We start from the raw sequence: 104,487 nt of genomic DNA on the forward strand, positions 1-104,487 counted from the left end.
GAAGCGTCAAAACCTGCTCATAGAGGTCCGCCGCCTTCCCCGGGCTGTCCATTTTCTTCAATTGGATGAACGCCATCCGGTTCAGGATTTTTGCCTTCAGGGAGTCGGACGGTTTCATTTCCAATCCTGTTTTATAAAACTCCATGGCCTTCTCGTTCTCATTCTGGTCCGCGAGAAAAGTACCGATCACGTAATAGGTTTCGGCCTTTTCCGGGAACAGGACCAGGATTTCCTGCGCATGTTTTTGATCTTCGGTAAACCGGGTATAAATTTTTTCGATCAGCGCATAATGTTCATGCACGGCGCGGACCGAGGGCCCCATTTCCAGGGCCTTCACCGCAAGCGGCAGGACGTCATACCGCACCTTCATCATATCGTAGCGGTTGCCGTAAAGATAGGCATCCACCATATGGTAACGGCTCATCCCGATGTACCCAAATGGCGAATCCGGATATTTTTGAATCAGGCGCGCGAAAACGGATTTTGCTTCGGTCAACGTTTTGGGATCGCCGCGGTAGGATTGCAGGATGGACAGCCCTTTGTCATAGAGATCAACGGGATGCTCTGACAGCAGGGCGGAAGCGATATTTTGTGAAAAAAAGACCAGGCTGAAAATGAGGAAAATTCCGAGAGATGATTTTGCCGACATGGACAACTCCTTTTCCTGACTCCCCCTGCCCTGGCACAGGCACAAATCATTTCATCACAACAACTTGCGTAACGCTTTAGACGCCCCTGATCAATTTAAATATATTTCATAAACCGTTTAAAGTGTACCATATAAAATTTCTAAAGGAAAGCTGGGGAGAGAAGACAGGAAAGCGCTTCCTTGCGGCAGCTTCAGAAAAAAACTATTCCCCTTCAAACCATGCCATAATCGAAGATCGCCGGAAGTAAAAATGAAGCGGAACGCTGAGTAGGAGACCACGGACCAATGAATTCAGATAAAGAACCGGATAGGCGATAACGAGGTCAATGGCGGACGTTTCGTGCAGATGAAGCTGCTCGCGCAGGACAATCGTGGTCATGCAGAGGAAAAAAACGATCAGAAGCGCAGGGATCAGATATGTCACATTCCACCAGGCCCAGGGTCTCAACAAAAAAATGCCGACCCCGCTGCTATAAAGCAGGACCGGCAGCATACCGTAAAGGACGAATCCGATCAAGGCGGTGGGGCTGGTAATGAGCAGGGACCCGATCCCGTAAACGCGAAGGGAATCGATGACTTGGAAAAGGATGGCCAGGATCCCGACCCCACCGCTGAAGATCAGCAAACCGCCGGTCACGGGAATACCGATCGGGCGTTTTTTTCCTTCCAAGGGCTCTCCTACTTCGCGGTTTGGTTGAAGACCTGATCCGAGATCACCCGGCCGCGGTTATCCAGCTCTTTCTTGCGCACGAGCTGGCCTGCCTTGTAGTGAAATTCATAAAAAACGTCCCGTTTCTCGTCATATTCCTTTTGAACGCCTTCCATCAGCGAATACAAAACCTGTTGGTCTTTTTCCACAAACGGTTTTCCCGCGCTGTCGTACAACTGGACCATCTTGTCCTCTTTCAACTGCTCGCGTTCTTCCTGTTCATAAAACGCGATGATCAACTTCGGGAGTGTCCCAAAAAGAGCTGTGATCCCAGCGACCGCCACCGCGCCCACCAAGGCGATTTTTAAATTGACGGCAGTCGTTTTTTTCTGCGTTTTCTGGGCATCATAAATTAATATCGCGAGTTTCTCCTCGTTCAACTCCCCATCCGACTCCCTGGCCAACGGCAAAGCGATCCCCAAAGCCCTGGCATAACTGGCCAGTTGATCCTTACGCTCGGTCCGGTTCGGGATATCCAGGATCTGGCCCAACTTGTTCATGGCGTCTTTTTGGGCCGGAGATGTTCGACCGCCGTCTTGATGAATAATTGGTAGTGATATTTTCCCATATATTCCGTTCCACCCGCCGACAAAAACTGTTTGCTGAGGTCATGGATCTTCAAAATTTTCTGGCGGGCCGGGACACTCCCCAGGTCCACGGCGGAATAATCGCAGAAACCGATGATCGGCTTATCTCCAAACTGTGGCAGGCGACGGAGGATTCCCGCCAGTTCCGCGCATGGGACTTCTTCGGTGAGCACATCAAGAAAAATAACATCCGGATAGATTTTTAAAATTTTAGCCAGGGCCTCTGATCCGGTCTTGGCAGACTCAAACACATATCCGGCCCTCCCCGCCTGCTCGGCCATGTCCGACAGTGCCTCGGCGCGGGGACTGACGCCCAGGATCTTTTTGGGAATACCGGCCGGCCCCTCTCCCTCCGGTTTTCGCCGGTTCTGGTGCATCAAAAAAATATGCTCGATTTCATCCATCAGCGACTGGGGTGTAAACGGCTTCGTGATAAAACCGTCGACCCCGATCACTTTAAACGTGTCCTCCATTTTCCCCCGCCCGGTCACGATCAGGACAGGAATGTCGGATGTGGCAGGGCTGTTTTTCAATTCCTTATAAAACGTATACCCGTCCATTTCCGGCATCAGCACATCTGCCAAAATCAGATCCGGCTTTTGTTCCCGAATTTTTTGCAAGGCCGTCACCCCGTTCAAAGAGGTGCTTACGTCAAAACCTCTCTTGCGCAGGACCGAAGATGTCGCGTCCAGGATTTCTTGTTCATCATCCACGACCAAAATGCGCTGTCCCATCAAACGGCCCCCGCCAACCCTTTCAGTTCATTGATAAGCCGGGCAATATCGTCCGGTGTGTTAAAAAGATGCGGCGCGATGCGGATATTGTTTTTCCAGAACGCCCCGCAGATCCCCTGTTCCAGCAGCCGGTTGAAAATACCGGCGTTTTTTTCCGGCCGGGCATGAGAGAACACGACCAGGGCCGTTCGCCGGGCCATGTCCGTGGGGCTGATGACCTGCCAGCCCTGATTCCGAAGGCCTTTTAAAAGGAGCTCAACCAGGCCGTCATTGTGCTTCTGTACCGTTGGGATACCGATGGACTGAAGATATTCGATCGACGCCGTCCAGGGATGGAAGTTAAAAAAATTGGCTGTCCCGAAAACATCATACCGGGAGGCGCCATGATCGTCCGGCAAGGAAAGCTCGCCTGTCGTTTCCAGGTCGGGGCCGGATAGGCAATTCACCCAGAACGCATGATTATAATCCAAATTTTGCCTCAAATCCGGGCGGACCCAGCAAAAACCTGTCCCATAGGGGCCGCAAAGCCATTTGAAACCCGCCGATGTCACGGCATCCACCGGCCATGCGGAAAGGTCCACCGGGTGATAGCCGGCCGATTGGGAAATATTTAAAACAAATATAACCTTCCTCTCCCGGCAGATCCGTCCGATCGCTTCAACATCCAGCCGGAACCCCGAGAAGGTGTGGACGTGCGGCAGGCACAGCAGGCGCGTTTTATCCGTGAGCAATCCGGCGATTTCTTCCGGGCTAAAAATATGCTCCCGCGGGGCGACCTGCCGGGCGACGACCCCTTTTTTCCGGAGTCCCAGCCAGGGCAGGATGTCCGATGGAAAATCATTTTGCATGAGGAGAATTTCATCCCCGGGATGGAAAGGCAATCCATTGGCCAAGAGATGGATCCCGTAAGTCGCGCTGTTCCCGAGGATGATATCCTGGGACGCGGTATTCACCAGGCGCGCCAGCGCGGATTTGAGGCGTTGCGGGACCTCCTGGAATTTCCGGCGGGTCAAAAGGAACGGCTTGATCTTCCATTCCGTTGCTTCCTGAAGCGCGCGAACGGAAACCTTGGGCAGCGGGCCTTCGCTTGCCGTGTTGAGCCATATCCGTCCGTCAAAGGGACCGAAATCATCCGCGTAATTTTTCATCATGCCTTCCGACGGGCTTTCGTCCCTTCGGACGATTAAAAGTGAACATCGATTTTGGCCCTGGCGTACGGCGTGGCCTCCGGTTCAATCCAGGAAGTGCCGTCACGGTATTCCAACTTACGATTGAAAACACCCCCGGCTGAAAGCGAGGCATCCACCACATCGGCCACCGCATAACGCAGTCCGGCGCCTGTGCTTGTTTCGCGGTATTTCAGGATAACGCCTTTTTTTCCCTGCCGTGTCACTTCATATTCATCATACGTAAAACCCAGCTCCCAGAACGCCGTCAATTTCTCGTTGATCCTGTAGGACACATGCGGGTCATCGGAGGCGAAGTTGAACGTCAGGCGGTCGTTCGGCTTATAAATGAAGCCGATAATAGGCAAAACTTCTTCGTCATAATCAATGCGGACCAGGACGCCGGCGACAAACAGGAACGTCTCGCTGGGTTTATAGATGACATAACTGCGAAAAGGCATCCGTAACGCGCTGTCTTCCCAGTCCCAGCCATCGGTGTTCATCGTCGGGTAGATGTCGGTGCCCATATAATAATTTTCGAGGTCCAGAAACGGGACAGGGAATTTGGTCCCGATCCCAATACTGCGGCTTTCCAAATGAGACGGGAGCACCATAGCGGTGCTGTCATCGATCTCCATATGCTTGATGTCCATGAACAATGCCAGGGGCATTTGGTTGCTCAATGTGGAGCCGTAGGAAACGTTCAACTTCGATTCCGTGATTTCAATCTCACCGGGTGTCCCCTCCACGTCGCTTGAATAAATTTGCCGGGTTTCTACTCTAACCGTGACGGTATCTTGCTTTTCCTTAGCGCCGTCACTGGCAAAAACCGGGACTGAAGGGGCAACAAGGGAAACGGCCAGAAGGATCAGGAAAAGGCCTGTGGACAAATACCTGCAATGCATATCACGTCCTTTCGTTATGGGGCCGGGATTAAAACAATTTTTCCCGCCGCGCCGGGCTGCATGACGGTCTCATGCGCCTGGGGCGCCTCTGTTAACGGAAACCGCCGGCTGATAACCGGAGAAATTATATTTTTGTTCAGGGCCAGGACGATCGCGGCAAAGGCCTTGGCCCGTTCCGACGGATCCAGCGACATGTTCATCAGCCCCAGGACAACGGCTTCGCGGCTCATGATGGCCCGGGGATCAAGGGAGACCGGGCCCCGGGACCCGATAATGACCAGCCGGCCGTTTTTAGCCAGGAGCGTCAAATCCTCTCCGAGATTTTTGTGTGCCGCCATTTCCAGGATGATATCGACGCCCCGGTCTTGCTGAAAAGCCCTAATCTCATCCAAATACCCGGGCTGGGAATGATCAAACGCCGCATCAACCCCCTGGCCGCGGACCAGATCCAGCCCCCGCGGAGTGCCGGCCGTGGCCAAAATTTTCAGGTGGTTCGCCTTGGCGAGCTGAATGGCGGCAATCCCGACCCCTCCGCTGCCGCCGTGGATCAAAACCGTTTCCCTGGCGCCGGCCTTGGCCTTGAAAAAAAGCGCCCGGTAAGCCGTCAAATAAGGGATGCCGATGGCCGCTCCCTGCTCAAAGGTCAACGGATCCGGCAATGGATAAATCTGGTCTTTCGTGCAGGCGGCCAAAGATGCGTAGGTGCCGCTCACGCTTCCGGAAATGAAAACGCGGTTCCCGGTGCTGAAACCCGCGACGCCTTCCCCCACCGCCACAACAACGCCCGCGCCGTCAAGTCCAGGCGTGTACGGAAGGATCGGCTTGATCGAATACTGGCCGGAACGGATATAAGTGTCCACCGGATTGATCCCGGCGGCTTTGACTTCCACAAGGATCTCCCCGGCCCTCGGCACGGGGTCCGGCAAATCCATCAGGCGCATCACATCCGGCCCGCCGAACTGTTCAACGCAAATGGCTTTCATCCGGGAACAAACCCTCTTCCCTGTCCACAGCAACAAAAAACCTCTGGACGCAACGTCTCAGAGGCATGTTGATCAGGTGAACATAACTGGATATTACAGGAGATCGCCGGGCTTGTCAACGACGAGGAAGGGAATCTTTCCGACAGAATCAAAGTAAAAAATGATCAAGGATGAAAATGACCGAGAGGACCAGCGCCGCCACGATCACGCCGCCCACCAGAAGACCCGTTGCCGCAAGCCGCCTTTTGCGGCGCACCCCTTCCGCCGCATAAATAAGGACCACCAGCGTGTCCTCATCCCAACCGCCGTCTCTGCGCACCGCGTCATCGGCGTTGACCTCCAGGGAGGAGGCATAATCCAACAGGGCCCTCTGCCGTTCGCCGGGGTCAGGGATTCCGAGGACGGTCTCAAGTTTAGATCCAGGTGTTCGATGGGCTTTTGGCATACTGATCCATTCGTAGCGTCGAAATTCCTCGCTGCGCCATGCGCGATCGGGATGTTTCGGCGCGCTTTTCTCCGAAAAGCACGGGGAGCTCGCTATTGAAAGCCCTCAGTGCGCCATGCGGATTCGGGATGCTTCGCCGCGCGTTTCCCGCCAAAATCGGGGAAGCGCGGCGAAACAAAAAGGCCCGGCACGCATCTTCATGCGGCCGGGCCTGGATTTTCAGCGGTCGTTATAATTTTACGACCTTGGAAGCCTGCTCGCCTTTCGGACCAACTTCGATCTCGAATTCGACGTCCTGGCCTTCTTCAAGGGTGCGGTAACCGTCACCCTGGATTGCGGAATGATGCACGAACACATCTTTGCCGTTCTCAGGGGTGATGAAACCGTAACCCTTCTGATTGCTGAACCATTTCACTTTGCCTTTAACCATTATTTACTAACCTCCTTTCTTGAAATCTGATTAGTAAATAATGGCAGAAACTTGTCCCTGTTGGCAGGGATTTGGTGCACGTACATTTGGGTCGTGGACCTGTGTTCTGACCCCTTATTTACTAACAAAATAACTATAACTTTTTTTCCTGTTTTGTCAAATTAATTTCTGCCTTTCCCACAAAAATCCCGGATCAAACGGACCGCTGGGATGGACTTCGGCCCGACGGGGTCAGCCGGTGAACCGTCTCCCTGCCAGCCGCCTGCGCAGTCTATTTAGTCCCGCAGGAGATTAGGATGCTTGGCGAATTCTTTGGCCATTTCGCGGCTGATGATCCCGCGGGAGATCAAGTCCGAAAGGCACTGCTCGATGGAATGCATCCCGACCTTCCCCCCCTCTTCCAGCTGTCCTCGGATCTCCATCAGGGCCCCGCGGCGGATCATGTTCCGGATCGAAAGATTAGGGATCATAATTTCTGTCGCCAGGACCCTTCCCTGAGCTTCTTTGCGGGGGATCAAAGACTGGCCGATCACGGCCAGCAGGTTTTCCGCCAATTGGAGCCGGATCTGATTCTGCTGGCCGGACGGAAAGACATCAATAATGCGGTTAATGGACTCAATGGTGTCTGGCGCGTGCAGGGTCGTCAGGACCAGATGCCCCGTTTCTGCCGTTGTCAAGGCCATGGCCATGGACTCCAAATCCCGCATTTCGCCGATCACCACCACATCCGGGTCCTGGCGCAGGGCGTATTTGAGGCCATTGGCAAAGGACCGGGTATGGGACCCGACTTCCCGCTGAATGATAACGCTTTGCTTGGATTGATGGATGTATTCAATGGGGTCTTCAATGGTGATAATCTTGCATTTTCGTTCCCGGTTGATCAGATCCACCATATAAGTCATGGTCGTGGTCTTCCCGGTCCCAGCGGAACCGATAATGACAATCAGCCCCTTGCGCCTCCGGGCCAGTTGGGCCAAAACCGGGGGAAGCCCGAGTTCTTCCGCGGAGGGAATATGCGTCGGCATGATCCTGACCGTGGCCGCAACATTTCCCCGCTCCAGGTGCGCGTTCACGCGAAAGTAATAACCTTCCAGGCTTTGGTAGGAAAAATCCAACTCCTGGGTCTCCCGGAAGGTCTCTCGCTGGGCATTCGTCAGCATCCCTTCCAGCATGGCCTTGACATCGTCCGGAGACAGCGGGGGCAGGTCCGCGGCATTCAATTCCCCATCAACGCGGAATATCGGCGGGTTGTGCGCCACCAGATGCAGGTCCGTGGCCCGGCTGTCCACGGCGATTTTCAAAAGATCACTGATCGACGATATAGGCATCTTCACTTCTCTCCTTCCGGCCCTTACGACGGCAAGAATTTTTCAACCGTACTTAAGAATGTGTGTTCGTTAAACCGCCCCGCATACGCGGTTGTCCCTGCCTCCAGGCAACTCTTCTGGGCGGCGTCGACGCTCAGCGCCTTTTGACGGACATCTTCACTGCCCAGATCAGAAAGCCGGTAAAAACTGTACGCCAAAATCGGGGTTCGCTCAAACTGCGGCATCTGGCGCAGAACACGGATGCTTTCCCAGGACGGCATTCCATCCATCTGCACTTCCAGGACAATGAGGTCCGGACCGAAGAGGACGCTCTGCTTGATCACGTCTGCGCCAAAGGAGACTTTGACAACCGAACAGCCGCGGCTTCCAAGCTGACGCCGCATGTTTTCCATGACATCCTCATCCGTGCCGGCGACCAAAACCCGCGTGGGGCGTTTTTCCTCGGACGGTTCCAGAAGCTGTTTGAGCAAGCGGGCGGCATAAGCCAGGAGGACATAGTCCTCAAAGGGACGAACCAGGACCGTCGTAAGACGAAAAGAAAGATCTTCAGCCGGGGGCCGCGCGCGGTCCACCAGCGCCAGGACCGGAATTTCATGCGTTACCGGGCTTGACTTCACAGAGCGGATGAAATCCACCCCTTCCATAAACGGCATCTCGGCATCCACGATGATCAGGTCATGCGGTTCTGATTTCAGGATATCGCTCCCGTCACGGCTGGAGGTGACAGCCCGGGCGAAATAGCCCGCCGATTCCAGCAGGGTCTGCAACGCCGGGGCTTTGTCTGCCGGGGAGAAAATCAAAACCCGCTTCATTTCACTGATTTTCTTAACTAAAAATCCGTCTGTCGCCATAACGCCTCATTTCAGACTGCCGGTGATGCTGTTTTTTTATAGCTGCATTCCCTGTCCCCGGGCCAGGACTTGTGAAGGATGTCCCGGATCGGGACGCACCTGAAAAGACGTCCGCTGCGCGTCCGATGGAGACCGAAGCGATTTTCATAAATCCCGCAGACATACCGGCCGTCCCCGGCCGCAACCACGTGTTCACAGGGGTCTCCCTCGGCAACGCCGCAACAGGCCCCGCACCGGGTGCAGCGGGCCTCCCAGTCTTCGGCCTGCCGCATGTTCAATCGCTGATAACGGATATCATCGGATTCCATGGACTTTTCATCCCGTTCAAACAGAAACTCTTCGGGCGCTCCTCCATCCCGTTATAATGATCTCCCATCCTCTGGCCGACAGGAGGGCGATGAAAGGCATCATTCCAACGCGAAAGCGCGGGGTGACCTCTGTTCCCGCAGCCGCCACGGTGACCGCGACGAAATAAAGGATAACATATAAGACAAACGCGTGATACCTGTCTTTAAACGCCACACCGATCCCCGGGAGCAATCCCGTCACCCAGAACGCAACGAAAAGATACCCAAAGACCTTCCCGAAGACTTTCCAGCCGGAGGATTCAAAATATTTCATATTCCCCGGCTCCGTCAGCAAAATCAGGACATTCCGCGCGGTCTTCCGGAGGCTGTTCCCGATGTCCGAATTGTGGTGGCCCGACGGATCCACGGCGCCGATTCCGTGCATGCGAACCGTGGCATTCCCGATGCTGCTGAAGCGAGCATCATGAAAAGCCGAAAAATTCCTGGCCTGCCAGACGAACAGCAGCCCGTAGCAAACGGCCAAGAAAACGCACACTCCCCCAATTTTCCGCCGCACACCCGGCAATGGGCCGGCAAACAGCAAAATGGGAACAAGGGCCAATCCCAAATAATACGCCACAGGCCGGATATAACAGCTCGCCGCCAAGACAGCGCCCGCGCAGAAAAGAAGCCGGATCTGTCCTGAACGCAAATACCGTATAAACACGTAAAGGAAGACCGCCATCCCAAGAACAAACAGTGATTCCGTCAAGATCAGCGAAGAATAAATTGTCGTCGGTAAATCATACAGCAGAAAAAGCCCGCTGAGCAGGCCCGGGCGCCCATCTGCCGCATGGGAGGCGCAGGCCACAATCCTGGCGGATACGGCCGTCAGCACGATCTGCAGGAAAACAATGCTGTGCAGAGTCCACCCTGCCCCGTGATGAAAAACAGCTAAAAAAAACGGATACCCCGGGGTCCGGTAATGGCTGTGCTCCAGGCCCACGGAGGGATTGGCTAAGAAAGAACGGATCGCCTCGGCGTCACGTAAATACCCGTGTGAATCGTGGACATAAATGGACATGGGGGCCGTGGTCAAAATATGCCAAAACAGACCGAGCTTTATGGCCATGGCCCCCAGGACAAGGATCGCGATCCCCTTTGTTGTTTTCAGGGAAGCGCACCAGCCTGGGCCCCTCATGGGCGCCCTTCCAAACCCTGATCGATGCTCCGTTCGATCTTCCGTTCAATGAAATCCGGGATCCGGTCCTGGATCCGCTTCTTAAAATCGGATTCCATCCATTGGAAATTCATCGCGTGCAGGTTCCCTGAAAGCCGGAAATCAAACGGGATGGAAGCCGCCCCCTCATCCGCCAGCCGCAGCATCATCCGCCCTTTGGGCGAATTTTCCAAAAGGACACGATGAAACGCCAGTGACAACTTGCTGGAAACCATGCTGTGCGTGTCCACCACAAATCCGCCGTGAACGTCGACATCCGGGGATTCCAGCAAAATGTCATTCAACCCTGCGCTGGACAACGTGACGGAAAAGCGGGACCCGGCCCGGATGAAATGGATGTCGTGCAGAGACGGCAAACCAAAGTTGGCGGCCACCCATTTAAAAAATTCAAAATTCTTCAAATGCCCGTTCTGGATCCTGATATCGCCCGACAGTTCGATGTCCGGGGAATTCCGGAAAGACAACTTCCCGAACAATCGGCCGTAAATCTTCGAAAAATGGACCAGCAGGTCGTCCAACTCATTCGCGTCGACGTCCGCCAGGGCTGCGGAAGCCGAGACTTTTACCGGCAATGTCGCCGTATCGAGCCACGCCTTTCCGTCTAAACTGCCTCCATAAAACGGCAAACGGATTTCCAGCATGGCGAACCCCCCGGGGATGGGGTGAAAAACAACCGTTAGATCGTCCAGGCGCAATCCGTGGGTTTCCTCTTGCAACTGCCAGATCAAACTCCCCTCCCGGAGCGCTATCCGGAGACGTTTTTGCATATCCGTGCTGAACCGCAATCCGGAAAAAGGCATCTCCAGGCGCTCCAGGGGAATGGGAGCTGCGGTGTTATTACGAAAAAATGCCTGCACCCTCCCTGCAGCCTCAAAAGCCTCCCGGGTCCACTCCCCCGCGATTTCCAGTTCCGCGCGGTCAAAATTTTTGATCTTGGTCTGCACGGTATCCGGGGGCGGATTGACCGTGGCCTGAAGGCGGAGCGCCGGGTGTTCATTCCAACGGATATCTCCGCGGATGGCCACTGGCATTTGATTCAGATTGAAAACAATGCCCTCCAAACGCCAAAGACCTGGGGCCAAATTGATCCGCAGGCTCAAGTCCTTAAGGGAGATGTCGGGTTTATTGCCGTCGAGAACCCCGCCGGAAGTTTTTTCTTCCTCAAGCCGGGAACGGAGATAATTACGAAGGCGCAAAGACAGCGGCAACCCCGCAGGGTCGTTGCCCGGGGACAGTCGCGTCACGGCAAACCCGTTGACCTGCAACCGCTCTTCGCCGATGACGCCGAATAATTTTGAATAAAAATTCTCGCCTTTGACCATGAGGTCATCAACGGCGAGAAAATCCGCACCGAAAGAGCCCCGAAAAACGCATTGAAAAAGGTGCTTATGGAATCCCCGTCCCTCCGTGCGGGCGACCCCGGTTTCCAGGGACTTCGTTTCCAGGCCGACATGCCCATACCCGTCCATCTTTCCCCGCTTGAGGGCCACAGTGAGGTCCGCAAGCATGGTTGGGGAGCTGTCGTCCGTGACCGGCGGGATACGAAGCGAATGCAGACGGATTTTCATTTTCCCCGAAGGCATCTTCCGGATGGCATCAATGATACGGTCCCCATGCTTTCCCCAAAATGCATAAAACCCGGAAGGCCGGACCCGGGGATGGATAAAAGCAATTTCCGCCGCCGTCCATTCCCTCCTCAGGACAAACCGCCAGAAATTAAAACGAATCACCAAACGATCCGCTTCCAGGATGCCTGCCGGCGAGGAATCCGCGGATTCCCTCAGGACAAGATTTCCGCAGATCAGCCGATTAGGGAAAAGATAGGAAATCCTCCCGACCGTCACATCGTAGGGCGGGATGGCTTGGGAAAAAAGCTCGGACAAGGGGATCCGGATACTGGCAAGGGCAAAATTGACGGCTGTTGTGGCAGAAATCATCGCCAGCAGGACCCCGGCGGTTAACCACAGGCGGGTCCTAATATGTAAGCTCGACAAAAATTTTCCCTCCGATAAAGAACTCGATGCGGTCGATACGAAAAACGGCTTTGTGTTCGAGGTCCATGGGCGAACGGTAGGAAAATTCTTTAAAATCGCGGAAAACGAGACTCACCTGTTTCAAATTGACGATCGCGTTGGACAATGCCTTGATTTCGGCGGCGTCATTCTTGCCGTAGGCGATCTTCAGCAAATAGGCAAGGGCGAACAACCTTGCTTCAGAATCCGGATATGTTCCCACAAAACGGGAGAAAGCTTCTTTGGCGCTGCGCGTACTCGGCAAAAAGAAGTAATATTCTCCCACAGCGAACAAAGCCGGCTCCGAAAAACGGGACCGGGGATAATCCCGGAGGATCGCCTGATAGTGCAGGTAGGCGTAGTCGCTCTGTCCCTCCTTGGCCTCCTTCTGCGCGCGCGCGTGAAGAACGGTGTCCTCACCGGCGACAGCAGACGATCCTGCCCAAGCGGCCATCAAAAAGAATGCCGCAAAAATCCTAAGCCCCATCAATTGACCTCCCGGGTATTCAATTCATTATACTTGGGAATTTCCCGACTTCAACAATGGAAGGGTAGAATTTCACCACGGGCATCAACCCGCGGCCGCCCGTGAACGGTTCTCGGCATTGCGCTCCGCGAGGATTTTCCGGACCATGCTGAGCAGGACGTCCGCCTCAAGCGGTTTGTATAAATAATGGATCCGCCCGCCGGCATGCGTAAAAGCCATCTCATTTTCGCTCAACGCATTGTCGATTTTTCCCGTGAACATGACCACGGTCGAGTCCGGGCTGACTTCCTTGAATTCCCGGCAGGCCTGGATCCCATCCATATCCGGCATCACCAGGTCCATCAGGACAATATCGTACGCCTTCTGTCCCGCCGCGCGGACGGCGTCCGTTCCGCTCAACACGGCATCGGCATCATAGCCGGCCTCCTTCAGGACCTTTTTCAAAGCAACGCACTCAATCTGGACATCATCCACAACCAGGATCCGGGTCTCCGCGCCACCGTTTTTACGGCTGACGATCGATTCCGTGACTCTTAACAGCTCCTGGTCCAGCAACGGTTTTCGCAGGATCAGGTCCTTGCCTCCCGCATAAATAAATTCCATTTGATATTTTTGGATCTCATCCGGGTGTCCGGAAACCAGCACAATTTCCGCGGTCGGAAGGATCCCTTTCAACTGGCGGCAAATTTCCACCCCGTTCATTTTGGGCAGGACCAGGTCAACGTACACAACATGAAAATTTTCTTTTTTGGCGCTGGCGATCGCCTCCGGCCCGTCATGGGCCAGGGTCACCGTAAACCCTCCGCTCTCCAATTCTTTTTTATGGGAGATCAAGAAAATGTTTTCGTCATCCACAAGAAGTACCTTACCATTAACCATGCAGAACCTCCTGAGCTTCAGCCGCTTTTGGAAGAATGATCGTAAACCGGGATCCGCGTCCCGGCTCGCTGTCCACCAGAATTTCCCCTTTGTGGTTTTGAACAATGCCCAGGGAAACCGACAACCCCAACCCCACCCCCTTGCCCGGGGGCTTGGTTGTAAAAAATGGATCAAAAATCTTGGGCAAATCTTCTTTTTTGACGCCGCTCCCCGAATCAGAAAACTCAATAAAAATATTTTTCCCGTCCTGGGATTCCCGGGTGGTAATTTCCAGAGTGCCGCCGTCTGGCATCGCGTCGCCGGCGTTCGTGACGATGTTCAAAACGACCTGCTTAATCTGCTCGGCATTTCCGAAAACCTGGAGCGGCTTGGCGGAATAATTCCTGCGGATTCGGATCCCCTTCAATTCAAGCTGATGCGTGATAAAGCTGAATGAGGAATCCATCGCCTCATTCAAATTGAGCACGGCGAATTCGCCCCGTGAAGCTCTGGCGAAAGACGACAGGTCCTTGATGATCTTGGCCATATGTTCGCCGGCATCGACCATGATGATGAGCTCTTCCTTTTCCAGCGACCCGGCTTGGGCCCGTTTTCGGTAGATGCGCAGGAGATTCAGCAGCCCGTCCAGGGGGCTGTTAAGTTCATGGGCGATCCCGGCGGCCAAAAGGCCGATGCTGGACAATTTTTCGGTTTGGATCAACTGTGAGCGGGATTCCTCAAGTTTGCGGTATGTGTCCCGCAATTCCTGCGTGCGGGCCTTGACCATCTCTTCCAGCTTCTCCCGGTAAGCCCGCAACTCCCCTTCGGTCCGCTTGCGCTCTGAGATATCCCTGACAAATGCCGCGATCAAGGTTTTGTTTTCATCCATGAACGAGATCGTGGCCTCGACGTCAATGATCATCCCGTCTTTGCGAACATGCCTCGTCTCAAAACGATCATAATCCATCTGCCGTAATCGTGCGATCCGTGCGGACACCTCCTCGGGGCTTTCCACCGCCTCCAACTGCGGCACTGTCATCCGGAGAATCTCTTCGCGCGAATACCCGCTGATCCGGCAATAGGCATCATTCACCTCCCGGATCCGGGCGGTCGCATCCACGATATAAATTCCCTCCATCGCCGTCTCAATAACCGCCCGGTACTTTTTTTCGCTCGCCCTGACCGCCTCTTCATATCGCTTGATATCACTGATATCCTGAACCGTGCCGAACAACTCCGTGATAACGCCGTTTTCGTCATATTGCGGCGCTCCGAGGGTGTGGATAAAACGGGGGTCTCCGCCATCGCCCTTCACGCGAACGATGGTGTCATAAGGTTTTCCAAAATCAATCGCGGCCTGTATGTTTCGTTGAAAAGGTCCCCAGTCATCGGGATGCATAAATACGGCGTGCTCCTGATAGGAAGGAACTCCTTTCGAAGGATGCCGCCCGACAATCCCAAAGACCTCGTCCGACCAAACGACCGCATCGGCCGCAATTTTATACGACCAGTGCCCGATTTTGGCTGTCCTGTGGGCCATTTGCAACCACTCATTGGCCCTCCTCAACTCCTCTTCGGCAACCCTCCTCCCGGTTGCCTCGGCATCGATTCTCTGTCCAATAGAAAACGATAACTTAACCGTGACAAACCCGGCGACGACCAAAAAAACCATCATATGCACAGCGGACAGCAAGGGCTGTTCCGGGTGAACATGTCCCGGGGTCCCGCTCATATGTTGCAGATAATCCGACAGGACAACAATGATCGCCGTAAGCGGCAAAAAGACCCGCAGGAGCTTAGCCCGTACGCTGGGGCCGGTAAAAAACAGAAAAGGGAAGTCCTTTCCTCCCAGCAGGGTGATCTGCCCAAGCGCCAGCGACAAAAATCCCAGCGACGTCGTCAGAGCCACGGGGATACGGTGGGAATCACCGTAAAGAAACGGCGTCCCGTAAAGATATCCTAAAAGAAACGTTAACGTCACATAAACCACGGCGCTGTTCAGGATTCCCGCCGAATGCCCAGCCCACTTTTGAATTTGAGAGAACCTCTTGCGCCATAACCACAATGCCAGCGCTGTTCCTGTAAAAAAGACCAATGTCCCCGTGATCGGCGACATGATCCCTATCGGGATCCCGCCCAAGCGGCCTAAATCCGGAAATATGACGTTCTCAAAACTCCTCTGCCCGCCCGCCAGATGCTCTCCGCAACGCAACAGCCCATAAAAGGCCGAACAACCTGCCAATGCGACCGCAACCGACAAAGCCCTCCCGGGAGGAAGATGATTCCCCACCCAAGTCAGCACAGATAAAAACAGCAGGATCAGTGCGGTCGAAGGAGCGATAGGAATGAATTCCGGACGGATATTTCCGAAAATGGCCAATCCCGGGATGTAGGAAAGGATCCCCAGGACGGCGACAAGAGATGCCAGCGATATAAACAGATACCCGCTTTTACGGATGTTCCAGGAAGGGGCGGCACCGGGAGAGGGACATTCTGAAGAACCGTGTTTTAGGAAGGTGGACATCGTCATAACCGGCCTTTCGTGGGTATTATAACCTTGAAAGTCCGGCGGGTGGGAAAATTCTCCCGCCTCGCGGTTCCGCAACAAAAAGACCATTTGCCGTGCCGCCGGCGTCATTGCATAAAGATTAAAATCATGGCTGAAAAAGAATCGGCCTTGCCGGGCCTTTTGCTGCAGATTGGCGACCTCGATTTCTTTGCCGTAGATGTTTAAATCCAAATCCGCCACATCCGAACAGCGCCGTTCCGGCCCCAGGGATTTATTTTTCAAAAGGACATCCGTCTCAAGGCCCGCATGAAGATTAACCGTTCAACGGGCGAGAGGAAAAGAAAAGAGCCTGGCTGGAGTGGTAAAAGGCAAGGCTTCAGGGCATGCAATCTGCTGTTTTCTATCCCTGCTGAACGCGCCTGACGAGATCGCCCTGCAAGGAAGAGGCAATCATCGTCAATAGGACAGATGCGCCAAAAAAATATATCCCGTTTTCTGCCTGAGCCGATGCCAACGCCCCAAGCTTGACCCACACAATAATGATGGCTGACACAAAAACATCCAGCATTGACCATTTTCCAAAAACTTCTATAAGAGCAATGACTCTCTGCCGGTGTCCAGCCTTTAACCGTATAAACCAGACAGCAGAAAGGGAAAGCAGCTTAGCGATAGGGAAGATTACGGAAAACAAGAATATGACCACTGCCAAAACATAATGCTTCTCCAGCCAAAGGTTTTCTACACCTGTCACGATCGAGTAGGTGTTACTTTCCCATAGCTTTTGGACAGTCAGGATGGGGAGCGATAATCCGATAATGAGCAAAAACATGGACACGATAATTAAAATAACGATATCAACGCGCTGAGGATAAATTTCCCGGAGAGATTTAGTTTGGGATGATTTCATTCTTTGAAGTATAGCATGATATAAAAGCGCCGCGTGATGTATCCTTCGATTCGCTCGCTTCGCCCACTCGCTTTGAGCGGTTCTTCTCGATCGGGACTGCCGCTTAACGTCTGGGCAGCTCGTTACGAAAAGGATCAAATTAAAAAGGGACACCTTGCGGTGTCCCTTTTTAAGCACGCCTCTCGCGACCGGATTTTTCACCAGGCGTCTTGAATTAACGCCAAAGGATGCTGATTTAAACCCGGCCCCCCATATTCATCAACAGGGATGCGATTATTTTGAAGATCATGCTATTGGAATTAACGCGCACGCCTCAAATGGTTGAAAAACGCTGTAAAGAAAACCGGAGACACTTAATGCGATTTTATTGAATACGGCGTGCAAGGTAAATACTTTTCCGTTCAAGTCATTGCCGGAGTAGCTGTACTCATCAAATTCTTCGGCGCGAAATTCCGGGTGCGCCGCGAGGAATTCGTCAAACGCCCGTTTTTCACCTTTGTTATCCCTGGCGAGGGGATTCCAGTCATCGAAAAAGACAACGCTGTGATCCTTAATCAGGGGCCCGATAAAATCCAGGGCCTCTTTCGTCGACGAATAGATATCACAATCGACCATGATCAAACTCGCCTTTTTTATTTTATGTTTCGCGGCGAAATCTTCGCTAAGCGTGTCGCTGTACCAGCCTTTGATGAGCGCCGCACGTTTCCAGTCCACGCCATGATCCGTGAGAAGCTTCTTTGTGTGCTGGTAATTTGACTTAAAACTTCCCGCTTTCCAATGGCCATCATCGCAAGGGGGCAGTCCTTCGAACGAATCAAATCCCCATAAACGGACATCCGAAAGGCCGGCCTTTTCCAACTCGTCATACATGCACTTCATTGACGTCCCTCGGCAAACTCCAAACTCAAAATAGTCCCCGATATTCTCTTTACCGACCTTATGCTTGAGGTATTGTATCGCTTTTCCGTAACATCGAGCGATTTCAGACTCGTTAATGAGCTTCTCCTTGTAAAGTGATAAAATTTTCTTTTGTTCACGGCCACGATTTAAGAACTTCTTTATCGGAGCGCGAATCCCGGAGGGAACCTGCATGTGCCGGTTAATCAAAACTCCAACCTGCTCTAATTTTTCCTCAAACATCACTCCCCCCCCCTTTTGGTTGATTGCATGCCTTACATTGCATTTCTTTAGATAAACAAGTCGATCGGAAAATTGACCGGGGGTAAAACCCCGTCCTATATACCATGAGTGAATAATCATGTCAACGAGACAAAACAGGACAAACCAGACAACCTCGTGCATATGGGGCAGCGCCCTTTTATCTGATCGGTCTTCAACTGCCACAATAACGTACTTATAATGCGTATTATTTTTCTGGCTCTGCCTGCGTTACTTGCCGCTCTGCGTTCAACACACAGACAGGCGCAAGACCTGATTTTTCCATGTCGAGTTTTTGCGCCGCTCCTACGGACATGTCTATTATCCTGTTGCCTGAGTACGGGCCGCGGTCGTTCACGGTCACGGTGACGTTGCGGTCGTTATCGAGATTGATGACGTTCAGCTCTGTTCCGAAAGGGAATTTTCGGCTTGCGGCTGTCAATGCCTTCGGATCATATTTCTCTCCACTGGCAGTCGGTCGACCCTTCATATGTTTACCGTACCAGGAGGCGATGCCTTCTTGAATGCATTTCAATTTGGAAACGGGGGCTTTGGCATGCGCAGAAGCATCAGCGGATGCGGGGGCGGAAGAATCGGAACCTTTAGAGCATCCAACAATTTCAAACAAGACGAGGTTAAGTAAAATGAAAAATATGGTCACGCTATTTTTGCGTTTCATGGATCCCTGCCTCTTCCATACCCGTCTGTAGTGATAGAAGACCAAATGGGGCGGTTAACAAAAGTGCGACGTTATTTTCGCACCCGGAAGATCAGGTCGTCTATCGGCGAATGCCTCCAATGCCGGTTATACGACATTTTTATCATGCGTATTCTTTAAAATTCCTCCCATCCTATCCTCGTGTAATCCAGCGGCCTACGGTACTGATATCGTCGCCAAAGCCTCTTACGGTGCCACAACCAACAGCCGTCACAACTAACAGTCCAACCAGAACAAACAAGGCCATCTTCTTCATCGCGCTCTCCTTTTGCACTCACTGTGAATAGGATATGGATGATTCAACCGTCCAAAATAATTTGGATTTACTCTTGTCACATGTCTTAAGCTGTTCTCTCTATTTCTGCTTGTTGTTATTCTATGGGATCGCGAAATTTAATCAATTGTACCTCGGTATAACCACGGATTTTTAATACCCAGGGACTCTCTTTTGAGCGCTCCTTGCCCCTGACGCGTGTTGCGGTTCAATCTCTGGTATCTCGTTACCCATAGGGATTTTCAATAGAAAAGGACACCTTCTGGTGTCCCTTTTGAAAACTCCCCCGCCAGGATTCCCCAGCTGATGAGCGCTGACACGCGCATCAAAACGCTGGGGCCTCCTCTCTACGCTCAGTCGAAACAGTTCCCCATGGTCGCTGGGCATCATGTACGGCAGGAACGTCCAAACAAAAAGGTAACCTGTAAGGCGTCCTTTTCGTTTGGTTCCCCCTGCTTGGCGATTTTTACAACTGGCTACTTTAATCCCTCGACCAGGACCACCGACACGCTCCCCACAGGGGCTTTAAGAACCGCGCGCAGACACTTCCTGGGCTCGGTTGTCAAAAAGAAAACCTCAGCGGAAATCTTCTTGATTTGCTCCTCATTAAGAAACACATACGGCTTTAAAGAGTGTGCTTCCTGCCTGCCGTAAGAGGGCATGTTGACCGCAGTCTTCGCGTGGAGCAACCCTATAAAATCATAAATTTTTTGATCCGCATAAATCTTTAACTCGACCGTATCTCCCAATTGCCAGGGGACCATCCTCAAATAAAATCCCCCGCTTAAGACATCAACAGTTTTATCGGGAATATCGACCTTTTCTTCCCGCAGATCGATGAAATTCTTATAGGATGCGGTGTGATTTTCATAATCAAAATCAACAGCCGATTCCAGGACGGTTCCCCCTTTCACATATTCTTCATGGCGCAGGACGACCAATTCTTGCCGGTCCATATAAGAAACATAGCGGTCTTTGGTTTTAAGAATTTTGGCAAAGAAAGGTATGATTTTGACAATAAGTTCAAAATGATATGTTTCCCGGCCCTTAAACATCGCGTTGCCGTTATTGATGATAATAAATTGACCGATGGTGATGCCTAAATATTTTGCGTTATAAACGAGCTTTTCCGGGTCAGGTAAGGAGAAATTGGCGGGGACAAATGCTTGGGCCGGTTCCGGAGGCGCGGCGGCCTTGATTTGCTGGGCCTGCAAGAGGATATCTTCTTTTTTTATGACCGACGCACAGCCCGACAAGAACCACAACACCACACAGCCGATAAAAATAAATCTTTTATTCATGGTTCATTTTACCGCAAATAAAAACCCTCTGCAACTTGCGCTACAGAGGGTTTAAGATATTTAACTCCCCCGTCACCCCCAAAACCCGAACTTTTCGGTGATTATTTATGTGGGGATGAATAATAAAAAGAACAGTGATAGAAATAAAATTGTTTTTTGAAACTTATTAGGCGCCGACTTATTTCTTAAGTATCATATTAACAGCTTGCTCAAGCGCGGGGTTAAAACGCTCAGGGGCTTTAAGCATCAGAAAATGATCCAGTCCGTCCAACTCGATCAGTTCAAAGTCCCTTATGTGTCGTCTGTTCGCTTCGACATCAGTTGGCCAAAGATCGGCATTCACGGCCACGACCGGGACATCTAATCCATCAAACAGCTTGGCCACATCGCCTGTCAGATATCCGCCCAATGACCCGTTTATTGCACTAAGCGCAACTCTAGGTTCAGCCAAAGACATATCAGAAATCACCCATTCATTGACCGGCGAGTTATCAGGACGCAACATCCCTGCAACAAAACCTCTGACGCCCTGTTTGAAATCTTCTTTGAATGGCGCGGTCATCTCCTTGAACTGTTCTTTGCCTAAAGGATATTCCACATTCTGAAGATCATCAATCGCGACCAATCCAATAACCTTTTCTGGCATCAAGCGGGCCGCCTCTGCGATCACAAGGGCACCCATGGAATGACCGATCAAGACCACCTTCTCTGCCCCAATACTCTCGACAACAGCCTTCACATCCTGACCAAAAGCTTCCATGGTGTAATTCTCACGCTCACTCCCAGAACGACCATGCCCAGCCAGATCGATCAGAACCATGTGATACTTATCCTTGAAATATTCGACCTGTTCTCTCCAGTAGCTCGCGTCACAACTCCATCCGTGAACGAACACGAGCACCGGCTTCTCTTGCCCATGTTCGTAATAAATGATCGCAGTGCCGTCAGCGGAGGTCGCAGTTCTGATCACCTCGACGTTCTGTTGAGCGTCGCTTTGCGCAAAAATGGACAAAAACCCGATCCCGAGAATTAAAAACATTATCATAAGTAACTTTAAAACACTCTTTTGTCTCATGTTTTCTCCATTATTATAACGGCGGCTCACGAACCGTTGAGCAAACGTGAAAAAAGTTCGTACCCCCAATTGCCCCGTCCAGTACCCCCGAAATCCGAACTTTTGTATTAACCCATTGGGGCATCATAACTCGTTATATCTTAATACTAAACAAGAAACAAGCCCCAGCTACGATTTGTAACTGGGGCTATAATCCGAAAAAAGTTCGGATTTTCAATTGGCTCCCCCAAGTGGACGAATTTTGCAACTGGCTGAACTCAGAGGAGGCTGTATAAGATACAGATTGTTTTCCGCAATGATCCTACTAAAGGCAGAGACCCTTCTGTTTTTATCCTCCACTTGCCATTTTTATGACCATCGGCAGAGTGCAATAGCCGAAAACACCCCAAGCAAAGGTCATAACGACCGAGGCAAAACCCAAGATAGAGCGCTCAATAAAGCAAAAGACCAGATTTATCAAAAACCAAAATATGGGCGTGCCTACCCAATACAGGGTCGGGAAATGCTCGGCCGGCCAACGGTTTTTACCGGTCACAGCCCAGGAAGGGTCGCATATCCAGAAACTATAACCATAACTGCCCAGAAAAAGGTCACTAAATTTATAACAAAACTCTGCATATTTTCGGGAGCGAATTTTATGGACATATTATAAAAGAACTCCTATTTCTCTTTCCTCTTGATCAAATCGATACTTTCCTTATCCAGCATGTTAAGGGGAATGCTTTTGATCTCATCGCCTTTCTTCAGTTTTATTGAGTCACCAGTTTTCTCTATAATTTCTCCTTCTAGAACCTTCCCCGACTTTAACCGGACAGTCCCTGGAGCGAGTTGACCTTGAGAAATTTTTTCATGACTTACTTCCGGTACCCATAATCCATCCGCTCTTTTACCATTCTTTATTTGATAGGGTCCACTGATCTTGCCATCTTGGGTATGCCCCTGCCAAAGGCCATCTGTGACAATCTGCCCTTTTTCGTCGTAATAAACTATACCTGTTTGGCGCCCTTGGTCATCGTAGGCCCGCACTTCTGCCAAAACACCATTGGGGTGATACATTTTCCAGTCGCCGGCAAGATAACCGTTGACAAACTTCACTTCCTGGAACAGCTTGCCGTTGGTGTAATAAATTCTTTTTGACTGATTGTTTTCGCCGTTGACATAAATTGTTTCGGTGGATACAACACCGCTTTCAAAATAAATTTTGCCTAAGCCGTTAGGAACGCCGTTCTCGTAATTCACTTCGGCCTTGAGTTTCCCATCGGGGAAATAGAATTTTTTCACTTCGGCCCAGCTTAAACTCACAAAGATCAACTGCATCATCACGCCAAACAATAACAGCTTTCTCATATATACTTCCTTTCGAGAAATTGTTTTGATACCAATACAACCTGCATCCTAAATATATGTTAAAGAATAGCGTCGATAGCTAAAGAATATATTGTCCGAGCTGCGAATGCAAGATTAAATGCATGATTAATGGAATCCGTATATCGTAGAAAAAACCGCTGTAAGGTATTCACTTACAGCGGTTTATAAAAACTCCCTTAAGTAGACGAATTTTGCAACTATTTGGCCTATTCTGGGGATGAATCTGCCAATTCTGCACGTTTAATAATGTACGAAAATTGGTCTATAAAGTCAGGGACGTAGTATTGCCCCGTATTGGCGCTACAAGCCAAAGACAGAATCTTATATGTGTTTCCTTGATACTCCAAGGTATCGCTCTCCATGGGCATCAATTTAATTGTCTTGTCCCCTAACGAAACCACCAGCAGGCATGAGTTTATTGACGAATTTACTCGACAACAAGAATCTTCCATCGAAATCGTAAATGGCATCAAATCCTTTTCTTCAAAAGCCCGGCCACCACTATCATAAGCATATTTTATGCCTCTGGTATCCGACGCTATCATGCCGTCATATTGTCTTGCAAATCCACGATTCTTCCTATAGATAATCGTGTCGTCAAGCCTTAGGACCGGCAAAAATTCTTCGGGTACCTCTGCAAGAGGATATTTTAATACAATTGCGCCGGGAACTTGGTGGAGGTCTTGTGCAGGCGCGTTGTCTTCAAACTCTTGCACATCAACAGTTATTAGGCCGTTTGAGCTGGAGGCCACCCTCCCTCGCACTTTCGCCAAATTCTCGAACTTGTCTTCATAAATTGAAAAGTATGTCCCTTTTGAGTAACACTTTTCCGACACTGCACGGTCATCACTTATCTCCGAAGAACATTTTGCCGAGAAGTCATCATTATAATCTTTTATGGTCTTCGCTGCCTTCGCAATGCGCCGATCAATACTTATTTTGGAGACAATACGGTACCCAACTACTAGCAAAGCGAAACAGCTTATAGCAACAAATAACATCGTCTTTCTTCTCACTTTTGGTCTCCTTTCTAAAATTAAAAACCCGTTGCAAGTATATCACTCACAACGGGTTTTGGTCAAAAAACTCCCCCGCGAGGACTCGAACCTCGGACCCAGTGGTTAACAGCCACTTGCTCTACCAGCTGAGCTACAGGGGAATAAGATTGTTTCGAAGAGAAAAAATATACGGGGATTATATCGGAAATCCGTTAAAAGTCAATACCCTCTCTTGCCTTAAAGCGTGATTTCCCGCCTGGAGGTCATGGACATGGTGAGGGTCGAGACATCCACATACTCAACGGAACTTCCCACCGGGATCCCCAGTCCAATCCGGCTGACTTTGACACCCGTGGGTTTAAGTTCGTTCCGGATGTGCAGGGCCGTCATTTCGCCTTCTGTGTCGGGATCGGTGGCGATCACCACTTCCCGGACATTCTCATTTTTCACGCGCTCCGTCAACCGGTAAATTTTCAGGTCTTCCGGGCCGCGTCCGTCCGTCGGAGACAATGCGCCCAGCAGGACATGGTACTTGCCGCGGTATGTGCCCGTGCGCTCGATGGCCAGAAGGTCCTTGGGATTTTCCACGACACAGAGCATGGCGGAATCCCTCGCGGGGTCAGAGCAAATCAAACAAATCTCATTCTCGCTCAGGTTGTTGCAAATACGGCAAAACTTCAACTCGTCCTTCAGGCGCACAATCCCGTCGGAAAGGGCCTCGGCCTGTTCCCGGGAATTGTTCAGAATCCAGAAAACCATACGCTCGGCGCTGCGCCGGCCAACGCCTGGCAGTTTTGTCAACTGTTCGATCAGACTTTCGATCAACCGCGGATATGCCATCGGCCCTGTCCTGTTTTACCCGTTATGCCACTTGCTGACGATCTTCCCTTTAAACGTTTCCAGCGCGGACTTGACGAGGGGCTCATCTTCTTCCGGCTGAACCTGGGCCTGAGCGCCCTCAATAATTCTATATTCCAGGATAACCATTTTCCCAAGTTTTTCAGAGAAAATCCGCTCCACCAGCTGGACATTGGCCTGGTTCTCAAGGGTCTCTTTGTGAAATTCATGCTCCTGCGTAAAACCAATGGACAACTTGTTCCCTTTGACCGCGTGCGGGAACCCTTCTTGTAGATAGGTGGCCAGAGACATCTTTTCGCGGCTTAAAGCGTACGTGACGGCTTCCCAGGATTTCTTCACCGATTCCAAATCCAATGGCGCGCTGTCATTCGCGGCGGCCGCAGGAACGGGTTTCTCTAAAAGGGCAGTGTCGGCCGAATGGGGCTTCGAGGGTTGCGTGTCACGTGATTGCGGTAATTCCGCGGTAGGAGCTGTCCGAGGCCTGGCAGGCGCGGCCATGGGAGGAGCCGCCGGCGCCACGGCTTCAGCCGGACGGGGTCCTGCGCTGATCGCAGCCGGGACCTGTGACGAAATCGTCAATTTCGCGAACATGATCTCCAGCGGGATACGCAGACTTTCCGTGATTCGGGACACGTCCTGGGCCTCGATAAACGCGTCGATCGCCTTAAGAATGTCCGGCAGGGAAAATTGCGCCGACTGGGTCAGATACCTTTCCTTCACTTCCACAGGGTAATCCACCAATTTTCCCATCGTCTTGCCGCCGACCTTAATCACCATGAGATTCCGGAAGTGTTCCACAAGGTCCTTACCCAATTGTTTGATGTCCTTGCCCTGGTCGATGATCCTGTCCAGGACTTGCAGCGCTGAAGCGCAATCTTTCGCCGCGAGGGCATCGGTCATTTCAAACAACAGATCCAGCTCCACCAGCCCCAGCATGGAATAAACATCAACCCCCTGAATGGCGCGGCTGCTCAAGGCGCTCACCTGGTCCAGGATGCTCAGGGAATCTCTCAGACTGCCCTGCGACGCGCGCGCGACTGCATATAGCGCGTCCTGGGAAATTTCGAGTTTTTCCTTTTTGCAGACCTGGGAGAGAAGCTCGATGATCGTCTTGACCGGGATCCGCTTGAAATCAAACCGCTGGCAACGGGAAATGATCGTAGCCGGGACCTTGTTGGGATCCGTGGTGGCAAAAATAAATTTCACGTGAGGCGGCGGTTCCTCCAAAGTCTTCAACAGGGCATTGAACGCTTCCGTCGTAAGCATGTGGACTTCATCAATGATGTAAATTTTATACCGCCCGTACGTGGGGGAAAATTTGACATTCTCGCGCAGGGCGCGGATCTCGTCGATGCCCCGGTTCGAGGCCCCGTCGATCTCCAGGACGTCGAAACTGATGCCTTTGGTGATCTCTTCGCAGGCCGGGCATTTTCCGCAAGGATTGGCCGTCGGCCCGTCCTGGCAGTTGAGGCATTTCGCCAATATCCGGGCGCAGGACGTCTTCCCGATCCCCCGGGGCCCGCAAAAAAGATAGGCATGGGCGATCCGCCCGGAGGCGATGGCGCCCTTGAGCATTTCGGTGATGTTGTCCTGCCCGATCACTTCGTCGAATTGGCTGGGACGGTGCTTCCTGGCTAAGACGAGATATGATGACATATTAATCCAGTTGTTTTATGAGAACTGTGTTCATTTTAGCATAGGACTTTCAATTGTCGAACCAAAACCATTTGTATATTCGGAAAAGAAACGTCGCTAAAGCATCTCAATCGCATGCTCACAGACATAAAGATCCGGATAGCTCTCGATCAAGGCCAGTAGTTTTTGGAATGAACTGTCGATGAATTTGCTGTCGGCGCTCACGATGGAAAATCCCAGCGTGGCCACCTGCCATTTGTCCTGGCCGTCCAGCTCAGCCGCTGAAACATTAAAACGGTTTCGGACGCGGTCCTTGATGCTGCGCAAGACCATCCGCTTATCCTTCAAAGACTGTGCCGACGGGATATGGATGGACACCAGCATCACCGCCGTATGATAAACACATTCCTGCATAACGTCCCGCTTTAACGGAATTGGGAAACCGAAGACGTTTCCATGGCCGATTTCAAGGCCGCCGTGACATCCGGGAAATGGAATTCATAACCCGTATCCATCAGCCGGCGGGGATAGATGGCCGCGCCACTCAACAGCAACTCTTCCCCCATCTGTCCGAACAAAGCCTTGATCGCCAGCGGCGGAACAGGAAGAACGGCCGGGCGGCGGATCACGCGGGCCAAAATTTTTGTAAACTCCCGGTTGGAAACCGGCTTCGGCGAGACCAGATTGACCGGCCCCTCCAGCGAATCTGTGCGGATCAGATGCATAACCGCGGATGGGATGTCGTCCAGGGCAATCCAGCTCATCATCTGGCGTCCATTGCCCAGCGGGCCTCCCAGCCCCCACCAGAAAGGCGGCAGCATCTTCGCCAGGGCCCCGCCTGAGGGTCCCAGCACCATGCCGATCCGCATATTCACAACGCGGATGCCGGCAATGCGGGCGGCCGCCGTGGCAGATTCCCAGGCCGCACAGACATCCGCCAGAACCCCCCTGCCCCGGGGGGCGCTTTCATCGACGGCCCGGTCCGGAGGATGAGGACCATAAAATCCGACCGCTGAGGCGGACAATAAAACTTTGGGTGGTTTGGCAAGCCTGGCAATGGTTTTGCTGAGCAATTGCGTCCCGTTCACGCGGCTGTCCAGAATCGCCCTTTTGTAAGACGGCGTCCATCGGTGTCCCGCGATGCTGGCCCCGGAAAGATGAATCACAATATCCTGATTTTCCAAGGAACGGACATCGATCATCCCTTGCTCCGGGTCCCAATCCGCGGTCTGTTCGTTAAAAACGCGGCGCGGCCCCGGCCGCAGGAAACGGGTCACAGTGTGCCCCTCCTGCCGCAGGCGGGAGACCAGCGTCTGGCCGATAAAACCCGTTGACCCTGTGATTGCGACGTTCAGCGCCATAGAATGGAATTTTACTTCCGGCCCGTTCCGAAATGGAGATCCGGGGCATTTTTCATGGTCAGGGCGATGCGTTTGCGGTCCAGGTCCACCTCCAGGACCGTGACCTTGACCGTCTGATGGACTTTGACGAGATCGTTGGGATCCCGGACGAATTTATCGGACATCTGGCTGATATGGACCAGCCCGTCCAAATGGACTCCGATGTCCACGAAAATGCCGAATTTTGTGATATTGGTGACGATCCCTGGGAGTTTCATCCCCAGCTTCAAATCTTCGGGCTTTGTCACGCCCTCCTTGAAACTAAAAGCCTCAAACTGCTCGCGCGGGTCCCGGCCGGGCTTGGCCAGTTCAGCGACGATGTCCTGAAGGGTCGGGAGCCCGATAACGGACGTGATGTATTTCGTCAAATCAATTTGCCTGCGGAGCTGATCATTCTGCACTAAATCTTTGACCGTGCAATTTAAACTTTTGGCCATGGCATAAACGACATCATAACTTTCCGGGTGCACGGCGCTGGCATCCAGAGGATTTTCCGCGCCCCGGATGCGAAGAAACCCTGCCGCCTGCTCAATGGCCTTGGGTCCCAGCCGGGGAACGCCGGCCAGCTCCGACCGGGAGCGGAACGGTCCCTGCTGATTGCGGAACTCCACGATGGCCTGGGCCCGCGCCTCACCCAGCCCGGAAACGTACGTCAACAGTTCCTTGCTCGCCGTGTTCAGCTCAACACCCACAAGGTTGACACAACTGACAACCACGTCGTCCAGGCTCTGTTTGAGCATGGGCTGGTCCACATCGTGCTGGTATTGCCCAACGCCGATGGATTTAGGATCGATCTTGACCAGTTCCGCGAGCGGGTCCATGAGACGGCGGCCGATGGAGATCGCCCCGCGGACCGTGACATCCTGATCAGGAAATTCTTTGCGTGCGACTTCCGACGCGGAATAAATGGACGCCCCGCTTTCATTGACGATGAGAACCTGGATTTCCTTGGGCAAACCGATGCCGCGGATGAACGATTCGGCCTCACGACAGGCCGTTCCGTTGCCGATGGCGATCACTTCGACATGGAATTTGGAGCATAAATCCTTGATGACCCGCGCGCTTTCCTCGATCTTCCCCGGGGATTCCGTTGGATAAACCGTAGAAAAATTCAGCAGTTTGCCCTGGGGATCCAGGCAGACCACCTTGCACCCGGTCCGGTAACCCGGATCAACCGCCATCACAAATTTCGGCCCCAGGGGAGGAGCCAGAAGAAGCTGACGAAGATTTTGCGCAAAGACCTTGATCGCGTCCAGGTCGGCCTTTTCCTTGGTGGCCACGCGGATCTCCGTTTCCATGGACAGGGACAAAAGCCGTTTATAGCCGTCAAAGGCCGCCAGGCGGACCTGCTGGCTGGCCCTGTTATTGCTTTTCACGAATTGTGTTTCCAGAATTTTAAGCGCCTCGTCTTCCGGGGCAACCACGCGCAGGCTCAGGATCTCTTCCTTCTCGCCCCGCCGGGCCGCGAGGACTCTATGCGATGGCGCCGCGCTCACGGCTTCCTGCCACTCAAAATAATCGCGATAATTGGCCCCCTCCTGCTCCTTGCCCCGGATGGCCCGGGACTGGAACATCCCTTTTTGGAAATACAGGGCGCGGATATTGGCCCTGGCCTCGGCATTCTCATTGATCCATTCCGCGATGATGTCCCTGGCCCCGGCGAGCGCGTCTTCCGCCGTCTCCACTTTTTTCTCCGGGTCCACAAAGGCCAGGGCCTCTTTCTCTGGGGCCAGGATCTTTTGTTCAAAAATCATGGCCGCCAGCGGCTCTAAGCCCTTTTCTTTTGCAATGGTGGCTCGGGTCCGGCGTTTTGGCCGATAAGGCAGATAGATGTCTTCCAGCACCGCCATGGTATCCGCCGCGAGGATTTTGTCTTTCAGGTCATCCGTGAGCTTCCCCTGCTCCTGGATGGACTGCAGGATGACGTCCCGGCGCTTGTCCAGTTCCCGGAGCTGATGGATGCGGTCGCGGATGGCCGTCACAGCCACTTCATCCAGGCTTCCGGTCGCCTCCTTACGGTAACGGGAGATGAACGGGACCGTGGCCCCGCCGTCCAAAAGGTCGACGGTGGACTGAACACTGCGCAGAGGAATTTTTAATTCCGTGGCGATTCGGGATGGATATTTCTCTGACATAACAAAGGCCCTGGTTTTTCGGATGGCTCGATGATCAACGGCGTGAAAGGTTAATGCGTATCCTGCGGTTCATGGAAAACTGCGGAGAGGCGGCGTCGGCAAGGTCAATACCGGATGCCGACTTTGATTCCGTATTCTTCCGTGTTATTCTTAGGCTCCAACCCGCCCTGGACATAGTCCGGGTTGCCGGGTACGGGGACGGTTTCCCCGTTCCTGGTCAACGCCGCGACATCGGAATCCTCAATGTTCCAGTAACGGACGAACGGCTCGATGAAGAAATCCAGTTGCTCGCCCGATTTCATCAGCCGGAGCGACCCCCGGGCGCCGTATCCCTCGTCCTGCTTGTTTTTCAGGGTGTCGTAATTCGATCCCGCCGGGCCGTCTTCCAAATGGCTATACTGCCTTCCTGACAAAAAAATATCGTATTCCGCGGTCAGGGTCAGGCTCCACCCTGATCCGAAACGGCTGTTCAATTCAACACCACCGGGGATATAGAAATATTTTGATTCACGGTCATACGTCCAGTGGTTGGTTGTTGTCCTGGCCCCTCCGCTGTCATCCTTCAGATACCGCCAGCCCAGGCCGAGAAAGGGCGTGATCCGGTTCGACTCCCCCATCGGAATGTCATAACCGGCGATCCCCCGCATTTCAAGGGCATAGTGGTTTTCGTCATCGTGCGTCCCGGAACCTTCCGACTCATAATCCAGCCATCCGCTGCTGAACCGGCCTTCCAGCCGGTACATATTGATCTTGTTCCCGTCGCCAAAAACTTTCTTCAAGGACGTGATATTCTTGTTTTCCGTTACCCTGTAAGTGAAAGCCGTATTGATCCCGTACATATAGCCCTTCACTTTCATCAATCCCGGCTCGACGTAGCGGTACCGGAAGGCCTCTGTCCCTATCTCAAAGGAGGTCCGGGGATTATCCCGGTCAAACAATGAAAGCCAGGACGGCTTCCCTCGCGATTTTCCGCCTCCGTCGTTCTGGAGGTCCCGGTCTTCCCATGGGCGGATGATGTTCCCGTCCTCGTCATAAACACGCGACGGCCCTTCAATCATGGGTTTCAATTTACCGTCTTTATCCCTCAGGTGGGAAGGAGCATAGTCTGAGTTTAGCTGTCCGTCCTTTTTGTAAAGATGCGATTTCGTCGGGAGGGGATTCTTCTCTTTACCGTTCTTGTCGTACAAGAGCGACTCGGAAAATTCATCCTGGATAAGATTCCCGTTCTCATCCCGCAGCATCGAATAATCTTCGGTATTTTCTTTAATCAGCGGGGATTCCTGCATATTCGACTTGATGTCATACCTGTGGAGCTCTGAATCCTGCATATTACTGTTGATGTCATGCTTGCGCACAGGGGATGCCTGCATGTCGCTTTCATTATCATATTTACGCAATTCGGATTTCTGCATGTCACTGGTGATCTCATGCTTGCGTAACGGGGAGTCCTGGAGGTGATTGTGGGGCTTGGGAGGATGAATAGCGCTGTCGAGTTCCGGCTGTGGATAATCATCCCCTGTCTCAATCTGGAAATCGAGATCCTTCGCCACCGGTTCAATATCCTCCGGTTCACCGGAAGAGACACTCTGGGGAATGGCGATCGCCCGGGCAAGGGGTTCCTGATCCGGGGTTGTTGCAGGACGGGTTTCCCCGGCAGCCGCCATCAAGGCCGCCTCAATGATTTGGTCCCTTGTTTTCCCTCCTCGCCCTCCGCCCTCAACGGCATCGGCGGAAAGGCTGCAAGGAGATAAAAAAAACAGGAAGGGTATACCCAAGAGAATGACAAGAAAATTTTTAAGCGAATGCCTCAAAGGAAGGAGCAGTAACATGTATAAATTATAGTCTTGCCTCAAAGCGCAGGCAAATGAAATTTGGGATATTCTCGTGGGGAGCGGCGGGGGATTTCCAGCGAAACATTAAAATCAGGACACGGCGGCCCTCGAATCTATCTCCAGCCGCCCGGGCCGGGGCTGAATGCCCCCAGCCGCTGGGCCTGCTTTCCGTTTCCGCTTGTCTTCAAAAAAGATTTTTGTGTTGCCGATCCCCATGGCCATGAGTTGCAAAGGATGCCGCCGGAAACAGGCCAAGGCCATCCAGGCATAACTTAAAATGAAGACTTGCTCAAAGAACCAATTGGGCGGAAGTTTAATTAAGCGCTTAATAAGCGGCTTTGTCCACGGAAATTTAACAGCGACCAGGAAAAATTTATGTAAATTGACCAGTTGTTTGATGTTTTTCTGCTTTAAAACCGAATCCTTAAAAAATGTTGTGTTGAAATCTGCGGGGTTGACGTCCTCGATCGCCCCCTCCTCCTTGAGCTGCTTGGTGATAGGAAGGTGCGGGTAGGGCTGAAAAACCGAGAAATACAGAAAATCGGCTTTTATTTTCCGGTTAAGCTCGATAGTCTCAAAAGCATTGTCGATCGTTTCTCCCGGCAATCCGATCATATTCGAGGTCAAAAATTTAATGCCGTGCTTATGCAGCAGGCGGGCCGTTTCTTCGGCCTGCCCGTTCGTGAAACGTTTATTCAAAAGATTGTTCCGCATGACCTCATTGCCGGTTTCAATGCCCATGCATATCCGGGAAACCCCCGCCTCAGCCAGATAAGCAGCGCTCTCATCATCGATAGTATCAACGGTGATGTTGCACACGAACGGCAAGTGGATGCGCTTTTTGTATTCTTGCGCGAACTCCCTGACCCAGCCCTTGTTGGCTGTAAACAGTTCGTCCAGGAAGGTGAATGACCTTGGATTAAATTTCCTCTTCACGTCTTCTAATTCGCTGATGATGTATTCCGGGCTGAATTTTCTGACAAACTTGCCCTTCCCCTGCGACATTTCTTTCAATGTCGTGTTCATACAGTAACTACAGCTAAAAAGGCACCCCCTCCCTGCGATCACGTCGATGGAGTGCAAATTATCAAAATATCCGTATTTTTGATAAAGCTCGCGGTCCGGGAAAGGCAGGACATCCAAATTCGCTATCAGCTCACCCAACGGATTTTTGACAACACCCCCGGAAGATTTGACCCACAGCCCGGGGATGTCCGAGTAACTTTCCCGGCCATCCAGGCGGTTACATAACGCCAGCATGGGGAACTCCCCTTCTCCACGGCATATCATGTCTACGGCCTGATGGCTCATCGTTTCATCCGGGAATAATGTCGGATGCAAACTGCCAAAAATCGTCAGGATGTCCCCGTTGTTTCGCTTGATACTGTTGGCAACTTCCAGGGACCATTCAAAATCCCCCGTCGCCGTCAGGGTGGAAAACATCACCAAATGCGGATTGATGCGCACGATCTCCTCAACAACCTTGTCAATGCCAGAGGCCATCACCAGTTCCGTCTCATGCCCCGCCTTTTTAAGCACGGAAGAAATGGCCATGACCCCGAAATAGGAATAAACAAAACGCTGGCAAAAAACAACCTTGGCCACCTTAATATCCTTTCTACATTTATTGTTCTTAATCAAAAGCCGTCATGTTTTCGCGTGCAAAGAAATGGCGTTACCAATAAATAGGCCTCTTGAAAAGGCCTGACAACCACCGGTCGGCAATGATACTCGACGTTGAGGATATTTTCAACTAAATCAGTCCTATGCCTGTCAGTAAAATCATATATTCCCTTCAGGAAAACAACCTTCTCGGGATGATCCCCCCCCCAAAAAAGTTGTTGTTTGGATTGACTTCATAGACGTTTCCGCTGCACCCAACGCGGCACATTCCTCAATAAGATAGGCATCATTGGGAATAACGTGGGCCATATTTTTTAGCAATAGCGTTTTCTTATAATAAGCCCCATCCTTTGCCAAGACATCAAGACGCTGAGAAGCAAAGGATGCATTTGCGACTAAAGCAGTAAAAAATAATCCCATCAAAAGACGCGTCAAAAGACGTGACTTGGCCATTCTTGTGACATCTGTCACTCCCTTCGCGGCCAAAAGCACAAAAGGAAAAGAAAAAGAAAGGATATACCGATCCGAATACGCAGAACCCGGATACGAGATGCCTCCCGCATAAAGCGCGGAAATCGTTAAAAGCCCTATCAAAAACCACCCTGCGAGTCCGGTCACCATATTGTCACTTTTGTAAAAAATGTTTCGCAGGACTGCGACCGATGCCGCCAGGGCTGTTAAGAGAGTGCCCTGCTCATACTTAAACAAATACGCAATACTGATGTAAAAATTTTCAACTACAAACGAAGGGGCGTAGAGCCCGGCCTTAATAAAATCAGATATAAACATAAAAGGAATTGCGATCAAAACCGGCAAAAACAAGCAAATGGCATCCAGCACTATTTGTAAGCACAATTTTCGACCTAACCAACCCCCCCAGCGATTAACCACTAAAGCCGCCGCTATTCCTGGAATGACAAATATAATGTACGGCGGTCTGATACAAATACTGTATACGCCTGAAAAAAACGCAGCGTACAAAATAAGCCGGATTTGTTGAATCCGATATTCACTGATAAAAAGCAAAAATAGGAGGAAAAAGAACAACCCTGCAATATCAGAAGCTGCGGACATGGAGTAAACTATGCGCGCAGGCAAGCACGCCAGGAAAATAGCCGACCACCATGCCACAATATGGCTTGCAGTCCAAAGCCATGAAATCCTGTAAGCGATCACGACCGACAGGGCCCCTAAAACAATATTTAAAATAAAATAACTGTGCTCAAAATTCCCGGTCAAAAATAAGGTAGCCGCCTCAAGCCAGGCAAATCCCGGGAGCCTTGAGTGGGCGGCCCATGAAGCGGAGACCTCTGGATGAAGGAGGCTGCCTTTCAGCAGTATATCTGCTTTGCCGTAATTTAGAAGATTGGTGGATTGAGAAATATATGTAAACTCATCGTCGTAAACACGATGAACTGGGGGCCAGATGGAAAGACATAGCATGATCGAAACTGCACATGCAGACAGAGAAAACAGCAAACCTTTATCAAACCTGATTTTTTTGTTTTGCAACAAATATACAATAGCAGCACATACAAAAAATACCGCGGCAAAAAATATAAACCCCATCCAAATTAAAACAATGGCGTCGTGCATGAGCTGCTCCACCAATTCTTTCTGCACTTATCAGGAGGTGTTATCGTACGCCCCTCCTTCCGAGAAAATAACCATTCCCAAAAACTGCCGAAGAGACCGGAATCCCTTCTTCCCCACGCCGCTATTCAGCGACGTGCTTCCGAAGTCAGCACCCTCACTAAAAGGTGATGCCAGGATCGGCTTACAATCCCGAATATTGATAAAATTCAAATGGAGAGGCAGGGCGACCTCGTCCCCAGCATGGGGATGTCCTACTACAACTAATAAAACGGAGAGGTCGGGATTCGAACCCGAGGGCCCAGTTACCCAGGCCAGTTGCTTAGCAGGCAACTGCATTCAGCCACTCTGCCACCTCTCCTGAAAGGACTTGTTACGGCAGGAGAAACAGAAAGACAAAACAGCAGGTTCAGGAGTATCCATAGGGTAATTCAAAGGCGGTCATTTCGCAAGCAATTTTTCACAGGGCGGCTCGCGGCGCCCGTTTTTTCTCGAAAAAATCGCTCAGCAGGCCGCCGCACTCCGTGTCCAGGAGTCCCCCCAATACTTCGATGCGATGATTCAACCGTGAATTTTGCGCGATATTCAATATTGATCCGCAAGCGCCTGCCTTAGGGTCCCACGCGCCAAAACAAATCCTGTTGATACGTGCCAGCACGAGGGCGCCCGCGCACATGCTGCAGGGCTCCAGGGTCACGTACAGAGTGCAATCCTGCAGCCATTTGGCCGATAACGCGCTGGCCGCTTGCGTGATCGCGATCATTTCGGCATGGGCCGTCGGGTCCTTGAGAAGCTCCACCTGGTTATGCGCGCGCGCAATGATCCGGTTCTGATGGACAATGACCGCCCCCACCGGGACCTCATCCTGGCTGGCCGCTTTCCGGGCCAGCTTGACGGCTTCCCGCATCATGGCCTCATCTGTCATGCCGCACCTTCATTCGCCGGTCAGATGGCCGGCGGGCAGGCAGGGCAACCTTAACCTGGGTCCCCTTCCTTAAACTGCTGTCAATCTCAACCTCGCCTTGCACGGATTTCACCAGCGACTGCACGATCGCAAGACCAAGCCCGGAGCCCTTGTCCGCTCCCCGTTTTTTTGTAGAAAAGAACGGCTCAAACACTTTTGGCAGATCTTCTTCAGGAATACCGATGCCGTCATCCCGAATCTCCAAAATCACCCTGTGCGTGTGGCGGTCGTAATACGTCCGGATCACCAGCCGCCCCCCTCCGGGCATGGCCTGGATCGCGTTCATCACGATGTTGGTCACCACTTGGCTCATCTCTGTCACGCCGATGGCGGCCGGGTACGGCAACGGGTCCTTCAACTGCAGGCGCGGACGGATACCGGAAAATTTCAATTGCTGATGGACGGTGGATATCACGTCCCGGACAACGCGATTCATATCCACCGCGTTTTCCCGCAGGCCCGCCCGCCGGGTGTTGAGGCTTAAAAGACGATCCGTTGTGGTGTAGCACAACTGCAATTGTTGGGAAATATTATCCAGGGCGTCTAAGAGTTCCGTGAATTCCTTAAATCCAATATATTCAAACCCCCGGGAGCGGTACCGCTCGGTAATGTCTTGGATGCGCGTGTGAATGGCCTTGAGAGGATGCTTGATTTCCTGCGCCGTGCCCGAAACGAATTGAACAATGGTCTTCATCCTTTCCGATTCACGGAGCAACCTGTCCATTTGTTTCCGGCGCCTGACATCCCGGATGACGGCCTGGATCCCCTGGATTCGCCCTTCCCGCGAGAGTGGCGAAATGTTCACTTCCACCGGGATAACCTCCCCCCGGCTGTCAACGGCATCAAATTCCTCGCGGATACCCGCCTCACCTTTCAAAGCCCGGCGCAAGCACGCGTACGCCTTGACGACGGATGGCCCCTTGGCTGCGTGCTTTTCAAATTGTCTCCCAATCAAACGCGAAAGAGGCGTTTTAAGAACTCCCGCCAAAGCGCGGTTGGCATACGTGATCCGGCCGCTCACATCAAAAATGGCGATCCCGTCCGCGGCGTTTTCGCTCAAAAGGCGAAACCGCAATTCCGATTCCCTCAGCTGATTCTGGATGATGATCTGGTGGGTGATATTGCGTGCTATGGAAAGGACGAATTCCTGGTCATGGTGTTTTAAATAAACCGCCGTGATATCGATTTTCTGCCTTTGTCCCCTGCGAGTCTCCCGGTCCAGGACGTAACCCACCGGGGCTTTTCGACGTTTCAGGGGATTGAAATAAACCCTCTTCCAACGGGAGAGAGAAATCCGTGGACGCAGAAAATCGGTGATAAAACGGTCTAATATTTTCGCTTTCGGGTAACCCAATCCCCGAGCCGTCGCCTCGTTGACATAAATAATTTTGCCGTGCCGGTCGGTCACCATCAATTCATCGCCGATCTGGTTCAGGATGTTGTAAAGGAAGGTGAGCTGGTGCTGGCAAGGAAACTTGTTTTTTTTAACCAGGGACATAGGGAGGACGGGTAAAGCGGGGAATTCTGGAATGGAGATTTTTCCTGTGGCCATGATGCGTCGTGTCCGTGGATCCGCGTCGATTATGGTCCATCCTTATCGCGGAGAATATTATCGAAATCGCTCTGACGGAAGAACTCTGCCAACTGAAGAAACGCGCCTGCTCGGGATCGAACCGAGAACCCTCAGCTCCGTAGGCTGATGCTCTATCCAATTGAGCTACAGGCGCAAATTTCCTCTAAACTGTAAAATTTTAATTCAGAACGATTTGCGCCTAGTCCTTGCCGCCTTTTGCAAGGACAGGCGCATAACAAACTGAACCGGATCGGCGCCTCATCCTTGCCGCCTTTTGCAAGGACAGGCGAGATGAAGACCGCGCGATACATTCAGCTGAATCTGCGCATAATCCCTTCTGTCCTTTGCCGGGCAGGCGCATAAAACCGGATTTCAACCTTTACGCATGAAAAATCTGCAGTATTATATCAGGCGGGTTTAAAATGGCAAGGGATAAACACATTCTCGCAACGTCCTACCGCGTAAATATCCTTTTTTTCTCGCCTTTAGGGATCCCCAAAAGCTGATCCCGGTCGAATCCCAGGCTGGCAACGGCCTTTTCAGGGTTACGGCTGTACGCCCGGCAGAACTGGGTGACTTCCTTCATCGTTGTCATCCCCCGCTTGGTCAACTCTTCGAGGATAAAAGCGCGGAGCTTCACCTCCATGATCAAATCTTTGGGAAGAAGCCCCGCCTGCTGGGCCAGCCGGTCCCGGTAAACCGTGCTGGTCGCCATGGTCTTCATCGTGTTGGTTTCATAGTCGTATTTGTAAATCTGGGACAGAAGAATCTTCTCTTGTTCCATCCCGCTGGTTTCGCTGACCTCGTCGATCACGCGGAAAAGCTTATTGCCGACGTGATACCTTTTCAGCACAATAAAGACATCGATGAGCCGGACCAGCTCTTCGGGAATGTCCATGGGCTCGTTCTGAAGACGGATGATGGCCTCGCGGGACGTGAGGGCATGGATGGTCCCGATACAGTATTTTCCGATGTTGGCTGCGGTGATCATGTCGCGGGCCTCTTCGCCGCGGACCTCGCCGATCACAATCCGCTCCGGACGCATGCGCAGACTGTTTTTGACCAATTCCGCCAGCGTGAAGTCCTCCCCGCTCTCCAGACGGGAACAGCTGTAGTCAAAATCCGTATTCAATTCCAGGGTGTCCTCAATAACGACGACGCGCTCGTTTTCCGGGATAAAGCAAAACAGGGAGTTCAGGAGAGTAGTCTTGCCGACCCCCGGGCCGCCCGCGATGATGATGTTAGCCGGACGGATGGACATCCCTTCAAGATAAAGCCATAACTGCGCCGCGATCTCATAATTCATGCTGCCGCGCTTGATCAGGTCGATCACGCTCAACGGAGAAAGCTTGGCCTTGGTGATGGTCATCTGGGGCCCGAAAGGAGACGAAATGATGTTGACGCGCCCCTCCAGATTCGGCAGTTCAAGATTCATCACCTTCAGCATTTTTGTACGCCCGGAAAAAAGGATGAGCTTCTTGATGAAAAGCTCCAGGTCATCCAGCTTCGTAAAACGCTTGTCGATGGACACCAGGCCTTTCTGGGCGTGGTGAATATAAATGGGGTTCATCGAATTGATGATGATATCTTCGACCTCAAGGTCGCAAAGGACATCCTGGATCAGGCCGTACGAAAGGAAATCTTCCACAAACCTGAGACGGGCCGCTTCGACGGAAAGCTCTTCCATTTCCTTTTTAAACCGCCCGCCCTGGTCATTCAAAAAAACGGTCTTCAAGGCCTCCTGGACCATAGAAATGCGCTCATTGGCGCTCTGCAAAACACGCATTTTTCCCAGAAGGACATTGATGAGCTCGGTTTCCAGTTCAAATTTTTTCAGATTATCCATAAAATCCCCGTTGTGGATGATTAGGGTTTTGCAAGGGCCTCGGCCGGCTTGGGCATGGTCACGACCACGGCAGATTTTTCCCAATCCAGATAAGTCTGCGCCAGCCGCTGGATATCCGCCGGGGTGATCTCATCGATCTTTTGATCGTAAGATTGGTAATAATTATACCCCAAACCGTTCAATTCATCCATTGTTGTTACAAAACTCAACTGTTGGTCGGTCTGCAAACCCATCAGGAAGGACCCCTTCAGATACGCTTTCATGTCCGCGAGCTCCTGGTCCGGCACCGGGACGGCGCGGATCTCATCGATTAATCCTGTCAGCTTTTGCCTGACTTCCTCGGCACTGCCGGGGTCGGTCAGCACGTAGAAATAGACCATGCCCATGTCCCTCGCGCCGATGTAGTCGCCCCCCAGGGCATAGGCCTGGCCTCCTTCGTCGCGAATTTGCGTGAACATTCGCCCGCTGAACGACGAACCCAGGATGGATGACAACAACGAAACTTTATACCGGTCGGGGCTGTACAAATCCGGGCCCTGAAAAGCAACGGCGACCATGGCCTGTTCCTTCTCCATCACCATGGCCTTTGTGCGTATAGCAGACGGCGGCGCCTCGGCGACTTTTTCCAGGGCGACATCCTCGCCCCGGAGGCCGGCCATCCGGTCCGCCACCATTCTTAGCACGTCCTGCTTGTTGATGTCTCCGTAAACAGCGATCACCATGTTCTTGGGGGAAAGAAAGCGCGACAAAAAGCGCTGAGGGTCCGGCATCTGGATATTCGCCAATGATTCGGAGGTCCCCAGGGGATCAAACCGGAACGGGTGCTTTTCAAATAAAACTTCCCTGAGGGTTTTAAGCGTCTGTTGCACAACGCTGTCGTCGCGCTGATTGACCGCCGTCAGCATTTCCTCCTTGGTTTTGAGGAAATCCTCCTCGCGAAATCCCGGATTTTGAATGAAATCCCTCAGGAGATCCATTCCGAATTCCGTGTCCTGGTTCAGGACCTGCATGGCAATCCCCATGCTGTTGCGCCCGGAATAGCTCCATAACGATATTCCGTGAGACTCCACAGTCTCGGACAGCTGGCTGGAGGTGAGAGATTTTGTGGATTTGGTCCAAAGCCGCGCTGTCAAATCCGCCAGCCCGTTCAATTCCGGTGGTTCCTGAAGAAACCCGGCCCCCATGCTCAACTGGATCGAGACGATTGGGAAAGCGTGATTTTCTCTTAACAGGACCTTCAGGCCGTTGTCCAAAGTGATCATCTCAACGTCACCTGCCTGTGAAACGCTCCCTCCGGATTTTTCCTCCACGGCCGGTTTGCGGGGCCGCAAAATCACGATCGACTCGCGGGAACCCACAAGATACTGCTTCGCCACTCTCTGGATGTCCCGGGGGGTGACCGCGTTCACGGCATCAATGTATTTCCCCGAGAATCCAAAATCGCCGGTAAACGCCTCATCATACGCCGTGTGGGAGGCGACAGATCCCGCCGTTTGGAAAGCCAGGAGAAACTGGCTTAAAACCTGACGTTTGGCCTTCTCCAGCTCCTTCGGCGCGACGCCCCCTTTCTGAAGAAGCGAAACCTCCGCCTTCACAGCCTCGAGGGCTTTGTCAACCTGCGAATCGTCCAAAACGCACTCGATCTCAAAGGTCCCGCGGTCGACCGGAGTAAAATTTGAGGCGGATACAGAGCGGACCAGGCCTTGCCGCTTGTAGACACTTTGGTAAAGCCTCGAGCTCGCCCCCTGCCCGAGGATCATGGCCAGGATGTCAAGGGGAACCATGTCCTCATGGAGCATGCCGACGCCGCTGTAAGCCATGGACATGCGGGTCAATTCCGTCGAATATTCCTTTTCCGCACGGCGAGGGCCCACCTGCTGCGGCTCCTGGACGAGGTTCCTGGGCTGATAGCGCTGTCGTTGAAAATCCTGAAAGGCCTCCGCGATTTTCGGCAGGGCTGCTTTGCCGTCAATCCGCCCTGCGACGGCAAAGACGATGTTGCCGGGGACATAATGCGTTTTATAATAATCCAGAAAATCTTCCCGCCGGAGCGGCCGCAGAAGCTCCTCGAAACCGATGATCGGCAGGCGATACGGATGCTGCAGATAAACCGTGTCCTGGGTCAAATGGCTGAGGACGCGTTCCGGCCGGTCATTGTGCATCCGCATTTCCCCAAAAACGACTTCTCTCTCTTTTTCGATCTCATCGGCGTCAAATTTCGAATTCATCAGCATGTCAGCCATGATGTCCATCGCCTGTTCGAACTTGTCATACGGGACAGCCATGGTATAAATGGTATAGTCGAAGCTGGTGGCCGCGTTGATCGTCCCGCCCATGGCCTGGATTTCCTGCGAGATCTGGCCAACCCCGCGTTTGGCCGTGCCTTTAAAAAGCATGTGCTCCAGAAAGTGGGAAATCCCCGTCCCGAGATATTTCCCTTCGGTGGCCGAACCGGTCTTCACAAGGGCATAGATCGCGACAATCGGGCTGGAAGGCATTTCGCTGACCAGCACCGTCATGCCGTTTTTGAGTACGTGTTTCTTTGTGGGGATATTCAGCGAGGGTTGTTTGGCGTCAACGGGGGCCTGGAGGAAAGCCGCAAGCACAGCCCAGAGAATGAAAGCAACAAGATGCCGTCTCATCAAGGTCGTCTCCCTTTGCCATCCGGAGCGCTATTCACGGGGGCGATTCCGGTACTCTTTCATGAGCTTGCGGATATCATTGTCGGCATTACGCATCACCTGCGCGCAAATATAAATGATCACGGAAAACTGCCAGCAATCTTCCGGGCCGGCCAAAAGCCCGGTATGCACATTTTCCTGTTTCTGCAAAAGATCGCGGTAATGGGTGATCGCCCGGCTCAACTGCCCTTCATAAACTTCCAGTCGGCTTGTCTTGTTATTGTAATGCATGGAGGGCAGCGTCATCCCCCGGACAAGGAGGAAGTTCATCAGGGACTCTCCCCTCTCTCCCGCGTAATCCTTTTTAAATTCAAATCCTTCAAACTGGGGGAGATTGGGGGGCAGGATCAGCGCAGGCTTTTCAACGACAACTTCGCCGGACCGGACCACCGTATCTCCCTCATTGACCATGGATTCGGACAACAACACATACGGAACACAGGTCTCTTTGGCCGTCAGCAGCGAATGAACGCGCGGCCGGATGATTTCCGTGCTTTTTAACGCTTTTGCCCAGGCCTGATAAATATCCATCGGCTCCTCTGCGGGACGTCAAACCAAACCTATAGTGGACCAGGATCCCTTGCCATGAAAAACCCGGACGCTCACAGCGGGGTTCCCTTCCCAAATAATACGGAGAGGGAGAGATTCTAATTGACTGTTTTTCGGATGTGCAATGTACACAACAATTTATAACTTAACCATTGTTGTTGTAATCGTTTACACATTCTCGGTCTTTCCCGTAACTTCACTCCGTTTCCCCCTATTTCACACTAAGATGGGCACCGTTTGGGCACCATTTTTGAAAATAATAAAACCAAATTTTCAAATTTAAAAACACAAAAATTGTTTTCAATTGTCACTTTTGAACAACTTTAAGTTGTGACAAAAATTTCCTCAAACCCTAAACTTTCGACGAGGAAAAACGATCTAACTTGAAGGGATTATAGCATTATCTTGCGGTTGGATAAATTGAAATCTAAGATTTTTATTGAGGCGGGAAAATCAAATATTAATTGAATTTAAAAATTAATTAATCAAAGCATGCTTAAAAGTTCCACGGCCATTTTGTTTTCTTATTTCTAACCACTGCTCTAAATCCGACTGCCGGAATCGAAGAGCCCCACCGTTCCCTCGTGAACTATTTACTTTGAAATGCGGAATATATCCGTAACATACCCAATTATAAACTGTCTTTGGACTAACCTGAAGCATCTCGCTAACCTCACTAACTTTCAGTAACTTTTCCATCCGTCTCCTCCTTCCTGATCCTTCGCCTTTATTTTCCCAATTCAGAGAACAACTGGCTTAATTTTATTCCAAATGCGTTTGCTATAGACAGATAGTTTTTAAGATTGCCCAATGTTTTATTGGTTTCCATTCTGCTGAGCGTGGCAGGCTGCACACCTGAAATCTTTGACAATTCTCCAAGACTTAAATTTCGTCTCTGTCGGAGATTTCTTAGGGCTTCTCCAATCTTCAAGTTACCACAACTAGAATTAACCGTTTTTAACCACTCAAAACAATGTTTACACTTGACCGCGGCGTCTTGTATTTCTTCTGCACAAAAAGGACAATTTTTCATTGAAAAAGGGATTGGGTCGGCACCGGGCCGCTACCTTCCTCCTCTGTCGCTTGCTTAGACACCTTATCTTTCTTATCAAAGAGAAACTGAACATTACTCGCTGAAATCTTGATTCGACTCTGGGTCTTACCGTCCTTTTCCCAACGATCTTGTTTGAGACGACCTTCGATGATGACACCGTTTCCTTTTTTCAAATATTTAGCGCAGTTCTCAGCGATCACGCCCCATGCCTCAATATTGAAATAGGATACTTCCGTGGTTCTTTTGCCATTCTTAGCGTAACCATGGTTGCTCGCAATTGATATGCCGCAGACAGCTTTTCCTGATGCCGTGTGCTTGAATTCCGGATCTTTTGTAAGGTTCCCTTTAATTTTTACAATATTTAAGTCCATGTCCTATCCTTTCCTTTGAGTAAGTTCTGTTAATGTGTCGGTATTATCATTTTAAATTAATCCTGTGATATTCACCCCCTCTCGACAAGTTCAATCTCCCCATTCAATTCCACTGGAAGCCTTTATGGTCTTATTAGCCTTCTTTGAAGGTTTTTCCTCGATCTGCTGTATGTAATATTTTGCGAAAAGGCGCAACCCCTCTTTCTTATCTTTTTTAGTCTTTTGGCTGTATGACCTGTCCGGCATTTCACCAAAGCAACCAAAATTAACGCATTTCTGAGTACTGTCGCCACGATAAATAAAGTAGCCCTGCCCGAATTTATGCAGGTTTTTAACCTTATCCGGTGGGAAATAGAATTCATTGACCATACGATTAGACGACTCACCGCTATGGATTTGATTGCCGAACTTTCCGCCAGACATCCGGTAGGTTTTTTCCTCTTTAACATATGTGCCCATGCTTCTGGCGATCAATTCGCAAAGCTCCGGATCAGTCTGTTTAAGATAAATTTTATTTAAAGTATTTTCATCAATACGCTTCATAAATGTTTCGGAAATCGCCTTTAAATCACTTAAACTTTGATGGGCAATCGTTACCATCATCCCGCTACTTCTGGCTTTATTGAGAACTTCAACAAACGACTCCTCAGCAAAGGAAGCATACTCATCAATAATGACGCTCACTAAAATGTCTTTGGGAATCTGGCCGATCTGGATTAAGGATGAAATATACCGTAAATTTGCCTGTACCATACGAGCGATACTGACTGCCTGTATCGGGTACGCATTAGTTGGAAGCTGGAAATACACAATCTTCCGCTGGCGGATGACATCCGTCAGAATAATATCGCTATCATCGTCATTAAGAATATCGTCACGATGTGCCAGAAGATAATTATTGAAGCCGGTAACAACATGCTCCCATCCTTTATATTGGTCGGTTAGGCGTTCAATAAGGGTATTGAGCAACTTTAAATGCAAAAATCCTTTTTGGTTTGTTGGCCGAATTTGTTTATTAATTTCTAGGCGGCAGGCGTTATTCGTCAAATACGCATACACGTCCATTGGGGTAAAAGGTCTTTCAAGAGAGTGCAGAACATAAAAAGTGTTGGTAAAGATAGTCTTTGCCGTTTCCCAATAAAACGAATTGTCGTCTTTGAAGTTATTGAAAAATGAATCAATTATTATCTGCGGATCGCATTCCCCTACATAAAGTGGGTTATAGGTGCAGGATTGTTCTTTATGTACGAGTGAAAACAACAATAAGTCTCCACCTCGGCCGATTTGCCCTAGCATTGCGTTCAGCTGGTCAATGGATGAAAGCTCTCCTTTGGCATCCAATATGATCACAGGGCGATTTTTAAGGGCATCCTGATAAATGAGCGGCAAGAAAATACCAGCCGTCTTTCCCGTTCCAGTCATGCCCAAAATTTGAAGGTGTTGGCTTCGCTGAATATCAGGGATACTAACCGCTGCCTTATTTGATTTTGAGGCATCCAAACCGACAAAAGTATTTTCCTGATTTCTTTTGTCTGCATAAAAACTATCCAATTCAGCCTGGAGGTTAAAGGAAACAAACGGGAACGATATAGCCTCTTCCTTTGGATCTGCGGTAACGCCATTCCGCCACATGGTAATTGTATTGAGAATCTTTTCCATATAATGACCTGCCACGAAATAGATCAGATAAATAAGGCCCGCCAAACAACCGATAAATACCAGAAAATACGGATTATTAATTCTTTCGTCTATATTCTCTCGGTATTTGTAATAAAACGACCCGATCAAAAATAGAAAAAAAAGTATCGAATCAATGTTGTTGCTTTTATTTTCTTCCACCGTCTTTAACCGCCCAATGTCCCGGAGTAACGATAACATGCTTATAATGCCCTTCGACCATATCGCCATTTTCATCAACTTGACTGTTAACCCATATCTTTTTAGTTTCCGCTTCCACCCAAACCTTGTCTGGTTCGGTAACTGAAGGGTTTCCTTGACCGTCTGTTGATATCGATGGGGCCGTCCGTGTCTGGGCTTTATGGGTAATCGCGCATCCCGTAAAACTGATAACCAGCATTAAAAACAAAAGACCTCTTTGAAGCATCGCTTTTCCTCCTTTTACAATGGATTAACATCCGACTCTTTTTCAAAATAAACAACCAATTCATTGCCCGCCAAGACAACCGCATAGCCTTTCGCGTCCTCAACTTCTTTTTGAATACGTCTGGCTTCTTTCTCAAAGGTATTGGCGACCCCGTTTAGGATCGCATTTCGTGAGTTTGATTCAACTTCGCTTAGGCCGGTTACGGCATTTGTTGCCGTCTGTTGAAGTCCGGCTGCCAACCCTCCCAAAAAATTCATCGCCATTTGAATAAAAATCTTCTTATTGCGATTATCAATCACCGTTCCAGTCAACCCACCTGACCCATCTTTGCTTAAAGCAATGGCATCAATTTTTAATGTCTTCCCGTCTTGAAAAACAATGTTGTGAAACTTTACCGTAATCCGATCCCTTTGCCGTCCGGCAAACGCTGTTCCGTAAATCCGGGTCCCGAAGGGCAGTAAGAGTTCGCCGTTAAAATAAAAATCCTCCCATACCTGGGCTATCACTGGGGCGTTAAAATTGTTCGTCACGATGTTGTGGATCAGAATACAGCGAACCATACTTCCCAAAGGAACGATCTGCTCAGACTGAGAGTCTTTAGTACCATCGAATACGATCATCTTGGAATTCGAGCGCGGTTTATAAGCCTTTTTAGGCCTTGGAAGCCCTTCTTTTGAACTTTTTTCATCAGTCGGATCGACAATATCGGAATAGTCAATTTTGAAAATATCGCCACTTTTATCCGGAGAATGAGCCGCTTTCACGATATCTCGTTCCTTGATAATGCTTACTTTCGGAGGCTCTTTTTTCTTCTTCGAGGGCTTTTTGTTCTGTGAAAGGAAATAAGAACTAAACACCAGCAGGCACAACAAAATCCACGTTAATACAGTAGGTTTACGCCTGCCCGCGTTATCCGCCTTTAGAAACAGATTAATAACAGATACCTTCTGCATGTCCCACTCCTATCCCAAAAGTGAATTTATTATCCAGAGAAATATATGTACCGGCTAAAATCAGCCATGCCTCTGTCGAAGATCCCGATTTTAGTTGAGTGTCATCAAACGCCACATACTGCGGCTGGAACTTTTGGCCGTTAACATATACATTTGTATTTTTTTCCTTCAATTCGTAGACATCACTAGTTACGTTTCTAACTTTCAAATGAAGGATAACGTGATGCGGATTTTTGTAGCTGAAAGCCTCTATCACGTTTACGTCAAATTTCGGATTAGTGCATTGATACATTAAATCCTTATGTATAAAATCACGCTTGTTAATGTTGCCCAATTCATTCAAAACCGGATAATTTCTGGCCATCTTGATGAATTCACCAACGGTAACTGGCCTCCGGTCTTTGGTCTTTGCTGGTGCGGATTCCTTCGTATCAATAACATAATCGACCTGATGTTCATCACCTATGATCACCTTGTAGTTAAACCGTTGATTGGCCGTAAAGACAAACAGGTTTGTTTCTCCGGACTCCTCCAAAGGCTTAATAACGATACTTTTTGAATTTTGCGGAACTTCAATTTGAATCATGGAATTATCTCCAACACTCACCATCGTCGGCTTGTCCGGAAATTCTAAAACCGTGCAGTAGCCCATGGCCGTGTTGACCTTCAGAACATCCTGTTCTTGAGGGTTTTCGTACAAAACTTTATCATTGGGCAAATATCTGCTGTCCGCCCATAGTGGAGTTGTGATACACAATAAAAATATGAGGATTAAATATTTCATTTCTTTTTCCCTCCGTCCTGATCCTTTTTCTCGACAACATCAAGGATTTGCAAACCATAGGGATTCGATTGAGTTGGATTGACCTTACCAATTTCAAAAATATAGGTAATCTCATCGTTTTTCTTGTTACCATCGGCATTAATGACCCGGACTCCCTGCACTTCGATCCAGAAAGGGTTTTTCTTTTTTGTGATCTTCATCTCCCCAACGATAAATTCCTGGGAAATGTTTTCTTTCTCCATCTTGAACTGATTGCGCTTATAAGATTCAAGTATCGCGTCAAGAGGGCGCGGGGCAAGGTAAGGAGAAATGCCGTCAATCTGATTGGTTAATGAAACGTAGTTAAAATTCAAATATTGACTGACGATCATGGTTGTAAAATCTTTGATAATATCTTCCTCGATCTTGTATTTCTTTAACCTTAAAGCCGACATATGCTCGGTGTCTTCGTACACAATTAATGGCGGCTTTTGAACAGCCGTAGTCAGAATAATTGATAAAATCAAATTTAATGCCAATGACGCGATACCTAATATCGCTAAAACCTGATTGTTTTTCTCAAGAATGACTCGATTAAAAGCTAATTCACTCATTTTTTTATCCTTTGTTATGAGATTTTGAACCCAACAGAATATCTTTAAATACTCCTCCCATTGTCGTTGGGGTCTGAGCAATCGGCGGAACACTTCGGGAAACTAACCGGTCTTGAATTGCACTACCCATTGACCGCAAACCGGATTGTCCTGATCTAAATGCCGTATTAAAAAGGCTGTTGTTGGCCATAAGCCCGGCTACTGCGGCAGATGCGCCCATCCCCACACCGGCAACCAAACTCGATACAATCATGGGAGAAAATACCAGAACAAAGCAAACCGCGAAATTAAGACAGGCGAATTGCTCAATCCCCTGACCGCTCGCGCCAATCTCCGCGCTTAGGGCGACCGCCACAGAAAGCGCGATATGCCATAAAATCGGCCAACAAAGGACGGAAACATAACTGGTAAACCAGCCTTTTAAAGTATTACCCGTGGATTTAAACAGGATCAGCGGCACCAAAATCGGCCCCATTTTATAAAGGATTCCAACCAAGGAATACCGGACGGCCTCCATGACATTTGAAACAACCGCATAGAAAATAAAGGACAGGTTAATAATGAGGGTGTGAAGCGTAAACTTCCCGAACAAGAAATTTGAAACGTTACTCACAAAACTGGTCTGGGTATTGGCTTCATACTCCTTTTGCATATTGTCGCTCATAGCGGCGTATTGGTTGATATAGCTTTGATCAGGGTTAATCTTTTCATCCACTCCGATCACAACATCACGGGTTGTGTCCATAATCCATGTATAATTTTGCAAAAGAGCAAAGCCAATAACCAGACGTATTATGACATCCGACCAATTAACGGTTGTATTCAGGACATCTAAATAACTCCTAAACACCGCGACAATAAACAGCGCGGTGAGCATATAACGTCCGGCATCCAGGGCGGTAAATAAATCGGTTTTAACTGCTGTGATTACGAGATCCATAGTCTTTACATCTCAAAGGTTTTGGTGTCCACAATGCCCATAAAACGGCGAACACCGAGGTTTTCTTTTTCAAACTGCACAATTTCTTCTTTGCGTTTCAAGTTTTCATTGGAATTCTCAATGCTTTGACCTTTAAGCATTTGAGATAGAAGAAAAATTGTATGGTTTTCCATTTGGATCAGCTGAGCCATTTCTTGAGCGATTTGCTTTAACGCTCCCTTTTCGTTCACGTTCTTTGAATTCTCAATGAATTTTTGGGCATATTCGGAATTTTGCTGATAAAGCTGTTGGTAGCTGTCCGCAATGGTAAAACCAGAAGAATTGATCTTGTCGGACATATCAATACTGCCAAAGACCTCTTTAGCGTTGTCCATCCAGTTATCCAAAGATCCAAAAACATTTTTCCATTGGTCGGATAAATCTTCAGCGGTATCGATGTACTCTTTCACAGTATCCAGAGCCTTGTCGGTTTCCATGACCACGTTACGAAAATCACTAAGGAAGCCGACTTCATCAATCCCCTCACTAGCCTTTTGAGCAAGTTGAAGAATGTTCTGGGTATTAGTAAGTTGGGATTGCAGAAGCTGGACAGTGTTTAAAACTTCCGCCAGGCGTTTAATATGCTCCGCTGTTTGAACTGCGGTTTGTGAATTGATGGCCGCAATAACGGAAGGATCAGAAACCACAAATTGAGCGTGAGCATCTAGACAAGATACACAAAGAAGCAAAAGTGAAGAACTGATTATTTTTTTCATCGGTAATCCTCCAAGGTTACATAATGGGATTCATAAATCACATTATCCTGTTCCCTTTCGGGGACTTTAAACGTGCTTAAGTGCTTATATTCACCATTTCTTTTGAGGGCGCATTTACCTGTATTGTCGTTCCAGTTTTGTACTGCGATATCCACTTGAGCCTGATTGTAGCCTTTCTCATAACCCGCTTTGTACTTCTTGTTCTCGGTATTTTCCTGAACGGTGGCAACAATGGCTCCGGACGCACCTCCGGCGACACCCCCTATGGCCGCCTCTTGAGGGTCTTTATGGTAGGAATAGCCGATTCCTGCCCCTGCCGCTGTTCCAACTGTCGTGTATCCGATTCTTTTTACACTACATCCCATTAATCCAAAACACACCATAACTACTAATGCCATTCGAATAACCATTCAATCACCTCGCTTTCTTAAAAGTTTTCTTTTGTGTAACCAACGCCGTGCGGAAATTCACCGGCGCACTTAACCAAAACCTCATACATTTTTAAAGACGGATTTTCTTTTTTAATTTTTTCATAAAAATTTAAGTCCATCGAATCGGATGTAGCCACCCAATACTCAATCGGTGTAGGACAAATAACCATTTTTGCGCTGATATGATTCAATTCCTTAGACTGCGAGAAAAAGACTTCTGAATATTCGCCTTTTCTGATCTGCAAAGATTCAATCAACCGGCGTTCCTGTTCGTTAAAATTAAAATACTCGATAATCCCTTTAACCGCCGGCATGGAATTCTGCCTTAAAATAAAGCGCGTATTCGAATTGCCTAAAATGGCATGCTCCAATCCGCCGCCTAAGAAATCATTCAGAGATTGGGTCACGGAAATCGCGCCTGCTCCATATTTGCGGAATGTCCGGTAACATTCGGCAATAAACTTGGCCGATTCCGGTGTACTTAACAGCTTCCAGCATTCATCGAAGATGACAAACTTCCTGCGTCCGGGCTCGCTCATGATCTTGCCCCAGATGAAATTAGTGACAATGGTGAGCATGGCCGACTGCAAACGCTCAAATTTCTCAAGGCCTTTAAGGTCAAAACAAATAACACTTTTATCCAGAGATATGGTCGATTTACCATCAGTATAATTACCGTACTGGCCGCCTTTAAACCAGTTACCCAAAAGTCCGACAACCTGTTCATAAAATGGCTGGAATTGCTTATGTTCTTCAGATACCTTTTTTAAGGCCTCCTTGAAGTCGGTTAAAACCGGATAATCGGTTAACTGATAAAGGCGGTTAACACTGCGGAATATATAATCTTCTACAATTTGATCTGAACCTTGAAACCGTGAAACCCCTCCCATCATCTGCTCAATGGTTTTAGTCTTGATAATCAGGATCTCATTCTGTTCTTCTTGTCTAAAATCGCTAATCTTCCTTCCCAGCGACAAATCAAAAAGGTTGATGGTAAATTTTTCTTTCAATCCCAGGTCGATGTATTCCCCATCCTTTAAAATTACCTGCCGTTTGTATGAGCCACCCACATCAATAAAAATTTCGATAGGGTCATTCTTGCTGTATTGATTGATGATCTGGTTTATAGTAAAACTCTTGCCGCTTCCAGAGGCACCGATAACTACCGTGTTGAAAGCGGATAATTTCTCACAAAAGGGGTCATAAGTAGCCAAACCGTGGGTTGTATTAAAAAACAGGCACTCCGCGCGGCCGCTTCCCCGGAATTCCGAGAAAAAGGGCAGAAAATCTGCCAAGTGAACCGATTTAAGCAAAGTCCAGCGTGAGGATTCTTTTGTCCATCCGGGAAGCATGCTGATAAAGATGGGTTTGACCGAGCCCCAGCGTTCATCGTGCATTTCGGTCCCGTTCATGGAAGAAAAAAGCCTTAAAACTTCCGCTGTCCGTTTTTTGACTTCTTCAAACTCATCGGCATAGACATGAATACTTAGATGCATACGAAACAGTTTTTGATTGCTTTGCTGGATTTCTTCCAGCAGATATTCGTATTGCTGAACCTTGGTTTGGGCGTCTTTGTTGACAATACCGAACATTCCCTGAATATTGCCGTACTCCCGCTTACGCATTGATTCAATTTTGTTTCTTCCCCATTCTTTGGCCGGGGCTTCAAAATTGACCACCACATCAAATTCAGGGAAAGAAAGGTTATTAAGTTGGGAAAGCATGGCGGGCGAGGTTGCCTCGGGCAGGACTTTTAAAGAGATGAATTTATGGTAAAATCCGCCAAATTGTATGTACTCGCCTTTCTTGTCGTCAATACATAGGTCGGAACAGCAGACCTGTCTGGCGAACATTTCACTATTTTTTGGTTCTGGGCACTCAATGCCCTGTTTCTGGCGGTCGGGATTCAAGTATTTATAGATAAGTTGCATCATCCCGTATTGGTCTAAAACTTTTGTCTGGAATCCCGCACCGTTCAGACCTTCCTCTATGTTATTGCGTATCAAACGGAACTCATGCTTAAAGGACTCAACTTCTTGCTCAGTGAATTTTTTTCGGTCGGATAAAAATATAACCTTCTTTTGTTCCGGCTTAAGATAAGCAAAATTCACGAATAAAAAGCACCGTCGGCGCCTGAACAATTTAGCGGCGGTAATTTCCTCAAATTTTGCAATTCTTTGGCCGTGCATGGTTTTAATCAAGGGATGATTAGTTTTGATGTTTTTGTGTTCGTTAATCTCTTTCTGAAAGTTGCTATCGAGCGTGAAGTAGATTTGGTAGGTAGTCCGATCCGGCAAACCGTTTATGAAGGTTTCCATCTTTTGAGAGTACCCAATCAGCTCTTCTTGGGAAAGGCTGTCAAGGCCGGGGCAAGAGACTTCATATCCGGTTGAAATCGAATCATCCTTAAAGATCAACAACCCGTCTTCAAAATGACTGTAAGGAAGCAACGATTGAAGCGGGTTAAGCTTGATATCAAACTTCCTTCCCCGGATGGAATGTATGATCATTTGTGGGAAGGCCGTAAACTGCTTTTCTTTGAAAAACCAATCCAGATAATGCTCAGTTGCGTTTGCCGGTTTCCCCTTCTTGATAAGTATCAAAAAAGCACTTAACCCTCCGGCAACGGCCCAGATCACCATGTTGTTGACCTTTACCATTTGAAGGGTTAAAGAGATACCCACCACAATGAATATGTCCCATCCTTCAAACCCGCATACTACCATCCGGTCTTGCAAATTGCGTAAACAGCGTTCCATATAAACCCGCATTGGATTATCCTCCGAAAGATGCGCTGACAAATTCGACTATTTGAGGCGCGGCAAACATGATGAGTGTTCCCATTAAAGCCGCGAAAAATAAAAAGTTATTGCCGATGGCCTTCTGCCATCCGGCCACAATCAAAAAAATAATGGCTAACGGTGTACAGATTGCCTGAATTTTACTTTGGATATCGTCAATGCTGTCCTCCAAAGCGGCAAGCGCAGGCGTGGAATGAACCAGCACCAGTCCCGCAGCCAGAAAAAAACACTGAAAGTAGCCGGATTTCAGAATTGTTTTTAAGGTGTTCATTGCTTTTCCTCCTTGTTGGTTGGGTTTTTGGAGTATGTTTTGTAAAAACTCTCTAACGTCACAAATTGAAAATACAGGCCAACTTCAGAGAGCTTCCCCGCTATTGCCAATTTTTCCTCTACTTGTGTAAGCTCTTCCCTGATAAACTCGTTCTCACAGATATAAATGACGTTTTTGTTGCCAACGTCATGCCTCTGGGAGTAAGAACGAAATATCTCTTCATAACGGTCTTTGTTCTTTAAAGTACGCTCGTATTCAAGAAAGAATTTTTGACGGGTTCCATCCGTGCGCCGTCGCCAGAAAATCGCATCAGGTATCTTTGTGTTAGCGATTCTCCCCCCTATGGGCGACGGTAACGCACGAATGAATTTTTCTGACAACCACTGGTCAATAGCTATATTAGAGGTCTTCTCTAATGCTATGCGGATCCGGTTGATTTCTAGATTGTGTGGGACTTGGTATAGAAGAAGCGGCTTTACTTCAAGGGCCGGGATATTAGGGAAATACGTCTTTAAGAGATCAAATAATTCAGGTTTATCGATATACCAAACACCGTGCTTAATATGACCAAATTTCGCATGCCCAATTTCAAGTTGGTGCAGAGTTACGCGGATCGTGGCAGATTTGTTATTATCAAATAAAGCACGGTTAATATCATCAACCGTCACAACGCCCTGTTCAGCGATGAATTTAAGAATACGAATTTTTTGAGGAATAAGCGCCATAAATTCCTTAACAAAAAAATACCCCTTGAGAGAAAAATCCTTCAAGGGGGATGAAAGAAATTAGGGTAGCGACGGCTAAATTTTTAAGAACTGTACTGCTACAGGGGATTTTTTACGACTTTAACCGACTGGGGGTATCGGATAATTTTGATTAATCATCAAATTATAGTGAAAGAATAACACATAATTTGGTTTTGTCAAGCACAATTTTTCGGTAAGTCAACAATATTTTGATTTTTCTTCAATATTAAATTTATTGGTCTTCAAACCATAATACAGACAAAATTAGTTCATCTAAAATTTACTATGTCAAAATATTTTCGATTCTCTGCCTCCCTCAACTATGCAACATCTAACCGTTTAAGAGCCCATTGCCCTAACTTTTCGCAATAAGCATCAATATCGTGACACTTAATACTTTCTTTTCTGTGCGTCCAAATTCCTATCAAACGCAAAAAATCATTGTAATTCGAAATAATTTTAAGCCCTTCAAATTTATCTCCGCAGGGCGACAAATATCGCATATCTCCATGATGATCATAGCCCAAGAATTTCTTTGCACAATTGCGAACCTTTTCCCATGGTAATAAATACATAATTTCAAAGATATATGTTGGAGGACTTATCGGAACAATATCGTAGGCATTAACAACACGATAAATGGGGGGTTTGATATCCTCGCCAAATTCTTCATTCCCAACCTTAGGACTGCCATACGTATAACATGCTGCCAAGTTATCAGAGTTTAAAGCACGTGTCGCAATCAAAGCCAGCGCTCCACCAAGAGAATGCCCTGTCACGTACAATGCAAAATCCTTTAAAATATCAACAGCATTATTAATGTCCGTCTCAACACATTTAAATGCCCTATAAAAACCATCATGAATCTTCACACCATTTTGATCTTGATAAAAATTTACTTCCAAGTCTGTCACAATATCCCGAGGATCTTCCTTTTGCGTTCCCCTAAATGCCAACACCGCCATTTTATCCTTGTCTCTCTTGACCAAAAAAGCTTGAGTCCCATCACAATTAAAGGATCGAACTAATTCAAAGTCCGCTTTTAAGAGTGCGGTTTTTAATTCAGCATCGCTAGTCTCAAATATTAAATATGCCAGCCGAGACATTTCTGCCATGAGCCAAGCCGTACGATCACTATATGCAGCTCTCTTTATTGGAGGAGTCAATAATTCTGGGTATTTAAAATAATCATCCATCCTAGTAATCTCTCTAACAGTTGAATAAGTAGAACTTATTCATTACAAATTATCTGAAAATCCGCTTCGGCAGTCTTTTTAAGATAAAGCTCTGTAGCCCCTAATAATTTTAAAATATCATCCGTTACCTGAGATTTCTTAAGCCCTGGTTGAACAATGTGAATCTCAAAGGAGATCTTCGAATGTCTTGATTGTCGTTTCAATCTAATGAGTTCTTTCCACCCGCCTTTTATAAATCTTGTTTTCCCTTCTTCTTGCCATTTTGCTTCGCGACGTCTCAAGTGATCCATAAAGAAGTCAATGCCATTATGCTTCCATCTAATAGATTTTTGAGCTTGCCCACACAGTTCATAAAAATCTTCAATTCGAGCGCCCGGCGTATCCTCAGAAGAAAATTTACAATGAATAAGGCGTAATTTAATTAAATTATCTGATTCCTTCCGTAAGGCTACAATGTCTGCGGCTTCTCTAGCTCCATCGTCATTGATAATAATGTCAAAATCTTCGCGAATCTTTTCAATCATTTTGTACTGAATACTATCGCTCTTGCGCTCTTTCTCCTCAGATTCCACTTTAATATTTACACCACTCCAATCCTCTAAAATTAATAAATTTGAGTCATAAACACCTTCACACGTCGCCTTAACGTAATAATTGTTGTAAGAAAATGACCCGTCACTATATGTGACCACAAAAGGATCTTTCACAAGATAATCAATTAAGGCGACCTTAGCACCTCCTCCTATCTTGACCGAAATTTCCGATCCTTCGCTAAGAGTATATCGATACCCATGAGGATCAATCTCCAAAGCGTATATTGCAAACGTATTTCCTGCAGAAAGCTTAATTTTAATAGGGCCATCGGCTGAATAATCGTGAATTGATAATTCGACGTCATAAATCTTTTGATCGCTACTTCCAAAAGATACAGCAATGCGTTCTTCGGCATTCCTGATAATTCCCTCACCCCATTCTATGGAGAGAGGAACCAATTTAGGTCTTTCTTTAATTTCTTCCGGCCGCAAAAACTGCTTAATTATTTCATTTTCTTCGAGCTGATCATTTGTAAGCTTACTTGCAATATGAAGACACCAGTTACGCCAATCGGCTATCGTTCCTCCCCCACGCCCCCAAAGCTTCCCCTTTCGTGAAGAACATCCATAAGAAATCTTTTCACCATCTTCATAGCCCCAGCCAAAAATATTATTCAATTCGGACTCAGATTTTTCTACCTGCGATAATCCCACAGCTACATCAGGGCCAAAATACATTGTGTATCTGATCGTTCCCGATTTAGATGCCCCAAGATTACTGACCATGGGTCTTTCAACATTTGAATACACTCTAAATACCGATGGCCCGCTTAGCAATTGAACACTTTCACCACAAACTGCCCGACATAATGCATTAGTATTAATGGCATCATAATTACTGGAATGCAAAAACAACAATTGAAGTTCTTGGTTCCAATGAACTATAAAGAGATCGAATAATAAATTCTTTATATCTCGATATTTTCCCCAAGAAACATCATCCTGTTTTCCTAAAACAAAAACTAATATCTTTTCCGAATTGCTAATGGCTGGCCAACAATCACATTTCTTAGGAATTACTCCCCTAAATTGTTCCGGAGTCCAAGAAGTACACGTGGTCTTGTAAACGACCATCGAATTGGAAGGCCTTAAATTCCAGAGTGGAATATTCTTAGTTAATTCACCTGAAAAACTACCTATAACATTTTGAAGTTCTATTGTTTTAGCAATTGTTGATTCACTATGGCGTTGCAAAAGGATATTCCAATCAGAATCCTCGGCATAGAGATTTTCTAATCCTTTTTGCACTTCAATATCAGCAATGTTTACCACCGCACTTGCATTACCTAATCCGGAACCGATTCGGGTAAACCTTCCAGTAAATTGTAAAGTTATAGCAAGACTTTTATGGATATCGTGAATAGCTGCTATTTTAAAATTGGGCAGATCAAAACCTTCTCCTAACATATCCACACATACAATGATTCGCGAGGCTCGATCATGAAGTGATTTTAAGGCATCTGCCTTTTTCTTGCCTTTTAATCCGGAATAAAGAATCACTGGATTATGTTCTGAACCTTTTTCTTGATATATTTTCAAGACTTCGTCGGCCTTTTTCTTGTTACTGACTCTTGCCATTAATAAATGGTCGTAACCATTCTTTATATCTTCATTTAAAATGAATATTGCTTTTTCTGCGACCTTAAGATCTGACAGGTCTTCATCAAATTCCTCAACAGGAATAAGGCCAATTTTCTTAAAATAATTATTTTGTTGAGCCAAACTGAGTGGATAATTGTAGATTATTTCGCCACCAATCTGTTTCTTGTCATTACGGAATGGAGTCGCAGTAAACTGTAGAGTGGGCTTACCTGGGAACAAATCAACTATCTGCTTCCAAGTTTGCGCGGCAAGATGATGTGCTTCATCAATAAATAAGTGTGAACAAAGCTTTGTAAATTCGGACTGAACATCGGGAGGAAGTTTATTAAAAAGGCTAGGAGTGGTTATTATTACATTGGCTTCTAAGACAACCTCTCTTGCCGTTTCTACAGAATTTATACCTTGCTGTAAAAGCAGAACTTTTGGCTTTAATACAGATTGATTAATTGCACCAATCTCGAATAACTTACCAAGCCTTACAAATTTCTCAAATAATTGTTTTCTTAAAATATCTGATGGAACTATAACTAAAATTCTGCCACATTTACGATATATCAGCGTAGCCAACATTGTCTCAGTCTTGCCAGTACCTGTGGGCATAACTACCATTGATGGCTTGTCTTCAACCGTCCACCGAGCTGAAATTGCATGAAGAGCACCTAATTGTGGTTGTCTTAACCCTGCCTTTCCAGAATTGACATCTTCTTCTACAAAAGAAAATCCATCTTCCCACGTCTGACGAATTTGATCCGACGAATAATTTTTCCCCAAACAAGGATGCTTCATCCATACAAGAACTGTGCTCTTTGAGAGTTGATTTATATCGTTAAGTTCTCCTTTTGTTTTCAAACAAAATTCATGGGTATCATTTTTAAAATGTGCTCTAGGGAGGCACAATAAATATTCTCTTTTCGACTTATCCTTTAAAATATATTTCTTTGTAGATTCCCGAAAAACTTCAACCTGATTGACTTGATCGACCTCTGCAATGTGCAACAATAAATTCCTTCCAACTCTTTTTTCAAAAAGCTTTAAGGCTGGAATCTTAATATTGCATGTGCGAATTGAAGAACCCGTCATAATATTTAGAATAAAACTTATTCTTCCTCAAATGATCTTTTTTCCACATCTAGCTTTTCTCAAACTCCGCATTCTTGAAACGTAAGACGTTGGAGTTTTCCTTGACCACCCGTTGAATTTTCTCGTCGAAACCGTTGGCTGACTCGGCCTGAACTTCAATTGAGATTTTCATCTTCGCATCGGGCTTGATCACAAAGTGCTGAATAATTTCATCCACTATCCTGGCAAATTCATACTTAGCGCGAACCGGATCGAGTTCGACCGTACCATAGAACCTCTTCTTCAAAACTGAACCACGTCCCACCGGCGCCTGCCCGGTTGAAATCTTCGAACCATCCAACCCTTTGGTTGGTTCGGCAACTCCTCCGGTCGGTTGTAAAACTTCTTGGGGCTTCTCATATTCAGCGGCATATTTTGCGGCCGATGACGGCTCAACCAGCAATAAAGATCCATCGAGGATCGGCGAACCACCGGCGCCAAAAACGAAACCAACAAATTTCGTTCCGTCTTTGCCATAAGCAAACCCGAAGAAGTCCTTAGTCCCTGCTCCTGCGATCAAGGCATTTCTAAAAACACCGTCATCCCGCAACCGTGGTAAATAAAGATAGCAGCACATCTTCTGCCAGACATCCATTGCGCCGACTTCTTTCGCGTCCGATTTCCAAAACCATCTCTTAAGAAGAGCGGCCAAATGAATAGGCGCCCATTCCGAAATCAAGAGTTCGTTTTCACGCAACACGCGCTCGATCTCGACCGAAAAATTCGCTGCCCCTGGGTTAACTTGAAAATGTTCCCATTGAATATCCGATAGACCTTTGCCGTTGCGATCTTCCTGCATAGGCGCCAACACCCATTTATAGGCCTCGCGGATCATCCGCCGGATCGCGTCTCCCGCCTCTTCGAGATACTTCTTTGCCTGCCGGGTCTGCAACTGATCGAGATTCAACTTCATTTCAGCTACATCATCCACTATCGACTGCCATGCAAGCATTGTCCGGACCTGATCCTTTAACCTGCTAATCGTATCATTATCCGCTGCCAGGAAAATCAACCGGTTCTGCTTCTGGCGCGGCTGCTCGCCACGGCTCCTCAATATCTCTTGGGCTCGTTCGACCGCATTGTTAACGGTCTTTCCAAACGAAGCATCCGGAGGCAATACAACCAATCGCAATGACCAATCATCGGGGATATCGCTGCTGCCGGTAAAAACATGAACCCCACCGAATGTTCCTTGACCTAAAGCCCGTTGTAATTGATTTCGGATAACCGGGAAAACTTCTTCCTTTTCCTTCTCGATAAATCGACGCTTGCGTTCTTCCATCTCACGGCGCAAGTTGGTCCGGGTATCAAACCAAAAACGATCGCTCGAACTGTTGAGATAGTGCAAAGTGTCGACCAGCCTCTTCAATGCATCCTTGTATAGACCTACCTGTTGCCCGGGCTGGATACAACCCAGCACCACATGTAAGGTATCTACTCCTCTGACGCGCTGACTCGAGTTGGATGGTGCGCTCCCTAAAAAGATGGTCCGCGCCACGCGTCTACAAGCTTGGACACTGCCAAATCGCGTATCAAATTTTTCAATACTGGTCGTCTCCGCGCGTTCACCGTCGATATCCTCTTCCAACACCGGATCCCATCCCTGAGGGAGATAATAAATCGCCTCATTCCGGACATCGGCATCGTAAAGCGGGATGTTGCCGGGCTGAATAAGATAATCCTTGTTTCCATCGCTCCAAAGGCGGTGAATGACCTTGGCCATAAATTTTAAAACGCCGCGCGTCCTTTGGAAATTATCCAAAGTCGACCAATCGCTATAGAGTCGATCAAATACCTCCGGATGAATCGGATAAGCCTCAACCAATCGATCATAATATCGACTCTCTTGTGTCTCCTGCGGAAATTCGGCTCCATTAGCTATATATTCATCCGCATAAGCGCGGCACACAGCCTCCACCGATGACTTGTCATTAATGCTCGTGAACAATCGTCGTCGAACGATTTCGAAGGCCTCCTCGGTCGCCACCGGTTTCCAAATTGCCTGAACACGTGCAAAATAATGTTCAAGAGAATGTAAAGCGTTGATCCCACGTTGACTCCCGGCCTCTTTATCCGATTCCGGTAAAGATGCCAACAAAACGGCGTTTGGCACTGCCTTCATAGCCTCGGTCAAGGCCTGCAGAAACGAAAGATTAGAATCAAATGTGCCTCCGGCAAACGATTTTCCCTCTTCAAATTGCCGAATATAAGCGACCAGTTCATCGATCAAAATTGCACATGGCGCATATGTCGATATCAACTTGATCAAAATTTCTTTACCCGGTGAAGTGCCGCTGGTGTCCGCATTTTTGACCAATTCGTATCCTTCATCGCCACCCAATTGCCACGCTAACTCACCCCATAACGTATTTACAACAACACCGCCTCGTTTCTTGGAATGATTGGGAGACATTTTGATACCATCCAACACCGCGACCTTTGCCTTCGGTAAATCTTTAATTTGGGCATTATCCAATATCGATGCAATACCTTGAAGATTTCGAGCCACTATCTCTCCCTTGGCAATATGGTATACAGCAAGGATAGTGTGCGTCTTGCCGCCACCGAACGCTGTCTGCAACTGAATAACCGGATCCCCACCGCGGCCAGAAAGCCGCTTGACCACAGAGTCCAAAAGTAAACGCATGCCCTCTGTAATAAATGTACGTTTAAAAAATAGATCCGGATCCTGATACTCTGCGGTCGCTGTCCCATCGTGAACGCGAGAAATATCAGCGGCGAATTCTGCCTGCTGAAATGTTCCTCTTAAAACATCCTCGTGGGGTACCGCGACTTCGCGCCAAGGTTTAAGCGACATTGACCTCTCCTGTGTTGAATAAGTCTTTTTGTTTTTCGGCATTTTCTGCCGCATGAGACGCGTTCTCGATAGCCTCCCATGAGGTAATTAATTCGTTATATGCTCGGGCGTCATCCGCCCAGCCTTTACGTTCACACAAAGTATAAAGTCGATAGGCAAGTTGACGGGTGGCCTCGCTTTTGGTAATCATTCGTGATAAAAGGAATCCCGCTGCCGACTCCCCGTCAGAACGAAGCGCGCGAATTAAATGATGCAGGGTTTCCCAAACAGGAATTCTCTTATCTGTAGCTGGATTCCAATCACCGGGATATTCAGAAAATTTAAGCAAACGAACCTTGCCAGCTTTGGCCTCAATCACACCCGACTCACGAACGCCTTCAACAGTGGTCCCTTTGGCACGCGCCAAAACATCCGCCTCGCCAAACTTATTTTCACTCCAACCAAATGTCTCAAACCAATGCAAACAAAACTGTGTATCGTGATCAAAGTCTTCTTCAGCAAGAAAACGATTAATTAACTGCAATGCTGTTTTAACGGACATCAGCTTGCCATCAGCCTCTATCACAGCAGAATATTGAGAAAAAATTGCCATACCGGGGCCAATAATTGATTGCGAAAGATCAACTGGCGCCACCGGTGAGTTCTTCTCGCCACGCGTCATATCAATTAAAGCCTCAGGTAAAGATGCATTTAATTCCTTCAGGAAATCTCGACGAGAAACAGTAGGCGCGTTAACTGATCGTTTACGACAAACAAGAACAATGCTAGAGGCTAGAGCATTTGTGCCTGAACCAATCATGCGATTACTAAGCTCAGTGCGCATGGGCCAAGTACCCGTAATGGCAAGTCCAGCACGTAACACAGCTTCTAAGAAAGTTTCCCAACCTGTGCTTGATGTGCCTTTTTCGTCAGTAGTTTCCGATTGCTTAAAAGCATAATAAATTGTTAACGGGAAAGCTGGATGTGATTTAATTGCAAAATTATGAACAGCTCTTGTCATCCCATCTAAGAAGAAAGCTTCAGCTTTCTCTTTACTACCATGACGGTATGGCGCGGCTATTAATTCTTCAGTCTTCGGAACAGCCATCGTAGCGTAAAGATTTGGAAATGTTTGCATCAAGCTACGGCGTATCCAAATATAAAAAAAATCAGATAAATCCGCATATGCGATGTTGTCGTAGTATGGAGGATCAGTAGAGATCACCTTTAAATCCGAAACAGATTGAGATTGTGCATCAGCCTGGATTGCTACTCCCGCTTGCTTTGCGGGTGTTGTTTCGAGAGCTTTCCAAGTCCAATCAATCATGGCCATCCAATTGCCGGTCGACTCACAAAAAGGATTAGCTTCTGCATAATCCCAAACCATAGGGATAGCTTGACGCCCGAATGTATTGCGCATCTTCTCACCTGACTGATGCCAACTACAAATCGAAGACCAATAATCTGAACATTTGTCAACACCGAAAGCCAGATATACACCAACCGCTTGAGCATAAGCTGTTGCTCCAGTCCCACCATTGTCTAAACTTTTTCCGTCGTCTTCCATTCCAGAAGAAACTGCATCTTTTTTAATTTTTAAAACTGTTTTCTGCACTAAATCAGAAAATGTAGTCAGCGCCACCAATTGGCGGGGTGAAAAAAGTTCATGCCAATATTTAAACCCATAGCCGCGTCCACTCAATAAATCCTTACTATCTTGATTCATTTCCATCTCGGGACATCCAGAAGGGGTTGCCTCACCGGCACTAGCCTCATGTTCCAGGGTGGGGGAAAGATAAATTCGGCCTTTGGGACCCTCAACTACAACAGCCATTAACCGTGCATCTGAACGCTTCTCTTTAAATTCTGTTCGAATATAATTTTGCTCAATAGGAGAATTAGATAATAAACAGCGAAAATTTGCGCCACGTGCGAGTTTTGTTCCATTCTCGATTAACTCAATATTCTTCGGCTTCCCCATGCGAACCACAAAACGATACGTATTACCTTCAACTATTGGTTCCACGTATGCTTCTTTTCCTTCTTTAGTAGAAAGAACAAAAGTCGACGCCAATGGAACATCTGCATGAGAATAAGCAGGATTTGGACTTTTAACTGTTCGAGTCCATAACCATGCAATAACTGTGAATTTTTTTCCAACGAAATTTATCAAATCTGGTCGTTCTTTAATCATTTCCCTTTTTATTTCGAGTTGTGGATATAAACGTCCAATTCGTTTATATGCTTCCACCTGCATCCATTTGCCATAACGGCGCACATCTTCAGCCAATCCTTTTGCCCCTATCCATTTTTTTTGAAAAAGCTCTTGTTTATCACCTGATGGTAATGGGCCAACCGGAGGAAAATCGGCAAATTTGGGTGGAATCTCAATCATCGCTTTATTGATTGTTACAGCCACCGGGTTAAGATCAGAAGCATATGACTCTAGTCCCAATCGCTGTGCTTCAAGCGGAATTGCGCCACCTCCCGCAAAAGGATCATGGAACGCTGGTAATTTATCGCGATTAAAAAGTTCATTGGCCTGCGGGTGATCTTTATTAAGTTCACATGTTTCACGCCAACTCCTTCTAATCTCCACTCGTGCGCGTTCTAATATCTCCTCATCAGTTGTACTTTCCCATTTAACCAAATCACGAATGATCTGAAATAATCGCTCACGCTCTTTCTGTGCCGCATCCTTTTTAAGCCCACTCTTAAGGCTACGATCATATCCAGGGTCATTGACCATCTGGGCAAAGATCACTGCGCGTGCCGCAGCCAGCGGCCGTCTAGCCCACCACAAATGAAGTGTAGAAGGATGCCCATGTCGGATCGATTTCTCCCTCACGGCCGCGATATTGATATCATCAAGCGGAAGTGCCACTTCAATTAATTTTTTCGGAGACTTAATTTCCATTCGCAAAAAACCTCTATCTCGATATTTGTGACACTTTCAATAAATCATCGATAGAATAATTTATGCTGGTCACAGCCCAATCCGGTTCAATTTTAAACGGACGTTTAATATAAAATGGCCCATCATATCGATCACCATCCACCAACACGATGGCCAACACAAATTTGTCTGACTGATTCAAACCGTACAAGATTTCATTACGAGTGACCGTGATGCTCTCCTCGCCCTTGGCCCGGCCTTTAACTTCGATATGCCGGACTGCATCCAGATCGGGAATACCTATCCGTGGCCGCGAGGTAATATCCCAACCGCATTTCTGCTCGGAAACGTCGAATATCTCATAGCCCTGTTTTTCTTCCATGTCCATCACTGCTTTCATGGCAATCATCTCGACTTGCTTGCGCATCGCCGCATCTACGATGTTATCGGTCTTCCCTTTTTTCTGTGCCAAAAGCCCGGCCGGAATTACTAACGCCCCGCCCAAAACCACCGGTGTTGCGGATATCACATGGCGCATCGTCTCAAGTTCCTTTTTACGACTCTCCAGTCTAACCGTTAGCTCATCGATAGTGCGCCGAGCATTATCTAAATTCAAACGGATATCTTTTCCGGCCGCCACATCCTCCTGCAACTTAATATACCGATCAGACCAATAATTTATTTCCTTCACTAAGCGTTCAGTAACGGCAGACAGAGTTTTGTCAACCATCTTCTCTCGCCGTCCACGAACCTCCTCAAAATGATCCGGAACCAATTTAGTTGAGGCATATCCAATCGCCGACTGTTCCAAATCCTGCGCAATCCACTGTCCTTTAAGGACATCTTGAATCAAAGCGAGATCGCCCTCACTGATTGGTTGGAGGTCGAGATGCGGCGCCCAGCCAGCATTGATCGCATCTCGATTTTGGTCGATCTCGACAAATTGAATCCTTCTCGATATGACCCTATTAGCGGAGCCGCCTTCTTTGACCGAATGATCGACCAGATATAGAATTTTAGGGTCACTGCCCGGATCCGCAAGATCAACTAAGACCGCACCCTGCTTCAGTTTGTTCCGATGCGCTTCAAGCACCAAATCGGTCACAGACTGCATCAGCGGATGACCGGGGTGAATCAAGCTCGCCATGGGCTTGAACGGCACGCGAACAAGATTCTTTTCAAAACAAACGCGTTCATACCGTTTCATTACCGGATCGTTATTCCGTCTATCACGACCTGCAATCTGGCGATCACGCTCGCGGATACTGGCGGGAACATGCGTGATTTCATATCGGCCATCCTCACGTGATTTCATTTCACCACCGAATTGCTGAAATGCTTTATTGAAAAAAGATCGAACAAAGTACGGTTGAAGTTTTCTTGCCTCTGCCTTTTCCATCTCTTCCTTGACTGCAAAAAGACGCTTCTCATCCATGACCTCTTCACAAAGAGCATTGCGGCTCATGACATCACGGATATGCTCATAATCCAAAGCGCCTTCCACCTGGCGATCGAGCCGGGCCTTGACGGCAGGATCATCTCCATATCTAATCGCCCTGATAAGTAAATCCTTAAGACTGATTTCTTCAAAAACTTCACCAAGTATGTCGAATACACGGCCGCCCAAAGCTTTTCTTATAATTTCAAGCTTCTCGAAAAGCCGAAGGAACACATCGCCCTCGCGAGTTCCCGCTGCCACCATATTCCAAAGATGACAAACTTCCTCCTGTCCGATGCGATGAATGCGGCCGAACCGCTGTTCAATCCTGTTTGGATTCCAAGGCAGATCATAATTGACCATCAAATTGGCATTTTGAAGATTAATACCTTCACCAGCGGCATCGGTTGCGATCAATACACGCACGTCTTTGTCGTTACGAAAAAGTTCCTGAACCTTACGCCGATCCTCTCGTTTGACACCACCATGAATAGTAACTACTGCACCAGAGTCCCCGATGACGCCAGATACCCGTTCGATCAAATAATTTAATGTATCCCGATGTTCGGTGAAAATAATCAATTTGCGCTGACGACCTTCCGAATCTCTCATTTCGGGAGTACCTTGAAGCAACTCAGATAATTTTTCCCATTTACGATCATGACCAGAGTGAAGCACTAAACGTGCCTGATCGACAAGGTGTTCTAAAATGTGGGTCTCCGCTTCTAATTCTTTCAACGTTTGCGCCGCCGTGGACTGATCGACCACGGTTTCTTCAAAATCTTCGTATTCATCGCTGGCCATTTCATCCGGTGAATCCCAAACATCTTCCGGCGCCCGTCCTTCATTGACTGTATCCAAGGCCAACTGACCGCGCTGTCTCAGTTTTTCATCTTCAACACGCTGTTTAAGTTTTTTATGACGCCTCTCCAGTGACCGATAAATCGCTTCCGGACTGGAAGCCAGACGCCGCTGAAGTGCTGTTAAGGCAAACCCAACCGTCCCCTTGCGGTTCTCATCCTGCAAACGCTCGGCCCTATTCATCTCTTCTTTAACATAATTAGTAACGGCCGTATATAAAGCCGCTTCTTGCGGGGAAAGCTCATATTTGACCGTCTCCGCCCGACGCTCTGGGAACAATGGCTTCCCATCAAACTTGAGCAAATCCTCCTTAACCATCCGCCGTATTAGGTCGGTGGTATCGACCTTGTGCGCACCATCGCGGAATTTTCCATAAAAACGATCGGAATCTAAAAGTGACAAGAAGAGCTGAAAATCCTCCTCCTTACCATTGTGCGGTGTGGCCGTCATCAATAGAAGATGACGACAAATTTCCCCGAGTAATTTACCAAGCTTGAACCGTTTTGTTTCTGAGATTTTCGATCCCGACCACGACGCGGAAAGTTTATGAGCTTCATCTACGATAATCAAATCCCATCTCGTCATCCGAAGCTTTTCTTGAAGATCTTCATTACGAGAAAGCTGATCGAGACGGGCTAAAAGAAGATCGCATTCGTCAAAGGCATTACGGCCGGTGCGGGTTTCTTCTTGCATGTCCCTGCCAAATATCTTAAAAACAAGTCCAAATTTTTCATCCATTTCATCTTGCCATTGCTCCACAAGACTTCCCGGCGCAATAACCAAAATTCTACGGGCATCGGCACGCATAAGAAGTTCGCGCACAAAAAGACCGGCCATAATTGTTTTACCGGCACCGGGATCATCCGCTAAAACATAACGAAGTGGTTGACGCGGCAACATTGATTCATAAACGGCAGTTATCTGGTGGGGTAAAGGTTCTACGTTAGAAGTGTGTACGGCCATCATCGGATCGAAAAGGTGAGCTAAATGGATTCGGTAGGCCTCCGTAGCAAGTTTAAAATCCTCGCCTGGTGCATCGAAAGACCAAGGGCGTCCGGCTTCTGCTAAAAACAAATTTGGCTCATCGCTCCGAAAGAGCATGCGCTCGGATAATTTACCATCCGCTGTTTTGTAATAAACAGTGATCGCGTTAGTGCCGACAGGTTCGGTCGTTACAATGCGGACTATGTGATCGGGTTCTATACCTCTGATCGATGAATCTTTTTTGATGTCCTCAAGCTTAAGCATGCCGTTATCTATTTTCCTTTTTACCGGATTTCTTCGACCAAACATAAATCTCATCCTTACGAAAGCGCCACTGACCACCAAATTTAAAAGCCGGAATCTTTCCATCCCGGCTAAGGCGGCGTATAGTATATGGATGCAGTTTTAATGCTTCCGCAACTTCTTCAACAGTATAAGTTTCGACTAATTTTTTCATTTTAAATATATAACAATATGTTACATATTATAACAGGTGATTTCTTTGCATCAATGAAAAATATTTCAGGGAAATAATAAACATCCGGCAGCCGTAATGATCAGCGAAAATTCTTCTTTAAAATAGATTTTAATCAGGCAGGCCTCTGCCGATTATTACATAAATTAAAATTAACTTACGGCAGAGGATTAACACAAATTAAACACAAAAAGAGACACGAACCCGCGAGGGTTTAAGTTTTTCGCCAGAGGCGAAATGCTTAAAGTGTCTCTTAGTGAAAGTAAGTCTTTGCCGAAGGCAAAGTCTTACGAAACGATTTGTGTTTAATTTGTGGAGATGGTGGGCAAGGCGAAGACGCAGCCAGCCGCCTGCCCCGCTTTAGTCGAAAAAAAAAAACGAGCAGTTTAACGACATGCCCAGGTCGCCCCAATTACCCCTATTTACCATAGTGAAATCAGTAATTCCCTCCCTTCCTGCGTTTCCGCATTTATTGATCCAACCAACTCCTCCAGCAAGGCCTCTCCTTGCGGAGTATCAAAGTCGATGAACTCCATTCCCCAAAGAGGATCAACTCTTCGGAACTGTTTTAAACGAGCATCAACCGTATACCCTTTGAATGTCGGTAATTGTCTGATCATGTCGATTTCTCCTTTTAGTTAAGTGATTTAAGTAAAAATTACGGGCAGTTTAACGACATGCCCAGGTCGCCCCCATTAAAGCTGGCGGAACACGTAGACCTTGCATCCTTCTGCCTCTGCGGAGAAATAATCGCTGATAAATAGGTCACGGGCAAACTTCTCATAGTCGATGTAGAATTCCAGATGTTTAGGGATCTCCATCGTGTCCCTTGCCAAGTCTTCGGCAAAGTCTTCCTCCGAATCCCATTCACCGCTGTACGCCTCTTCAAATCCTTCTTTGGTGGCGTACTTCAGACCCACATGATCGACATAAGCGCACCAAGCCGGACCGTATTCTTTAATCATTGCGGCTATTTCTGCGACTGTTTCAATATCTTCAGATTCAGACAATCGAAGACCTTCAAAGCCTTCATAATCGTGTATTGCCCATTCTTCTGCCCCTCCAACAGGGCTTTGTGCCAGAATATCCTTAATTTCAGCATGGATAGCTTCAGCAGATTTATTTGCGTCGATCCATTGCCCGTGCAAGAAGCCGTTATTGTAAGCGGCTAAACAGGCAACGTAGATTTTTGGTGTTGTTTGGGTGGTTTGCATGGCGCACTCTCCTTTTTGTTCGTTTTTGATTAAAAAGACCACCGTAAGTCAAGGGCTTTAGAGCACGAGTGGATGCGTGAGCGGATGCGCGAAGCCATCCTAGCGAACCATCCAAGCGAGTGCGTCCCTTGACTAGGTGGTATAATCAAAAAACCAAGAACAAAAAGGATGTTGATTGGGCGGGAATATTACTTACAAAACTTTAAGAGGGTGTGATACGAAAACCATCCGTACGAGATATATTGAGGCGGGTAGGGTCGAACAAAAGCGCGACCCCAAAATCAGCTTTTAAAACCTTTACTTTTTAACGATCTGTATCAAATCGGCTTCCTGCTCATAACCTTTCAATTTACAGATTAAATAACCTAATCTGTAATTTACTCCTTCGCTCATCAGTCGCCAATTTGTGTCATTCAAAGCCTTCTTCAGAATCCTTTGAAATGTCCAGACACTGATATATTCTTCTCTTGTAGATTTCTCATCTTGAACAGTCAACGGAACGATTACATGCTTATCGATTATTGGCTTATCAAATGATAGATTGATATATTTTTCTTTTTCCAGAACCATTTTAAGGAATTTTTCCAATTCAACTATCGTCAATTTCTTTAATTTCATGGCCTCCTCATAAGCTGGATCAGCCTTCTTTTGCTCCCTTTCCTTCAAAACTTCAGCAAACTCTTTTAGCCTATTTGAATCTAGTATGTATTCTACCCCTTCATTATCAGACAAACAAAAATCAGCCCGGCGCTTCTCTAAAAGCTCCTGATCCTTCTTTTTCTGCTTCTTCCTTTCAATATCATCTGTGTCCCATTGATCCATTTCAGATTTACTCAACCTTGCTCCTTTTAACTCATATTCTTGCCCATCCTCAAAGACCCCTCTCCTCTTGCCACATTTTAGACATTCAAAGAAAAACAAGACTCTTAAAACATTGATATCAAGTTCATTCAAATCCTTAAACGTTACCTCCATTGTCCCCTGACACTTTAAACATTTAACATCCTTTGGAACATCAGTCCTATTTAATTTCTCATCCCTTTTCTTATCTGCTTCAATCCATTCATCTAAAACTTTCCTCTTACTCCGATACCTCTCCCCCTTTGCAAAATGTAATTGAATTACCTTTCCCAACTTAACCATCCCAACTTCACCTTCTTTTAAATCTTTAATCTTATTAGCCCACTGCTTTTCAATCCTTAGACATTCCTCTACCGTCCACAGGTCGTACAAATCATCATAATAACTCTCACTTTTGAGATATTTGATCATATATCCTTTCCTTCGTATTCTCTATGGCGCGGGGTTGTTCAAGACCCCTGTCCCACGATAGTTGTGGGAGAGGGGTCTTGAACGAATTGTTGCGCGCCAGCCAACAAAACCCCGCGCAACATAGAGAGTTACGAATCCATAAAATTACAAATCCATTACCAGATTGTAATGATTTAGTAATGAGTTTGTAAAATTATTAAAGACCTGTGGACGTGAAAACAACATCCTAGAACTGACTTTGGGGGAATATTCTGACCGAAACGAGCACCAAATTAAACAGGATTCAAGATATCCTTGCTTTGGTTTGATGGTGAATTGACCATTGTACTGACAGGATAAGTTTCCATCAAGGCGGGGCTAAACGGGGTGAGCACTTCTTTGATCTTCTCCGGTTCACTCTCGGCAAGCCATTGGGACTGACCTTTACTATCCAAAATGACTGGCATGCGGTCATGGATGGGTTTCATGAGTCTATTGGGTCCACAGGTGACAATGGAACAGGATACCAGGGCATTCTCACCCTTTTCCCAACAGTCCCAAATACCGGCAAAAGCCAAAGTTTCTTGGGATTTTAAACGAATGCAAAAGGGCTGCTTTTTATCTTCCGTTTTCTGCCACTCAAAGAAGAAATCAGCAAGGATCAGGCATCGTTTCTTTTTGATGGAAGTTCTAAAGGCAGGTTTCTCAAAGATGGTTTCGCTGCGGGCATTGATCATCTTGTAGCCTAGCTTTTCCTCTTTGGCCCAGAATGGTACAAGTCCCCAGCGGGCAAGGGTCAATTCTTCAGGAGTTTCGTTGAGGATAACAGGCACATCTTGGCCGGGTGTGATGTTATAACGAGGCACAAGGTCAAAGGTGATCTGCTTCAAACGAAAAGCCTTCTTGATCTTCTCCTTGTTCGTGTTGGTATATCCGTACCGGCCGCACATATCAAATTTTAACCTCTAAAAGTTCATTCCAATCTGTCGTGAAACGTTTTGATTTGCGACTCTGCTTCATAAGCCACGGCTTGCCCATGCCTTCAGAAGCGAACTGTATTTTACCATGGTTTGCCGATGAATTGTAGCGATCAACAGTCTCCATGAGCTTCTGATGTCTTGTACCCGAGTATACCGGGCCGATAAAATATTCCTGTCCTGCTCGCTCGCTTACCAAATTCGTCAAGATCACTCCCGCCCGCTTAAATTTGTAACCGCTTTTAAAAATATGTCCCAAAATAATCTTACCGTAATGTGATAGTAGCGGTGTATAAGCCGATGGCGGATTGATGTACATTCCCAGCGAGTTGATATAATAATCGCCTTTGAAACGGTTTGTTTCAACGTACACATGGATATACCCAGCCAGTGAATGTTGTTTGCGAAGTTTAACACATGTTCGACAAATATAAGCGGAGACCGCTTCTTCAAGCTCTTCAAGCTTTTCAACGTCATAACCGAACATCCGGGAACAGCCGATCATCTTTTTATCCGCCACAACTTCATCAAGTTTAAGGCACGGAATACCGCGCAACTCCCAGACCGTTCGCAATCCGGTTACTGTCATTTTATTTTTGATGAGGCGATCAGGTGCCATTTTCAAGTCATAGGCTGTTTGAATGTTTTGACTATTAAGCCACTTCGTCCTCTGCCTTCCTATCCCCCAAATCTCATCTACAGGAAAATTTTTTAAATGTTCGTCCTCATCATCGAAAAGACAGAATACACCCGTCTTATAGACCTTCTTGGCCAAATGATTGGCAATCTTGGCAAGGGTCTTGGTCTTAGCAATCCCGACTGAAACCGGAACTCCGGTATGTTGTTTGACGGTATTACGAATTAATTGTCCATACGCTTCAAGATCATAATTCTTAAAGCCACTGAAGAATAAAAATGCCTCATCAATCGAATACATTTCAATGTTAGGTGAAAAACCCGAAAGGATATTCATGATCCGAGCTGACATATCCCCATACAAAACATAATTTGAGGAAAACACCCGAACGTGGTGCTTATCGACGATGTTTTGACATTCAAACAAGGGTTGTCCCATTTGAATACCTACATCTTTAGCCTCTTGAGAACGAGCCACGACGCAACCGTCATTATTGGAAAGAACGATCACGGGAATGCCCTGGGCGGTTGGGTCAAAAACCCGTTCGCACGAGGCGTAAAAATTATTACAATCTACAAGGGCGTAAGAATCCATACTCACACCGAATGGATGACGTGGACAACCACTCCCCAAACTTCAAAGTCTGTTGTATCGGTAATTTCAATAGGCTGATAATTGGGATTCTCCGGTATGAGGGTTATCTTGCCGGAATGTTTTCGTAACCGTTTAACGGTGAACTCGCTATTAACGACAGCCACAATTATCTTGTTGTTGGTTGCCTCTTTAGAACGATCTACGATCAACATATCACCACTAAAGATCCCGGCGTTGATCATGGAATCGCCTTTGACCTTTACGAAAAACGTCGCTGATGGATGGTCAATAAGGTGTTCGTTAAGGTCTAATTTCTTTTCGATGTAATCGTCAGCCGGGGATGGAAATCCTGATCTGATTCGAGAGAGGAAAAGAGGAAGTTTTTTCTTGATGAGTATGTCGCATCCAAATACATTGGTTATCATGAAAAGAGATTACCATACATTTGGGTGGTATGTAAATAAAATTATATTTTCCAAGCTAACTTATCGCCCGCATCCCTTCATTGTGTCCACTTTTTTGGGGTAAGATCAACCTTTGATTATCTGCCATATTAATTACTCCCTTTTACTTATCATAATCCCCGCTCTTTCTTGCTTCCCATGTAGCAACCAGAAACGAAGCCATCGCACCAGACAGGTTGACTGCTAATTCTGCATGACGCAGTGCTGGCTTTACCGGGCTTTTTCCTTGGCCATGGGCATCACTGATACGATTGCGAAGGCTACCCATCCCTTCGATTACTGCTACGCAACCACCTAATATTTGTTTAAAAACTTCCTCGGTATGCTGGCTAGGAGCGATATTTAAACCTTTTGAAGTTAATTTGTATAGCTTATGAAGATCCGTTGCTGAAGTATATGCTATTTCAAGATCATCAAGTACATACTTACAAACTGCCTCTAAGAGTGTTCTCGCTGTAGTAATTGCCCCCTCTGGATCAACTCGCCGTCTTTCTAATGTTTTCTCCCATATATCGCGAACATAAACAGAATCCAATTTTTTAGTATGATCAAGAGTCAGCTTATCATTTGGGGAAGAATTGTGCTCCAATTTCCTATACCAAGGTTTAGATATTATTTTATGATCACATAATATATTAAACAGATTCTCATCTTTTACAGCCCAATGTGTTCTCATAAACTCAAAATCGTCTATATCAAGTCGCTTTCTTGCTTTCCAAATTCCCTGATTCGTTAATTTCTTAGAAAATATATTTTTCAAGAAATTTATTTCAATAAAAATTGTTGACCTACGTTCTTTTAATAATTTAATGTGTCCAAGCTTTGCGTAACCCTCTTGTCCCTCATGCATAAATAATGATGGAATGAATTTTAATTTTTCTATATCATCTGCATTCAAAGGATTTTTAAAATTTAATGATGAAGAAGTATATTCACCAAATCTACTCTTATCGAATGCAAATTCGGAAGAATTCCAAGCTGATTTGTCCCCCGCAACTAGTAAGTTATACATAAATTATTTCCCCGTTGTTTCCTCAAGCATCTGTTTAAACTCCTGATCAATCCTGCCCCCTAATTCTTTTACCTTACGGAAACCTTCCCAAGCCTTGTTCTAATCTTTTAACTAATAAAGAATGGCCCGATTATGGTAACCTGCTCTGGATTATCAGGATTATTAGCCCTCTCCTTGCTGTCGCCTACAATTCTACTGTATTTTAGAAAAAAATACTACTCACACATTAAGCACCAACTACTGCAATGATCAGCTGAGAACCACGCTAGAAACCATGGAGAAACCGCGTAGAATGGGAGGGGATATGCGGGGGGAATCAGAAAAAAAGTATACAATATCGAATTCGCTGTAGAACGCGCAAGTCCAGTCTTTCAATAGATCTGAACGATTGGCGTGGTGATTCAGGCTACTGCTTATAATTTCCAATCAATCTGGTTAAATCTCCGTTTGAGTTTTTGACCGTAACTTTTGTGTAAAATCGAAACATTCTTTATCATTCCTGATAGTCTTTCTTTAAACATAGCTTTTGACTTCTCTCGACTTTTCGCCTCTCCAAAAACTCCCCAATATTTATTAATTTGTGTACCTGGCCCTTGCACAACGCAGTTATTTACTATGGATTTGATTAATTCTCTTCGTTCAATTGGCAACGATACCCTCTCATTAACTACATTACCGGTAACTTTCTGCCTTTTATAATTCCCTAAATATTTCTTCTTATCTTTTTTAACCTTAAAGCCTTCCTGCTTGATCATTTTATAAATCAATGCTTCGAAACCAACGATTTCTCTGTTTGCAGAAATTGTAATGTCATCGGAATAAAAAGTATAATCAAAATCATACCCCCTAAAAGCCTTTTTAAACCTACGATCTAAATTGACAAGGGATAGGACAGCCAAAGTTGAGCTGGTAGGGAAACCATGTGGCACACAATAATCTGCTGTGGAAAGGGTGGTCAGAATTTGTGCCTGCTGTTCATTTAATTCTAGTGATTTATATATTTTATTAACACGGGTGTGATGAATGCTGGGGAAGAAACTTCTAATATCATACTTCGCAACAAACTTCTTTCCTACATGAACGCTGGCATTCGTATTAACAGAATGTCCTTTGTTATAGCCATGCATTGACTCAGGAAATTTGAATCTTTTTAAAATAAATTTATTTATTTTTCTTTGAAATGATTTTAATTCTTTGGAGGGAACGGTAATATCCCTCTTCTTACCCTTGATAACGACGGCAGAAGAGTGATAATGCTTCTGAAAATCTTGAAGTAATTTCTGCAGTTGGGTTGAATCAGTTTTTAATAATACAGCTACTGAACGAACACCGAATAAATGATTCTCATTTGTTAAAGCCATCGCAATATAAAATTAAGTCCTTTGAGGACGCATGATGCAAGATGAAAAGACTCTTTGGATTATTTCGGCTAAAGTTTTAGCGCATTCCAAAAAAACTTTCAGTGATACGCCGTTTTTCTTAAACCATCGTATTCCTTGAAGAGTCTTTTCAAGCCAAACCGATTTTTTCCTCATTTCACACCTCCCTTCATCTTTGGTTGTTCGTTTTGCTGGGGTTATCCCCATCTTGAATGACTAAATAACTATAGCCATTAGCTCTCTATCCATAAATCAGTGTATAAGTTATGCATACTTAAGATTCCAATCGTTGGTGAGAACCATTGTTAATGCGATAATGGTCTACCGTCGATATTCATCTACAGCATAGCCTGCATAGAGAGAAAGTCTCAAAAAGAGATAGGCTCAAACATTTATCTAACTTTGAGCTATAAAGGAAGAAGATCGTGAATTGCGTTTGAGGAAAACCAAAGAACAATGATAAGGTTCGCCTTATCTGGATATTAGTATATGCAAAATTTCACGAAAGTCAATCGCATTTTTAGCAAACATCGATTGAGAGTGCTAATACAGTTTTATTTAATAGCAAAACGCTATCCCATACAAAATCGAGAATAAAATAAATTCGATCCACAAAATCACAGTACTCGACCCATCCAATTTACAATGAACGCGACCGCCTCTTCCCATACATTTATTCATACCCACAACCATTTTGGGTGTCCAAAAAGTGTCCATACTTCCTTAAAATTCAATAAAAACCGTTAAGTCAAATAAAAAAAACTCCATTTTCGATGGAGGTTTCAGTTTCTTGTTGAAATGTATGAAGTTAAAAAAGGGCCAAAACTGTTTACAAGTCAGACACCCCCAACAAATTAATTTAAATTCTGCAAACCGTTATAACCATCTCTCCTCCAGTCAATTTGCTCGTGCTTGGCGGAATCAACACAACTGCTAACTAGACTCTTTAGGCCGGTTAAATGAGCCCTTATCCCTATCAGGAAGAAAGATCCTCCCAACGCCGCGGCCCAACCCCAACTTATGCTATAACCGATAGAAAAGGCAATAAAGCCCCAGAGGAGACTCATAGCGTAAATCATATGCAAGACTCCCCGAGGTCTATTTAACAGCCACAATGAACCTAAAAACATCACTCCAAAAACCAACCAAGAACGAAACGCGATCCCGTAGAGGGTAGAAAACAGCAATTGTTCAAACCACAAAATCTTGAAATTGGAATCGCCTAACCGATCTTTAATTTTCCTAATAAATTGAGACATGTAGCCCCCTTTAGCCTAAACGAATTGTCAATTTCAAATCAAAAACATCCGCAATACGTTTTAAAGTATCAATGGTTAAATTTTCTCTGCCCGTTTCCAACTTGGAAACAAACTGCTGAATAACTCCTAACCGTTTTGCCATTTCTTCCTGTGTATAGCCCAGCTGACGGCGAATGGTTTTAATTTGTTGCGCAATACTCATTCTTTCAGATAAAGCACTACCATGAACCTCAAGTTGTGCAGCTATTTGATCATATATTCTTTGCCAGAACAGGGCCTTTCCCTTCTTCCAAGCATCCTGATCAATCCTTTGCTTTATAACAGGCCAATGCCGGCAAAAGACCTCTTTGGGAATATAACTAAAGGCCATTTGTGTATCACTAATGCGGGAAAACAATTTTTCCGCGTAAATATAGAAACGAGGGTTTTTCTCATCTTTCAAGATATTTTTAACCCTTGTTTCGCTTAATCTGGTATCCCACAACCAATTAGTTTTCATCCAATCACCCTATTTTAATTTATCCGGAATCTTTCTTATAATCTGTTCATCCAAATGCTTAAAAATTTTACCTGTATCAATGCCCGGGACTAAATCCATAAGACCCAATTTCGTTTCGGTCTTATCAAATCCTCTATACCAAGCGTCAAGCCGTTCTGCTTGATCATAAGAAAAAAATTCAAAGAAAGCATCGCACAACAGTTTATGTTTGGAAGAAAGATAATAGATATCGAATAAATCTTTAACACTTTGCCTCCCTGTAGCTATCTTTCGTCCGGTATCCAATTCTTTCCCTCGCATACCAATAGCGGCGTATAACTTGCGAAGATAGATGTCATCTATAGAGTGTAATCCATTTCTTATCAGGTTCATGTTTGCTACATAATCTTTTACAAAATCAATTTTTAGGACATGATTGTTCTTTAATTCCATAAAATAAACTTTCATGGGAATTAAGCTGGGATCATCTTGCATAGCATCTAATCGATAATCAAACCCCGTCTCTTCTTTAATAAATTTCATAATCTTATCTGGATCACTCTTTTTATATTTTTGACTGAAGAAGTCTAAATCCTCTGAAAACCTATGCTCAAAATAAAAGGCTAAAGCTGTTCCTCCAGTTAAATAATAATCTTTGAATTTCTTGGTCACTAATTCAGTTATACGCTTTTGCTCTCCTTGAATATATGCAGTCTTTTTAGTCATTTTTACCTCACTAAAAGTATACTACTCATAAGTAGTATTGTCAACTTAAGCTAATTTATCCCATAAATTTAAAAATTCAACTTTTCTACAGATCTATCCACATGCTCATCAGCCAAATGTGAATAAATCATGGTCGTTTCAATATTTGAATGACCAAGAAGCTTCTTGACTGTCGGCAAATCCACACCATTCATGATTAAGTGGCTCGCAAAAGTATGCCGCAAACTATGGACTTTGGTCACATCTGGAAAGCCACATTTTTCAGTAATTGACATTAATTTCTTCCTTAGATAATTTGGCTCAATTTTTATACCTTCCCGGTTAAAAACATAAGATGCCAACCTTCCCCCTGTACGATCCCTTTGCCTCAAAAGTAGATCATAGAGACTGCTACTTATAGGTATTTCTCGTTCAGAGGTTTTTGGACTCCAATCGTCTTTATAACGAATTTTGATTTTCTTACGTTCAAAATCAACATCACTCCAAGACAGATTTTCCAATTCACTTTTTCTCATCCCTGTATGTAAGAATGTATAGAGTATTGGATAAAAAAATTCACCGCATTTTTCTAAAAGTATTTTACATTCCTCTTTGCTCAAGAATCGCGGCTTTTTGTTTAGCTCCTCTTTAAGAAGTCTTACACCCTGTGATGGATTATTCCTAGTATATCCCCATTTCACTGCGAGATTAAACATAGCATGCAAACAAATCAGTTCATTGTTCACTGTTTTGTTTGCCGCTCCCTCGCCTTTACGAAATGCCTGATAATCTTCAAAAAACTTTGGAGTTAAATGTGAAATTTTCTTTATGAATTGAAACTTGCTAAGGTAGGTCTTAAAGTGATCAACAATTGCTCTGTAACGTTTTTGAGAAGACGGTGAGTTATGAGTACTACCGTAGGATTTAAATTCTTCGAAGAGTTTACTTAATTCACTGTCTTGTGGTTCAACAAAACCAATTTCCTGTCGTTCAATTTTTACTTCAATATCTTTTAATGCTAACTCGGCAATTCTTTTTGATTTACCAATTGCCTTACGAACTCTTTTTCCATTAACACGAAAATCAACGAAATATCTACCACCCTTTGTTCTTAATGTTGCCATAAAAAAACCCTCCATTGTTGATGATTGTTTTTTTTGGGCACCTTTTGGGCACCATCATCTTAATGGGGGGTTTAAGATTCTTATAACCCTACTATAACACATAGGGTTACATAATATCTAAAAAAAAATACGGAGAGGGAGAGATTCGAACTCTCGAGCAGCCTTTCGGCCGCCATACGCTCTCCAGGCGTACGCCTTAAACCGCTCGGCCACCTCTCCAAAATAATATCATCTCACAATCACATAACGGGCCGGTGACAACATACCAATCAGAGCAACCGGCCCATTTCTCAAAGGATTTCTTTTCTGATTCCCAACAAACAGTGTCCAATGCATTTCACAAACCCGGCATGGCGATACATTTTTTACCGAATTTAGGGTAATAGATTACCACAAAAGACGGAGGTTGTCACAGAGAATCCCGGAAAATCAAAGGAAAACGGGGAGAAATGCGGCGAGGCCTGTTTATTTCACTATTTATATGTCAGCAAAAGCATAAACGCGATAACCGCGATCAATAACCCGGAGAGCGTTCTGTACTTTAAGAGAACCCAATCGACAAATTTGAACTGCGTTTCTTCCAACTTCGGCAGGAAACGCTTCCGGATGCCGTATTCGCGCTGAAGCGCCTTGTCAAAATGCACGAACGCCTCCTGGGAAACCACAAGCATAATGCCGACAAAAAACGAAAACGAGATCATGAGGTATACGATGACTTTGAGCGACTCCGAAAGACCGAAATCCTCCAGCATGGAACACCTCCGTTTAAAATGTTAACATCCTGCCTGTTTATGTCCATCATATCGGACGGGCATGTCGGATTCAAGACAAATGTGGCATTTTCTCTCCCCGCCTCAGGAGTGTCCTGAATCCCTGCGCCGTTTCAGCGCCAAATGCTTGAAATCCCCAAAGACAGACTCCAGCACAATGCTCCAGATGACCTTATGCACCTTGTCTAAATGGACCGAACCTTCGACATCCTCTCCATTGACGGTAAGGACCTTGACTCCCGTTTCAAACTCGGCAGCGGCCCCGGCGGCTACAGGAGCGGGCCGAACCCATTTCACAACCCCCTCCATGGCAATGGGTTCTGTGGCAGAAGGCAGAAAAACCTCTAAAAGCAGGACATCCTCTTTTTGAAGTGCACTGGAACAGGTAAAACACAGGCCCTCAACACTGATATTTTTGCTCAAGGCCCCATACTTAGCCGATGAGGGCTGTTCTTTTCCACTCGCTTTGATACGGTAGTCAATACGGGTCCGGATATCAAAATTGACATAAAAATCGATCTTGAGGTCGGTTTCGTAGCGTTCAAACCGGCGGCGGTCATCGCCCGGGAAAATTTTCATGGAAGTCCTTTTCTAAAAAATGACAAGATGAATTTTACTATAACGTTTTCACGCTGGCCGCGCAAGCAATTTAGCGGATTTATCTATCGCCGGCCCAAAAAGAAAAACGAAGAGACGTTGTCTCCTCGCTTTTCTTTGTTCAGAATCACGCATAAATCAAGAAATCGCTTCCGCTTCCTTGACAACCGATTTTTTCGTGATGAATTCCTGGGTCATCTTGTAAGCCTCATCATCGGAAAACTGCTTCGGGGGGTGCTTTTTGAAGTACGCGGACGGGCCCTGCAGGGCTCCCCCTTCCCCGCGTTCCAGGGCCAGCTTGCAGCAACGGATGGAATCGATCGCCACCCCCGCGGAATTGGGAGAATCTTCCACGGAAAGCCGCAGTTCAATGTTCATCGGGACGTCTCCGAAAAGCTTCCCTTCCATGCGCAGAAAACAAATCTTATTGTCTTTCTGCCACGGGACATAATCGCTCGGGCCGATGTGGATATTTTCCGGGTCCATGCGGTCCGCAGCCACGGATTGGACGGCCTCTGTTTTGGAAATCTTCTTTGACGCAAGGCGCGCTTGGTTCAGCATATTAAGAAAATCCGTATTACCGCCGGTGTTGATCTGATAGGTCCTTTCCAACTTGACCCCCCGCTTCTTGAAAAGGTCGGTCAAGATGCGGTGCGTGATCGTGGCGCCGAGCTGGGCCTTGATGTCGTCTCCGATAATCGGCAGGTTTTTCGCGCGGAATTTGGCTTCCCATTCCGGGTTACTCGCGATAAACACGGGAATGCAATTGACCATGCCCATGTGCGCTTCCAGCGCGCACTCGGTGTAAAATTTTGTGGCCTCTTCAGAGCCCACAGGGAGGTAATTGATCAAGATTTCTGCCCCGGATTCCTTAAGGAGGCCGATGACCTGCTCCCGGGTGGGTTCTTTCTCCCCTGACAGGACAAAGGTTTGTTTGTCCTGGTAATTTTTCATATGCTCGGAAACGCCATCCAGGATCTTTCCCATGGTGACCTTGACGCCGCAGAGGGGGACATCGGAGCAGAAGATCGCCGTGCAATTGGGCAGGGCAAAAATCGCCTCGTTGACGTCTTTGCCGACTTTTCGCTTGTCAATGTCAAACGCCGCAACCACTTCAATGTCAAAGGGACGATACCCGCCGATATCCCAGTTCATCAGGCCGATGCTGTCTTCAGACGTCCTTGCCTTATAATAATAAATCCCCTGGATCAGCGAGCTGGCACAATTCCCGACCCCGATAACCGCAACTTTGATCTTCGACATCCTGAAACTCCTTTAAAAAAAGAAAGTCCGGAGACCGTCGCAACGGTTTCCGTTTAAGAGTGTTGACTTAAAATATTACACCACAAATTTGCGATAGTCAATATCTATGTCAAGCTCTTTCGATGGCCCCCGGCCCAAGACGCAGGTTATCTCAATCAAAAACAACGGTTTTGTTGCCGTAGCCAAGGATCCGTCTCTCCAGGTGCCAGCGCACTGCCCGCCCCAAAACCCCTTTTTCCAGGTCCTCCCCTTTGCGGACCATATCCTCAAGGGTGTCGCGGTGGCTGACCCGCACGGTATCCTGCTCAATAATGGGGCCCTGGTCCAAATCCTCCGTAACATAATGGCTCGTTGCCCCGATTATCTTGACCCCCTTGCGGTAGGCCTGGGCATAGGGCCCCCGGCCGCTGAACGCAGGGAGAAATGAGTGGTGAATGTTGATAATCTTGTTTTCATACCGCTTGACGAACCCTTTGCTCAGAATCTGGTGATATCGGGCCAAAACCACCAAGTCAACATGGTGCGCATCCAGGACAGCGAGCTCCCTCTTTTCCTGGGCGCGTTTTGTCCGCTCTGTGATCGGAAATTCAAAAAAAGGGATGGCAGACTGCCCTGCCGCGATTGCGGCGTCGGGATGATTGCTGATGACCAGGGGGATTTCGCAGGACAGTTGCCCGCTCCTGTGGCGGTAAAGGAGATCATAAAGGCAATGGAGATGCCTGGAGACAAAGATCGCGACCCGCGGACGGGCATCCGTAAAATGGAGGTCCCACCGCATCGAAAACTTCTTGGCCACAGGATGAAAACGGCTGGCAATTTCACTGCGGGGCAAAGCAAACCCGGACAAATCCCATTCAGCACGCATGAAAAAGGTGTTGGACTGGCCGTCAATGTGTTGATCAGCATGGATAATATTCCCGCCATTTTTATAAATAAAGCTGGCCACCGCCGCCGTAATCCCTTTTTGGTCGGGACAGGAGGTCAGGATGATGGCATGCGGGGATCGGGATTGTCGGTCAAGCGGCATACGGGAATGAGTGGGATCCGATGTCATAGAATTCCGGGAAGTTAAGCAGAGATATTATAATACCGCCGGCGTGAAACATCCAGGGGAACTTACGTGACGACGCGATCACAGCGCAAGGGAAAAACAGCTTGAACAGCGCAGACAGCCACTAAAAATACTTCTTGGTGCGCACCAGCTCCCCTCGCTCATAAACCGTTTCCCTCAACAAAATGCCCGATTCCGAAAAGACACGCACCGTGCCTTCCGGCTCGCCGTCTGAATAGGCGATCTCCATCCACAACCGGCCGTTTTCGTGATACTTCCGGGCCTTTCCGTGCAGGACACCATTTTGGTAGGGATATTCATAGGAAAGATTGCCGTTAAGATAAAACCCCTTGGCCACGCTTGTCAGGCGGTCGTTTTCATACCACGCGAGACGCTTGACATCGCCATTATCATAATATTCAAAGAAAACGCCCTCATTCTGCAGTTGCTGGACATTGGCCAGGCCGTCCATCGACCCATGAGCCGCATAAAGCTCATAAAGGCCGTCCTGAATGACCCCTTCGCCTCTCGCGGATAACGGGAAGGCGAAAAGTAAAATCGATAAAAGCAGTAATGATTTTTGCATGATAACCCTCTCTTTCCGGAACATGCAACGCAGTTCAAGTATAAAATATCCTGTCCTGCGGATGCAACCTGGCGTGAAGGGCCTCTTGGGGCGCGGCAACGGCGGCTGTGAGGGAGAATGACAGCTATTTCATCCGTGTCAATTGGACGGTCATGAACATTCCCAGGAAGGGGTTCAGGGGGGAAAGCAGGGCCTCAATCCAGCGCGAGGCTGGGGACAAAAACGACGGCAAAAGTTGTTTCAGGGTGAACCCTCCGCTGAGGAGATACCGGAACGGCGTATGGAATTTGATCCTGTCAATACGAAATTGAGGATACTCTGTTTCAAAAGTCTTACGGTCCCGGCAGAAAACGATCCAAGGCAACGCCCCGTTGGCCGAAGACAGCGGGCCAGCGGAATCAAAACTCCAGCCCGCTTTTGGGAGGAATGGTTCGTGATGAAAATTTCGGTAAATAAAGCGTCCGAATAGGGAATTGGCCGGTTCGATCATGATGATCCGGCCCCCGGGCGCAAGGCAACGACCGGCTTCAGACAAGAAAACGCGGCTGTCGGGGATATGGTGCATCACGTTAAACATCACAAAAGCCCCTACAGCCCCATCCCGGAACGGTATCCGAAGCGCGGAAAAATTCAAATCAATCCCGTGCCCTAAAATCATATCGGAGGTCACGATGCCGGGGATGATGTCCTTGATAAAGCCTCCCCCACTTCCCAGTTCCACGACGCTTCCCCGGCCTTGAACCCCAGCCAGGGATTCACGAAAAATGGCATAAAACTCCGCATAAATTTCACGGAGAAGCCGCTTTTTGCGAATGATTTCCCCGTGAACGCGGGTTGTTTCAGGAGAATCGAGGTCTGTGATGCGAAGTGTCTCCGGCAAGGCAAAGAGTGAAAAAAAACGGCCTCGGGCTGGAAAGGGCATGAAGGGAATGTATTCCTGGATTATCCGGAAAGGGGCAAACGGCCTTATCGGCTGGCAGCCAAGTCCTTGCGAGTCTGGAGCAAGTCAGCCTGCTTACGCCGCAAATCCATGGTCCGCGCCTGCTGTTGGGCCCGAAACTGGTTAAGCTGTTCGTTCGCCTTCCGGGATTGTTCTTTCGCCCGTGCGGCGATGTCCTGGGATCTGGTGCGGCTCGCCATGAGATGACTGAAGAAACTTTTAGCGTTTGCGGCCAGTCGCCGGGAGGAATCCTGAAACCTGGCAACCTGGAATTTCAGATCAAATTTGTTATAAAACAATTCGTCCGTGATCCGCATTTCCGTGTGGGAGGTGTAGCGGTTGACCACTTCATATCCGAAGGATGTATCCGCCCCCAGCAAAACAAAAAAAGCACAAGCCCAACCTGCCCCCAAAATTTTCCCTGAGCGTTTCATAGGCAACCTCGCTTAAAGTTTTTATCGCATTTGATAAATTTTGTTCATTCTATCAAACCACCGGGAAATTGTCAAAGCTGTCTTCGCCTTACCGGGGCAGCCGGGAAGCCGAGGTCAATTCTCAATCAGCGGATCATACCGTCAACTGGGTCATTTCTTCAATGGCCGGTTAGAAGGTACGGCCTCCAAATCCTGATCGAACACCAGCTCGCCGGATTCTGAAAATGTTTTACGGTTGACGCAAACCCCGTTGCGGTAGGTATTCAGGTACTCCAATGACCCGTTTTCATAAAAAGTTTTATCCGGGCCGTCCTGTATCCCGTCCTTGTAATAAATTTCAAAATACGGAGTCCCGTGGCGATCGTAGGCCGTAAAGATCCCATGCAAGAGACCCGTTTTGTAATGCTTTTCCTGATGCAAGCCGCCATCCTTGTAATACACCCGATAAACGCCCTCCAGCTTCCCGTTGCGGTAATTAACTTCTTTGGCGATTTGGCCCCCGGTATAATTCAAAAAATGCTGGCCGTCGGATTTGTCCTCGATATCCTGCCTTTCAATCAGGACCTCCTCATAATCAATCCCGTCTTTGGAGCTGGCAAAAATATCCTTGCGAATCTGGTCCGCGTCCAGCGTCCGGCTGGAACCCGCCATGTTGGCCTGATAAACCCCCTTCAAATCCGTGCGCTTGACATCCTCGTAATAGTTAACGGTGATCAACCGGCTAAGATAACGTTTGTAAAAGGCCTTGAAGCGCTCGTTGTCAACGGCCAGCATATAAAGGATAAAGCAAAGCGTAATACTGCAGAACAGGTAAACATACAACAGGGCGTCGATCAGGTCCTTCGTATCAATAATACCCTTTTGCCGAAGGACATTGATCAGGGACGGCGTGATGATGTTATTCAGAAAGATGACGAAGAGAGAAAGAAAAACCGCCAGGATCATCCCCATCCAGAATAACTGCAAAGCTTTCTTTATCTCCACGATCATCTGTTTTAGGCCTCCAAAAACGTACGTGTGCCCCTGTTTCCCGATTTGGGATGAATAAAGCCCCCCCTATAATGGTTTTAAAATAGTTTATCACCAACAGGAATCGAATGACAGCGCTTTGGGAGGAATTTGCAGGAGTAATGGGCAGGTGCAAAGACAGATTCGAACCGGTGGCGTCCCTCGATTTCACTCGGGCTCCCTCCGGTCGCTCGGGAGACTCCTCCGCCCCCGCTCACTTCTCGCGGGGCGCTCGTAACCAGGCGCTCCTTATTCGTCGCGCCACGAGCCCTCGAATCCCTCTTGCAGATATCGGAGAGGCTGGGGACTACAACATTCCATCCAGGAATGTCCCAGCTTCAACAACAAAAAGGAAAGGCTGGGATTCGTTCTCCTCCGCCCAGCTTGGAGGAAGGCCCCGGACTGCTCACCAGCTCGCAGTCGCGCATATCAGGTGCTCCTTATTCGTCGCACCATGCGCCCCCGGAACCCGGCCGCCCTCGCTCGAACCGGTGGCGCTCGGGTCGGCTTCGAATCCCTTGTCAGATAACGGAGAGGCTGGGATTCGTTCTCCTCCGCCCCGCTATTCAGCGGGGCTCCCCCGAACCCGGCCGCCCTCGCTCGGACCGGTGGCGCTCGGGTCGGCTTCGAATCCCTTGTCAGATAACGGAGAGGCTGGGATTCGAACCCAGGACCCTACTTACGCAGGGCAACGGTTTTCGAGACCGCCGCATTCGACCACTCTGCCACCTCTCCGAAAAAACCTTTCTTCAGCTATTCGCATCCGCCACAGACGAAATGAGCCAGCGCCAGGACCGCCGAGCTGTAATCCAGGGTGAGCCAACTGCCGTTTGTGTCAGAAAAGTTGGCCAACTTCTCCGGCAAACAAAACTTACTTAAGATATTCCGGCTGTTGCGCCGTCCGAACGCTGGAGTCAAGGCTGACGATTTGCTGCCAGGACTTCACTTCTTCGTAGGAGTCTGCTTCAAAATCGACATTTTTGTTGTTCGCACGCAGTTTTCCGTCTTCCGTAATGCCGAACTCAACGGAAAGCTGAAAATCGTTAATCGGTGAAGCGGAAATGACATACCTTCCCTGTCCGGTCGAGGTCATGTCGTATTTATATCCTCGGCTGATTCCCCGGCGAAGGTCCTCCCCCTTCACAGACAAACTGTCCCTGGCGGAAATGATGTGAAAATCCGGCAGTCCAGACAAATTCCCAATCGTGCGGTTTTCCACCAAAATATACGCCCGGACCAGGCGGTCCAGAACATCCACGGTGAATCTCGCCTGACGCGCCTGCGTGTAAATCGACAGGTACGAATACAACCCCCAGGCTACCGCAGGGCTGACCAGCAGGAAAGCCCACAACAAAAATTTGACAAGCTTGATCCCCCTCATTCTGCTCCTCCAATCATTCTCTCGCTCAGGACTGGCGCAACTGGCCACGCTCCACCGGGACCTGTGAGGCATAGATCATGCCCTTGGCCACATCGTTGATCCCGAGGATCTGACAAACCCGGGGAAGGGAAATCCCCTGCCTCAGGCAATCTGCGGCGAACGCATGCCGCAGGGAAGAAATGGAAATGTCCTGGGATATATTACATCTATTTCTTAATTCTGAAAACTCCAAAGAAAAAATTTTCCCATCAGGAACGGATTTTTTGCCCCGGGGAAAAACATGCCCCTGACCCTCTCCTTTCCGGCATTGCCGCAATTTTTCCAGCAATTCTCTCGCGGCGGCACTCAAAGGGACTTGCCGAACCGTCGAACCTTGCCCTGGATGGGCCGCCACCGAGACGGTATTCCCGTCCCAATCGACCATGTCCCAGTGCATCCCCGCCAGCTCCCGGGGCCGCAGACCCGACAGAAGCATAAACTCAACCCATGGGCAGTCCGCGTCACGGCTTGAGGAAAACAGCCGGCTCAATTCAGAAGGGCTTAAAAACCGCGGATACGACCTGGCCACCACCGTTTCCAAACGGACATGAAACAGCGGATTGTCATTGAGGGCCCCGGTCTTGATGGCGTATTCAAACGCCTCGAAGAGCAACAACAGAGTCAAATTCCGTCTCCCGGCCGAATTCCTGTTCACGCCTGTCCCGCGGCGAAACGCCCTCCGGTACTGTTCCATCACCGCCGGAGTGATCTGAGAAACTTTTGTGATGTCCGGCCGGCTGCCATTCAGATACGACATGAAATGCCGCGCGGCAGATGCGATCCGATCCGCGGTTTTTACCGAAAACCGGGACCGGCAGAATTCCAGGCACTCTTGGAAGAAAATATCGATATCAACATCACGGGAAACCGCCTGCAGTTCTCCGGCCGCGATTTTGGCCTCAATCGCCGCCAAAAGACGTCTGGCCTCCGCCGCATCACTTCCGGCTTTCTGGTGGTACTTCAAACCCCGGGCTTCAAATTCCACATAATATTCATTTCCGATTTTCTTGACCAGCCCCATGATATTCCTCTCGTGCCGCCGCCATACGCGCTTAGGGTCGGGCAGGGAATTGCACCGGCATCAAAAATATGCTGTGGACATTCCTGACTGTGCCCAAGTCTATTTCCCGGGGGGACCCGAGCGAATCCTCTTCCCCCCACGCAAAAGGCCTTAAAAAAGCCGCCCAACGGGACCATGTGATGATTTGCAGCATTTTATCGTCCGGTTTCCGAATTTTGATGAGACGGAAGTTAATGTCCACCGGGCCGCGGTAAAAAAAGGCTTCCAGGGGCTGGGGATCGAACGAAAAACGGACCGGAAATCGTTTAACCTTGCCGCTGCCAAGCCGCCCGCGAAGGGTCCCGAACGGCTTCTCGGAAACCGGATGACTGTCCTGGGTCAAAAACGCCTCAATGCGGTACTCTCCTCCCGCAAAATCGGACAAGTCCAATTCAGAAAAAATCTCGACATCGTCGATCCGTCCGTCCTTATTCCCGTCTCTCGCCGCATGGTTAACCGCGGCCACCCGGAGGCGGCCGGAAGCCCGGAGGGCCGCATCGCCTTCGGATTTCTTGGCATGATCATTGCGGACCAGATAGACAACAAAGCTGTAAGCAAGATGGATCATAAATATCAGAAGCGCCAAATTCCGGAAATTCCGGAAAAACGGCCGAAAGCATATACCAAACAGCGCCGCCATGAGCACAGGCACACCGTAATAGAACAGCAGTAAAATTTGAAGCCATGCCGTCGGGGTTCCGTTGTCCGCATATCTCAAAGGGATCGCGTATTTCTCAGTCATCACCGCGGCAAGCATGAGCGTCAAAAAATAGACAGTGCCCACCCTCACGGCCAGCCGGGCGACAGCGGTCTCCGGGTCATAAAACTGTTGTCGTTTTTGCGACATAGCCTCTTCCCTTCTTCAAATAAAAAAGGAACCAAGAGCTTGGTTCCGCGTCAATGCCCGGCCGGCAAACAGCGCCCCGAATATCAAACCAATGTCTTCGCGAACACCTCAACCACCTTCTGGTCAACCTGGTCCTTCATGCCGCGCAATTCATCAAGGGCTTTTTCCTGCGGAAACGCGGACCGGTACGAACGGTTGGAGGTCAGGGCGTCAAAAATATCCGCGACCGTGAGAATCCGGACCAACGGACGGACCTGGTCGCCCTTCAATCCGTCAGGGTATCCCATCCCGTCGATCTTTTCGTGATGATGCCGGACCAGGTCACAGAGCGCCCGCAAAGACCGGATTGGCTTGATAATCCCCTCTCCGATCTCACAATGCTTCTTCATCATGTCCATTTCCGCGGCGGTCAGCGGGCCATCCTTCGTCAGCACCTTGTCCGTAACTCCGATCTTACCGATATCGTGCAGCCGGGCCGCATCGCGCAAAATCTTCAACTCCTCGGCCGTTAACTTCAAAGCTTCTCCGATCTGCACGACATATTTGGCCACCCGCTCCGAATGCCCGCGCGAGTAAGGGTCTTTGGCTTCAACGGCCATGGCCAGGGCCGAGATCGTTTCAAAATACGTTTTTTCCGCGTCATCGTTCAAACGGGAATTTTCAATCGCGACCGCCGTCTGCAATCCCAGGTTGTAAAGCAGGTTCATTTCCTCGTCGTTAAACTCGTCCTCGATTTTCCGGCCGCTCAAACAGATGCCGCCTAAAAGCTTGTCATGCAAAACCAGGGGCGCGAAGGTCACCGGGGCGGACAGATACGGCGACAAGGCGCCCTCGCGCGGCACCTTGGACAGAACGGAAGTTTTCTTTGTGCTGAAAATCTGCTCAAACGCCGCGGCGTCCATTTTGATTTTCATCAAGCGGCCGTTGTCCTGTCCAACTCCATAAACCGCCTTGACCCGGTAATCTGTTGAGCGCTCTTCCTGGACCATCAGAATCCCCACCTTGCCCTGCAAGGCTTCCGTGACCGTCTCGACGATCAGGTTAAGAAAATTGTCGATGTTCTCCATTGAGGAAATCCCCTCCCCAACGCGGGAAAGGACGGAATGCAGGGTCTTCTTGGCAAGCTCCAGATTGCGGATATTTTCTTCAAGGCGGGAGGTGATTTCGTTGAAAGACTTTGCCAAAATGGCGATTTCATTAGTATTTCCGCTCTCCATGTCGTGCATTTTGTCCGGCCCCAGGATCTCCTCAAGAGTGGTCCGGTTGGTGTTCGTCAAATCGATGATGCCCTTAATGATGGAGCGTGTGGCGAAATACCCGATGGCCACACCCACAACGACCAACAACAGGGTCCAAAAGAAATTTTCCTCGGACAGTGAAACCTGCCCATAATCCTTCACTTGCCAGTAAAGATAATACAGCACACTCACGGGCAAGATCGACATCACAAAATAAAGGATGGTGAACTTCCGAAGGACAGAGGCGTTCTCAAAAGATGTAAGTTGAATTTTCACAGACATAACTTTTGGAGGCAGGCCGGTCCCAAGATGGGCAACCCGCCGGATTTTCTCGGATAATTATAACACAAACGCTTAAACGGAAACACCCGCATCCGGAATTTATGCCGGGCGGGCTCAACGGCCGCCGCACTACGGCAAGGCGTTGACGAGCAACAACCGGTCATCGACGCGCATCTTTTCCAAAACGCCGCGAATGGTGACAGCCGCCCTCCGGCTGGCATCATCCCAGGCAAACTGGAAATCCGGATGATACATCCCCTTGTAGCAGCTGCCCAGCACCGCCAGCTCAAACTCTTTCAGGATAAACGCCATGATTTGCCTGCAAATTTCGGGGTGTGCTTCCGGGGCGCTGCTTAAATCCTCCGGAAACTGAAGGCTGTTCAGCAAGACGGCCTTTGTCCTCACGTCCTCCTGAAGGCCGCGGATCGCCATCAAGAATTCCTCGCGATTCCGGGCCTCGGCGATGAACGAGCGGATTTCTTCCGCCGCCCGGTCAATCTGACGGTCAGCAAGGACAGAGAAATAAAATCCGTACTCGGGATCCATCTTCATCTGGACAATCACGCCCTTTATGTCAGACAGATCTGCAGGGACCGGCAGTTTGTATTTTACGTATTTCTTGACCTGGGACTGATAAACAACGGGGCTCAAGATTGTCATGATCAGCGCCAACGGCACCACAATGACCAGGGCAACGCCGGCGATCCTCAGGGCCGGGGGCCATTTCTGCCCCAAAGGGACATTCCCCCTTTTATCGGAAATTTGATTCATACCTGAACTCCTTTCATCTGCAAATGCCAGCAACCCAAATCATTATTCTTATTCTATACGCGAAACCCATCCCCGCCACAGGGAAATCGGTTTTTATGAACGCCCCGCGCTGAATCCAGATATATCACGGAGAGGGAGAGATTCGAACTCTCGATGGACCTTACGACCCATAACGGTTTTCAAGACCGCCGCTTTCAACCACTCAGCCACCTCTCCCGTTTGTCACCCCAAAATGTGCCGGCTTCCATAAAATTTTTCAGAGCAACTGGCCGACCGCTCAGCCATCTCTCCACATCCTCGATCCATCCGAAAATGTGCCAGCAGCCACTGTTATCCGGAACATCGGCCACATTTTCAGCAGAAAACATGGCAGGGGCAACGCTCAAATACAAAAATAAATTTACTGAAGCCTCTCTTGCGAAACATCATACCATTGATCGCCCGCTTGTAAAATAAAAAGCGGCGTCTTTCTGTCAAAATACGGCCAATAAAGGGCCTCTATGGAAGAATAAGTTTTAGGGAGCGGATCCCCACGCAAATAAACCGGTGGCAGACCGGAATTACCCGGATACCCGTCAGGGACAAAAAAAGAAAACGGCCGGTTTTGCGGATGTCCTGCCACAAAGGATTCGACAGTCTGCAAAAGTCGCCGCTCTTCCCTGCTTTCCCGCGCCTGCCGTAGGTTCGTGGCAAAAGTCAGGCCCGCGTTCCCAATAATGAGCAGAGATACAGCCGCAGCCGTCAATATGCGCCAGCCCCTCTGATGAGCGCGGGAATCATCAGGGTCTGTCAAAGAATACATGAAAACAAGAAAAAAAGCCCAGAAAAAATATCCATAATAGCTGCGCCGCATCAAAAAATCGACATTATAAAAATTGATCCGGCCCAGGACAACAGCGGCGCTATAGCCGATGATCAAAATAGCGAAAACTCCCCAAACTCTTCCAGACCGCATCGGGCCGCGATGGCGCCGACTCTCGAGAAAAAGGACCCCCATGCCCCCGACGGCAATCCACGCGGCTGAGTATAATAGCGATGAATATCCACCCAACAGGTGGAGCAGATTCTTCGAAACAAGGAAAGATAGTCGTCCGCCATCCCAAACAAATTGCAGATCCGGGGTAAAAAGGCCTTGCGTAACCCACCAATAGTTGCTTTTGATCAAATTGGGAATAACAGCAGAAATTTTGTATGCGGTCCCCGGGGTCGACCACTGTCCGGAGGTTGTTAACAAAAGGTTCCCAAGGCTCCATAAAACATAAAGCGCAACCGGGAACAGGATCCCCAGGCGGACTCCCAGCGGGACTCGCACTTCCCGGGATCTCGCTGTGAGATCACAGAACAGAATCACTGCGACCCCGAGGCCAAATTCGTAGAAAAAATCCGCTGTGCCGAGAAGAAGGACAAGCCAAACCGCCCGCCACGGCCGGCCATATTTTTCCTGGATGATGGAATAATACTGCCCCAGTGCCGCCAGCGTCAGCGCCATCCAGAGCATATATCCCTGGACATGCGCCCAGACCACCATCTCATTGTTCAAAGTCAGGACCAAAAAGAAGGCCGCGAACATGCTGGCAAAAACTCCGCCGCGGATTTTTCGCAACAGCCGCCACAAGCACCAGACCGTCAAAAGATGCAAAAATATCCCTGCCGCCTGCCAAAGCTCAAAGCTGTATCCAAACAGATACCGGGCCGTCCCCAACCAAACATAGAACAGGGGCCGGAAAAGCAGTTCATCACCGGGGCAAAAACTGCGGGTCCTGTTAAGATCATAGGCGTCCAGCGCCAGGGACGGCCAGCCCTCCCTCCCGGCTGTCTCCGCAAGATAAAAAATATGGTCGGCCCGAGGGACGTGGAATAGCGACGGGCTGTAAACGCAACAGCCCAAAATCCCGAATGTCAAAAAAATGAAATACGTGTAAAACGCTTTGGGAAGCGGCGCGTTCCACGCCTTGGAGGGGTTCTGCGGGCTGGCTGTCACGTCAAAGGGTCCTTTTCATGCAGGCCATTTTGCGCAAGTCAACTCAAACCAGTTTCAAAATGACGTGGCGAAACAACACATCATAGAACGACGCGGCCAGGGTTGCGGAAGACTTCAAGAAATTCAGCACAGAAATACCATCAAGCGCAAACGACATCAGGGACAGGACAACGCAAAGATTGCCGAGATAGGCCAACCCCATACAAAGGCAATAACCGGACTTCACAATGCCGGTGTCCAGGGATCGCACGGCCTGCGCAGTCAGAATAACGTGCATCGCCAAAAAGAACCCGGCAAAAAAACCATAATAAATTTCCCGGCCTGAATGCCCCAACACCGTGCGGTCAATGATAAGAGCGGTCAAGACGGCAGAAGCAAAAATAGGCAACGCCAAAGGGATCGCCCTGGACATAACCGGCGCATACCTCAGCAAAACCTCCCAGACCTTCTGCCCGCCCAAATACAGCTTCTCCAGCGGCGCAACAAAAAAATGGAAAAGGAGATAAGCCGAAACACCCCAGGTAAAGGCGCGGCTTACAAAGGCCAGGTATAAAAGCTCTTTGCGGAAACTGATCGTTGCGGCCACGATGACCGGGATCAGGACAAGGGCCGCAAGGAATTTGGCTGTTTCAAGGATGGCGTGACGCAATCAAAATTTCCCCTGTGACGGTTTTTGAATCTTTTCCAGCCCGCCCATATATGGACGAAGCACCTCGGGGACGACGACTTCCCCCTGGGGTGTCTGGTAATTTTCCAAAATCGCCACCACAGTCCTGGCCAACGCCAGCCCCGACCCGTTGAGGGTGTGAACAAACGCCGGCCTTTTGGTTTCTTTTCCCTTAAAGCGGATATTGGACCTTCGGGCCTGGAAATCCTCAAAGTTGGAACAGCTGGACACCTCCAGCCACTTGTTGAGCCCGGCGGCATGGGCCTCGAGGTCATAACACTTGGACGAAGCGAAGCTCATGTCCCCGCTGGCCAGCAAGAGGACCCTGTACGGCAGGCCCAGCAGCTGCAGGATCTTTTCCGCGTTGGCAGTCAATTTCTCCAGCTCATCATAAGAGGTCTGGGGTTTCACGAATTTGACAAGCTCCACTTTGTCAAACTGATGGACCCGGATCATGCCACGGGTGTCTTTGCCGTAGGACCCCGCCTCCTTACGGAAGCAAGCGGTGTAAGCCGTGTAGTAAATCGGCAGGTCCGCTTCATTCAGGACTTCGTCGCGATGGATGTTGGTCACCGGGACTTCGGCCGTCGGGATCAAATACAGGTCCTCGTCCGCCAAATGATACATGTCGTCTTTCATTTTCGGCAATTGGCCTGTCCCGGTCATGCTGGCGGCATTGACCAAAAACGGAGGAAAAATTTCCCGGTAACCGTGCTCGCGGGTGTGAAAATCGAGCATGAAGTTATACAGTGCCCTTTCCAGCCGGGCCCCCGCATTCTTAAACAGAATGAAATTGGATCCGCTCAATTTGGACGCGCGCTTAAAATCAATAATGTCGAGGGACTCCGCGATATCAATATGCGTTTTTGGCGTAAAATCAAATTTGCGAAGGTCGCCCCACGTCCGGACCACCTGATTTTTGTCCGGAGCGCCCACCGGAACAGAGGCGTGGGGAATATTGGGAATCGTTAACAAAATCTCGTCGATTTTTGTTTCCAGGGCCTTCAGTTCCGGCTCCATGCCGGCGACCTGGGCGGCGATCCCCTTCATGGACGAGATCTTTTCCTTCGGGTCCTTCTTCTCCTGGATCAGGCGGCCGATCTCCTCATTGGCCATATTCTGCTGGGCGCGCAAATCGTCAATCTTGACCTGGAGGTTACGCTTCTGCTGGTCCAGCTTCAAAAGCGGTTCCAAAGCAAAAGAAACATTTTTTGCCTTCAGTCCCGCCTCAACAGCCTGCGGGTTCTCACGGATCAGTTTGATATCAAACATAATCGAATCCTAACGGGAATACAAGGTCAAGGATTAGGGGGTGGATTCCGGTTTGGGCTCCTGAAGGGTCAGGGCCAGCTGGTTGACCAAGGCGCCGGCGCTGATGGGCTTTGTCAGAAAACATTCCGCGCCCAGGTCATAACAGGACACGATGTGCGACGGAGTATCGGAACCGGTCAGAAAAACAACGGGGATGTTCTTTGTTTTTTCGCCGTCCCTCAGCCGCTGAAGCACTTCATTGCCGTTCATCCCCGGCATGATAAAATCCAGCAGGATCAAATCCGGGTTCTCAGCGTAAGCCAACCGTATCCCGGCTTCGCCCTCGGACGCGGTCAACACCCGGCACCCCTGTTTGGAAAGTATCCCGGAAAGGAATTTGCGTTCCACCTCCCCGTCATCCACAACAAGGACTGTTTTACCCTTGAGGCGGGCATCCGGGCCGTTACCGCCGAAAATTTTTTTTAGAAAGTTTCCCATATTCAAAATGAAAATCCGCCTCCTGAATAGGGGAATTATAGCAAATTTGCTGCCGGGCTCCCACCACTTTCCCAAGATTCTCCTATTTGACCCCGGCCTTCTTTAAGAGCCACATCATCGGGCACCAGTTTGTGAAGGACGACTGCAGGAGATTGAGACCCACAAAAGCCGTAAACCATAACCAATACGGATGGACATATACGGCTAAAATCAAACTCAACAAAATAAACGACCCTGCGATACCCCGAAGCTTTCGTTCCATGTCTGTCTCCTTTCGCTCGTCTATCCTTTATTTCCCATTCTCGATTTTAACAGATAATACAACACCGGCACGGAATTCCGCGACAGCAGCGTTGCCGCGATCTCCCCTGTCATCAAGGAAATCGCCAGTCCCTGAAAGATCGGGTCAAATAAAATGACCGCAGAGCCGGCCATCACCGCCGCGGCTGTCAGCAACATCGGCCTGAACCGGACAGCCCCCGCGTCAATGACCGCTTCTTTAAGAGGCATCCCCTGTTTCATGCGGAATTCAATGAAATCCACCAGGATGATGGAATTGCGAACAACGATCCCGGCTCCGGCAATGAACCCGATCATGGAGGTGGCCGTGAAAAACGCGCCGAAAAGCCAGTGCCCGGGCAGGATCCCGACCAGCGTCAGAGGAATCGGCGCCATGATGACCAGCGGGACAGTGAACGATTTGAACCAGCCGACCACAAGGATGTAAATCAGGACCAGCACCATCGCGAAGGCGATGCCCAAATCCCGAAAGACCTCAAAAGTGATCTGCCATTCACCGTCCCATTTCACAACAGGACCGTCCGTCACATCCGGCTGGCGGTTCCAAAACAATTGGATCGGCTTTCCGCCCTGCCGGATGTTCTTGATCGCCCCCCCCATGCCGAGCATGGCATAGACCGGGCTTTCCAAACGGCCGGACAAATCACCGATCACATACGTCACCCGCTTCAAATTTTTGTGATACACGGCTTTCTCGGTAAAAGCGTCGGCTTCCTGCGTTAAGTCCGCCACCGGCACAGGATGGTCCATTTTATTCAGCAGGGTCAGCCCCTGCAAAATCGCCAGGTCCCCGCGCTGGTCTTCCGGTAAACGCAGGCGGATATCGACAGGTTCCGGCTCATCATCCAGATGGGCGATATCCGCGACACTTCCCTGTAAAGATGTCTGCAGAACCTGCGTGATGTCCACCGAGGAAATCCCGTTCAGGCTGGCTTTTTCATGATCGATGATAAGCTGCTTTTGGGCATAAGGTCTCTGCTCATAGGTATCGACGTCTGTCACTCCTTTGGCGGAATCAAAAACCTGCAAAACGCTTTGCGCCAGGGCCGACTGCCCGGGGATATCCGGAGCGTAAATCTCGGCCACCAGAGTGGACAACACCGGCGGGCCGGGCGGGACCTCCGCGACCTGGACGCGTCCGCCGTGTTTTTTCACGATCGCATGCACGACCGGACGGATATCCTTGGCAATGGCGTGACTCTGCCGCTTGCGCTCATGCCTGTCCTTGAGATTGACCTGCAAATCCGCCTGCCACGGCAGGCCGCGCAGGTAATAATGCCGCACCAGGCCGTTGAAATTGAACGGCGAGGCCGTCCCGACATAGGTCTCGATGTCCGTGACCTCTTTGACCTGCAATAACGCATTACGGATCTCTTCAGCAACAGCCCGCGTCTTGGCCAGCGACGTGCCGTCCGGCATGTTCAGGATCACCTGCATCTCGTTCTTGTTGTCAAACGGCAACATCTTGACCACGACCACCTGCAGAAAAACCAGAGAAATGCTGGCCAGGATCAACACCCCGACCCCGGCAAAAAATAACCGGCGCGCCTTGGGATCCTCGAGCAGCCGGGTCATGAACTTGCGGTATAACAGATCCATCTTCCCCATCTCGCCGGCATGCTGAATGTCCCCTTTTTGCGGGAAACGTTTCAGCAAACGATAGAACATCCAGGGCGAAACGATAAACGCCACCGCGAGGGAAAACAGCATGGCCAGCGAACCGCCGACAGGGATCGGCAGCATATACGGCCCCATCAATCCACTCACAAACGCCATGGGCAGGATCGCGGCAACGACCGTGAACGTCGCCAGGATCGTCGGGTTGCCCACTTCGTCCACAGCTTCGACCGCGCACTGGATCAAATTCTTCGTCGGATCCAGGACATGATGCCGGTGGATATTCTCAACAACCACAATGGCGTCATCCACCAGGATACCGATGGAAAAAATCAGGGCGAAAAGCGTGATCCGGTTCAACGTATATCCGAACAAATAATAAATAAACAACGTCAACGCCAGGGTGACCGGGATCGCCACAAAGACCACAACAGCCTCCCTCTTGCCCAGAGCAAAGGCGATCAGAAGAGTGACCGAGACTGTGGCCAGGAACATATGATAGAGAAGCTCGTTGGATTTCTCCTCCGCCGTTTTCCCGTAATCCCGCGTGACAGTCACGGCGATATCCGCGGGGATCAAATTTCCTTTCAAGGCATCCACTTTTTTCAGGATCTCATGCACGACCTGGATAGCGTTTGTCCCTTTCCGTTTGGAAATGCTCAACGTGACGGCCTGGAGCGTCCGGATGCCATCCTTGCCCTGCTCCGGGACCAGACTGATCGCGACATCTGTCTCTGCCTCGTCTCCGGAGTCCTCGATCCGGGCGACATCTCCCAGCGATAAAGGCAACCCCTGGCTCACGCCGACCACCAGTTTGCGCAAATCATCCGCGCTGCGGATGAACCCGGAAGACTCCACATCGATCACGGCATCCCCCTGCGTCATCCGTCCGGCCGGGAGCTTGCGGTTGGCCTGCTGGATCAGGCGGCTGATCGCCAACGGCGTCAGATCGTGTGTTCTCATTTTTTTAGGATCGAAAAACACGTGGAATGTCCGGCGGTGCCCCCCGATCAACGTGGTCTCGGAAACGTTCGGGATGGAACTGACTTCCTGCCGAACGAGGGCCGCCGTGCGCCGCAAATACACGGGATCATTGCGCTGTTCGCTGGAAAAAGTCAGGGCCAGGACCGGCACGTCATAAATCGTCCGCGGCTTGATCAGCGGCTGGCTTGCGCCGGGCGGCAGGATATCCAGGTTCGCGAAAACTTTCGTGTAAAGATTGACCAGGCTCTGCTCCTCATCGGCGCCGACCTGAAAACGGACCACGATCATGGCGCGGTTGGGTTGGGCCGTTGAATAGATGTATTCGACCCCAGGGATTTCCCAAAGTTTCCGCTCAAAGGGCTCCACCAGACGGTTTTCGACTTCTGCCACCGACGCCCCCGGGAATTCGATAAAAATATCCATGAACGGCACCGAGATCTGCGGCTCCTCCTCCCGGGGAAGCTGGACAACGGCAAACACCCCTGTCAGCAAAACGCTGATGATGAACAACAGCGTCAGGCGGGAATCAATGAACATCTGCGAAATTTTTCCGGCGAGCTTCATGTCACACCTCAGCGGTCGGTTGAAACTAATGTTGTGAATTCTTCGACAAAATTCAAATCAAGCCTCCCGGCGGCATAAATCAGCCGGGCATATAGGAACGTCGCCTGGTAACGGGCCTGCCAATACGCGGTCTCCAGTTCCAGGCGATAGGCCTGCGATTCCAGAAGATCAGCAATCGTCCGCTTCCCGGTCCTGTAAAGATCTTTAACCTCCAGGGCCGCTTGCTGGCTGTCAAAAAACGCCTGCCGGGCCAGCTTTAAATTTTCGTTTTGCGCGGTGTATTCGGCCGCGGATTGCTGCAGTTCATCCTGGATCGCGTCGTCCAAGTGCCGGGCCATCTCTTTCTCCTGTTCGGCATGCGCGCGCAATTGTCTGATTTTCGGCCCGAGCGACGGCTCAAAAAGGTCCATGCTGGCCTTTAGCCCCGCGAGATAATTATCCCCGCCGTTCTCGCCCCACTGGCTGATATTGTTCTCGCCATGCACAAACGCCGAGACAGTCGGCAGCCGGCTGCTGCTCGCGCGCTTCACTTCGGATTCCGCCAGCGCGAGGTTATGCCGGGCGGTTTCACTGTCCTTGCGGCGCGCAGCGGCTTCGGCCTTCAATTCCTCAATGCTGATCTCCGGCATGGTATCCAGCGGCTGGATGGCCTGCAAAACCGGATCGCCGGACGTAATGCCCAACAGGATCTTCAACGACCCCAGCGAAGACTGCCTGCGGCTCTCCGCCATCCGCCGCATCTGCTTCATGCGGGTCAAAACGGCTTTCCCGGTCAGATAGTCGCAGCCCAGGACCATCCCTTTCTCCTTCAAGCTTTCCGCTTCGTTCACCGCCATTTCCCCTTCGGCGATGGTCCGTTCAAGGGCCTGCAATGTTTTATCAAGCGACAAAACCTGCAGATACGATTGGATGGCGGACAGCATCACCTTTTGCTCAAAATCCCCCCGCGAAGACTCCGACGCTTTCAGCGCCCACCCGGACGAACGCACCCGGCCTTCGTTCTGAAACCCTGTGAAGATCGGGATCGTCATGTCTAGCGACGTCTGATGGTTAAAAACATCGTCCGGTTTGTTCAGCGCCGACACGGCCATGTCCTCGGACGCCAAAGACTGCTGTTTGAGCAAAGAGCTGAAAACATAGACCGGATCGTTGCCGTTCGTTGTCTCGAGGTTCGCGGTCAGTTTCGGCAGATACCCCGCCAATGCTTCCCTCCTCGCGGACCGGGCCGCGGCCACAACGAAGTCTTCCGTTTTAAGGCGCGGAGAGTAGGCCATGGACTGCCGGACCGCCTGGCGCAAATCAAGCGTGGCGGCCTGCCCGGCATGGATATCCTCCGCGTTGATCGGGGCCGCGTTTCCCGCAAGCAATAAAATCAATACCGATAAGATTAAGTAGGCATTTCTCCAACAAAAAATCCGCGAACTCATCAACATGGCTCACCTCTTCTTTTCGTTTTGACAATGACAGCGTGATAAACAATCCAGGAGGGAAAATATTTCTTTGTTAAGGACGGTGTAGTGGCAGGCATTGGCGATCTTGTCGGATTTGACGATGCCCGCGCTTTTCAGGATAGAAAGATGCTGAGAAGTCAATGACTGGGATATGCCCAGGCGGGCCTGAAGAACTCCGACGGTCAAATGCCCCTTCCTTAACAGCTGAACCATGCGCAGGCGGACCGGATGGGCGACGGCGCGGAGCATGTCGGCCGCGGACTGGAGCTTCTCGTGATCGGGCTTGCAGTTTTTCATAGGCCAGTATATTAGCATCTCCTAATATACTGTCAAGGGTTTTTTGCCGCCGGTTAAATCAGAGCCTTCTGCAAAAAGTTAAAGAGATAACCGATCAGAATAATGGCGGAAGCCGTTACACCGAAAAAGATCAAAATGAGTTTCAATCGCATGGCCCTGCGGAGCATCACGGCCTCCGGCAGGCTCAAGGCCGCGATCGCCATCATGAACGCCAAACTCGTTCCTAACGGGATCCCCTTCTGGAACAGGACTAGGGCGACCGGCACAATGGCCGCGCAACTCCCGTACAGAGGCACCCCCAGGATGACCGCGATCGGCACTGAAAACGGGCCGGTTTTGCTGATCATCCCGTGAATGGTCTCTTCCGGCACATAATTGTGAATGAACGCGCCGATCCCCACCCCCACCAGCACCCAGATCCATATCTTTTCAATGACAGCGCAAGCCTCGCTCAACCCGAATTTGGCACGATTCCCAAAACCCCGGATAGAACCAACCTCACCGCCCTGGGGAGAGGGCGCGGCAAAATCCTCCACCAACTGGCCCGTCAGGTTCATTTTCTCGATGACAGCGCCGCTGGCCACGCCGAGCGCGATCCCGCCGATCACGTAGACCGCCGCGATTTTCCAGCCGAAAAATCCCAGCATCAAGACCACCAGATATTCATTGATCAAAGGAGACGTGATCAGGAAGGAAAAACTGACGCCCAGAGGAATGCCGGCCTTCAGAAAGCCGAAGAAAATCGGGATCGACGAGCAGGAACAGAACGGCGTGATCGCGCCGAAAATAGCCGCGTAAAAATTCGCCGCCAGCCCCCTCTGCCCCATCCATTGACGGATACGGCTGTCCGGAAGAAACGTCCGCAAGAAACCGATCACCGCGATCAGGACAAAAAGCAGAAAGAATATCTTCAGCGTGTCATAAATAAAAAAATGCAGGACCGCCCCGCCCTTGGACTGGGGATCCATCCCCAACAGGCCAAAGACCAGCCAATCCGCGATCTTCAGGAACACGCTCCGCCCTTCCCGTCTTTTCCGCCACAGCAGCAGCTTGATTCTTTGGATTTTTCCTCAAGCTTCTTGTCCAGCTTGTCCATCAGCTTTGCCAAAAACCCTTTTTTCTTTTCTGCCTTTTCTTCCTGCTGTGCCTGTCCCATGACCAACCTCCTTGAAGATTTATTTGGCCTCCGGCCTTTTATAATTCAAGATTTCCCCAATCTTCGAATACCCACTTCCTCCCAAACGCGCCACAGGGTCAACCATCACCGGATCCACAACAATCCGCTTGCCTTGAATGTGCGCGGCAGCGTCATCCAGCCATATCTGTTTAATCTCCCCCAAAATCAGCCCCTGCTTGTCATCCCCAACCTCATAGATCGCGTATTTTTCACAAAACATCGCCACCCTGGGCCCCGCCAGGCGCGGCAGGCGGCTGCCTTCCACCGTCTCCAGCTTCATATCCAGACGGTCCAGCTCCGATTTCCCATGCGGCAAGGAAATCGCGGAATCCACCATCTGATGGGCAAACTCCGTCGGGGGAATGTGCACCACAAAATCATCCCTCTCTTCGATATTGACCCAAGTGTCCTTGCGCGAACCGTCGTCCTTATACCCCACAGAGATCATCAAAAGCGGCGGCTCAGCGGCGACTCCGTTAAAAAAGGAAAAAGGCGCCAGGTTATACGTGCTGTCGCCGTTATCCGACAACACCCACGCAATGGGCCGGGGGATAATGGCCTGAATCATCAAAAAGTAAACCTGATCGGGAGTATAGTCTTTGCAGTGGATCAACACATCCGTTCCTTTCGTACCAGTACGGGAAAGTAAGCTATTATAAAACAAAAAATCGGGGATAAATAAAAATTTATCCCCGATTGGGTCCCGCGCGAATTCTCATTGAGGCGTTACACGCTTACGAATGCCGGCCTCGCCCGGCATTTCAAGACCCATCCCAGCAAACCGATGGCAAAACACGTCAAAGTTGACGGTTCGGGGACAGGGCTCGGAGGATTCTCGCTTTGCCCAGTTGGGTCCTGCGGCTCAGGAAATGACGGACGGTTGACAAAAGTCCCCGCAGAAAAGCGCCGATCTCCAGCTCCCTCAAGGGAACGATGCTTCACAAACCCGCCCGCATCTCCTTCCGGTGAACGGACAAGAGATTCATCCGCCCCTGCCTCCGAGCCGTAGGCGAACTCATCCACCAGCAAGCCATTCTGGTCAAACAATGAAACCCGGTCGTCCGAATTATTCAGTCCCAACGTGCCGGTTGAAGCGATCTGCCAATTCACACCGGTGAGCTGCGGTGTCCCGCCCCCGAAAATCACCAGCAAATCATGCGGCAGGACAATGGAGCCGGGACCGAATACATGCCTCGTTTTCACCGAATCGCTCAAAGACCATCCCGAAATATCTGCTTGTGTTGCACTGCTGTTATACACTTCGACAAATTCATCCTGGGTCGTTGATCCCGCCCCGTCCCCGTTCGCATCCCCCGCGATCCCGGACGGCGGGTCCGCGAGGATTTCATGGATAAAAATCACCGCTTCGGCCCTTGCTTGAGACAAAAAAATACAAAACACAATCAATCCCCAGACAGACCACATCCTCCTCATAAAGACCTCCTGACACTAATAAAATAGAACAAAACAGCGAAACCGGGGGATGGGGACGAAAACTACTGGTTGGAATGCTGCGGGGTAATCCTCGTTTTGCCTTTTTGCCAAATTAAAAATGGGGCTTTGTAGACAACATCAATGGTAGAAAACTTTCCCAATTCAACATCGATATCGGTTATTTTGCCAAATTGGCAATGCTTATTTAGCTTTACCATATAATAATTGGGGCTTGCGTATACCGGAGTCCCTACCGAAACAATCGTAATTTTGTGGGCACCTGGCTCTAAATAAAAATCATTCTGACTGTTTGCCTCCACAAAAACATAATCTATACTGCCACTAGTTAACAGAGCTTGACCAATTTGTTAGAATAGGGCTCGCAATCGAAAGGAGCCTTATTCATGAAATACCGCCAATGGACCAGTAAGCAAAAATCACAGATCGTGCTGGAAGGACTGTCCGGGCAGATC

At 48.6% G+C, this 104,487-nt stretch carries 94 protein-coding genes and 6 tRNA genes (1 of these 100 running past the window's edge); all 100 read right to left on the bottom strand.

Features of this window, described 5'->3' with window-relative positions:
* Nucleotides 1-649, bottom strand: the 5' portion of a protein-coding gene (locus tag Q8Q08_09745) for a tetratricopeptide repeat protein (GenBank protein ID MDP2654301.1). 485 nt of this gene lie to the left of the window's left edge; the window shows 649 of its 1,134 coding nt (coding positions 1-649); it begins with the start codon at nt 647-649; its stop codon lies off the left edge, out of view.
* A gap of 202 nt (nt 650-851) precedes the next feature.
* On the bottom strand, nt 852-1,319 hold the full coding sequence (locus tag Q8Q08_09750) for a hypothetical protein (GenBank protein ID MDP2654302.1): 468 nt from the start codon (nt 1,317-1,319) through the stop codon (nt 852-854).
* Nucleotides 1,320-1,327: 8 nt separating this feature from the next.
* Nucleotides 1,328-1,858, bottom strand: a complete 531-nt coding sequence (locus tag Q8Q08_09755) for a hypothetical protein (protein MDP2654303.1) — start codon at nt 1,856-1,858, stop codon at nt 1,328-1,330.
* Nucleotides 1,855-2,679 carry a response regulator gene (locus Q8Q08_09760; protein ID MDP2654304.1) on the bottom strand — a complete coding sequence of 275 codons (825 nt, stop codon included), beginning with the start codon at nt 2,677-2,679 and terminating at the stop codon, nt 1,855-1,857. Before Q8Q08_09760 ends, Q8Q08_09755 begins: the two co-directional genes overlap by 4 nt.
* Complete coding sequence (locus Q8Q08_09765; protein ID MDP2654305.1) at nt 2,679-3,830, bottom strand: aminotransferase class V-fold PLP-dependent enzyme; 1,152 nt, start codon at nt 3,828-3,830, stop codon at nt 2,679-2,681. The genes Q8Q08_09760 and Q8Q08_09765 overlap by 1 nt, the downstream gene beginning before the upstream one ends.
* A 32-nt stretch (nt 3,831-3,862) precedes the next feature.
* Entirely contained in the window at nt 3,863-4,750 is an 888-nt protein-coding gene (locus tag Q8Q08_09770) for a hypothetical protein (protein MDP2654306.1), read from the bottom strand.
* A 14-nt stretch (nt 4,751-4,764) separates the two neighbouring features.
* The gene (locus Q8Q08_09775; protein ID MDP2654307.1) at nt 4,765-5,733 is read right to left on the bottom strand and encodes an NADPH:quinone reductase; all 969 of its coding nucleotides are present in this window, start codon (nt 5,731-5,733) and stop codon (nt 4,765-4,767) included.
* A gap of 148 nt (nt 5,734-5,881) precedes the next feature.
* Complete coding sequence (locus Q8Q08_09780) at nt 5,882-6,178, bottom strand: hypothetical protein (protein ID MDP2654308.1); 297 nt, start codon at nt 6,176-6,178, stop codon at nt 5,882-5,884.
* A gap of 229 nt (nt 6,179-6,407) precedes the next feature.
* On the bottom strand, nt 6,408-6,608 hold the full coding sequence (locus tag Q8Q08_09785) for a cold-shock protein (protein ID MDP2654309.1): 201 nt from the start codon (nt 6,606-6,608) through the stop codon (nt 6,408-6,410).
* A 275-nt stretch (nt 6,609-6,883) separates the two neighbouring features.
* Entirely contained in the window at nt 6,884-7,936 is a 1,053-nt protein-coding gene (locus Q8Q08_09790) for a PilT/PilU family type 4a pilus ATPase (protein ID MDP2654310.1), read from the bottom strand.
* 23 nt (nt 7,937-7,959) lie between these two features.
* Entirely contained in the window at nt 7,960-8,787 is an 828-nt protein-coding gene (locus Q8Q08_09795) for a response regulator (protein ID MDP2654311.1), read from the bottom strand.
* Nucleotides 8,788-8,798: 11 nt separating this feature from the next.
* The gene (locus Q8Q08_09800; GenBank protein ID MDP2654312.1) at nt 8,799-9,095 is read right to left on the bottom strand and encodes a hypothetical protein; all 297 of its coding nucleotides are present in this window, start codon (nt 9,093-9,095) and stop codon (nt 8,799-8,801) included.
* Between the two features lie 16 nt (nt 9,096-9,111).
* Nucleotides 9,112-10,275, bottom strand: a complete 1,164-nt coding sequence (locus tag Q8Q08_09805; GenBank protein MDP2654313.1) for a glycosyltransferase family 39 protein — start codon at nt 10,273-10,275, stop codon at nt 9,112-9,114.
* The gene (locus tag Q8Q08_09810; protein MDP2654314.1) at nt 10,272-12,251 is read right to left on the bottom strand and encodes a hypothetical protein; all 1,980 of its coding nucleotides are present in this window, start codon (nt 12,249-12,251) and stop codon (nt 10,272-10,274) included. The genes Q8Q08_09805 and Q8Q08_09810 overlap by 4 nt, the downstream gene beginning before the upstream one ends.
* 37 nt (nt 12,252-12,288) lie before the next feature.
* Entirely contained in the window at nt 12,289-12,813 is a 525-nt protein-coding gene (locus Q8Q08_09815; protein ID MDP2654315.1) for a hypothetical protein, read from the bottom strand.
* An 84-nt stretch (nt 12,814-12,897) separates the two neighbouring features.
* Complete coding sequence (locus Q8Q08_09820; GenBank protein MDP2654316.1) at nt 12,898-13,692, bottom strand: response regulator; 795 nt, start codon at nt 13,690-13,692, stop codon at nt 12,898-12,900.
* A complete protein-coding gene (locus Q8Q08_09825) occupies nt 13,685-16,462 on the bottom strand; it encodes a PAS domain S-box protein (GenBank protein ID MDP2654317.1) in 2,778 nt (925 codons plus the stop codon). The genes Q8Q08_09820 and Q8Q08_09825 overlap by 8 nt, the downstream gene beginning before the upstream one ends.
* 118 nt (nt 16,463-16,580) lie before the next feature.
* Nucleotides 16,581-17,087 carry a paraquat-inducible protein A gene (locus tag Q8Q08_09830; GenBank protein MDP2654318.1) on the bottom strand — a complete coding sequence of 169 codons (507 nt, stop codon included), beginning with the start codon at nt 17,085-17,087 and terminating at the stop codon, nt 16,581-16,583.
* A gap of 285 nt (nt 17,088-17,372) precedes the next feature.
* Nucleotides 17,373-18,227, bottom strand: coding sequence for a TylF/MycF/NovP-related O-methyltransferase (locus Q8Q08_09835; GenBank protein MDP2654319.1), 855 nt, complete (start codon nt 18,225-18,227; stop codon nt 17,373-17,375).
* A gap of 226 nt (nt 18,228-18,453) precedes the next feature.
* Nucleotides 18,454-18,924, bottom strand: coding sequence for a septal ring lytic transglycosylase RlpA family protein (locus Q8Q08_09840; protein ID MDP2654320.1), 471 nt, complete (start codon nt 18,922-18,924; stop codon nt 18,454-18,456).
* Nucleotides 18,925-19,096: 172 nt separating this feature from the next.
* Entirely contained in the window at nt 19,097-19,219 is a 123-nt protein-coding gene (locus Q8Q08_09845) for a hypothetical protein (protein ID MDP2654321.1), read from the bottom strand.
* 494 nt (nt 19,220-19,713) lie between these two features.
* Nucleotides 19,714-20,538, bottom strand: a complete 825-nt coding sequence (locus tag Q8Q08_09850; protein MDP2654322.1) for a DUF3108 domain-containing protein — start codon at nt 20,536-20,538, stop codon at nt 19,714-19,716.
* A 178-nt stretch (nt 20,539-20,716) separates the two neighbouring features.
* Nucleotides 20,717-21,613, bottom strand: coding sequence for an alpha/beta hydrolase (locus Q8Q08_09855; protein MDP2654323.1), 897 nt, complete (start codon nt 21,611-21,613; stop codon nt 20,717-20,719).
* Nucleotides 21,614-22,273: 660 nt separating this feature from the next.
* Nucleotides 22,274-22,960: a hypothetical protein gene (locus tag Q8Q08_09860; GenBank protein ID MDP2654324.1), complete on the bottom strand. Its 687-nt coding sequence runs from the start codon at nt 22,958-22,960 to the stop codon at nt 22,274-22,276.
* A 227-nt stretch (nt 22,961-23,187) separates the two neighbouring features.
* Nucleotides 23,188-23,997, bottom strand: coding sequence for a hypothetical protein (locus Q8Q08_09865; GenBank protein MDP2654325.1), 810 nt, complete (start codon nt 23,995-23,997; stop codon nt 23,188-23,190).
* A gap of 70 nt (nt 23,998-24,067) precedes the next feature.
* Nucleotides 24,068-24,140: transfer RNA gene (locus Q8Q08_09870), tRNA-Asn, on the bottom strand.
* A gap of 76 nt (nt 24,141-24,216) precedes the next feature.
* Nucleotides 24,217-24,819, bottom strand: coding sequence for a recombination mediator RecR (recR, locus tag Q8Q08_09875; GenBank protein ID MDP2654326.1), 603 nt, complete (start codon nt 24,817-24,819; stop codon nt 24,217-24,219).
* Nucleotides 24,820-24,834: 15 nt separating this feature from the next.
* Nucleotides 24,835-26,493 (bottom strand): DNA polymerase III subunit gamma/tau, encoded by a 1,659-nt coding sequence (gene dnaX / locus Q8Q08_09880; GenBank protein MDP2654327.1) that lies wholly within the window; start codon nt 26,491-26,493, stop codon nt 24,835-24,837.
* A 96-nt stretch (nt 26,494-26,589) separates the two neighbouring features.
* Nucleotides 26,590-26,886: a DUF503 domain-containing protein gene (locus Q8Q08_09885; GenBank protein ID MDP2654328.1), complete on the bottom strand. Its 297-nt coding sequence runs from the start codon at nt 26,884-26,886 to the stop codon at nt 26,590-26,592.
* Between the two features lie 11 nt (nt 26,887-26,897).
* The gene (locus Q8Q08_09890; GenBank protein ID MDP2654329.1) at nt 26,898-27,833 is read right to left on the bottom strand and encodes a TIGR01777 family oxidoreductase; all 936 of its coding nucleotides are present in this window, start codon (nt 27,831-27,833) and stop codon (nt 26,898-26,900) included.
* 11 nt (nt 27,834-27,844) lie between these two features.
* Nucleotides 27,845-30,007 carry a Tex family protein gene (locus Q8Q08_09895; GenBank protein ID MDP2654330.1) on the bottom strand — a complete coding sequence of 721 codons (2,163 nt, stop codon included), beginning with the start codon at nt 30,005-30,007 and terminating at the stop codon, nt 27,845-27,847.
* A gap of 104 nt (nt 30,008-30,111) precedes the next feature.
* Nucleotides 30,112-31,671 (bottom strand): autotransporter domain-containing protein, encoded by a 1,560-nt coding sequence (locus tag Q8Q08_09900; GenBank protein ID MDP2654331.1) that lies wholly within the window; start codon nt 31,669-31,671, stop codon nt 30,112-30,114.
* Nucleotides 31,672-31,929: 258 nt separating this feature from the next.
* A complete protein-coding gene (locus tag Q8Q08_09905; GenBank protein ID MDP2654332.1) occupies nt 31,930-33,444 on the bottom strand; it encodes a radical SAM protein in 1,515 nt (504 codons plus the stop codon).
* Nucleotides 33,445-33,621: 177 nt separating this feature from the next.
* Nucleotides 33,622-35,085 carry a glycosyltransferase family 39 protein gene (locus Q8Q08_09910; protein MDP2654333.1) on the bottom strand — a complete coding sequence of 488 codons (1,464 nt, stop codon included), beginning with the start codon at nt 35,083-35,085 and terminating at the stop codon, nt 33,622-33,624.
* Between the two features lie 242 nt (nt 35,086-35,327).
* Nucleotides 35,328-35,416: transfer RNA gene (locus Q8Q08_09915), tRNA-Ser, on the bottom strand.
* 99 nt (nt 35,417-35,515) lie between these two features.
* The gene (tadA, locus tag Q8Q08_09920) at nt 35,516-35,980 is read right to left on the bottom strand and encodes a tRNA adenosine(34) deaminase TadA (protein MDP2654334.1); all 465 of its coding nucleotides are present in this window, start codon (nt 35,978-35,980) and stop codon (nt 35,516-35,518) included.
* A complete protein-coding gene (locus Q8Q08_09925) occupies nt 35,970-37,517 on the bottom strand; it encodes a PAS domain S-box protein (protein MDP2654335.1) in 1,548 nt (515 codons plus the stop codon). The genes tadA and Q8Q08_09925 overlap by 11 nt, the downstream gene beginning before the upstream one ends.
* 155 nt (nt 37,518-37,672) lie before the next feature.
* A tRNA-Arg gene (locus Q8Q08_09930) sits at nt 37,673-37,746 on the bottom strand.
* Nucleotides 37,747-38,046: 300 nt separating this feature from the next.
* Nucleotides 38,047-39,438 carry an ATPase, T2SS/T4P/T4SS family gene (locus tag Q8Q08_09935; protein MDP2654336.1) on the bottom strand — a complete coding sequence of 464 codons (1,392 nt, stop codon included), beginning with the start codon at nt 39,436-39,438 and terminating at the stop codon, nt 38,047-38,049.
* 20 nt (nt 39,439-39,458) lie between these two features.
* Complete coding sequence (locus tag Q8Q08_09940) at nt 39,459-42,080, bottom strand: pitrilysin family protein (GenBank protein ID MDP2654337.1); 2,622 nt, start codon at nt 42,078-42,080, stop codon at nt 39,459-39,461.
* Between the two features lie 30 nt (nt 42,081-42,110).
* Nucleotides 42,111-42,650, bottom strand: coding sequence for a hypothetical protein (locus tag Q8Q08_09945; GenBank protein ID MDP2654338.1), 540 nt, complete (start codon nt 42,648-42,650; stop codon nt 42,111-42,113).
* Nucleotides 42,651-43,145: 495 nt separating this feature from the next.
* Nucleotides 43,146-43,367 carry a helix-turn-helix domain-containing protein gene (locus Q8Q08_09950; GenBank protein ID MDP2654339.1) on the bottom strand — a complete coding sequence of 74 codons (222 nt, stop codon included), beginning with the start codon at nt 43,365-43,367 and terminating at the stop codon, nt 43,146-43,148.
* 330 nt (nt 43,368-43,697) lie between these two features.
* Nucleotides 43,698-44,093 carry a single-stranded DNA-binding protein gene (gene ssb / locus Q8Q08_09955; protein ID MDP2654340.1) on the bottom strand — a complete coding sequence of 132 codons (396 nt, stop codon included), beginning with the start codon at nt 44,091-44,093 and terminating at the stop codon, nt 43,698-43,700.
* A 90-nt stretch (nt 44,094-44,183) separates the two neighbouring features.
* Nucleotides 44,184-45,752, bottom strand: coding sequence for a TraM recognition domain-containing protein (locus tag Q8Q08_09960; protein ID MDP2654341.1), 1,569 nt, complete (start codon nt 45,750-45,752; stop codon nt 44,184-44,186).
* Between the two features lie 166 nt (nt 45,753-45,918).
* On the bottom strand, nt 45,919-46,197 hold the full coding sequence (locus Q8Q08_09965; GenBank protein MDP2654342.1) for a hypothetical protein: 279 nt from the start codon (nt 46,195-46,197) through the stop codon (nt 45,919-45,921).
* Between the two features lie 14 nt (nt 46,198-46,211).
* Nucleotides 46,212-47,150 (bottom strand): TrbI/VirB10 family protein, encoded by a 939-nt coding sequence (locus Q8Q08_09970; protein ID MDP2654343.1) that lies wholly within the window; start codon nt 47,148-47,150, stop codon nt 46,212-46,214.
* Entirely contained in the window at nt 47,128-47,934 is an 807-nt protein-coding gene (locus Q8Q08_09975; GenBank protein ID MDP2654344.1) for a TrbG/VirB9 family P-type conjugative transfer protein, read from the bottom strand. Before Q8Q08_09975 ends, Q8Q08_09970 begins: the two co-directional genes overlap by 23 nt.
* Entirely contained in the window at nt 47,931-48,527 is a 597-nt protein-coding gene (locus Q8Q08_09980) for a TraE/TraK family type IV conjugative transfer system protein (protein ID MDP2654345.1), read from the bottom strand. Before Q8Q08_09980 ends, Q8Q08_09975 begins: the two co-directional genes overlap by 4 nt.
* A gap of 4 nt (nt 48,528-48,531) precedes the next feature.
* Nucleotides 48,532-49,467: a hypothetical protein gene (locus Q8Q08_09985; protein ID MDP2654346.1), complete on the bottom strand. Its 936-nt coding sequence runs from the start codon at nt 49,465-49,467 to the stop codon at nt 48,532-48,534.
* Between the two features lie 5 nt (nt 49,468-49,472).
* On the bottom strand, nt 49,473-50,222 hold the full coding sequence (locus Q8Q08_09990) for a hypothetical protein (GenBank protein MDP2654347.1): 750 nt from the start codon (nt 50,220-50,222) through the stop codon (nt 49,473-49,475).
* Entirely contained in the window at nt 50,219-50,632 is a 414-nt protein-coding gene (locus Q8Q08_09995; protein MDP2654348.1) for a hypothetical protein, read from the bottom strand. The genes Q8Q08_09990 and Q8Q08_09995 overlap by 4 nt, the downstream gene beginning before the upstream one ends.
* 17 nt (nt 50,633-50,649) lie before the next feature.
* Nucleotides 50,650-53,424, bottom strand: coding sequence for an ATP-binding protein (locus tag Q8Q08_10000; GenBank protein MDP2654349.1), 2,775 nt, complete (start codon nt 53,422-53,424; stop codon nt 50,650-50,652).
* 4 nt (nt 53,425-53,428) lie between these two features.
* Nucleotides 53,429-53,725, bottom strand: a complete 297-nt coding sequence (locus Q8Q08_10005; protein MDP2654350.1) for a hypothetical protein — start codon at nt 53,723-53,725, stop codon at nt 53,429-53,431.
* Nucleotides 53,722-54,495 carry a hypothetical protein gene (locus Q8Q08_10010; protein MDP2654351.1) on the bottom strand — a complete coding sequence of 258 codons (774 nt, stop codon included), beginning with the start codon at nt 54,493-54,495 and terminating at the stop codon, nt 53,722-53,724. The genes Q8Q08_10005 and Q8Q08_10010 overlap by 4 nt, the downstream gene beginning before the upstream one ends.
* Before the next feature lie 296 nt (nt 54,496-54,791).
* Nucleotides 54,792-55,667: a lipase family protein gene (locus Q8Q08_10015; GenBank protein ID MDP2654352.1), complete on the bottom strand. Its 876-nt coding sequence runs from the start codon at nt 55,665-55,667 to the stop codon at nt 54,792-54,794.
* A gap of 35 nt (nt 55,668-55,702) precedes the next feature.
* Nucleotides 55,703-58,942, bottom strand: coding sequence for a DEAD/DEAH box helicase family protein (locus tag Q8Q08_10020; GenBank protein ID MDP2654353.1), 3,240 nt, complete (start codon nt 58,940-58,942; stop codon nt 55,703-55,705).
* 49 nt (nt 58,943-58,991) lie between these two features.
* Nucleotides 58,992-61,799: a DUF499 domain-containing protein gene (locus Q8Q08_10025; GenBank protein MDP2654354.1), complete on the bottom strand. Its 2,808-nt coding sequence runs from the start codon at nt 61,797-61,799 to the stop codon at nt 58,992-58,994.
* Nucleotides 61,789-64,695 (bottom strand): DUF1156 domain-containing protein, encoded by a 2,907-nt coding sequence (locus tag Q8Q08_10030; GenBank protein MDP2654355.1) that lies wholly within the window; start codon nt 64,693-64,695, stop codon nt 61,789-61,791. Before Q8Q08_10030 ends, Q8Q08_10025 begins: the two co-directional genes overlap by 11 nt.
* 13 nt (nt 64,696-64,708) lie before the next feature.
* On the bottom strand, nt 64,709-68,221 hold the full coding sequence (locus Q8Q08_10035) for a helicase-related protein (protein ID MDP2654356.1): 3,513 nt from the start codon (nt 68,219-68,221) through the stop codon (nt 64,709-64,711).
* A 4-nt stretch (nt 68,222-68,225) separates the two neighbouring features.
* Nucleotides 68,226-68,414: a helix-turn-helix domain-containing protein gene (locus Q8Q08_10040; GenBank protein MDP2654357.1), complete on the bottom strand. Its 189-nt coding sequence runs from the start codon at nt 68,412-68,414 to the stop codon at nt 68,226-68,228.
* Between the two features lie 440 nt (nt 68,415-68,854).
* Nucleotides 68,855-69,052, bottom strand: coding sequence for a hypothetical protein (locus Q8Q08_10045; GenBank protein MDP2654358.1), 198 nt, complete (start codon nt 69,050-69,052; stop codon nt 68,855-68,857).
* Between the two features lie 75 nt (nt 69,053-69,127).
* Nucleotides 69,128-69,646: an antirestriction protein ArdA gene (locus Q8Q08_10050; GenBank protein MDP2654359.1), complete on the bottom strand. Its 519-nt coding sequence runs from the start codon at nt 69,644-69,646 to the stop codon at nt 69,128-69,130.
* A 297-nt stretch (nt 69,647-69,943) separates the two neighbouring features.
* The gene (locus tag Q8Q08_10055; GenBank protein MDP2654360.1) at nt 69,944-70,918 is read right to left on the bottom strand and encodes a hypothetical protein; all 975 of its coding nucleotides are present in this window, start codon (nt 70,916-70,918) and stop codon (nt 69,944-69,946) included.
* A gap of 272 nt (nt 70,919-71,190) precedes the next feature.
* Nucleotides 71,191-71,847 carry an SOS response-associated peptidase gene (locus tag Q8Q08_10060; GenBank protein MDP2654361.1) on the bottom strand — a complete coding sequence of 219 codons (657 nt, stop codon included), beginning with the start codon at nt 71,845-71,847 and terminating at the stop codon, nt 71,191-71,193.
* A gap of 1 nt (nt 71,848) precedes the next feature.
* The gene (locus tag Q8Q08_10065; protein ID MDP2654362.1) at nt 71,849-73,105 is read right to left on the bottom strand and encodes a Y-family DNA polymerase; all 1,257 of its coding nucleotides are present in this window, start codon (nt 73,103-73,105) and stop codon (nt 71,849-71,851) included.
* A 2-nt stretch (nt 73,106-73,107) separates the two neighbouring features.
* Complete coding sequence (gene umuD, locus Q8Q08_10070) at nt 73,108-73,530, bottom strand: translesion error-prone DNA polymerase V autoproteolytic subunit (GenBank protein MDP2654363.1); 423 nt, start codon at nt 73,528-73,530, stop codon at nt 73,108-73,110.
* Between the two features lie 142 nt (nt 73,531-73,672).
* On the bottom strand, nt 73,673-74,581 hold the full coding sequence (locus Q8Q08_10075) for an abortive infection family protein (protein MDP2654364.1): 909 nt from the start codon (nt 74,579-74,581) through the stop codon (nt 73,673-73,675).
* 413 nt (nt 74,582-74,994) lie between these two features.
* On the bottom strand, nt 74,995-75,942 hold the full coding sequence (locus tag Q8Q08_10080; protein ID MDP2654365.1) for a reverse transcriptase family protein: 948 nt from the start codon (nt 75,940-75,942) through the stop codon (nt 74,995-74,997).
* An 872-nt stretch (nt 75,943-76,814) separates the two neighbouring features.
* Entirely contained in the window at nt 76,815-77,219 is a 405-nt protein-coding gene (locus Q8Q08_10085; protein ID MDP2654366.1) for a hypothetical protein, read from the bottom strand.
* Between the two features lie 10 nt (nt 77,220-77,229).
* Nucleotides 77,230-77,718 (bottom strand): helix-turn-helix transcriptional regulator, encoded by a 489-nt coding sequence (locus tag Q8Q08_10090; protein MDP2654367.1) that lies wholly within the window; start codon nt 77,716-77,718, stop codon nt 77,230-77,232.
* 9 nt (nt 77,719-77,727) lie between these two features.
* Nucleotides 77,728-78,423: a nucleotidyl transferase AbiEii/AbiGii toxin family protein gene (locus tag Q8Q08_10095; GenBank protein ID MDP2654368.1), complete on the bottom strand. Its 696-nt coding sequence runs from the start codon at nt 78,421-78,423 to the stop codon at nt 77,728-77,730.
* A gap of 68 nt (nt 78,424-78,491) precedes the next feature.
* Entirely contained in the window at nt 78,492-79,526 is a 1,035-nt protein-coding gene (locus Q8Q08_10100) for a tyrosine-type recombinase/integrase (protein MDP2654369.1), read from the bottom strand.
* A gap of 130 nt (nt 79,527-79,656) precedes the next feature.
* Nucleotides 79,657-79,745: transfer RNA gene (locus Q8Q08_10105), tRNA-Ser, on the bottom strand.
* A gap of 254 nt (nt 79,746-79,999) precedes the next feature.
* Entirely contained in the window at nt 80,000-80,278 is a 279-nt protein-coding gene (locus tag Q8Q08_10110; GenBank protein ID MDP2654370.1) for a hypothetical protein, read from the bottom strand.
* Between the two features lie 102 nt (nt 80,279-80,380).
* Nucleotides 80,381-80,875 (bottom strand): PilZ domain-containing protein, encoded by a 495-nt coding sequence (locus Q8Q08_10115; GenBank protein ID MDP2654371.1) that lies wholly within the window; start codon nt 80,873-80,875, stop codon nt 80,381-80,383.
* A gap of 156 nt (nt 80,876-81,031) precedes the next feature.
* Nucleotides 81,032-82,156, bottom strand: a complete 1,125-nt coding sequence (locus Q8Q08_10120; GenBank protein MDP2654372.1) for an inositol-3-phosphate synthase — start codon at nt 82,154-82,156, stop codon at nt 81,032-81,034.
* A gap of 151 nt (nt 82,157-82,307) precedes the next feature.
* Nucleotides 82,308-83,183: a formyltetrahydrofolate deformylase gene (gene purU / locus Q8Q08_10125; protein MDP2654373.1), complete on the bottom strand. Its 876-nt coding sequence runs from the start codon at nt 83,181-83,183 to the stop codon at nt 82,308-82,310.
* 148 nt (nt 83,184-83,331) lie between these two features.
* Nucleotides 83,332-83,793: a hypothetical protein gene (locus Q8Q08_10130; GenBank protein ID MDP2654374.1), complete on the bottom strand. Its 462-nt coding sequence runs from the start codon at nt 83,791-83,793 to the stop codon at nt 83,332-83,334.
* 124 nt (nt 83,794-83,917) lie between these two features.
* Nucleotides 83,918-84,514, bottom strand: a complete 597-nt coding sequence (locus Q8Q08_10135) for a class I SAM-dependent methyltransferase (GenBank protein ID MDP2654375.1) — start codon at nt 84,512-84,514, stop codon at nt 83,918-83,920.
* A gap of 245 nt (nt 84,515-84,759) precedes the next feature.
* Complete coding sequence (locus Q8Q08_10140) at nt 84,760-85,167, bottom strand: hypothetical protein (protein MDP2654376.1); 408 nt, start codon at nt 85,165-85,167, stop codon at nt 84,760-84,762.
* A 150-nt stretch (nt 85,168-85,317) separates the two neighbouring features.
* A complete protein-coding gene (locus Q8Q08_10145; GenBank protein MDP2654377.1) occupies nt 85,318-86,157 on the bottom strand; it encodes a hypothetical protein in 840 nt (279 codons plus the stop codon).
* A 664-nt stretch (nt 86,158-86,821) separates the two neighbouring features.
* A tRNA-Ser gene (locus tag Q8Q08_10150) sits at nt 86,822-86,910 on the bottom strand.
* Between the two features lie 136 nt (nt 86,911-87,046).
* A complete protein-coding gene (locus Q8Q08_10155) occupies nt 87,047-87,556 on the bottom strand; it encodes a hypothetical protein (protein ID MDP2654378.1) in 510 nt (169 codons plus the stop codon).
* Nucleotides 87,557-87,581: 25 nt separating this feature from the next.
* Nucleotides 87,582-88,616, bottom strand: a complete 1,035-nt coding sequence (locus Q8Q08_10160) for a tyrosine-type recombinase/integrase (protein MDP2654379.1) — start codon at nt 88,614-88,616, stop codon at nt 87,582-87,584.
* Between the two features lie 31 nt (nt 88,617-88,647).
* On the bottom strand, nt 88,648-89,502 hold the full coding sequence (locus Q8Q08_10165) for a hypothetical protein (GenBank protein MDP2654380.1): 855 nt from the start codon (nt 89,500-89,502) through the stop codon (nt 88,648-88,650).
* A gap of 83 nt (nt 89,503-89,585) precedes the next feature.
* Nucleotides 89,586-91,016 (bottom strand): HD domain-containing protein, encoded by a 1,431-nt coding sequence (locus tag Q8Q08_10170; GenBank protein MDP2654381.1) that lies wholly within the window; start codon nt 91,014-91,016, stop codon nt 89,586-89,588.
* A 135-nt stretch (nt 91,017-91,151) separates the two neighbouring features.
* Nucleotides 91,152-91,793 carry a hypothetical protein gene (locus Q8Q08_10175; protein MDP2654382.1) on the bottom strand — a complete coding sequence of 214 codons (642 nt, stop codon included), beginning with the start codon at nt 91,791-91,793 and terminating at the stop codon, nt 91,152-91,154.
* 127 nt (nt 91,794-91,920) lie between these two features.
* A tRNA-Ser gene (locus Q8Q08_10180) sits at nt 91,921-92,009 on the bottom strand.
* 184 nt (nt 92,010-92,193) lie between these two features.
* A complete protein-coding gene (locus tag Q8Q08_10185; GenBank protein ID MDP2654383.1) occupies nt 92,194-93,774 on the bottom strand; it encodes a hypothetical protein in 1,581 nt (526 codons plus the stop codon).
* A 43-nt stretch (nt 93,775-93,817) separates the two neighbouring features.
* A complete protein-coding gene (locus tag Q8Q08_10190) occupies nt 93,818-94,423 on the bottom strand; it encodes a hypothetical protein (protein MDP2654384.1) in 606 nt (201 codons plus the stop codon).
* Nucleotides 94,424-95,713 (bottom strand): serine--tRNA ligase, encoded by a 1,290-nt coding sequence (gene serS, locus Q8Q08_10195; GenBank protein ID MDP2654385.1) that lies wholly within the window; start codon nt 95,711-95,713, stop codon nt 94,424-94,426.
* A 33-nt stretch (nt 95,714-95,746) separates the two neighbouring features.
* The gene (locus Q8Q08_10200) at nt 95,747-96,190 is read right to left on the bottom strand and encodes a response regulator (protein MDP2654386.1); all 444 of its coding nucleotides are present in this window, start codon (nt 96,188-96,190) and stop codon (nt 95,747-95,749) included.
* A gap of 82 nt (nt 96,191-96,272) precedes the next feature.
* Nucleotides 96,273-96,452, bottom strand: coding sequence for a DUF2892 domain-containing protein (locus Q8Q08_10205; protein ID MDP2654387.1), 180 nt, complete (start codon nt 96,450-96,452; stop codon nt 96,273-96,275).
* Between the two features lie 20 nt (nt 96,453-96,472).
* Nucleotides 96,473-99,655, bottom strand: a complete 3,183-nt coding sequence (locus tag Q8Q08_10210) for an efflux RND transporter permease subunit (protein MDP2654388.1) — start codon at nt 99,653-99,655, stop codon at nt 96,473-96,475.
* A gap of 8 nt (nt 99,656-99,663) precedes the next feature.
* Nucleotides 99,664-101,031, bottom strand: a complete 1,368-nt coding sequence (locus tag Q8Q08_10215) for a TolC family protein (protein MDP2654389.1) — start codon at nt 101,029-101,031, stop codon at nt 99,664-99,666.
* Between the two features lie 60 nt (nt 101,032-101,091).
* The gene (locus Q8Q08_10220; GenBank protein MDP2654390.1) at nt 101,092-101,403 is read right to left on the bottom strand and encodes a metalloregulator ArsR/SmtB family transcription factor; all 312 of its coding nucleotides are present in this window, start codon (nt 101,401-101,403) and stop codon (nt 101,092-101,094) included.
* 53 nt (nt 101,404-101,456) lie between these two features.
* Nucleotides 101,457-102,416, bottom strand: coding sequence for a permease (locus tag Q8Q08_10225; protein MDP2654391.1), 960 nt, complete (start codon nt 102,414-102,416; stop codon nt 101,457-101,459).
* On the bottom strand, nt 102,407-102,559 hold the full coding sequence (locus Q8Q08_10230; GenBank protein MDP2654392.1) for a hypothetical protein: 153 nt from the start codon (nt 102,557-102,559) through the stop codon (nt 102,407-102,409). Before Q8Q08_10230 ends, Q8Q08_10225 begins: the two co-directional genes overlap by 10 nt.
* Before the next feature lie 19 nt (nt 102,560-102,578).
* Entirely contained in the window at nt 102,579-103,196 is a 618-nt protein-coding gene (locus Q8Q08_10235) for a flavin reductase family protein (protein MDP2654393.1), read from the bottom strand.
* 110 nt (nt 103,197-103,306) lie between these two features.
* Nucleotides 103,307-104,014 carry a lamin tail domain-containing protein gene (locus tag Q8Q08_10240; protein ID MDP2654394.1) on the bottom strand — a complete coding sequence of 236 codons (708 nt, stop codon included), beginning with the start codon at nt 104,012-104,014 and terminating at the stop codon, nt 103,307-103,309.
* Nucleotides 104,015-104,487 lie beyond the last annotated feature (473 nt).

The organism is Candidatus Omnitrophota bacterium, from assembly GCA_030688425.1.
Lineage (GTDB): Bacteria > Omnitrophota > Gorgyraeia > Zapsychrales > JANLHA01 > JAUYIB01.

Coding starts and splice junctions, on each gene's coding strand:
- Q8Q08_10040 (MDP2654357.1), bottom strand. CDS start 68,414: ATGAAAAAATTAGTCGAAACTTATACTGTTGAAGAAGTTGCGGAAGCA.
- Q8Q08_09800 (MDP2654312.1), bottom strand. CDS start 9,095: ATGGAATCCGATGATATCCGTTATCAGCGATTGAACATGCGGCAGGCC.
- Q8Q08_09940 (MDP2654337.1), bottom strand. CDS start 42,080: ATGAGACGGCATCTTGTTGCTTTCATTCTCTGGGCTGTGCTTGCGGCT.
- Q8Q08_09985 (MDP2654346.1), bottom strand. CDS start 49,467: ATGGATCTCGTAATCACAGCAGTTAAAACCGATTTATTTACCGCCCTG.
- Q8Q08_10050 (MDP2654359.1), bottom strand. CDS start 69,646: ATGCAAACCACCCAAACAACACCAAAAATCTACGTTGCCTGTTTAGCC.
- Q8Q08_10090 (MDP2654367.1), bottom strand. CDS start 77,718: ATGAAAACTAATTGGTTGTGGGATACCAGATTAAGCGAAACAAGGGTT.
- Q8Q08_09990 (MDP2654347.1), bottom strand. CDS start 50,222: ATGAAAAAAATAATCAGTTCTTCACTTTTGCTTCTTTGTGTATCTTGT.
- Q8Q08_10175 (MDP2654382.1), bottom strand. CDS start 91,793: ATGAATCAAATTTCCGATAAAAGGGGGAATGTCCCTTTGGGGCAGAAA.
- Q8Q08_10085 (MDP2654366.1), bottom strand. CDS start 77,219: ATGTCTCAATTTATTAGGAAAATTAAAGATCGGTTAGGCGATTCCAAT.
- Q8Q08_09970 (MDP2654343.1), bottom strand. CDS start 47,150: ATGCAGAAGGTATCTGTTATTAATCTGTTTCTAAAGGCGGATAACGCG.
- Q8Q08_09885 (MDP2654328.1), bottom strand. CDS start 26,886: ATGCAGGAATGTGTTTATCATACGGCGGTGATGCTGGTGTCCATCCAT.
- Q8Q08_09845 (MDP2654321.1), bottom strand. CDS start 19,219: ATGAAGAAGATGGCCTTGTTTGTTCTGGTTGGACTGTTAGTTGTGACG.
- Q8Q08_10155 (MDP2654378.1), bottom strand. CDS start 87,556: ATGAGGGGGATCAAGCTTGTCAAATTTTTGTTGTGGGCTTTCCTGCTG.
- Q8Q08_09775 (MDP2654307.1), bottom strand. CDS start 5,733: ATGAAAGCCATTTGCGTTGAACAGTTCGGCGGGCCGGATGTGATGCGC.
- Q8Q08_10200 (MDP2654386.1), bottom strand. CDS start 96,190: ATGGGAAACTTTCTAAAAAAAATTTTCGGCGGTAACGGCCCGGATGCC.
- purU (MDP2654373.1), bottom strand. CDS start 83,183: ATGCCGCTTGACCGACAATCCCGATCCCCGCATGCCATCATCCTGACC.
- Q8Q08_10130 (MDP2654374.1), bottom strand. CDS start 83,793: ATGCAAAAATCATTACTGCTTTTATCGATTTTACTTTTCGCCTTCCCG.
- Q8Q08_09965 (MDP2654342.1), bottom strand. CDS start 46,197: ATGCTTCAAAGAGGTCTTTTGTTTTTAATGCTGGTTATCAGTTTTACG.
- Q8Q08_10230 (MDP2654392.1), bottom strand. CDS start 102,559: ATGGGACAGGCACAGCAGGAAGAAAAGGCAGAAAAGAAAAAAGGGTTT.
- umuD (MDP2654363.1), bottom strand. CDS start 73,530: ATGATAACCAATGTATTTGGATGCGACATACTCATCAAGAAAAAACTT.
- Q8Q08_10080 (MDP2654365.1), bottom strand. CDS start 75,942: ATGGCTTTAACAAATGAGAATCATTTATTCGGTGTTCGTTCAGTAGCT.
- Q8Q08_10060 (MDP2654361.1), bottom strand. CDS start 71,847: ATGTGCGGCCGGTACGGATATACCAACACGAACAAGGAGAAGATCAAG.
- Q8Q08_09980 (MDP2654345.1), bottom strand. CDS start 48,527: ATGAGTGAATTAGCTTTTAATCGAGTCATTCTTGAGAAAAACAATCAG.
- Q8Q08_09795 (MDP2654311.1), bottom strand. CDS start 8,787: ATGGCGACAGACGGATTTTTAGTTAAGAAAATCAGTGAAATGAAGCGG.
- Q8Q08_09760 (MDP2654304.1), bottom strand. CDS start 2,679: ATGGGACAGCGCATTTTGGTCGTGGATGATGAACAAGAAATCCTGGAC.
- Q8Q08_09840 (MDP2654320.1), bottom strand. CDS start 18,924: ATGAAACGCAAAAATAGCGTGACCATATTTTTCATTTTACTTAACCTC.
- serS (MDP2654385.1), bottom strand. CDS start 95,713: ATGTTTGATATCAAACTGATCCGTGAGAACCCGCAGGCTGTTGAGGCG.
- tadA (MDP2654334.1), bottom strand. CDS start 35,980: ATGACAGATGAGGCCATGATGCGGGAAGCCGTCAAGCTGGCCCGGAAA.
- Q8Q08_09810 (MDP2654314.1), bottom strand. CDS start 12,251: ATGATTTCTGCCACAACAGCCGTCAATTTTGCCCTTGCCAGTATCCGG.
- Q8Q08_10240 (MDP2654394.1), bottom strand. CDS start 104,014: ATGAGGAGGATGTGGTCTGTCTGGGGATTGATTGTGTTTTGTATTTTT.
- Q8Q08_10220 (MDP2654390.1), bottom strand. CDS start 101,403: ATGAAAAACTGCAAGCCCGATCACGAGAAGCTCCAGTCCGCGGCCGAC.
- Q8Q08_10120 (MDP2654372.1), bottom strand. CDS start 82,156: ATGTCGAAGATCAAAGTTGCGGTTATCGGGGTCGGGAATTGTGCCAGC.
- Q8Q08_10030 (MDP2654355.1), bottom strand. CDS start 64,695: ATGGAAATTAAGTCTCCGAAAAAATTAATTGAAGTGGCACTTCCGCTT.
- Q8Q08_09960 (MDP2654341.1), bottom strand. CDS start 45,752: ATGGAAAAGATTCTCAATACAATTACCATGTGGCGGAATGGCGTTACC.
- Q8Q08_09755 (MDP2654303.1), bottom strand. CDS start 1,858: ATGAACAAGTTGGGCCAGATCCTGGATATCCCGAACCGGACCGAGCGT.
- Q8Q08_09820 (MDP2654316.1), bottom strand. CDS start 13,692: ATGGTTAATGGTAAGGTACTTCTTGTGGATGACGAAAACATTTTCTTG.
- Q8Q08_10110 (MDP2654370.1), bottom strand. CDS start 80,278: ATGCTGGAGGATTTCGGTCTTTCGGAGTCGCTCAAAGTCATCGTATAC.
- Q8Q08_10205 (MDP2654387.1), bottom strand. CDS start 96,452: ATGGAACGAAAGCTTCGGGGTATCGCAGGGTCGTTTATTTTGTTGAGT.
- Q8Q08_09785 (MDP2654309.1), bottom strand. CDS start 6,608: ATGGTTAAAGGCAAAGTGAAATGGTTCAGCAATCAGAAGGGTTACGGT.
- Q8Q08_09790 (MDP2654310.1), bottom strand. CDS start 7,936: ATGCCTATATCGTCGATCAGTGATCTTTTGAAAATCGCCGTGGACAGC.
- Q8Q08_09815 (MDP2654315.1), bottom strand. CDS start 12,813: ATGGGGCTTAGGATTTTTGCGGCATTCTTTTTGATGGCCGCTTGGGCA.
- Q8Q08_09780 (MDP2654308.1), bottom strand. CDS start 6,178: ATGCCAAAAGCCCATCGAACACCTGGATCTAAACTTGAGACCGTCCTC.
- Q8Q08_09860 (MDP2654324.1), bottom strand. CDS start 22,960: ATGAGAAAGCTGTTATTGTTTGGCGTGATGATGCAGTTGATCTTTGTG.
- Q8Q08_09975 (MDP2654344.1), bottom strand. CDS start 47,934: ATGAAATATTTAATCCTCATATTTTTATTGTGTATCACAACTCCACTA.
- Q8Q08_10065 (MDP2654362.1), bottom strand. CDS start 73,105: ATGGATTCTTACGCCCTTGTAGATTGTAATAATTTTTACGCCTCGTGC.
- Q8Q08_10115 (MDP2654371.1), bottom strand. CDS start 80,875: ATGAAAATTTTCCCGGGCGATGACCGCCGCCGGTTTGAACGCTACGAA.
- Q8Q08_09890 (MDP2654329.1), bottom strand. CDS start 27,833: ATGGCGCTGAACGTCGCAATCACAGGGTCAACGGGTTTTATCGGCCAG.
- Q8Q08_09895 (MDP2654330.1), bottom strand. CDS start 30,007: ATGTCAGAGAAATATCCATCCCGAATCGCCACGGAATTAAAAATTCCT.
- Q8Q08_09850 (MDP2654322.1), bottom strand. CDS start 20,538: ATGAATAAAAGATTTATTTTTATCGGCTGTGTGGTGTTGTGGTTCTTG.
- Q8Q08_10095 (MDP2654368.1), bottom strand. CDS start 78,423: ATGACTAAAAAGACTGCATATATTCAAGGAGAGCAAAAGCGTATAACT.
- Q8Q08_09995 (MDP2654348.1), bottom strand. CDS start 50,632: ATGGTTATTCGAATGGCATTAGTAGTTATGGTGTGTTTTGGATTAATG.
- Q8Q08_10025 (MDP2654354.1), bottom strand. CDS start 61,799: ATGTCGCTTAAACCTTGGCGCGAAGTCGCGGTACCCCACGAGGATGTT.
- Q8Q08_10015 (MDP2654352.1), bottom strand. CDS start 55,667: ATGGATGATTATTTTAAATACCCAGAATTATTGACTCCTCCAATAAAG.
- Q8Q08_10005 (MDP2654350.1), bottom strand. CDS start 53,725: ATGAACACCTTAAAAACAATTCTGAAATCCGGCTACTTTCAGTGTTTT.
- Q8Q08_09900 (MDP2654331.1), bottom strand. CDS start 31,671: ATGGCGGCTGCCGGGGAAACCCGTCCTGCAACAACCCCGGATCAGGAA.
- Q8Q08_10140 (MDP2654376.1), bottom strand. CDS start 85,167: ATGAAACGCTCAGGGAAAATTTTGGGGGCAGGTTGGGCTTGTGCTTTT.
- Q8Q08_09855 (MDP2654323.1), bottom strand. CDS start 21,613: ATGAGACAAAAGAGTGTTTTAAAGTTACTTATGATAATGTTTTTAATT.
- recR (MDP2654326.1), bottom strand. CDS start 24,819: ATGGCATATCCGCGGTTGATCGAAAGTCTGATCGAACAGTTGACAAAA.
- Q8Q08_09770 (MDP2654306.1), bottom strand. CDS start 4,750: ATGCATTGCAGGTATTTGTCCACAGGCCTTTTCCTGATCCTTCTGGCC.
- ssb (MDP2654340.1), bottom strand. CDS start 44,093: ATGGACTTAAATATTGTAAAAATTAAAGGGAACCTTACAAAAGATCCG.
- Q8Q08_09830 (MDP2654318.1), bottom strand. CDS start 17,087: ATGAAATCATCCCAAACTAAATCTCTCCGGGAAATTTATCCTCAGCGC.
- Q8Q08_10165 (MDP2654380.1), bottom strand. CDS start 89,502: ATGTCGCAAAAACGACAACAGTTTTATGACCCGGAGACCGCTGTCGCC.
- Q8Q08_10100 (MDP2654369.1), bottom strand. CDS start 79,526: ATGGCAACATTAAGAACAAAGGGTGGTAGATATTTCGTTGATTTTCGT.
- Q8Q08_10075 (MDP2654364.1), bottom strand. CDS start 74,581: ATGTATAACTTACTAGTTGCGGGGGACAAATCAGCTTGGAATTCTTCC.
- Q8Q08_10045 (MDP2654358.1), bottom strand. CDS start 69,052: ATGATCAGACAATTACCGACATTCAAAGGGTATACGGTTGATGCTCGT.
- Q8Q08_09945 (MDP2654338.1), bottom strand. CDS start 42,650: ATGGATATTTATCAGGCCTGGGCAAAAGCGTTAAAAAGCACGGAAATC.
- Q8Q08_10020 (MDP2654353.1), bottom strand. CDS start 58,942: ATGACGGGTTCTTCAATTCGCACATGCAATATTAAGATTCCAGCCTTA.
- Q8Q08_09935 (MDP2654336.1), bottom strand. CDS start 39,438: ATGGATAATCTGAAAAAATTTGAACTGGAAACCGAGCTCATCAATGTC.
- Q8Q08_09950 (MDP2654339.1), bottom strand. CDS start 43,367: ATGGAAAAGTTACTGAAAGTTAGTGAGGTTAGCGAGATGCTTCAGGTT.
- Q8Q08_09925 (MDP2654335.1), bottom strand. CDS start 37,517: ATGTCCCTGGTTAAAAAAAACAAGTTTCCTTGCCAGCACCAGCTCACC.
- Q8Q08_10210 (MDP2654388.1), bottom strand. CDS start 99,655: ATGAAGCTCGCCGGAAAAATTTCGCAGATGTTCATTGATTCCCGCCTG.
- Q8Q08_10035 (MDP2654356.1), bottom strand. CDS start 68,221: ATGCTTAAGCTTGAGGACATCAAAAAAGATTCATCGATCAGAGGTATA.
- Q8Q08_10055 (MDP2654360.1), bottom strand. CDS start 70,918: ATGATCAAATATCTCAAAAGTGAGAGTTATTATGATGATTTGTACGAC.
- Q8Q08_10000 (MDP2654349.1), bottom strand. CDS start 53,424: ATGCGGGTTTATATGGAACGCTGTTTACGCAATTTGCAAGACCGGATG.
- dnaX (MDP2654327.1), bottom strand. CDS start 26,493: ATGTCATCATATCTCGTCTTAGCCAGGAAGCACCGTCCCAGCCAATTC.
- Q8Q08_09835 (MDP2654319.1), bottom strand. CDS start 18,227: ATGTTTGAGGAAAAATTAGAGCAGGTTGGAGTTTTGATTAACCGGCAC.
- Q8Q08_09765 (MDP2654305.1), bottom strand. CDS start 3,830: ATGATGAAAAATTACGCGGATGATTTCGGTCCCTTTGACGGACGGATA.
- Q8Q08_09805 (MDP2654313.1), bottom strand. CDS start 10,275: ATGAGGGGCCCAGGCTGGTGCGCTTCCCTGAAAACAACAAAGGGGATC.
- Q8Q08_10160 (MDP2654379.1), bottom strand. CDS start 88,616: ATGGGGCTGGTCAAGAAAATCGGAAATGAATATTATGTGGAATTTGAA.
- Q8Q08_10145 (MDP2654377.1), bottom strand. CDS start 86,157: ATGATCGTGGAGATAAAGAAAGCTTTGCAGTTATTCTGGATGGGGATG.